The sequence below is a fragment of the Pararoseomonas baculiformis genome, assembly GCF_017813395.1.
Lineage (GTDB): Bacteria > Pseudomonadota > Alphaproteobacteria > Acetobacterales > Acetobacteraceae > Roseomonas > Roseomonas baculiformis.
Map to the genome: position 1 here is coordinate 1 of NZ_JAGIZB010000002.1, position 114,119 is coordinate 114,119.

The 114,119-nt window shown below is 69.3% G+C and carries 98 protein-coding genes, 1 tRNA gene and 2 pseudogenes (1 of these 101 running past the window's edge); 63 read left to right on the forward strand and 38 right to left on the reverse strand.

Annotation, left to right across the window (positions count from 1 at the left end; all coding sequences use genetic code 11):
• From J8J14_RS02070 to thiD, 9 genes and pseudogenes are all read left to right on the forward strand, one after another.
• Positions 1-625 (forward strand): annotated as a pseudogene (locus tag J8J14_RS02070) (hypothetical protein); the annotation flags it as partial.
• Between the two features lie 118 nt (positions 626-743).
• Positions 744-2,075 carry a Tol-Pal system beta propeller repeat protein TolB gene (tolB, locus tag J8J14_RS02075; protein WP_209377787.1) on the forward strand — a complete coding sequence of 444 codons (1,332 nt, stop codon included), beginning with the start codon at positions 744-746 and terminating at the stop codon, positions 2,073-2,075.
• Between the two features lie 40 nt (positions 2,076-2,115).
• Entirely contained in the window at positions 2,116-2,613 is a 498-nt protein-coding gene (pal, locus tag J8J14_RS02080) for a peptidoglycan-associated lipoprotein Pal (RefSeq protein WP_209377788.1), read from the forward strand.
• 157 nt (positions 2,614-2,770) lie between these two features.
• Complete coding sequence (locus J8J14_RS02085; protein ID WP_245215297.1) at positions 2,771-3,694, forward strand: tetratricopeptide repeat protein; 924 nt, start codon at positions 2,771-2,773, stop codon at positions 3,692-3,694.
• A gap of 50 nt (positions 3,695-3,744) precedes the next feature.
• Positions 3,745-4,887: a tRNA lysidine(34) synthetase TilS gene (gene tilS, locus J8J14_RS02090; protein WP_209377789.1), complete on the forward strand. Its 1,143-nt coding sequence runs from the start codon at positions 3,745-3,747 to the stop codon at positions 4,885-4,887.
• Positions 4,888-4,979: 92 nt separating this feature from the next.
• Positions 4,980-6,905 carry an ATP-dependent zinc metalloprotease FtsH gene (gene ftsH, locus J8J14_RS02095; protein ID WP_209377790.1) on the forward strand — a complete coding sequence of 642 codons (1,926 nt, stop codon included), beginning with the start codon at positions 4,980-4,982 and terminating at the stop codon, positions 6,903-6,905.
• 114 nt (positions 6,906-7,019) lie between these two features.
• Positions 7,020-8,081, forward strand: a complete 1,062-nt coding sequence (folP, locus tag J8J14_RS02100) for a dihydropteroate synthase (protein WP_209377791.1) — start codon at positions 7,020-7,022, stop codon at positions 8,079-8,081.
• A 65-nt stretch (positions 8,082-8,146) separates the two neighbouring features.
• Positions 8,147-9,526 (forward strand): phosphoglucosamine mutase, encoded by a 1,380-nt coding sequence (glmM, locus tag J8J14_RS02105; RefSeq protein ID WP_209377792.1) that lies wholly within the window; start codon positions 8,147-8,149, stop codon positions 9,524-9,526.
• Positions 9,523-10,332 (forward strand): bifunctional hydroxymethylpyrimidine kinase/phosphomethylpyrimidine kinase, encoded by an 810-nt coding sequence (thiD, locus tag J8J14_RS02110; protein WP_209377793.1) that lies wholly within the window; start codon positions 9,523-9,525, stop codon positions 10,330-10,332. The genes glmM and thiD overlap by 4 nt, the downstream gene beginning before the upstream one ends.
• 9 nt (positions 10,333-10,341) lie before the next feature.
• Here the strand turns inward: thiD and J8J14_RS02115 are convergent, their stop codons facing one another.
• Positions 10,342-11,376 carry an AI-2E family transporter gene (locus tag J8J14_RS02115; RefSeq protein ID WP_209377794.1) on the reverse strand — a complete coding sequence of 345 codons (1,035 nt, stop codon included), beginning with the start codon at positions 11,374-11,376 and terminating at the stop codon, positions 10,342-10,344.
• Positions 11,377-11,514: 138 nt separating this feature from the next.
• Between J8J14_RS02115 and J8J14_RS02120 the strand changes: the two genes are divergently transcribed.
• Entirely contained in the window at positions 11,515-12,711 is a 1,197-nt protein-coding gene (locus J8J14_RS02120; RefSeq protein ID WP_209377795.1) for a phosphoserine transaminase, read from the forward strand.
• Between the two features lie 77 nt (positions 12,712-12,788).
• Positions 12,789-14,222: an MFS transporter gene (locus tag J8J14_RS02125; RefSeq protein ID WP_209377796.1), complete on the forward strand. Its 1,434-nt coding sequence runs from the start codon at positions 12,789-12,791 to the stop codon at positions 14,220-14,222.
• 52 nt (positions 14,223-14,274) lie between these two features.
• Here J8J14_RS02125 and J8J14_RS02130 read toward each other — a convergent pair whose 3' ends face one another.
• A complete protein-coding gene (locus tag J8J14_RS02130) occupies positions 14,275-14,610 on the reverse strand; it encodes an NIPSNAP family protein (protein WP_209377797.1) in 336 nt (111 codons plus the stop codon).
• A 97-nt stretch (positions 14,611-14,707) separates the two neighbouring features.
• On the opposite strand from J8J14_RS02130, the gene J8J14_RS02135 reads away from it, so the two are divergent.
• Genes J8J14_RS02135 through J8J14_RS02165 form a run of 7 tightly spaced genes read left to right on the forward strand, consistent with a single transcriptional unit; the run spans position 14,708 to position 22,044 of the window.
• Positions 14,708-15,427, forward strand: a complete 720-nt coding sequence (locus tag J8J14_RS02135) for a FadR/GntR family transcriptional regulator (RefSeq protein WP_209377798.1) — start codon at positions 14,708-14,710, stop codon at positions 15,425-15,427.
• Between the two features lie 34 nt (positions 15,428-15,461).
• Positions 15,462-16,601 (forward strand): mandelate racemase/muconate lactonizing enzyme family protein, encoded by a 1,140-nt coding sequence (locus J8J14_RS02140; protein ID WP_209377799.1) that lies wholly within the window; start codon positions 15,462-15,464, stop codon positions 16,599-16,601.
• 3 nt (positions 16,602-16,604) lie between these two features.
• Positions 16,605-17,603: a hydroxyacid dehydrogenase gene (locus J8J14_RS02145; RefSeq protein ID WP_209377800.1), complete on the forward strand. Its 999-nt coding sequence runs from the start codon at positions 16,605-16,607 to the stop codon at positions 17,601-17,603.
• The gene (locus J8J14_RS02150) at positions 17,600-18,775 is read left to right on the forward strand and encodes a mandelate racemase/muconate lactonizing enzyme family protein (RefSeq protein WP_209377801.1); all 1,176 of its coding nucleotides are present in this window, start codon (positions 17,600-17,602) and stop codon (positions 18,773-18,775) included. Before J8J14_RS02145 ends, J8J14_RS02150 begins: the two co-directional genes overlap by 4 nt.
• Positions 18,772-19,911: a mandelate racemase/muconate lactonizing enzyme family protein gene (locus tag J8J14_RS02155; RefSeq protein WP_209377802.1), complete on the forward strand. Its 1,140-nt coding sequence runs from the start codon at positions 18,772-18,774 to the stop codon at positions 19,909-19,911. The genes J8J14_RS02150 and J8J14_RS02155 overlap by 4 nt, the downstream gene beginning before the upstream one ends.
• 56 nt (positions 19,912-19,967) lie before the next feature.
• The gene (locus J8J14_RS02160) at positions 19,968-20,963 is read left to right on the forward strand and encodes a Bug family tripartite tricarboxylate transporter substrate binding protein (RefSeq protein WP_209377803.1); all 996 of its coding nucleotides are present in this window, start codon (positions 19,968-19,970) and stop codon (positions 20,961-20,963) included.
• A gap of 1 nt (position 20,964) precedes the next feature.
• On the forward strand, positions 20,965-22,044 hold the full coding sequence (locus tag J8J14_RS02165; RefSeq protein WP_209377804.1) for a dihydrodipicolinate synthase family protein: 1,080 nt from the start codon (positions 20,965-20,967) through the stop codon (positions 22,042-22,044).
• Positions 22,045-22,086: 42 nt separating this feature from the next.
• Here the strand turns inward: J8J14_RS02165 and J8J14_RS02170 are convergent, their stop codons facing one another.
• A complete protein-coding gene (locus J8J14_RS02170; RefSeq protein WP_209377805.1) occupies positions 22,087-22,608 on the reverse strand; it encodes a VOC family protein in 522 nt (173 codons plus the stop codon).
• A gap of 148 nt (positions 22,609-22,756) precedes the next feature.
• Between J8J14_RS02170 and J8J14_RS02175 the strand changes: the two genes are divergently transcribed.
• Together J8J14_RS02175 and J8J14_RS02180 are read left to right on the forward strand one after the other, a co-directional pair.
• Complete coding sequence (locus tag J8J14_RS02175) at positions 22,757-24,043, forward strand: Gfo/Idh/MocA family protein (RefSeq protein WP_245215298.1); 1,287 nt, start codon at positions 22,757-22,759, stop codon at positions 24,041-24,043.
• A 127-nt stretch (positions 24,044-24,170) separates the two neighbouring features.
• Positions 24,171-25,352, forward strand: coding sequence for an MFS transporter (locus tag J8J14_RS02180; RefSeq protein WP_209377806.1), 1,182 nt, complete (start codon positions 24,171-24,173; stop codon positions 25,350-25,352).
• Between the two features lie 69 nt (positions 25,353-25,421).
• On the opposite strand, the gene rpoH is transcribed toward J8J14_RS02180, so the two are convergent.
• Positions 25,422-26,309: an RNA polymerase sigma factor RpoH gene (gene rpoH / locus J8J14_RS02185; RefSeq protein WP_209377807.1), complete on the reverse strand. Its 888-nt coding sequence runs from the start codon at positions 26,307-26,309 to the stop codon at positions 25,422-25,424.
• 373 nt (positions 26,310-26,682) lie between these two features.
• Complete coding sequence (locus J8J14_RS02190) at positions 26,683-27,642, reverse strand: RluA family pseudouridine synthase (protein WP_342452368.1); 960 nt, start codon at positions 27,640-27,642, stop codon at positions 26,683-26,685.
• 22 nt (positions 27,643-27,664) lie between these two features.
• Here J8J14_RS02190 and J8J14_RS02195 point away from each other — a divergent pair, with 22 nt between their 5' ends.
• The 4 genes from J8J14_RS02195 (at position 27,665) to J8J14_RS02210 (ending at position 29,508) form a co-directional block, all read left to right on the forward strand.
• A complete protein-coding gene (locus J8J14_RS02195; protein ID WP_209377809.1) occupies positions 27,665-27,955 on the forward strand; it encodes a hypothetical protein in 291 nt (96 codons plus the stop codon).
• 4 nt (positions 27,956-27,959) lie between these two features.
• A complete protein-coding gene (locus J8J14_RS02200; RefSeq protein WP_209377810.1) occupies positions 27,960-28,139 on the forward strand; it encodes a DUF2256 domain-containing protein in 180 nt (59 codons plus the stop codon).
• Positions 28,140-28,187: 48 nt separating this feature from the next.
• Positions 28,188-28,263, forward strand: a tRNA-Glu gene (locus J8J14_RS02205).
• A 570-nt stretch (positions 28,264-28,833) separates the two neighbouring features.
• Positions 28,834-29,508 (forward strand): FkbM family methyltransferase, encoded by a 675-nt coding sequence (locus J8J14_RS02210; RefSeq protein ID WP_209377811.1) that lies wholly within the window; start codon positions 28,834-28,836, stop codon positions 29,506-29,508.
• Between the two features lie 494 nt (positions 29,509-30,002).
• Here J8J14_RS02210 and J8J14_RS02215 read toward each other — a convergent pair whose 3' ends face one another.
• Both J8J14_RS02215 and J8J14_RS25345 read right to left on the reverse strand, forming a co-directional pair.
• The gene (locus J8J14_RS02215) at positions 30,003-30,320 is read right to left on the reverse strand and encodes a hypothetical protein (protein ID WP_209377812.1); all 318 of its coding nucleotides are present in this window, start codon (positions 30,318-30,320) and stop codon (positions 30,003-30,005) included.
• The gene (locus J8J14_RS25345) at positions 30,317-30,451 is read right to left on the reverse strand and encodes a hypothetical protein (RefSeq protein ID WP_280842826.1); all 135 of its coding nucleotides are present in this window, start codon (positions 30,449-30,451) and stop codon (positions 30,317-30,319) included. The genes J8J14_RS02215 and J8J14_RS25345 overlap by 4 nt, the downstream gene beginning before the upstream one ends.
• Positions 30,452-30,891: 440 nt before the next feature.
• On the opposite strand from J8J14_RS25345, the gene J8J14_RS02220 reads away from it, so the two are divergent.
• On the forward strand, positions 30,892-32,112 hold the full coding sequence (locus tag J8J14_RS02220; RefSeq protein ID WP_209377813.1) for an MFS transporter: 1,221 nt from the start codon (positions 30,892-30,894) through the stop codon (positions 32,110-32,112).
• A gap of 272 nt (positions 32,113-32,384) precedes the next feature.
• On the opposite strand, the gene J8J14_RS02225 is transcribed toward J8J14_RS02220, so the two are convergent.
• From J8J14_RS02225 to J8J14_RS02245, 5 genes are all read right to left on the reverse strand, one after another.
• The gene (locus J8J14_RS02225) at positions 32,385-33,377 is read right to left on the reverse strand and encodes a Bug family tripartite tricarboxylate transporter substrate binding protein (RefSeq protein ID WP_209377814.1); all 993 of its coding nucleotides are present in this window, start codon (positions 33,375-33,377) and stop codon (positions 32,385-32,387) included.
• A 23-nt stretch (positions 33,378-33,400) separates the two neighbouring features.
• Entirely contained in the window at positions 33,401-35,230 is a 1,830-nt protein-coding gene (locus J8J14_RS02230) for a CocE/NonD family hydrolase (protein ID WP_209377815.1), read from the reverse strand.
• A gap of 705 nt (positions 35,231-35,935) precedes the next feature.
• The gene (locus J8J14_RS02235; protein WP_209377816.1) at positions 35,936-36,121 is read right to left on the reverse strand and encodes a hypothetical protein; all 186 of its coding nucleotides are present in this window, start codon (positions 36,119-36,121) and stop codon (positions 35,936-35,938) included.
• A gap of 277 nt (positions 36,122-36,398) precedes the next feature.
• Complete coding sequence (glk, locus tag J8J14_RS02240; RefSeq protein ID WP_209377817.1) at positions 36,399-37,334, reverse strand: glucokinase; 936 nt, start codon at positions 37,332-37,334, stop codon at positions 36,399-36,401.
• A complete protein-coding gene (locus tag J8J14_RS02245; RefSeq protein ID WP_209377818.1) occupies positions 37,331-38,293 on the reverse strand; it encodes a 1-phosphofructokinase family hexose kinase in 963 nt (320 codons plus the stop codon). Before J8J14_RS02245 ends, glk begins: the two co-directional genes overlap by 4 nt.
• A gap of 339 nt (positions 38,294-38,632) precedes the next feature.
• Here J8J14_RS02245 and J8J14_RS02250 point away from each other — a divergent pair, with 339 nt between their 5' ends.
• Positions 38,633-39,595: an alpha/beta hydrolase gene (locus J8J14_RS02250; protein WP_209377819.1), complete on the forward strand. Its 963-nt coding sequence runs from the start codon at positions 38,633-38,635 to the stop codon at positions 39,593-39,595.
• A 43-nt stretch (positions 39,596-39,638) separates the two neighbouring features.
• Here the strand turns inward: J8J14_RS02250 and J8J14_RS02255 are convergent, their stop codons facing one another.
• The 7 genes from J8J14_RS02255 to J8J14_RS02285 form a co-directional block, all read right to left on the reverse strand.
• Positions 39,639-40,865 carry an MFS transporter gene (locus tag J8J14_RS02255; protein WP_245215299.1) on the reverse strand — a complete coding sequence of 409 codons (1,227 nt, stop codon included), beginning with the start codon at positions 40,863-40,865 and terminating at the stop codon, positions 39,639-39,641.
• Entirely contained in the window at positions 40,862-41,017 is a 156-nt protein-coding gene (locus J8J14_RS02260) for a hypothetical protein (RefSeq protein ID WP_209377820.1), read from the reverse strand. Before J8J14_RS02260 ends, J8J14_RS02255 begins: the two co-directional genes overlap by 4 nt.
• Before the next feature lie 58 nt (positions 41,018-41,075).
• Entirely contained in the window at positions 41,076-41,495 is a 420-nt protein-coding gene (locus tag J8J14_RS02265) for a PadR family transcriptional regulator (RefSeq protein ID WP_209377821.1), read from the reverse strand.
• A 110-nt stretch (positions 41,496-41,605) separates the two neighbouring features.
• Positions 41,606-43,342 carry an FAD-dependent oxidoreductase gene (locus J8J14_RS02270; RefSeq protein WP_209377822.1) on the reverse strand — a complete coding sequence of 579 codons (1,737 nt, stop codon included), beginning with the start codon at positions 43,340-43,342 and terminating at the stop codon, positions 41,606-41,608.
• Positions 43,339-44,526 (reverse strand): NADH:flavin oxidoreductase/NADH oxidase, encoded by a 1,188-nt coding sequence (locus J8J14_RS02275; protein ID WP_209377823.1) that lies wholly within the window; start codon positions 44,524-44,526, stop codon positions 43,339-43,341. The genes J8J14_RS02270 and J8J14_RS02275 overlap by 4 nt, the downstream gene beginning before the upstream one ends.
• Entirely contained in the window at positions 44,526-45,203 is a 678-nt protein-coding gene (locus tag J8J14_RS02280; RefSeq protein WP_209377824.1) for an EthD family reductase, read from the reverse strand. Before J8J14_RS02280 ends, J8J14_RS02275 begins: the two co-directional genes overlap by 1 nt.
• Before the next feature lie 5 nt (positions 45,204-45,208).
• Positions 45,209-45,949 carry an SDR family NAD(P)-dependent oxidoreductase gene (locus J8J14_RS02285; protein ID WP_209377825.1) on the reverse strand — a complete coding sequence of 247 codons (741 nt, stop codon included), beginning with the start codon at positions 45,947-45,949 and terminating at the stop codon, positions 45,209-45,211.
• A 306-nt stretch (positions 45,950-46,255) separates the two neighbouring features.
• Between J8J14_RS02285 and J8J14_RS02290 the strand changes: the two genes are divergently transcribed.
• The 4 genes from J8J14_RS02290 to J8J14_RS02305 all read left to right on the forward strand — a co-directional run bounded on the left by J8J14_RS02290 (position 46,256) and on the right by J8J14_RS02305 (position 51,006).
• Positions 46,256-47,476, forward strand: coding sequence for an ABC transporter substrate-binding protein (locus J8J14_RS02290; protein ID WP_209377826.1), 1,221 nt, complete (start codon positions 46,256-46,258; stop codon positions 47,474-47,476).
• A 64-nt stretch (positions 47,477-47,540) separates the two neighbouring features.
• The gene (locus tag J8J14_RS02295) at positions 47,541-48,470 is read left to right on the forward strand and encodes a branched-chain amino acid ABC transporter permease (protein WP_209377827.1); all 930 of its coding nucleotides are present in this window, start codon (positions 47,541-47,543) and stop codon (positions 48,468-48,470) included.
• A 5-nt stretch (positions 48,471-48,475) separates the two neighbouring features.
• On the forward strand, positions 48,476-50,287 hold the full coding sequence (locus J8J14_RS02300; RefSeq protein WP_209377828.1) for a branched-chain amino acid ABC transporter ATP-binding protein/permease: 1,812 nt from the start codon (positions 48,476-48,478) through the stop codon (positions 50,285-50,287).
• On the forward strand, positions 50,284-51,006 hold the full coding sequence (locus J8J14_RS02305; RefSeq protein ID WP_209377829.1) for an ABC transporter ATP-binding protein: 723 nt from the start codon (positions 50,284-50,286) through the stop codon (positions 51,004-51,006). The genes J8J14_RS02300 and J8J14_RS02305 overlap by 4 nt, the downstream gene beginning before the upstream one ends.
• On the opposite strand, the gene J8J14_RS02310 is transcribed toward J8J14_RS02305, so the two are convergent.
• Entirely contained in the window at positions 50,930-51,805 is an 876-nt protein-coding gene (locus J8J14_RS02310; RefSeq protein WP_209377830.1) for an IclR family transcriptional regulator, read from the reverse strand. The genes J8J14_RS02305 and J8J14_RS02310 overlap by 77 nt on opposite strands.
• Positions 51,806-51,906: 101 nt before the next feature.
• A complete protein-coding gene (locus tag J8J14_RS02315; protein ID WP_209377831.1) occupies positions 51,907-52,779 on the reverse strand; it encodes an isocitrate lyase/PEP mutase family protein in 873 nt (290 codons plus the stop codon).
• Positions 52,780-53,075: 296 nt separating this feature from the next.
• Between J8J14_RS02315 and J8J14_RS25590 the strand changes: the two genes are divergently transcribed.
• A complete protein-coding gene (locus J8J14_RS25590) occupies positions 53,076-54,689 on the forward strand; it encodes a sensor histidine kinase (protein ID WP_209377832.1) in 1,614 nt (537 codons plus the stop codon).
• Between the two features lie 14 nt (positions 54,690-54,703).
• On the opposite strand, the gene J8J14_RS02325 is transcribed toward J8J14_RS25590, so the two are convergent.
• Both J8J14_RS02325 and J8J14_RS02330 read right to left on the reverse strand, forming a co-directional pair.
• Complete coding sequence (locus J8J14_RS02325; RefSeq protein WP_209377833.1) at positions 54,704-57,889, reverse strand: efflux RND transporter permease subunit; 3,186 nt, start codon at positions 57,887-57,889, stop codon at positions 54,704-54,706.
• Positions 57,890-57,892: 3 nt separating this feature from the next.
• Positions 57,893-59,002 carry an efflux RND transporter periplasmic adaptor subunit gene (locus tag J8J14_RS02330; RefSeq protein WP_209377834.1) on the reverse strand — a complete coding sequence of 370 codons (1,110 nt, stop codon included), beginning with the start codon at positions 59,000-59,002 and terminating at the stop codon, positions 57,893-57,895.
• A gap of 147 nt (positions 59,003-59,149) precedes the next feature.
• Here J8J14_RS02330 and J8J14_RS02335 point away from each other — a divergent pair, with 147 nt between their 5' ends.
• The 3 genes from J8J14_RS02335 to J8J14_RS02345 all read left to right on the forward strand — a co-directional run bounded on the left by J8J14_RS02335 (position 59,150) and on the right by J8J14_RS02345 (position 63,853).
• Entirely contained in the window at positions 59,150-61,240 is a 2,091-nt protein-coding gene (locus J8J14_RS02335) for a prolyl oligopeptidase family serine peptidase (RefSeq protein ID WP_209377835.1), read from the forward strand.
• A gap of 125 nt (positions 61,241-61,365) precedes the next feature.
• Positions 61,366-62,508: a hypothetical protein gene (locus J8J14_RS02340; protein ID WP_209377836.1), complete on the forward strand. Its 1,143-nt coding sequence runs from the start codon at positions 61,366-61,368 to the stop codon at positions 62,506-62,508.
• 187 nt (positions 62,509-62,695) lie between these two features.
• Positions 62,696-63,853: a glycosyltransferase family 61 protein gene (locus tag J8J14_RS02345; RefSeq protein WP_209377837.1), complete on the forward strand. Its 1,158-nt coding sequence runs from the start codon at positions 62,696-62,698 to the stop codon at positions 63,851-63,853.
• A 100-nt stretch (positions 63,854-63,953) separates the two neighbouring features.
• Here the strand turns inward: J8J14_RS02345 and J8J14_RS02350 are convergent.
• The 3 genes and pseudogenes from J8J14_RS02350 to J8J14_RS02360 form a co-directional block, all read right to left on the reverse strand.
• A pseudogene (locus J8J14_RS02350) lies at positions 63,954-64,849 on the reverse strand (integrase core domain-containing protein).
• Between the two features lie 166 nt (positions 64,850-65,015).
• A complete protein-coding gene (locus J8J14_RS02355) occupies positions 65,016-65,987 on the reverse strand; it encodes a UDP-glucuronic acid decarboxylase family protein (RefSeq protein ID WP_209377838.1) in 972 nt (323 codons plus the stop codon).
• A gap of 98 nt (positions 65,988-66,085) precedes the next feature.
• Positions 66,086-67,027: a glycosyltransferase family protein gene (locus J8J14_RS02360; RefSeq protein ID WP_209377839.1), complete on the reverse strand. Its 942-nt coding sequence runs from the start codon at positions 67,025-67,027 to the stop codon at positions 66,086-66,088.
• A gap of 450 nt (positions 67,028-67,477) precedes the next feature.
• Here J8J14_RS02360 and J8J14_RS02365 point away from each other — a divergent pair, with 450 nt between their 5' ends.
• Positions 67,478-68,710, forward strand: coding sequence for a glycosyltransferase family 61 protein (locus tag J8J14_RS02365; RefSeq protein ID WP_209377840.1), 1,233 nt, complete (start codon positions 67,478-67,480; stop codon positions 68,708-68,710).
• Between the two features lie 13 nt (positions 68,711-68,723).
• On the opposite strand, the gene greB is transcribed toward J8J14_RS02365, so the two are convergent.
• Positions 68,724-69,248, reverse strand: coding sequence for a transcription elongation factor GreB (greB, locus tag J8J14_RS02370; protein WP_209377841.1), 525 nt, complete (start codon positions 69,246-69,248; stop codon positions 68,724-68,726).
• Between the two features lie 208 nt (positions 69,249-69,456).
• Between greB and J8J14_RS02375 the strand changes: the two genes are divergently transcribed.
• From J8J14_RS02375 to J8J14_RS02415, 9 genes are all read left to right on the forward strand, one after another.
• The gene (locus tag J8J14_RS02375) at positions 69,457-70,146 is read left to right on the forward strand and encodes an HAD family hydrolase (protein ID WP_280842828.1); all 690 of its coding nucleotides are present in this window, start codon (positions 69,457-69,459) and stop codon (positions 70,144-70,146) included.
• Between the two features lie 120 nt (positions 70,147-70,266).
• Positions 70,267-71,367: a CgeB family protein gene (locus J8J14_RS02380; protein ID WP_209377843.1), complete on the forward strand. Its 1,101-nt coding sequence runs from the start codon at positions 70,267-70,269 to the stop codon at positions 71,365-71,367.
• A complete protein-coding gene (locus tag J8J14_RS02385) occupies positions 71,364-72,152 on the forward strand; it encodes a sugar phosphate nucleotidyltransferase (RefSeq protein WP_209377844.1) in 789 nt (262 codons plus the stop codon). Before J8J14_RS02380 ends, J8J14_RS02385 begins: the two co-directional genes overlap by 4 nt.
• Positions 72,149-72,973, forward strand: a complete 825-nt coding sequence (locus tag J8J14_RS02390) for a TIGR04290 family methyltransferase (RefSeq protein WP_209378091.1) — start codon at positions 72,149-72,151, stop codon at positions 72,971-72,973. Before J8J14_RS02385 ends, J8J14_RS02390 begins: the two co-directional genes overlap by 4 nt.
• Positions 72,943-73,776, forward strand: a complete 834-nt coding sequence (locus J8J14_RS02395) for a PIG-L deacetylase family protein (protein ID WP_209377845.1) — start codon at positions 72,943-72,945, stop codon at positions 73,774-73,776. The genes J8J14_RS02390 and J8J14_RS02395 overlap by 31 nt, the downstream gene beginning before the upstream one ends.
• Positions 73,773-74,819 (forward strand): glycosyltransferase, encoded by a 1,047-nt coding sequence (locus J8J14_RS02400; protein ID WP_209377846.1) that lies wholly within the window; start codon positions 73,773-73,775, stop codon positions 74,817-74,819. Before J8J14_RS02395 ends, J8J14_RS02400 begins: the two co-directional genes overlap by 4 nt.
• Positions 74,816-75,829: a GNAT family N-acetyltransferase gene (locus J8J14_RS02405; RefSeq protein ID WP_209377847.1), complete on the forward strand. Its 1,014-nt coding sequence runs from the start codon at positions 74,816-74,818 to the stop codon at positions 75,827-75,829. The genes J8J14_RS02400 and J8J14_RS02405 overlap by 4 nt, the downstream gene beginning before the upstream one ends.
• Positions 75,826-76,761, forward strand: a complete 936-nt coding sequence (locus tag J8J14_RS02410) for a class I SAM-dependent DNA methyltransferase (protein ID WP_209377848.1) — start codon at positions 75,826-75,828, stop codon at positions 76,759-76,761. The genes J8J14_RS02405 and J8J14_RS02410 overlap by 4 nt, the downstream gene beginning before the upstream one ends.
• A 37-nt stretch (positions 76,762-76,798) precedes the next feature.
• A complete protein-coding gene (locus J8J14_RS02415) occupies positions 76,799-80,128 on the forward strand; it encodes a DEAD/DEAH box helicase (protein ID WP_209377849.1) in 3,330 nt (1,109 codons plus the stop codon).
• Positions 80,129-80,175: 47 nt separating this feature from the next.
• Here J8J14_RS02415 and J8J14_RS02420 read toward each other — a convergent pair whose 3' ends face one another.
• A complete protein-coding gene (locus tag J8J14_RS02420) occupies positions 80,176-81,489 on the reverse strand; it encodes an erythromycin esterase family protein (RefSeq protein ID WP_245215300.1) in 1,314 nt (437 codons plus the stop codon).
• 178 nt (positions 81,490-81,667) lie between these two features.
• Between J8J14_RS02420 and J8J14_RS02425 the strand changes: the two genes are divergently transcribed.
• A complete protein-coding gene (locus J8J14_RS02425; protein WP_209378092.1) occupies positions 81,668-81,916 on the forward strand; it encodes a hypothetical protein in 249 nt (82 codons plus the stop codon).
• Positions 81,917-81,952: 36 nt separating this feature from the next.
• Here the strand turns inward: J8J14_RS02425 and J8J14_RS02430 are convergent, their stop codons facing one another.
• The 7 genes from J8J14_RS02430 to J8J14_RS02460 all read right to left on the reverse strand — a co-directional run bounded on the left by J8J14_RS02430 (position 81,953) and on the right by J8J14_RS02460 (position 89,770).
• Positions 81,953-82,165, reverse strand: coding sequence for a hypothetical protein (locus tag J8J14_RS02430; protein ID WP_209377851.1), 213 nt, complete (start codon positions 82,163-82,165; stop codon positions 81,953-81,955).
• An 80-nt stretch (positions 82,166-82,245) separates the two neighbouring features.
• Complete coding sequence (locus J8J14_RS02435; protein ID WP_209377852.1) at positions 82,246-83,226, reverse strand: Bug family tripartite tricarboxylate transporter substrate binding protein; 981 nt, start codon at positions 83,224-83,226, stop codon at positions 82,246-82,248.
• Positions 83,223-84,809, reverse strand: coding sequence for a hydantoinase B/oxoprolinase family protein (locus J8J14_RS02440; protein ID WP_209377853.1), 1,587 nt, complete (start codon positions 84,807-84,809; stop codon positions 83,223-83,225). The genes J8J14_RS02435 and J8J14_RS02440 overlap by 4 nt, the downstream gene beginning before the upstream one ends.
• On the reverse strand, positions 84,806-86,824 hold the full coding sequence (locus tag J8J14_RS02445; RefSeq protein ID WP_209377854.1) for a hydantoinase/oxoprolinase family protein: 2,019 nt from the start codon (positions 86,822-86,824) through the stop codon (positions 84,806-84,808). The genes J8J14_RS02440 and J8J14_RS02445 overlap by 4 nt, the downstream gene beginning before the upstream one ends.
• A gap of 33 nt (positions 86,825-86,857) precedes the next feature.
• Positions 86,858-87,850, reverse strand: a complete 993-nt coding sequence (locus J8J14_RS02450; RefSeq protein WP_209377855.1) for a Bug family tripartite tricarboxylate transporter substrate binding protein — start codon at positions 87,848-87,850, stop codon at positions 86,858-86,860.
• 54 nt (positions 87,851-87,904) lie between these two features.
• On the reverse strand, positions 87,905-89,152 hold the full coding sequence (locus tag J8J14_RS02455) for an NAD(P)/FAD-dependent oxidoreductase (RefSeq protein ID WP_209377856.1): 1,248 nt from the start codon (positions 89,150-89,152) through the stop codon (positions 87,905-87,907).
• Between the two features lie 126 nt (positions 89,153-89,278).
• Entirely contained in the window at positions 89,279-89,770 is a 492-nt protein-coding gene (locus tag J8J14_RS02460) for a MarR family winged helix-turn-helix transcriptional regulator (protein ID WP_342452369.1), read from the reverse strand.
• Between the two features lie 123 nt (positions 89,771-89,893).
• Here J8J14_RS02460 and J8J14_RS02465 point away from each other — a divergent pair, with 123 nt between their 5' ends.
• From J8J14_RS02465 to J8J14_RS02540, 16 genes are all read left to right on the forward strand, one after another.
• Positions 89,894-91,489 carry an FAD-dependent oxidoreductase gene (locus tag J8J14_RS02465; protein WP_209377857.1) on the forward strand — a complete coding sequence of 532 codons (1,596 nt, stop codon included), beginning with the start codon at positions 89,894-89,896 and terminating at the stop codon, positions 91,487-91,489.
• Positions 91,489-91,716: a DUF2783 domain-containing protein gene (locus J8J14_RS02470; RefSeq protein ID WP_209377858.1), complete on the forward strand. Its 228-nt coding sequence runs from the start codon at positions 91,489-91,491 to the stop codon at positions 91,714-91,716. Before J8J14_RS02465 ends, J8J14_RS02470 begins: the two co-directional genes overlap by 1 nt.
• 10 nt (positions 91,717-91,726) lie before the next feature.
• Positions 91,727-92,707 carry an MBL fold metallo-hydrolase gene (locus tag J8J14_RS02475; RefSeq protein ID WP_209377859.1) on the forward strand — a complete coding sequence of 327 codons (981 nt, stop codon included), beginning with the start codon at positions 91,727-91,729 and terminating at the stop codon, positions 92,705-92,707.
• A 14-nt stretch (positions 92,708-92,721) separates the two neighbouring features.
• Complete coding sequence (gene hmgA, locus J8J14_RS02480; RefSeq protein WP_209377860.1) at positions 92,722-94,059, forward strand: homogentisate 1,2-dioxygenase; 1,338 nt, start codon at positions 92,722-92,724, stop codon at positions 94,057-94,059.
• 3 nt (positions 94,060-94,062) lie between these two features.
• Positions 94,063-95,343: a fumarylacetoacetase gene (gene fahA, locus J8J14_RS02485; RefSeq protein ID WP_209377861.1), complete on the forward strand. Its 1,281-nt coding sequence runs from the start codon at positions 94,063-94,065 to the stop codon at positions 95,341-95,343.
• A gap of 50 nt (positions 95,344-95,393) precedes the next feature.
• Positions 95,394-96,368: a Bug family tripartite tricarboxylate transporter substrate binding protein gene (locus tag J8J14_RS02490; RefSeq protein ID WP_209377862.1), complete on the forward strand. Its 975-nt coding sequence runs from the start codon at positions 95,394-95,396 to the stop codon at positions 96,366-96,368.
• Positions 96,369-96,373: 5 nt separating this feature from the next.
• Positions 96,374-97,006, forward strand: coding sequence for a maleylacetoacetate isomerase (gene maiA / locus J8J14_RS02495; protein WP_209377863.1), 633 nt, complete (start codon positions 96,374-96,376; stop codon positions 97,004-97,006).
• A 285-nt stretch (positions 97,007-97,291) separates the two neighbouring features.
• Complete coding sequence (locus J8J14_RS02500) at positions 97,292-98,122, forward strand: ABC transporter permease subunit (RefSeq protein WP_209377864.1); 831 nt, start codon at positions 97,292-97,294, stop codon at positions 98,120-98,122.
• Positions 98,123-98,127: 5 nt separating this feature from the next.
• Complete coding sequence (locus J8J14_RS02505; RefSeq protein WP_209377865.1) at positions 98,128-98,853, forward strand: ABC transporter ATP-binding protein; 726 nt, start codon at positions 98,128-98,130, stop codon at positions 98,851-98,853.
• A gap of 73 nt (positions 98,854-98,926) precedes the next feature.
• Positions 98,927-100,060 carry an acyl-CoA dehydrogenase family protein gene (locus J8J14_RS02510; protein ID WP_245215301.1) on the forward strand — a complete coding sequence of 378 codons (1,134 nt, stop codon included), beginning with the start codon at positions 98,927-98,929 and terminating at the stop codon, positions 100,058-100,060.
• A 16-nt stretch (positions 100,061-100,076) separates the two neighbouring features.
• Positions 100,077-101,210: an LLM class flavin-dependent oxidoreductase gene (locus J8J14_RS02515; RefSeq protein WP_209377867.1), complete on the forward strand. Its 1,134-nt coding sequence runs from the start codon at positions 100,077-100,079 to the stop codon at positions 101,208-101,210.
• The gene (locus J8J14_RS02520) at positions 101,207-102,160 is read left to right on the forward strand and encodes an ABC transporter substrate-binding protein (protein ID WP_209377868.1); all 954 of its coding nucleotides are present in this window, start codon (positions 101,207-101,209) and stop codon (positions 102,158-102,160) included. The genes J8J14_RS02515 and J8J14_RS02520 overlap by 4 nt, the downstream gene beginning before the upstream one ends.
• Positions 102,161-102,243: 83 nt before the next feature.
• Positions 102,244-102,780 (forward strand): cupin domain-containing protein, encoded by a 537-nt coding sequence (locus J8J14_RS02525; protein WP_209377869.1) that lies wholly within the window; start codon positions 102,244-102,246, stop codon positions 102,778-102,780.
• A gap of 40 nt (positions 102,781-102,820) precedes the next feature.
• Positions 102,821-103,315 carry an Lrp/AsnC family transcriptional regulator gene (locus J8J14_RS02530; RefSeq protein ID WP_209377870.1) on the forward strand — a complete coding sequence of 165 codons (495 nt, stop codon included), beginning with the start codon at positions 102,821-102,823 and terminating at the stop codon, positions 103,313-103,315.
• 69 nt (positions 103,316-103,384) lie between these two features.
• Positions 103,385-103,903 carry a DUF3597 domain-containing protein gene (locus tag J8J14_RS02535; RefSeq protein ID WP_209377871.1) on the forward strand — a complete coding sequence of 173 codons (519 nt, stop codon included), beginning with the start codon at positions 103,385-103,387 and terminating at the stop codon, positions 103,901-103,903.
• An 88-nt stretch (positions 103,904-103,991) separates the two neighbouring features.
• Positions 103,992-105,389, forward strand: coding sequence for an amidase (locus J8J14_RS02540; protein WP_209378073.1), 1,398 nt, complete (start codon positions 103,992-103,994; stop codon positions 105,387-105,389).
• Positions 105,390-105,869: 480 nt separating this feature from the next.
• Here J8J14_RS02540 and J8J14_RS02545 read toward each other — a convergent pair whose 3' ends face one another.
• On the reverse strand, positions 105,870-107,480 hold the full coding sequence (locus J8J14_RS02545; protein WP_280842830.1) for a winged helix-turn-helix domain-containing protein: 1,611 nt from the start codon (positions 107,478-107,480) through the stop codon (positions 105,870-105,872).
• A gap of 481 nt (positions 107,481-107,961) precedes the next feature.
• On the opposite strand from J8J14_RS02545, the gene J8J14_RS02550 reads away from it, so the two are divergent.
• Positions 107,962-108,264: a hypothetical protein gene (locus J8J14_RS02550; protein ID WP_209377873.1), complete on the forward strand. Its 303-nt coding sequence runs from the start codon at positions 107,962-107,964 to the stop codon at positions 108,262-108,264.
• A 266-nt stretch (positions 108,265-108,530) separates the two neighbouring features.
• On the opposite strand, the gene J8J14_RS02555 is transcribed toward J8J14_RS02550, so the two are convergent.
• Positions 108,531-110,117 carry an ABC transporter substrate-binding protein gene (locus J8J14_RS02555; RefSeq protein WP_245215303.1) on the reverse strand — a complete coding sequence of 529 codons (1,587 nt, stop codon included), beginning with the start codon at positions 110,115-110,117 and terminating at the stop codon, positions 108,531-108,533.
• Positions 110,118-110,150: 33 nt separating this feature from the next.
• Positions 110,151-111,983, reverse strand: coding sequence for an AI-2E family transporter (locus tag J8J14_RS02560; RefSeq protein WP_209377874.1), 1,833 nt, complete (start codon positions 111,981-111,983; stop codon positions 110,151-110,153).
• 154 nt (positions 111,984-112,137) lie between these two features.
• Here J8J14_RS02560 and J8J14_RS02565 point away from each other — a divergent pair, with 154 nt between their 5' ends.
• Positions 112,138-114,119, forward strand: partial view of a response regulator gene (locus J8J14_RS02565; protein ID WP_209377875.1) — the 5' portion only. Its footprint extends 1,078 nt past the window's final position; only the first 1,982 of its 3,060 coding nucleotides appear in the window; the start codon lies at positions 112,138-112,140; its stop codon lies beyond the right edge, outside the window.

A 114,119-nucleotide genomic window follows, 5' to 3' on the forward strand; every position in this document is an offset into this window, starting at 1 on the left:
GCCGCCGACGCCGCCGCGCCCGGCGCCGACCCCGCCGCAGCAGCAGGCCGCCGCCTCTCCGCCGGCGCCGCCCGCGCCCGCGCGCCCGAACCCCGTGCCGAACCAGCCGCCCGTGCCGCCCGCGCGGGAGAGCAACAACCGCCCGGGCACGGGCCAGACGCCGCCCGTGCAGAACCCGGCCGAGCGCAGCAATTCCGTGCAGAACACGCTGGAACGGCTGCGCGCCGCCCAGGCGCAGAACCAGGCCCCGACCGCCCGCGCGAATCCCGCGCCGGCCGCCCCCAGCCGTGGCGGTGGCGCGCCCACCGGCACGGCCGCGCTCACCTCCGGCGAGATCCGGGGCGTGGCCGACAAGATCAGCGAGTGCTGGTCCGTCGATGCCGGCGCGCCGGACCTGGCGAGCATCATTGTGGAGCTGCGGGTGGAGGCGGATGCGAATGGCGTGGTGCGCGTGGTGCGCCCGGCCGGCAGCATCCCGACCGAGCCGCGGGCCCGCGCGGTGTTCGAGGCCGCGCGCCGCGCGCTGATGGACCCGAAATGCTCGCCCCTGCCTTTCCCGCGGGACAAGCTGGCGGCGATCAACAACGCCACGTTCCGTTTCAATCCGCGTGGTCTGACGCGTTGAACCGGGGCGGCGCACCGATCAACTCTCGCCGGAACGGTGCCATTCGGCATCCGGGCGGGTTGCGTCCGCGCGCCGCTTCGGCTCTTTCCCCGTCCCGCAACTCCGAGGTTTTGCATCCATGATGACGACCCACCGGCGTGGCCTGATCCTGGGTGGCGCCGCGCTGCTCACCGTGCCGGCGACCGCGCGCGCCCAGGGCAGCGCCCCGGGCGCCGTGATCGACATCACCCGCGCGCGGACGGACCCGATCCCGATCGCCGTGCCGGCCCTGGCCGGCGGAGGGCGCGGGGCCGACATCTCCCGCGTGATCCAGGCCAATCTCCGCAATTCCGGCCTGTTCCGCCCGGTGGACAACGCCGCCTTCATCCAGAGCGCCGAGGCCGCCGCGGCCACGCCGCGCTTCCAGGACTGGCGCGTGATCGGCGCGAACGCGCTGGTGACCGGCCGCGTGGAGGACCAGGGCGGGCGGCTGCGGGTGGAGTTCCGCCTGTGGGACGTGCTGCCCGAGCAGCAGATCCAGGGCACCGCCTTCACGGCACCGGCCGCGCAGTGGCGCCGCATCGCGCACCTGATCTCGGACGTGATCTATGAGCGGCTGCTGGGCGAGAAGGGCTATTTCGACACGCGCATCGTCTATGTGGCGGAAAGCGGCCCGCGCGACCGGCGCACCCGCCGCCTTGCCGTCATGGACCAGGATGGCGAGAACAACCGCTTCCTGACGGATGGCTCCTTCCAGGTGCTGTCGCCGCGCTTCCATCCGAACGCGCAGCAGATCGTGTTCATGTCCTACTTCCAGAACCAGCCGCGCGTGTACCTGTTCGACATGAACAGCGGCCGCCAGGAGGTGCTGGGCCAGTTCCCGGGCATGACCCTCTCGCCGCGCTTCTCGCCGGATGGGCGGACGGTCGTGCTGTCCTATGCCCAGGGCGGTGATGCGAACATCTACGCGGTGGATGTCGGCTCGCGCGGGTCGCGCCAGCTGACCTCGGGCGGGGGGCTGGACGTGTCGCCCTGCTATTCCCCGGATGGCTCGCAGATCGTGTTCAACTCCGACCGCGGCGGTGACCAGCAGCTCTATGTCATGAGCGCGGGCGGCGGGGCGGCGCGGCGCATCTCCTTCGGGCGCGGCCGCTATGCCACGCCGGTCTGGTCCCCGCGCGGCGACCTCATCGCCTTCACGCGCATCTCCGGCGGGCAATTCGGCATCGGCGTGATGCGGCCGGACGGCTCGGGCGAGCGTATCCTGACCGAGGGCTGGGGGATGGAAGCGCCGACCTTCGCCCCGAATGGCCGCGTGCTGGCCTTCTACCGCGAGACCCGGGCGAGCGGCTCCCGCGGCCAGGGCTATTCCGCCCGCCTTGCCCAGATCGACATCGCAGGATTCAACGAGAGGCAGATCGTGACCCCGACGGATGCGACGGATCCGTCCTGGTCGCCGCTTCTCGACTGAAACGCCAATCCCGGAAACCTGATCGAAGGAGAACCGATAAGTGAACATGAAGATCCTTGGCGCGCTCGGCGCCCTCGCCCTGCTGGCGGCCTGCTCGTCCGACGAGGCCACGAATGCCGCGGCCACGGGCGCGGGCGGCTCCGGCGGCCTGGCCGGCTCCGCTGGCCTGGGCGCGGTGCGTCCCGGCAGCCAGGAAGACCTGGTGGCCAATGTCGGCGACCGCGTCTTCTTCGACACGGACAGCAGCCAGGTTCGCGGCGATGGCCGTGGGACGCTGGAGCGGCAGGCCGCCTGGCTCGCCCGCTACCCGCAGGTTGCGGTGCTGGTGGAAGGCCATGCCGACGAGCGCGGCACCCGCGAGTACAACCTCGCCCTCGGCCAGCGCCGCGCCAATTCCGCGCGCGACCTGCTGGTGGCGAACGGCGTGTCCGGCCAGCGCGTGCAGACGATCTCCTATGGCAAGGACCGCCCGGCGGCCCTCGGCTCGGACGAGGCGTCCTGGGCGCAGAACCGCCGCGCCGTGACGGTGGTGCGCTGATCAGCCAGGGCTGATGGCATGGCCCGGCGCGCTTCGGCAGCGCCGGGTTCCGCCGCCCTCCGGGCGGTAACGCAGGGCCGGCGCGGTACGGTCCGGCAGGGGCGCCCGATGCGCGCCGCGAGGGGGTGGGATGCTGAGAACCGGGTCTCGAACCAAGATGCAGCGCACCGTGTCCTGGGGCGCCATGCTCCTGGCGGGTGCCGCCCTGGCCGGGCTTGTGCCGGGCGGCAGCGCCTTCGCCCAGCCTGAAAGCCGCGAAGGCCTCTATCTGCAGAACCAGATCCTGCAGCTCCGCCAGGAGTTGGAGCTGCTGCGGCGGAGCGGTCCCGTGCCGATGGCCCCGCAGCTGCCGCCACCCGGCCGCGGCGGCGTGCCGGTGGGCGGCGGGGAAATCATCTCCCAGCTGCTGGAGCGCGTGGGCACGCTGGAGGAGGAGGTTCGCCGCCAGCGCGGCCGGGCCGAGCAGGCCGAATACGCCAACCGCACCCTGCAGCAGCAGCTGGAGAAGCTGCAGGGCGACATCGAATACCGTTTCAACGCGCTGGAGAGCCGGGGCGCTGCCCCGGCCGGCGCGGCGCCAGGGGGTACCCCCTCGGCGGGGCGACCCACGGGCGGGCAGCAGCAGGGCGCGCTGAACCCGCCGGCGAACTCGCCCGCCCCGCCGCCGCCCGCCGGGCAGCCCAGCACCCCGCCGCCGCGCACGCCCGAGGTGGCGCTGCGGGAGGGGCAGGCCGCGCTTCGCCGGCGTGACTTCACCGCCGCCGAGGCCGCGGCCCGTGAGGTGCTGGCGGCGCGCAACACGCCCCGGGCACAGGATGCCGGCATCCTCCTGGGCGACTCCCTGATGGGCAAGCGCGACTTCCAGAATGCCGCCCTGGCCTATGACGACGCTTTCCGGAAGGCGCAGACCTCCAGCCGCGCGCCGGAAGCCCTGATCGGGCTGGCAACCGCCTTCAACGGCTTCAACGCCAAGCGCGAGGCCTGCGCCACGCTGGACGAGATGCGGGGCAAGTTCCCCCGCCTCTCATCCGAGCTGACCCAGGAAGCGAACCAGGCGCGCCAGCGCGCGGGCTGCCGCTGACGGAGACGCTGGCCCCTTCGCCGGGGCTGGGCGAGGATTTCGCGGCCGCCATGGCCGGGCTGGGGCCCTTCGGCCGGGCGCCGGCCCTGGCGATTGGTGTTTCTGGCGGGCCGCACAGCCTGGCCCTGGCGGTTCTCGCGGCGGAATGGGCAGCGGGGCCGGGTGGGCGGGTGCTCGCCCTTGTCGCCGATCATGGCCTTCGCGCCGGAAGCCGCGCGGAGGCGGAGGGCGTCGTCGCGCGGCTCGCCAGCCTCGGCATCCCGGCGCGGCTCCTGGCGCTGAGGCTGCCGGCGGGCGGGGGCCTGCATGAGCGGGCAAGGGCGGCACGGCTTGCTGCCCTCGCCGCGGCGGCGGAGGAGGCCGGGGCGCCCTGGCTCCTGCTCGGCCATCACCGGGCCGACCAGGCGGAGACCCTGGTCTTCCGCGCATTGCGCGGCTCGGGCGAGGCGGGGCTGGCCGGCATGGCCATGGCCCGGCCCGAAGGCGGTGTGCTGGTCCTGCGCCCGCTGCTCGGCGTCTGCCCCGACCGGATCGAGGCCTTTCTCGCCGCCCGAGGGCTGGTGCCCGTCCGGGATCCTTCGAACGAGGATCCGCGCTTCGTCCGGGCCAGGCTGCGGCGGGTGCTCGGTGCGCCCGGTGGCCCGGAGGTGGCCGCCCTGGCCGAGGCGGCGGGCGCTTTCGCCCTGCGGCGGGACCGGATGCGCCATGCCGTGGCCGAACGCCTTGCCGCCGCGGCCTGCTTCGAGGATGCGGGATGGATCCGGCCGGACCGCGCGGCGCTGGGGACGGACCAGGTGGCGCATGCCGCCCTATCGGCACTGCTTCGCAGCCTCGGCGGCCGCCGCCACCCACCCCCGCGCGCCGCGGTCGGCGCCATGCTGGGGCGAGGCGGGGGGAGCCTGGCGGGCGTGGTGTGGCGCGGGGCGGTCCTGTGCCGTGAGGCCGCCCGGTGCGCGCCGCCCGTTCCGGCCTGCCCCGGTGCGCTGTGGGACGGGCGCTGGCGGGTGGTGGCGGCACCGCAGGGAGGCTGGATCGGGGCGCTGGGCCCGGGCGGGCCACGCGGCACGCTTCCGGCGATTGTCGCCGCGGGACTGCCCGCGATCCGGGATGCGGAGGGGCGGATCCTTTCCGTTCCGGCCCTGGATGGCGGGGCCCGGCTGGAATTCTGCCCCGTTTCGGGGCCAATCGCGTGAAAGCCATGTCAGCCGGTGGTTCCCTGACTGGCTGGGGCTCCCTATCTTGTTCTCTGAGCCGGCAGGGCCGGCCAAAGGATCGGGACCGTCAAGTGAACAATTTTGGCCGCAATCTCGCGCTCTGGGTGATTGTCGCCCTGCTGCTCGTGGCGCTGTTCAACCTGTTCCAGCCCTCGGGTGGCCAGTCCAGCCGGGGCATGCAGGTCGCCTATTCGGACTTCCTGAACGAGGTCCAGCAGGGGCATGTGCGGGATGCCACCATCCAGGGGCGGATCGTCTCCGGCTCTCTGCAGGATGGGCGCACCTTCAGCACCTACACCCCCGAGGACCCGCAGCTGGTTCAGAGGCTGACGGAGAAGGGCGTGCGCGTCGTCGCGCGGCCCGAGGAGAGCGACGTGAACCCGCTCTTCCAGATCCTCATCTCCTGGTTCCCGATGCTGCTGCTGATCGGCGTCTGGGTCTTCTTCATGCGCCAGATGCAGGGCGGCGGCGGAAGGGCCATGGGCTTCGGCAAGTCCAAGGCGAAGCTGCTGACCGAGAAGCAGGGCCGCGTCACCTTCGAGGACGTGGCCGGCATCGAGGAGGCCAAGGGCGAGCTGGAGGAGATCGTCGAGTTCCTGCGCGATCCCCAGAAGTTCCAGCGCCTCGGCGGCAAGATCCCCAAGGGCGTGCTGCTGGTCGGTCCTCCCGGCACCGGCAAGACGCTGCTCGCCCGTTCGGTGGCGGGTGAGGCGAATGTTCCCTTCTTCACCATCTCGGGTTCCGACTTCGTCGAGATGTTCGTGGGCGTCGGCGCCAGCCGCGTGCGCGACATGTTCGAGCAGGGCAAGAAGAACGCCCCCTGCATCATCTTCATCGACGAGATCGACGCCGTGGGCCGCCATCGCGGCGCCGGCCTGGGCGGCGGCAATGACGAGCGCGAGCAGACGCTGAACCAGATGCTCGTGGAGATGGACGGCTTCGAGTCCAACGAGGGTGTGATCATCATCGCGGCCACCAACCGGCCGGACGTGCTGGACCCCGCGCTGCTGCGCCCCGGCCGCTTCGATCGCCAGGTGGTGGTGCCCAACCCCGACGTGAACGGGCGGGAGAAGATCCTGCGCGTGCACATGCGGAAGGTGCCGCTGGCCTCCGACGTGGACCCGAAGGTGATCGCGCGCGGCACGCCCGGCTTCTCGGGCGCCGATCTGGCCAACCTCGTGAACGAGGCCGCGCTGCTGGCCGCCCGCAGCGGGCGCCGCACCGTGGGCATGCATGAGTTCGAGGCCGCCAAGGACAAGGTGCTGATGGGCAGCGAGCGCCGCTCGCTGGTCATGAGCGAGGCCGAGAAGCGGATGACCGCCTATCACGAGGCTGGCCATGCCCTGGTCGCGATCAGCGAGGAGGAGTGCGACCCCGTCCACAAGGCCACCATCATCCCGCGCGGCCGCGCGCTGGGCCTGGTGATGTCCCTGCCGGAGGGCGACCGCTACTCCAAGCACAAGTCCAAGATGAAGGCCGAGCTGGCCATGGCCATGGGCGGCCGCGTCGCCGAGGAGATCATCTTCGGGGAAGACAAGGTCTCCAATGGCGCCTCCGGCGACATCAAGATGGCGACCGACCTGGCCCGGCGGATGGTGACCGAGTGGGGCATGAGCGAGAAGCTCGGCATGATCGCCTATGGCTCCAACGACCAGGAGGTGTTCCTGGGCCACTCCGTGACCCAGTCCAAGAACATCTCCGAGGAGACGGCGCGGGCGATCGACAGCGAGATCCGTTCGATCATCGACTCCGCCTACCAGCGGGCCAAGAAGACGCTGACCGAGCGGATCGAGGACCTGCATGCCCTGGCCAAGGGGCTGCTGGAATACGAGACGCTTTCGGGCGACGAGATCCGGCAGGTGCTTCGGGGCGACCCGATCGTGCGGGACCGGCCGGATGAGCCGGTGAATTCCGGGCGCGGCAGCGTTCCCACCTCCGGGCGGCCCAATCCGAGGCCCGACACCGGCGGGATGCAGCCTGCCCCCTCCGGCGCCTGATAATCCGGGCGGCCCCCTGGCGCGGGGTGCGACAAGACGCTTGAATGAGACGGGGGCCCTCAGCGGCCCCCGTTTCCGTCCGGGGATGCCAGGAGCCGGGCGAGGGGAGGGTCCATGGCGCGCTGGGTCGAACCGATGGGGCTGCTGCACGGGCGCGGCGCCTTTGCCGCCGTCGCCGCCGGCGCCGCCCTGCCGCTGGAGGGCGGGGCCGCGGCCTTTACCCTGGTCCGCCTGATCGAGAATGGGCGCGTGCTCGGCCTCATGCCCGCGGTGGAGACGCCGGAGGACTGGCAGGAGGCCGTGCTGGCACTGACCCGCCCGCCCCAGCCCTTCGCGGGGCTCCCCGATGCCGGCAGCCTCGGGCGCCCCTTGGTCATGGGTGTGCTGAACGTCACCCCTGACAGCTTTTCGGACGGCGGCCGCCACTTCGACCCTCGCGCGGCGCTGATGGCCGCCCATGCCATGCTGGAGGCCGGGGCGGACATGATCGATGTGGGCGGGGAAAGCACCCGCCCCGGCGCCCCGCCCGTGGACCCGGAGACGGAGATCGCCCGGATCCTGCCCGTGATCCGGGAGATCGCGAAGGACGCGCCCGTCAGCGTCGATACCCGCCACGCCGCCACCATGCGCGCCGCGCTCGACGCCGGGGCGGAGGTGGTGAACGACGTGACCGCCCTGCGCCACGACCCTGAGTCCCTGGCCGTGGTGGCGGAGGCGGGCTGCCCGGTGGTTCTGATGCACATGCCCGGCACCGATCCAGCCACCATGCAGCAGCACGCCGAATACGCCGACGTCGCCGTGGAGGTGGCCGCCTTCCTGGCGGAGCGCATCGCGGCCTGCGAGGCGGCGGGCGTCCCGCGCCACCGCATCGCCGTGGATCCTGGAATCGGCTTCGGCAAGACGATGGAGCACAATCTGGAGCTGCTGGACCGCCTGCCGGTCCTGCTCGGCCTCGGCTGCCCCGTGCTCGTCGGGGCCTCGCGCAAGCGTTTCATCGGCACGCTCTCCGGTGCCTCCTCCCCGCGGGACCGGATGGCCGGGAGCATTGGCGTCGCCGTGGCCGCGGCCGCCCGGGGCGTGGCGATGCTGCGGGTGCATGACGTGGCTGAGACGGTCGCGGCGCTCCGGCTCTGGCGCGCCTCCGTGGCCGGGCTGCCGCAGGGGCTGGAGGCGTGAGTGGCCACCCTGCCACGCGGCGCCGGACTCGGGTAGAAAAGCGGCAATCTGCGGAAGGGTCCAGAATGAGCGATGGCGTAAGGCGCCTCTTCGGCACGGATGGGATCCGCGGCGTGGCCAACCGCACGCCGATGGATGCCGCAACGGCGTTGCGCCTGGGCCAGGCGGCGGGCCGCTACTTCAACCGCGGCCAGCACCGCCATCGCGTGGTGATCGGCAAGGACACGCGGCTTTCCGGCTATATGCTGGAGCCGGCGCTGACCGCCGGCTTCGTGGGCGCGGGGATGGACGTGGTGCTCGTCGGCCCGCTGCCGACGCCGGCCATCGCGCTGCTCACCCGTAGCCTCCGCGCCGATCTCGGCGTGATGATCAGCGCGTCCCACAATCCCTATGAGGATAACGGGATCAAGCTTTTCGGGCCGGATGGGCTGAAGCTTTCCGATGCGCAGGAGGCGGCGATCGAGGCGCTGATGGGCGGGGATCTCGCCTCCGCCCTCGCCGCGCCGGGCCGGCTGGGCCGTGCCTCCCGCCTGGAGGACGCCCCGGGCCGCTACATCGAAGCAGTGAAGTCCAGCTTCCCCCGCGGGCGGAGCCTGGAAGGGCTGCGGATCGTCGTCGATTGCGCCCATGGTGCGGCGTACAAGGTGGCGCCGACCGTGCTGTGGGAACTCGGGGCCGAGGTGGTGCCCGTGGGCGTGGCGCCGGATGGCTTCAACATCAATGATGGCTGCGGCAGCACCGCGCCCACCATGCTGGCCGGGCTGGTGCGGGAGCGCCGGGCCGATCTCGGCATCGCGCTGGATGGCGATGCGGACCGGCTGGTGCTGGTGGATGAGAGCGGCGTGGTGGTGGATGGGGACCAGATCCTTGCCCTCATCGCCTCGTCCTGGGCGGCGGAGGGCAAGCTGCGCGGGAATGCGGTGGTGGCCACCGTGATGTCCAATCTCGGCCTGGAACGCTTCCTTCAGAAGAAGGGCCTCACGCTTCACCGGACGAAGGTGGGGGACCGCTATGTGGGCGAGACGATGCGGGAGCTGGGCTGCAATCTGGGCGGCGAGCAGTCCGGGCACGTGATCCTCTCGGATCATGGCACGACCGGTGATGGGCTGGTGGCGGCGCTGCAGGTGCTGTCCGTGCTGGTGGAGGAGCGGCGGCCGGCAAGCGAGGTGCTGCGCCGCTTCGTGCCCCTGCCGCAAAAGCTGGTGAATGTCCGCCATTCCGGCGGGGCGCCGCTGAAGGATCCGCGCGTGGCGGAGGCGATCGCCGCGGCGGAGGCGGAGCTGGGTTCGCGCGGGCGCGTGCTGATCCGACCGAGCGGGACCGAGCCGCTGATCCGCGTGATGGTGGAGGCGGAGGAGGACGCCCTGGTGGAGTCCCTGACGGCGAGCCTCGCGGAGGTGATCCGCGCGGCCTCGGCCGCCCCGGCGCGGGCTGCGGCCGAATGAAGGGACGCGTGCTGATCATCGCCGGATCCGATTCCGGCGGCGGCGCGGGCATTCAGGCCGACATCAAGGCGGTGACGGCACTCGGCGGCTATGCCGCCACCGCCATCACCGCGCTCACGGCGCAGGACACGCAGGGCGTGCGCGCCGTGCACCCCGTGCCGCTGGACTTCCTGCGCCTGCAGATCCGCATGTCGCTGGACGATATCGGGGCGGACTGCATCAAGACCGGCATGCTGGCCGATGCGGCGACCATCGACACGGTTTGCGATGCCCTGGCGGGTTCCGGCGTGCGCTTGGTGGCGGATCCGGTGATGGTGGCCAAGGGCGGCGCGCCGCTCCTGGCGCCTGAGGCGGTGGAGACGCTGAAGCGTCGCCTGATGCCCCTGGCCACGATCCTGACGCCGAACCTGCCCGAGGCCGAGGTGCTGTCCGGCATGGCCATCCCGGATACCGATGCCATGGTCCATGCCGCGGAGCTGCTGATGACGCTCGGCGTGCCCGCCGTGCTGCTGAAGGGCGGCCATGGCGAAGGGCCGGTGCTGCGCGACGTGCTGGCCACCGAGGATGGGGTGGAGGTGTTCGAGAGCCCGCGGATCGAGACGCGGCACACCCATGGCACCGGCTGCACCCTGGCTTCCGCCATCGCCACGGGGCTGGCGCAGGGCATGGGGCTGCGGGATGCGGTGCTGCGCGCGCGGGCCTATGTGGCGGCCGCGATCCGCGCCGCGCCGGGATATGGGCGGGGCCATGGCCCGCTGGATCATGGGGTGACGCTGGATCCGGCGCGGATCGCCGCGCTGGCCTGAGGCAGGACGTCAGAAGGGCCGGATAAGCCGCTTCTGGTCCGCATCGGCCGGGTCCTCGACCCAGCCCTCCACATAGGCCACGCGGATGGCGGCGAGGCCGGCCGCCGCGACGGGGGCGGCAAGCAGCACGCCTAGGAAGCCGAGGCCGGTGCCGAACAGGGCCTGGGCCCCGAGCAGCAGGGCCGGCGGCACGTCGGAGGACTGCTTCTGCACCATCGGGGTGAGGACATTCCCCTCGATGTTCTGGATCACGAGGAACAGCCCGGCGACCCAGGGCACCAGGGAGGGATCCTCCGAGGCCGCGATCAGCATGGCCGGAAGGGCGCCGATGACCGGCCCGATATAGGGGATGAAGCCGAATATCGCGGTGAGGATCGAAAGGAAGCCGGCCAGTGGCACGCCGAGCACCCAGAGGCCGAGGAAGGTCAGGGTGCCGGTGACCACCATGGCGAACATCTGCCCCAGCAGCCAGCCGCGCAGCGCATGGGCCATGGCGTTCAGCGTGGCCTCCCCTCGCGGCCGCATGCCCGGCGCGACCAGGGCCAGGGCCCCCCGGCGATAGAGGGTCGGGTCCGCGCCGATATAGATGCCGAGCAGCAGCACCAGTACGAGGTTGCCCAGGGCGCCCAGCGTTCCCCAGAAGCTGCGGAGCGCGACATTCGCCGCCTGCTCCGCGCTGGGCTGCAGCGCCTCCGGCGAGGTCTGGTGCTGCAACCAGTCTCCTCCGGGCAGCCCTTCCAGCATGTTCGCGATGCCTTGGAGCACCTGCGGCGCGGCGCGCACGAATTGCCGCGCCTGGTCGGCGATGGTGGCGAAGCCGACCCAGACCAGCAGCCCGATGATGATGCCCGAAATGAGCGCGACGATCATGACGCCCCAGTGGGGCGCCATTCCGAAATAGCGGGCCAGCGGCACGCCGGCCGCGCGGAGCGCGACGGCGAGGAGGCAACCGGCGAAGACGATGAGGACAAAGCCCGGCGCCAGCCAGCCAAGCAGCGCGATGACCGCCAGCAGGATCAGCAATGTCGCGGTGTCATGTCGCATCCCCGGCGCAACGGAGGGGCGCGGCGCGAGTTGCGGCTGCCCGGCGGAGGGGTTCGCTTGACCGGGGCGGTGGGCGGGGTCTAGGGCCGCCTTGGTATCCGCCGGATCAGCGGCGCGAGCCTTGCCGAGAGATGGGCCATGGCCGTTGCAACCACCGACCTGAACCGGGCCCGGCCGCAGCGGCGCCCGGCCAACCCGCATTTCTCGTCCGGCCCCTGCGCGAAGCGCCCGGGCTGGTCCCTGGCCGCGCTCGAAGGTGCGATGCTCGGGCGGAGCCACCGGGCCAGGGAGCCGAAGGCGCGGATCGCGGAGGTGATCGCCCTGTCGAAATCGGTGCTGAGGATGCCGCGGGATTGGCGCCTCGGCGTCGTGCCGGCATCCGATACCGGCGCGGTCGAGATGGTGCTGTGGTCCGTCCTCGGGCAGCGCGGCGTGGATGTGCTGGTCTGGGAGAGCTTCTCCAAGGAGTGGGCGACGGACATCGTGACCCAGCTTCGCCTGGAGGATGCACGCATCCGCGAGGCGCCCTATGGCCGCCTGCCCGCGCTGGATCCCGTGGCGCCGGACCGGGACGCGGTCTTTGTCTGGAACGGCACGACATCGGGGGTGCGGCTGCCCCATGCGGATTTCATCGCCGCGGAACGCCAGGGGCTGGCCATCTGTGATGCGACCTCGGCTGCCTTCGCGATGCGGCTGCCCTGGGACAGGCTCGATGTCGTCACCTGGTCCTGGCAGAAGGTGCTGGGCGGGGAGGCGGCGCATGGGATGCTCGCGCTGTCGCCGCGCGCCGTGGCGCGGCTGGAGGCCTTCGACGCCGGCCGCCCCCTGCCCAAGATCTTCCGCCTGACCAAGGGGGGGAAGCTGACCGAGGGCATCTTCGAGGGCGATACGATCAACACGCCCTCCATGCTTTGCGTGGAGGATGCGCTGGATGGGCTGCGCTGGGCGGAGTCGATCGGCGGGCTGGATGCGCTGGTCGCGCGGTCTGAGGCGAATCTGGCGGCGGTGGCCGATTGGGTGGCCTCCAGCGGCTGGGCCGATTTCCTGGCCGAGGATCCGGCGACGCGCTCCTGCACCTCCATCTGCCTGAAGATCACCGTGCCCTGGTTCGTCGCCATGGATCCGGCGAGCCAGGCGAGCGCGGCGAAGCGGCTGGCCTCGATCTTGGAGGAGGAAGGCGTGGCCCTCGACATCGCCGCCTATCGCGATGCGCCTCCGGGGCTGCGGATCTGGGGCGGTGCCACGGTGGAAACCGCCGACATCAAGGCCCTGCTGCCCTGGCTGGACTGGGCCTTCGCCGAGCTGGCGCTGGAGCTGGCGCACCCCCCGGCCTGAGCGGGCCAGGGCTGCCGGCCTGGAACCTTCCGGCCCGCCGAGGGTTCCGCTCCCGAAGCTGATCGGGAGGGAAGGTCTTGGCTGCGCGCTTCAGCACCGATGTGCCGAACCGGTTGGACCGGCTGCCCTGGGGGCGATTCCACTGGCTGGTTGTGCTGGCCCTGGGCGTGACCTGGGTGCTGGATGGGCTGGAGGTGACGCTGGTCGGTTCCCTGGCCGGGGCGATCAAGGAAAGCCCCCGGCTGCAGCTGACCGAGACGCAGGTGGGGATGACGGCTTCGGCCTATCTCCTCGGTGCCGTCTCTGGCGCGCTCTTCTTCGGCTGGCTGACGGACCGGCTGGGCCGGAAGAAGCTCTTCACCATCACGGTGCTTGTCTATCTCGTCGCGACCATCGCCACGGGCTTCTCCTGGGATTTCTGGTCCTTCGCCTTCTTCCGCTTCCTCACCGGCGCCGGGATCGGGGGCGAGTATTCGGCCGTGAACTCCGCCATCCAGGAGCTGATCCCGGCACGGCGGCGCGGCACGACCGACCTGGCGGTGAACGGTACTTTCTGGGGCGGCGCTGCGCTGGGCGCGGCTTCCTCCCTGGTGCTGCTCGACCCGGTGGTGATCGACCCGGAACTGGGCTGGCGCTTGGCCTTCGCCGTTGGCGGCGCGCTTTCCATCTCAGTCCTTTTCCTCCGTCGCTTCATCCCGGAGAGCCCGCGCTGGTTGATGACGCATGGGAGGCGGGAGGAGGCGGAGCGGATCGTCCGCGACATCGAGGCCTGGGTGGAGCGGGAAAAGGGACCCCTGCCACCGGTGCAGGGCCGGCCCATCACCATCGACCCGCGCACCCACACAACGCTGGGGGAGGTGGCGCGGACGATGTTCCGTGTCTATCCGCAGCGCTCCACGCTTGGCATCGTGCTCATGGCCTGTCAGGCCTTCTGCTACAATGCGGTGTTCTTCACCTATGCGCTGGTGCTGACGCGCTTCTACGACATCCCCTCCGCCCATATCGGCTGGTTCATGCTGCCCTTCGCGATCGGCAACCTCATGGGGCCGCTCATCCTCGGGCATTTCTTCGACACGATCGGCCGGCGGATCATGATCACCCTCACCTATGGGGTGGCGGGCATCCTGATGGCCGTGACCGGCTTCGCCTTCGCCCAGGGCTGGCTTTCGGCCTGGGAGCAGACGGCGGCCTGGACGGTGATCTTCTTCTTCGCCTCGGCGGCTGCCTCGGCCGCCTACCTGACCGTGGGGGAGAGCTTCCCGCTGGAGATGCGGGCCATGGGAATCGCGCTGTTCTATGCCTTTGGCACGCTGGTCGGCGGCGTGATCGGGCCCACCCTGTTCGGCGCGCTGATCGAGGGCGGCGAGCGGACCGACATCATGTGGGGGTATCTGCTTGGCGCCACGCTGATGCTGATCGCGGCCGGAACGGAATGGAAGCTGGGCTTCGCGGCCGAAGGTCGCTCCCTGGAGGATGTGGCAAGGCCGCTTTCCCAGCGCGAGGACGCGTGACACGGACGCGTGACAACGGGCCCGGCGGCATGGCGCCGCCGGGCCGCTGCGTTCAGGGCATGCCCTGTTCCTGCCAGAGCACCCGCATGAAGGGCGCGGGCATCAGCAGCTTGTTCTCCTGGGTGATGACCATGGGCCGCACCTTGGCCGCATAGGCCTTCCAGCCCGGATCGGCGAGGAGACGCGCGCGGCGTTCCGTGCGTTCGGCCAGGCTCTCATAGGCCCACATATGGACCACCTGGTTCAGTGGCCCGAACTCGGTGGCGTAGTAGCCCACCATCCGCCCCAGGATGGGCTTCTGGATGGCCAGCCCCTCTGCCTCATAGGCCGCGATATAGGCTCCGGCCTGGCCGGCCTGCAGCGTGTAGATCCGTTCCTCGACGATCATGGGCGTCTCCTCCGGCGAAAGATGCTTGCGTCTCCGCCTGTTCTGGTCCTACCAATTTGGTATGACCAATTCACCTGGCCGTCAAAGCGCGCCTTCGGTGGCTGCCGGCACCATCCCGGATGAGCGCGCCAGCCTGATCGGGCGCCTGCTCTCCTTCGTCGCGCACCGGCGCATGGAGCCCGGCGACCGGCTTCCCTCCGAACGGGAACTGGCTGAGCGGTTCGCTGTCGGGCGCGGCGCGGTGCGAGAGGCGCTGGCGGTGCTGGAGACGCTGCGCGTGGTGGAGCGGCGCCCGAACTCCGGCATTTATCTCCGCCCCGTGGAGAAGCAGGGCTCCATCGAGGCCATCGTGCTCCAGGCGGAGCTGGGCATCCCGCTGACGGAGGCGGAGGTGCGCGAAGTGGTGGAACTGCGCCGCATCCTGGAGATGCAGGCCATGCGCCTGGCCGCGGAGCGCCGCCACGCCGAGGACATCCTGCGTCTGGATGAGATCCTGGACGCGACCGACCGCGCCATCGCGGCCGGCGAGAACCCGGCGGATCAGGACGCCGCCTTCCATCTCGCGATGGTCGAGGCCACGGGCAACCACGTCTATCTGCGCGTGGTGAACGCCTTCTACCTCATGTCGCGCAACCGCCGCCGCGCCTATTTCGCGGATGGCACGCGCGCGCCGCTTTCCCAGACGCAGCACCGCGCCATGCGGGACGCGGTGGCGGCGGGCGATCCCGACCGAGCCGAGGCCGCCATGGGCGGCCATCTGCGCGGGGTGGAAAGCTACTGGATCGAATTGCTGGAACGCAGGGCACGCGGCGACTGAGACCGCGGCTCATTCGGGGGAAACGACAAGAAACATGAAAGTCACCGACGTCATCTGCCATGTGCTGCAGTCAAAGGTGGAGCAGCCCTTCACCTCCGCGCGCGGCTGGCTCTACACGACCCGCGCCTCCTGCATCGTCGAGATTCGTACCGATGAGGGCATCACGGGCTGGGGCGAATGCTACGGCCCGGCCGCCGTCAACAGGACGATCATCGAGACCCAGTACCGCAGCCGCGTGATCGGCCGCGATCCCTTCGACGTGGAGGTGGTGTGGGAGGATCTGTACAACCGCATCAAGGATTACGGCCTGACCGGCATGACGATCGCGGCGCTGTCGGGCATCGACATCGCGCTGTGGGACATCATCGGCCGTGCGCTGAACAAGCCCATCCACAAGCTGATCGGCGGGGCGCATCGCACGGAGGTGCAGGCCTACGCCACCGGCCTCTACTTCATCGACATGGACCGCCTCGTCGAGGAAGCGGTGGAGGAGGCGCAGGAATATGCCGAGCAGGGCTTCCGCGCGATCAAGATGAAGATCGGCCTGGGTGACCCGAAGCTGGACCTGCGCCGCGTGAAGGCCGTGCGGGAGGCGATCGGGCCCGACATCAAGCTGGCCGTCGATTCCAACCACTGCTTCACCGTGCCGCAGGCCATCCGGCTCGGGCGTGCGATGGAGGAGCATGACATCCTCTGGTTCGAGGAGCCGATCAGCCCCGAGGACCATGACGGCTATGTCGAGGTCACGCGCGCGCTGGATATGGCCGTGGCGGGCGGGGAGAACGACTTCACCCGCTGGGGTTTCCGTGACGTGATCGCCCGGAAGGCAATGGACATCGTGCAGCCCGATGTCTGCGCCGCCGGCGGTATCAGCGAATGCCGCAAGATCGCAGCCATGGCCTCCGCCCATGGTGTGGAGTGCGTGCCCCATGCCTGGGGCTCCGCCATTGGCCTGGCCGCCACGGTGCAGTTCCTGGCCGCGCTGCCGGACACGCCGCCGGCCTTCCGCCCCATGCCGCCCATGCTGGAGTTCGAGCAGACGCCGAACCCGCTGCGCGACCATCTGGCAAAGGACCCCATTGTGCAGCGCCAGGGCATCGTGCGCGTGCCGGATGGGCCGGGGCTGGGGATCGAGATCGATCAGTCCATCCTCAACCAGTACAAGGTGGCCTGAGCGATGCTCGTCGCGCTGACCGATCCCATCGATCCTGCGGGGGAGGCCATCCTCCGTGCCGCCGGGCACGAGGTGGAGCTTCCCGGGGCGGGTGGGCTGGATGCCCTTCTGGCCCGCGCCGACGCGGTGGTGGTTCGCCGCAAGCTGCCGGACGATCTCTCCGCCCGCGCTCCGCGCCTTCTCGCCGCCGTGCGGCAGGGCGTGGGCGTGGACATGATCCCGGTGGAGGACTGCACCGCCCATGGCGTGCTGGTGGCCAATGTGCCGGGCGCGAACGCGGATTCCGTCGCTGAATTCGCGATCGCCCAGATGCTCGCCATCGCACGTCATGCCGAGGCCATGCATGCCGAGCTCCTGGCGCTTGGCTGGGACAAGGCGCGTTCCCGCAGCGCCCGGGCCTTCGAGCTGCGCGGCCGTACCCTCGGCATCATCGGGATGGGCGCGATCGGTACGCGGCTTGCGGAGATCGCGGGCGCCGGCTTCCGGATGCGGGTGCTCGGCCACAGGCGGAGCGCCGCTTCCATGCCCTCTGGCGTAGGCCATGCCGATCTCGACACGCTTTTTGCCGAATGCGACTTCATCGCCCTGGCCTGCCCGCTGACACCGGAAACCAAGGGCCTGGTTTCCGCCGCGCGGATCGCCCGCATGAAGCCGGATGCATGGCTGCTGAACCTGGCCCGCGGCCCGGTGATCGAGGAAGCGGCGCTGCTGGCCGCGTTGCGCGAGGGGCGCATCGGCGGCGCGGCGCTGGATGTGTATGACGTGCAGCCTCTCGCGCCGGACCATCCGCTAAGGAGCCTGCCGAACGTCATCCTCACGCCGCATGCGGCCGGGCTGAGCACCGAGGCGGTGGAGCGCATGAGCACGGGCGCCGCCGAGGAGGTGGTGCGAATTCTCGCGGGGCAGCGGCCCCGCTCCTTCATCAATCCCGAGGCCTGGGCCGCGTCGCGCGCGCGCCGCGGGGCCCTGGGTCATTCGGCCGGGGAGGCCGACGCCGCATGAAGATCTCCCGTGTCCAGGCGACCTGGTGCCGCGTGCCCATTCCTTACGAGCGGCAGCACACCAGCGATTTCGGCCGGGTTCCTACCTTCGATTCCGTCATCGTGCGGATCGAGACCGAATGCGGCATCACCGGATGGGGCGAGGCGAAGGCGGGCGTGGGCAGTGCCGCCGCCTGCGCCGGCCTCGCGGCCATCATCAATGACGATTACGCGCCGCTGCTGATGGGGCAGGACCCCCGCGACATCTCCCGGCTCTGGGACGTGATGTACAACACCCCGCGCGAGGGTTACGCGGTGGCCGGCGGCTATGCGCTGCCACAGGTCGGGCGGAGAGGCCTTTCCGTCTCTGCCATCGCCGGCGTGGATGTCGCGCTCTGGGACGTTCTCGGCAAGTCGCTGAACGTACCGCTCTGGCGGCTGCTCGGCGGCAAGCGCGTGGACCGGATGCCCGCCTATGCCTCGGGTGGCTGGGCGGATGCCTCGAAGATCGGGGAGCAGCTGCAAGGTTATTGCGACAGGGCGGGGTTCCGCGCGGTGAAGATGCGCGTGGGCGTGATGGACGGTTCCCCCGCCCGCTCCGCCGCCCGTGTGCGTGCGGCGCGGGAGCGGCTCGGCCCGGATATCCGCCTGATGGCCGATGCCCACGGCACCTGGACCGTGGCGGAGGCCCGCGCCTTCTGCCGCATGGTGGAGGATTGCGACCTCTTCTGGTTCGAGGAGCCTGTCAGCGCCGACGACAAGGCCGGCATGGCCGAGGTACGCCGCTGCTCCACCGTGCCGATCAGCGCCGGGGAGAGCGAGTTCACCCGCCACGACTTCCGCGAGATCTGCGAGCTGCGCGCCGCCGATGTGCTGCAGCCCGACCTGGCCATCGCGGGCGGCCTGACGGAAGGGCTGCGGATCTCCGCCCTTGCTTCCGCCTATAACCTGCGTCTCGCGCCGCATCTCTGGTCCGGCGCGCCGGCTTTCGCAGCGGGGATGCATCTGGCCGTGACGCAGAGCGCGGGCTTCATCCTGGAATACTCGCTGGGCCACAACCCGATGCTGCATGACCTGATCGAGGAGGAGTTTCCCGTGGTGGAGGGCTATGTGGAGATCCCGGACCGGCCGGGCCTCGGCATCACCGTGCGGGAATCCTTCCTGCAGCAATACGGGCAGGGGAGGGGCGCATGAAAATCGTATCCATCGAGGCCTTCCCGACCTCCTTCCCCGTGCCGGAGGGCGCTGGCGTCTCCCTTGGCGTCGGCCGTGCGGTGAAGCGCGACGCTGTCGTGGTGAAGGTCACGACGGAGGACGGCATCACGGGCTGGGGCGAAAGCCATCACGGCCGTGCCCACACCGCCGTGGCCGCGCTGCTGCAGACCACGCTGCGCCGGCTGGTCATCGGCATGGATGCGGATGACGTGGTGGGCGTGTGGAACCGCATCTATCGCGGCCAGCTTGCCAGCCACGGCATGGGGGCGGGATGCGCGCTGGCCATGTCCGGGCTGGACATGGCGCTCTGGGATATCCGTGCGAAAGCGGCGAACATGCCGCTCTACCGCCTTCTCGGCGGCGCCGCGCGCGCCGTGCCGGCCTATGCCGGCGGGGTCGCGCTCGGCTACCAGCCGCCGGAGGAGCTGGTGGAGGAGGCGCGGCCGCATATGGAAGCCGGCTACCGCGCCGTGAAGCTCCGCATCGGCGATACCGTGCCGAAGGATATTGCGCGCATGGAGGCTGTGCGCCATGCCTTCGGCGAAGGCATCGACATCCTGGCGGATGCCAACACGGCCTACAGCCTTTCCGACGTGCGGCGCGTGATGCCGGCCATGGATGCGCTCTCCATGGGTTGGCTGGAGGAGCCCTTCCCGCCGCATGACCACCGATCCTATCGCGAGGCGCGCAGCTATGGCCGCACGCCGCTCGCGGTGGGGGAAAACCACTTCACCCGCTACGAATTCGCGCCGCTGCTGGAGGATGACAGCATCGGCATCTGGCAGCCCGACCTCTCGAAATGCGGCGGGATCACGGAGGCGCTTCGCATCGCCGCCATCGCCTCGGCCTACAAGATCCCCGTGCACCCGCACAGCTCGATGACCGGACTGAACCAGGCGGCGACCATCCACTTCCTCTGCGCGATCGACAATGCCGGCTATTTCGAAGCGGACGTGTCGCGCGCCAACCTCTTCCGCGATGCGCTGGTGAGCGAGCCCTGGCGCATCGGCGCCGATGGTTGCGTGCGGCCCAACGAGGCGCCCGGCATTGGCGTGGAGGTGGATGAGGACTGGCTGCGTGCCCATCCCGCCATCGAGGGGCCCGGCTACGTGTAACCCGCTTTCCTGACGACCGCCCGCAAAAGGGCGGCGCAAACCACAAGGAGGACTCCATGAAGCACACCAACAGGCGCGGCCTGCTCGGCCGCATCGCCGGGGCCATGCTGGCAGCAGGGACCGTGCTGGCCCCTGCCGCAGGGCAGGCCGCGGACCCCGCCTTCACGCGGGAAGTCCGCTTCCTCAACCCCTTCGCGCCGGGCGGCACCTCGGACCTGATCGGCCGCATCCTGGCGGAACAGCTGAGCAAGCAGATCGGCCAGCAGGTGGTCGTGGAGAACCGCACCGGCGGCGGCGGCGTGGTCGCGACGCAGGAGCTGGCGCGCAGCGCGCCGGATGGCCACACGATCCTGCTCGCCTCGATGGGCATTCTCACCGTCACGCCGCAGATGCAGTCGCTGCCCTATGACGTGGAGAAGGACCTCATCCCGGTCGCCAATATCGCGTCGGTCTACAACATCCTCGTCACCGGACCCCGCTCACCGGTGCGGAGCTGGCAGGACCTTGCGCAGCTGGCGAAGGACAGGTCCCGCACCACAACCTGCGCGACCGTGGGCGCGGGCTCCAGCCAGCAGCTCTCCTGCATTCTTTTCGCGGCGCTGACGGGCGGGCAGATCACGCAGATCCCCTATCGCGGCGGTGCCCCGGCCATTCTCGACATCTCCACCGGGCGCGTGGACGTGATGTTCGGCAACATGCCGGAATTCCTGGGGCAGATCCGTGATGGCGGCCTGCGCGCCGTGGCCTATGGCGCGGCGGAAGCGTCTCCGCTCATCCCCAACCTGCCCGTCATCTCGAAGGATGGGCTGTCCGGCTTCGTCATCCCCAGCTGGTTCGGCGTGGTGGTGCCGGGCCGCACGCCGGATGCCATGGTGGCGCGCTGGAACACCGAGCTGAACCGCGCCATGCAGGCGCCTGAGGTGCAGCGGCGCTTCACCGAGAATGGGCTGCAGCAGCTCGGCGGCACGCGGGAGGATTTCCTGCGCCAGATCGCGGCGGACAAGCAGCGCTGGGGCGCCATCATCCGCGAACACAACATCCGGCCGGAATAGGATGATGGACGCCTTCCCCCAGGACCGTTCCGCCCTCCTGCGATCCCTCTTTCCGGAGGGCGTGCCGCTCCTCTGGTCGCCCAGCCTTTTCTTCTACGACCGGCAGGGCAACACCGACCGGGCGCGGCAGGCGGCGCATCTGGACTTCATGGCGCCGCATGTGAAGGGCCTGCTCATCCCCGGTTCCACCGGGGATGCGTGGGAGATGAGCGACGATGAGGCGCTTGCCGCCCTTGATCTCGCCATCGACTTCGCCGTGCCGCGCGGGATCGATCTCCTGGGCGGCGTGCTGCGGCCGGATATGCGGTCCATGGGGGATCTGCTGGACCGGATGGTGCGGCTGGTCTGCGACCGCGCGGGGACGGAGTCCGTCCCGCGCGCCTTCGCGGCCTGCCGCCTGCGCGGCATCACCATCGCGCCACCGACCACGCCGGAGCCGCTCTCGCAGGCAGCGCTGGCGGATGCGCTCTCGCCCCTGCTCGGGCGTGGCCTGCCGATGGCGCTCTATCAGCTCCCCCAGGTGACGGGGAACCGGATGAGCCCCGAGCTGCTCGCCAGCCTCGCGGCGCGCTTCCCGAACTTCATCCTGTTCAAGGATAGCGGCGGTACGGACGAGGTCGCGCTGTCAGGCCTGCTGCCGCCCGGCCTCGTGATGCTGCGCGGCGCTGAGGGCAGCTACGCGCGATGGCACGCGGCCTCCGGCGGACCTTATCAAGGCTTCCTGCTGAGCACGGCGAACGCTTTCCCTGGGCAGCTCTCCGCCATTCTTGGTGCGCTGGGGGCCGGGCAGGGGAGGGAGGCGGAGGCGGAGTCCGAGCGCCTTTCCGCCGTGGTGGCCGAAGCCTTCGCCGCTGTTGGCGGCCTGGGGCATGGCAATGCCTTCACCAACGCCAACAAGGCGCTGGCCCATGGCATGGCCTTTGGCGCCCAGGCCGGTACGGCGCCTCCGCCCCGGCTGCATGCCGGCACGGCACTGCCGCGGGCGGTGGTGGACCAGGTGCTGGACAGCCTGCGGCGGAACGGGCTCCTGCCCGAACATGGCTATTGCGCCCGGGAGGAGGCGCTTTCGCCGGGGCCGTGAGGTGGGATGGTGGAGCGGCTCGCGAAGGGCCGCTCCGGCCCGTCATGCCTCGGCCAGCAGGGCGTCCAGGTCCAGCCGGCGGGTGAACATCGCCAGGGAGCCGTCCGGGTTCCGCGGCCAGGTCTCCTGCGGGCGGTCCACATAGAGCTCGACCCCGTTCTCGTCCGGGTCCCGCAGATAAATCGCTTCCGAGACGCCATGGTCGGAGGCGCCGTCCAGCCGGATGCCCGCCGCGCGCACGGCCTTCACGGCGCGGGCCAGCGAGGCGCGGTCCGGATACAGCAGTGCCACATGGAACAGGCCCGTGGTGCCGCGCGGCGGCGGGGGGCCGCCGGCGCTGTCCCAGACGTTCAGGGCAATGTGGTGATGGTAGCCGCCTGCGGAGAGGAAGGCAGCGCCGGGATAGCGGCAGGTCTCCTCCAGCCCGATCACGTCGCGCCAGAAGCGGAGCGAGCGCTCGAGATCCGAAACCTTCAGATGGGTGTGCCCGATCCGTAGCCCCGCAGGGGCCTTTACCGGAACCTTCACGGGGGCGGGCGGGGCGGAGTGGGTGGCATCGGGCATGGTGCGGTTTCCTTCTGCCGCGAATCTGGGCCGTGCCCTGCGCCGGCGCCAATCCTGGCCGCGAATGGGCGGCATGGATGCGGGTGATCGGGCAACGGCCATGCATCCGCTGGCGTTCCCTGCGGGATCCCATCAGCCGGAGAAGAACATGGCCCAGGATATGGAGGGCGGCGCGAGCCGCCGCGGGCTGCTGCGTGCCAGCGGGCTGACCGCCGCCGGGCTCGCCCTGGGCGCCGCCGGAACCCCCGGCTATCCCCCACCCACCGAAACAGATCTCGGCGGCGTGGCGGAGGGGCGCGTGCGCTTCCCGAACTGGCGCGGCGAGGCGGAGCCGCCCCCGGCACCCGCGCCCAACCCGCTGCCCCCTTCGGAGCGGGTGGGATACGCCATCATCGGCCTGGGGCGAATCAGCGTGGAGGAAATGCTGCCGGCCATGGGCGAGGCCAAGGCCTCCCGCCCCGTGGCGCTGGTCAGCGGCAGCCCGGAGAAGGCCCGCGTCGTCGCCCGCCGCTACGGCATCAGCGAGAGCGCGGTGCATTCCTATGAGGACATGGAGAAGCTGCGGGACAATCGCGAGGTGCAGGCGGTCTATATCGCCCTGCCGAACGCCCAGCATCGCGAATACACCGAGCGCGCGGCGGCGATCGGCAAGCATGTGCTCTGCGAGAAGCCGATGGCCACCTCGCCCGAGGATGCGGCCGCCATGATCGCTGCCTGCGAGCGCGCGCGGGTGAAGCTGATGATCGCCTATCGCTGCCAGTACGAGCCGAACAACCGCGAAGCTATCCGCATGGTGCGCAGCGGCGAGCTGGGCAAGCTCCGCTTCATCGAGGCGACGAACGTGCAGTCCTCCGGCACGGCGCCGCAATGGCGCTTCAGCCGGGCCCTGGCAGGCGGCGGCGCGCTGCCGGATATCGGGATCTACTGCCTGAACGCCACGCGCTACATCACGGGTGAGGAGCCGCTGGACGCCTTCGCGCGGCAATACTCCCCGCCAGGGGATGAGCGCTGGCGGGAGATCGAGGAAAGCATGGCATTCACCCTGCGCTTCCCCTCGGGCGTGATGGCCAACTGCCTATGCGGCTATGATGCCTTCAACGACAAGACGATGCGGCTGCATTTCGAGCGGGGGACCATCGAGATGCCGAATGCCTTCGCCTATACCGGGCAGCAATTCTACATCGCGCGCCGGGATGGCGACGTGACGGCCCGCATCCAGAAGAAGATCGAGGAGAAGAACCAGTTCGCGCTGGAGATCGACCACTTCTCCGAATGCATCCGCGCCGATCGCCGCCCCCATACGCCGGGTGAGGAAGGGGCGCAGGACCAGGCGCTGATGGCCGCCCTTTATCGTGCCGCGGCCGAGGGGCGCCCGGTGGACATGCCGAAGCCGCCCGGCCCGACACGGGGCCCGGAGCCGGCCCAGCAGGGCTGAGGGCCGCTTGACGCGCCACGCACCGGGCGGGCAGAACCCCGCCGCCCGGTGCGTGGCCAGGCCGTAGCCTTCGCGACATCCAACGCGCCCATCGGTCGCACCCGGCCCCGAGAGAGGCGCATGGCCCATGATCGCTGAACCTGTCCCGACGCGGCGGCTCGCGCCCTTCGTGCTCATCGTGCTCGCCGGCTTCCTCGCCATCGCGATGCCGCTCCCGGTGCTCTCCCTGCGGGTGCATGACGAACTCGGGTTCAGCCTTGTCACTGCCGGATGGGTGGTCGGGATCCAGTCGCTGGCGACCATCCTTACCCGCCAGTGGGCAGGTTCCTTCATCGATGCGCGGGGGCCGAGGACGGCGGCGCTGATCGGGCTGCCGCTCGCCGCCCTGTCCGGCGCGCTCTACCTGGTCTCCACCTTCATCGGCGATCCCGGGCTCTCACTGTCCGTGCTGGTTGCGGGGCGGCTGGTGATGGGCCCTGCGGAAAGCCTGTTCCTCACCGCCACGATGAGCTGGGGCATCCTTACCCTGGGGGCACACCGGACCGGCGTGGTGATGACATGGCAGGGCATCGCCATGTTCGTCGCGCTCGGGGCCGGCGCGCCGCTGGGCTTGCTGCTCATGAGCAGCGCCGGCTTCGCGGCGGTGGCGGCCGCAGCGATCCTGCTGCCCCTGGTCGGCCTGCTCATCGCCATCGGCCGCCCGGCCCTGGCTCCCATGCAGGCGCGCGGGCGCCGCGCCTCGTTCCTCGGCGTCATCGGGCTGGTCTGGCGCCAGGGGGCGGTGCTCTGCCTGGGAACCGCGCCCCAGGCCGTCCTTGGAAGCTTCGTCGCCCTCTATTTCGCCAGCCGCGGCTGGGAAGGGGCCGGGCTTTCCCTGACCGGCTTCGGTGTTGGCTTCATCCTCGTGCGCGCCTTCTTCTCCCACCTGCCGGACCGGCTGGGCGGGCGGCGCGTGGCGGGCGGCTCCCTCATCCTGGAGGCGATCGGACAGCTCCTGCTCTGGCAGGCGCCGAATGCGCCGTTGGCCCTGCTCGGCGCCACGCTGACCGGCGCGGGCTTCTCCCTCATCTTTCCTTCGATGGGCGTGGAGGCCGTGCGCCGCGTGCCGGAGGGGAGCCGCGCCCTGGCCATTGCCAGCTTCAGCGCCTTCCTCGACATGGCGATTGGCCTTTCCGGCCCGCTGGCGGGTCTGATCGTGGGGATCGGCGGCTACCCTGCCGTCTTCCTGGCCGGCGCCATCGGCTGCCTCGGCGGGGTGTTGCTGCTGCTCGGGCGGGACCGCCCCGCCTCATCGGCGGCGAATCGCTGAAGGGCTGCAGGCAAAGAAAAAGGGCGGTGGAAGCTTCCACCGCCCTTGGCCGGGAATGAACCCGAAGCCTTAGGAGCTGACCGCCAGCCGGCGCTCCACGATCTGCTGCTTCATGTTCTTCTGCAGCTTCTCGAAGGCGCGAACCTCGATCTGGCGCACCCGCTCGCGCGAGATGTTGTACTGCTGCGAGAGTTCCTCGAGCGTGGTCGGCTCGTCCTTGAGGCGGCGCTCAATCAGGATGTGGCGCTCGCGGTCGTTGAGCGACCGGAGGGCACCGTTGAGCAGGTCGCGGCGGTTGGACATGTCCTCCCGTTCCGCGAGCTCCTCCTCCTGGCTCTCGCCCTCATCCACCAGCCAGTCCTGCCACTCGCCCTCGCTGTCGGCGCGGATCGGGGAGTTCAGGCTGTTGTCAGGGCTGGAGAGGCGCCGGTTCATGGACACCACGTCCTGCTCCGGCACCTGAAGCACGCGCGCGATCTTCTCCACCTGCTCGGGCTTGAGGTCGCCCTCCTCAAGGGCGGCCATCTGGCCCTTCAGGCGGCGCAGGTTGAAGAACAGCTTCTTCTGCGCGGCGGTGGTGCCCATCTTCACCAGCGACCAGGAGTGCAGGATGTATTCCTGGATCGCGGCGCGGATCCACCACATGGCATAGGTGGCCAGACGGAAGCCGCGGTCCGGATCGAACCGCTTCACCGCCTGCATCATGCCCACATTGCCTTCGCTGATCAGCTCGCCCACGGGCAGGCCGTAGCCGCGATAGCCCATGGCGATCTTCGCGACGAGGCGAAGATGCGAGGTGACAAGCTTGTGCGCCGCTTTCTCGTCCTGTTCGTCACGCCAACGCTTCGCGAGGTTCAGCTCCTCCTCGGGCGACAGCATGGGAAACTTGCGGATCTCCTGCAGATAGCGGGAGAGGTTGCCCTCAGGGGCAATGGGAATCATTGAAGTGGAAGCCATGAACGCATCTGCCTCCTGAACCGGCTGGGCTGCCCCCGGGAACTGGCGGGCGCTCGGACGGTCTGCAAATCGGCACGGAGGATCCGTGCCTTGTCTCCGCGCGCTGGGCCCTAAGCCCCTCAAGAACGCCTGCCACCTCCGATGTTTTCCCGCGATTTCAGCGCAGGTGCGGAACAGGTGTGACAGGCCTTGCTTGCAGTGCCCTTACAAGGCACCCGGCCGTAGAAACTGACGTGCTTGTAATCTCTTCTCGCCCTGTTCGCAAGGAAAACCCGACTGAAACAGTCTGGTTACTTTCGGCGCCGCATGCAGCCCTGGCCCGTGCCGGACCCATGCCCGCAGCTTCGTGGTTTCGGGGCCTGCCTCTTACGCTTCAGCGCCCGGCGTCGAGGACGCTGATGAGCGCGGCCATATCCGGCGGCAGCGGGGAGGTGAAGGAGAGGGGTTCTCCACTGATCGGATGGCGGAAGCCAAGGGACTGGGCGTGCAGTGCCTGCCGGGGAAAGGCCAGCAGCGCATCCCGGGCGGTGTCCGGCAGGCCGCGGGCCGCGGCGGGGCTGCGACGCAGATAGACGGGGTCCCCCACCAGCGGATGGCCGATATGGGCCATGTGGACGCGGATCTGGTGGGTACGACCGGTCGCCAGGCGACAGCGGACCAGGGCGCAGGCCGCGCCCCAGGCGCGTTCCGTCGCGTAGTGGGTGAGGGCGTGCTTCCCGCCCCGGCTCACCACCGCCATCCGCTTCCGGTCCGCCGGGTGGCGGCCGATCGCGGCTTCCACGCTGCCCGAAACCGGGGAGGGGGTTCCCCATGCAAGGGCGAGGTAGCTACGGTCGAGATCGCGTTCCGCGAAGGCGGTGGACAGCGCGTGGTGCGCGGCCTCGGACTTCGCCACGACCATGACGCCGCTGGTGTCCTTGTCGAGCCGATGGACGATGCCCGGCCGCCTCTCACCGCCGATGCCCGAGAGTTCCTCCCCCGCATGGGCGAGGATGGCGTTCACCAGCGTTCCCTCGGCATGCCCCGGGGCCGGGTGGACGACCAGCCCCGCCGGCTTGTCCAGCACGATCAGGTGCCGGTCCTCGAACAGGATGGCCAGGTCCATTGCCTGGGGGAGGGGAGTCGCGGATTCGGGCGGTGGCACGGTGAGGCTGTACTGCGCCCCGGGGCGGAGGGATTCGGAGGGATCGGTGGTGGTCACGCCGTCCCTCGCAGCCTGGCCGGCCTCCACCAACGCCTTGACGCGGGAGCGGGAGAGACCGCCCATGCCGGCGAAAGCCCGGTCCAGCCGCTCCCCCGCCTGCTCGGCGGTGGCGGTGAAGGCCAGGGTCACGGGTCGATGTTCGGAGGGTTCGGTGCGCGCGCTCAAGATTCTGGTCTGGGGAATGGGGTTGCTGATCATCGCGGCCAGCGTGACACTGGTTGTGATGATCGTGCAGCGCGCCGGCAAGGCCATTCCCGCCGCGCCATACGGCCCACCGGTGGAAATGTCGCTCGGCCAGCCCGCTGGAAGCCGGATCGCCGGCATCGCCCCGGGATTCGAGGGACGGGTGGCGGTGTGGGTGCAGCGCCCTGATGGCGAGCGGCTGGTGATCATGGACACCCGCAATGGCCGCGCGCTCGGCGAAATTCGCCTGACGGACTGAACCCGTGGCGCACCGCAAGGCGCACCTGCCGGAAAAGCTCTGCGCGGTGTGCGGGCGGCCCTTCGCCTGGCGCCGGAAATGGGCGCGGGACTGGGATGCGGTGCGCTACTGTTCCGAGGCTTGCCGGGCAGGGCGCCACCCCGCGAAGAAAAAGATCCAAAAAAAACTGCGGTACCCCGCTTGATCACTTACCGCAGGGGCTATAGAAGCCGCCTCCACCGACGGCCACAACGTCCCCATCGTCTAGAGGCCTAGGACACCGCCCTCTCACGGCGGTAACAGGGGTTCGAATCCCCTTGGGGACGCCAAACCGCGTTGATTTTGTTGGGGTTCGTGATCAGTTCGGGCCGCAACCCCTCAATCACCCCCACATCGAAACAGCAGCCTATTCTGGGGCAATCTCGATCGGATCGGGCTCGTCCGGATCTAGCAGGATGCCGCAGAGCTCGGCTGCCTGTTCCCGCAGAGCGGGGGCCCTGGTCACCATAGCCTGGTGAAGACGGGCAGCGGCCTCGGCATCCAGCCCAATCTCCCAGGACCACATCTCGCACCGGTGCGGGCGCCATGAAGCTCATGGCGTTCGTCGGCAATGCCGGCCTTCGCACCGTTGCGCGGACCACGCCTGCGGGCTTGGTGACGGCTAGCCTGTTCGTCTCGGCTGGCCTGCGTCTTTGCCCGGCTGCTGCTGTTCACTGATTGCCGGGCGCTGCCGGGCGTGGATGAGCCGGACGCGGGGTGGGCCTACTACCTGCGCAAATGGCGCCCAGGGAAACCCCACCCCCACACCTGGGCGGGGACTGGCGGAACACGCTGAAGGCTGTGGCGGAGGCCGCCGTCGTGGCATAGGACGCTGGGTGCCTAGGGGGGAACTCCGCAAAATGCCGACCTACTACGGGCAGTTCGACCCGCCGCTCGATCAGGTGCTGCACGAGCGCTACTTTCGTGAGCGCACCAAGCCGGGCGTTTTCGTTGAATGCGGCGCCTTCGACGGCGAGACAGAATGCACCTGCAAGTTCTTCGAGGAAAGCCTGGGCTGGAGCGGGGTGAACGTCGAGCCCTCTCCCCCGATCTTCACGCAGCTGGTGGCGAACCGCCCGGCTAGCCGGAACGTGAATGCGGCCCTCGCCTCCAAAACCGGGACCGCCACGTTCCGGGGCATCATCCACCCGGATTTCGGGGAACTCTGCACCAACGGCAGCCTGTCGCACCACCCGAACCACGCCGCCTATATCGCCGAGGCCGGGTGGGAAATGCGCGATTACGAGGTGAAGACCATCACCTGGCCGGATCTCGTCGAGCAGGCCGGGCTCACGCGGGTCGATCTGCTGGTGCTGGACGTGGAAGGCGCCGAACTGGATGTCGTGGCCGGGATGCGCGGCGCCCCTGTGCTGCCCGAAATCTTCTGTGCGGAGCACGGCCACCTGGGCGTTCAGGCTCTCCGCGATGCGGTGGAGCCCCTCGGCTACCGCTATGACGGCAGCGCAGAGGTGAACTCGTTCTTTGTGAAGCTACCCCCGGCGCGCCGCTGGCTGCGGAAGATCATGGGCCGGTAATCGCCCCGAAGGCCGGCGCCCGCTCGGGCCCGGCTGTATCCCCTGGCCCCTACCAGAAGCGCTGGTTCGTCTCCTGCCAGGCCCGATCCTCCATCCGCCGGAAGGCGCGGGAGGCGTCCGGGGCGGCAATCTCCTGCAGCCGGTCCCACATCATCCGCTCCAGGGCGAGGCGGGTGTACCAGATGGAAGCCCATCGGGGCCTTCCCTTCCGGGCGCAGCACCTCAAGGGCTAAAGCGCGCTCTGCGGCCCTGTCCCGCCGCCTGCCCCTTCGGGGCTCCGGTTATGGTCGTCGCAGAAATGCGGCCTTCAGATGAAGGGGATACCCCTTCGGAAGCCGGCCGTGGCCTCCCTCGTAGGGATGTGTTCGAGAGGCGTCCTACTCCTGCACGCAGGCCTGTCCCCTGGCCCGCTCCTCTACCATCTCCACCCAGCCTGCCGACTTCGACCACTCCGGTCCTTGCGGCGCCCTCTCGGGATTGCGGCGGAGGGAAGCCTACTCCACTACCCGCAGCGCCGGCTTCCGCGGAGGAGGAGGGGCGTCAGCCTCTCCCCTCAGCACCTCAGCGGGCTTCGCCGCCAACGTGGCCCGATTGCTGTCCACTTCAACCGCGTTTTCACCCGTAGCCACCAGCAACACCTGCGGATGCAGGGCGGCACTCTCCACCATCCGGGCCATCTCCTGCGCGGCCTCGTCGGCGCCGTGAGCAAGCCCCACCAGGGCGGCCTGGAGGAGTTGGTTCTGGGCGCTCAGCGTCTGAATGGCGCTGGTCAGGCGCATGATCTGCACCTGCAGCGCAAGGGGCGTGGTCATGGTGCGAAGGCCTGCGGCGGCGTGTAGGTCCGCATGCGGGCCTCCTGGCGGAGCTGCGCCACCTCTGAGGTCAGTCGGACCAGATGATCCGCCAGCGTCTGCGTCTGGGTCCGCGTCTCCTGCTGGAGCACGCTCGCGGTGAGGCGATCGGGCCCCGTGATACCAGGGATAGCACCTCACCCGGAGGAAATGCGGGCCGAGGTCGAGCTGCGCGTCGGTAATGTCAGTCTCCGCACTACAATCCGGAGCGACGTTTTATCGTCCCTTCCGCTTCCACACCCTCGTGGTCCGGCCACACCTTGCCGCCGAGGATGTGAGGAAGCCGCGCCAAATCGGCTGATCCAGGAGGAGGGCGCGGTCATGCCACCCTGCCGGCCATGTCACGGCACAGCAGCCTGTCTGTTGGCCGACAGCGCGCGAAACAAACCTAATCGGATCCCCAAGGTCAGGCGAGTGGCCCGCCTGACCGGCCGGAGGACCGCTGCCATCTAGCCCTCGCACCCCGCTCACGGCACAATCCCGCCAGGCTGGCACGGCACGAGACCAGGCGGCCGGAAGGGTGGGACCAGGATTGAAACTGTCGTTATGGGCGAGCGCCCTGGTCGCAACCCTGACTGTCCAGACCGTCAGTTCCTTCGCCTCCTTCGCCATACCCCTGCTGGGCCCGCCACTGATGGCGCGCGCTGGGCTGGCGCCGGAGAGCATTGGCCTCGTCTCCGCCACGACCTCACTGGGGATCTGCTGGTGCCTAGCGTCGGGTGGGCCGATGCTCTCCCGCTACGGGCCCGTCCGCACGCTACAGATCGGCCTGGCCTGCATGGCGCTCGGTCTCTTCGCCCTGTCACAGCCGCTCGGTCTGCTCGGGCTGCTTGGCGCGCTTGCGATCGGGTTCGGCACTGGCCACAACACGCCGGCGGGCAGCCAGATCCTGGCGCGCACGGCACCGCCGCGGCACCGGACGCTGATCTTCTCGATCAAGCAGGCGGGCGTTCCTCTCGGCGGGGCGCTTGCGGGGCTGGTGGTGGCTCCGCTGGCGCTGGCGCACGGCTTGTCAGCCACACTCTGGACCGTGCTCGGCATCGTGCTGCTCACCGTGCTGCTCGTGCAGCCGTTCCGCCGCAGCCTGGACGGAGACCGCGATCCCGCCAGGCAGGGCTGGGGGCGCGCGCTGCTTTCCCCGGCGGCCTTGCTCCGCTCCGTCCGTGTTCTCCGCACGCATCCGTCCCTACCGCTGCTGACCGCGCTCGGCGCCTCCTTTTCGGTGCTGCAGGCCTGCCTGATGGCCTTCACCGCCACCTATGTCGTCACCAGCCACGGGGTCTCCCTTGCGGAGGCGGGGCGCATCGTGGCCGTCATGCAGGTCGCCAGCATGCTGGCGCGCATCGCGCTAGGCTGGCTGGCGGACCGGATGGGCCATGCGCTGCGGCACCTTGTCATCCAGGCGGTGATCTCCGCCGCCGCGGTCTGCCTCCTGGTTGCAATGGCCGACCAGGGCGGCTGGGTGCTCTATGCCTGTGCGGCGCTGGCAGGCGCCTCCGCGATCGGCTGGAACGGGGTGCATATGGCGGAGCTTGCCCGGCTCGCGCCGCTCTCGCTCGTCGGCGAGGTGACGTCGGCCGCAGGGCTCTTCGGATTTGTCGGTTCGGTGTGTGGGCCGCTGGCCTTCGCGCTGGTGGTGACCCTCAGCGGCAGCTACGAACTTGCCTTTCTTATCATGGCCGCGCAGCTGGCGGTGTTCGGACTGGTCAGCGCCGCGATCTTCAGGCCCGAGCAGGACGGAAGCGAACGCTGAACGGCAGAACCCGGGCATTCACGGCCGGGTGCAATCCGGGCGGAGCCAGCCGTTTGGCCGGGCCGGCTGGCGAAGGGGCAGATATCAGATCCACGCTTCCATCGCGACCATGAGCCCTGGCCGAGAAGGCACCGTGGGGCTCCCTTGATGCCCCACGGGCCAAGGCATGCACCACGCTCACCACGGCCGCCATCACCACGCTGCCTCAGCCCGGCGGCCGCGGCAGCGGGTGGATGGTGGCCTGGATTGCCCATGCGAGCGTTGAAGCGCTGTTATTCCACGCGAAGATTCTTGGCCTTGATGAACCCGCCCCAGATCTCGCCATCGCGCGCGACGCGCCGGCGGATGTCATCGGCGGATCCCGGAATAGGCACGATGTTCGAGGCCGTCATGTTCTGCATCAGGGCGGGATCGGACATCGCCTCATGGACGGCGGTGTTGAGAAGCGTGACCACGGACTCCGGCATCCCCGCCGGCCCGATGAGGGCGAGCCAGCCCGGCATGACCGGTGCGTTCACCCCGGCCTCCACCAGGGTGGGGAGGTCCGGCAGGTCGCGTGAACGCGCCGCCGCCACGGTCGCCAGCGGAACCAGCGCCCCGTTGCGAATCTGCGGCAGGGCATTGCCCAGCACGCTGATCATCGCATCAACCTCGCCGGTCATCACCGCCGTGAGGGCCTGGCTGGTGCCGGCATAGGGCACATGGGTGAGCTGAATGCCCGTGCGGTCCGCCAGCATCTCGGTCGCGAGATGGGTGGAGTTGCCGATGCCCGCGCTGGAGAAGGTGAGGCGTCCCGGCTGCGCCTTCGCCCTCTCAATGAAGGCCTGAAGGGAGGTAATTCCGCTCTTGGGGCTGACGACGAGGATGAACGGCGTGTCCGAGACCGGCGCGATGAAGGTGAAGTCCTTCGCGGGGTCGTAAGGAAGGTTGCTGTAGAGATAGGGGTTGAAGGTCAGCAACGAGACGCCGACGAGGGCGATCGTGTGCCCGTCCGGACGCTGCTGCTTGATGTAGGTGGTGGCGATCACGCCATTGGCGCCGGCGCGGTTCTCCACCACCACGGGCTGGCCGAGCTTGCGGGCCATGGGCTCCGCCATGAGGCGCGCCACAACATCCGTGTTGGACCCGGCTGCCTGCGAAACGATCAGCCGGATCGGCTGGCTGGGGAAGGGCGCCTGCGCGAGGGCCCGCCCGGCCGGAACAGCCAGCCCTGCCCCGAGCGCCGTGGCGGCCAAGGCTCTGCGTCCGATGGGGCGTGTCGTCATGGCGGTGGCTCCTTTTGAGGGGGTCAGGAATGGTGGGGGAAGGGGCGCAGCGGCAGGTCGAGCGCCGAGCCGTGCTCGCCGCCATGCAGGATGGCCAGGCGCGGCGGGCGGCCATGCGGCACCTGAGCGCAATGATCGGCATCCGCCCCGGCGATGGAGAGGCGGATGCGGCTGCCCGCCTTGAACACCCAGGAGGTCGGAAACAGCGGAATACGCATGCGAGCCGGCGCGCTAGGCGTGAGCGGCGCTGCGTCCTCCCGCCGGAAGCTGCGTGTCGGCCAACTCGTCCTGTACCGATCCGGCGCAGGGCTTTCCTTGCGATGCAAGGCGCGCAGCATGCCTTCGGTCACGTAGCGCAGGCTGCCATCCGCCTCCTCTTCCGAGAGATAGGCGAAAACGGAGGCATCGGGTTCACTGGATGTGATCCAGAGATCCGCGACCGCATGCCCCGTCAGCTCCGCATCCGCCTCCAGCGGGGCGGAGCGCCAGGCGGGAAGTGCGGCGGCGCGCTCACCCCAGTCTGCGTAGTAGGTGGTGGTGTCCACGGCGGCCAGGCGCTCGTAGCGGGTGTGGTTGCCGCTGCCGAAGGTGAAATCGGCCTGCATATCAACCTGCCCGGCAGGGCCTGGCTCCGCCGAGAGGGCGCTGCCGGCAAGATGCAGCCGCTGCGTCGCCGCCACAGGCGGCCAGGAGCTTGCCTCCTGCCACCGCTCCGCATGGATGGAGAAATAGTGGATGCGGGATTCCGCCTCGTAGCCGGTGGGCAGGCCCATGAGGTAGTGGTCGAAGAAGCGCAGGAGCTCACCGAGAAGGGGAAACTGCGAGGCGGCCTCGGCACGCCAGGGCGAGACATTGCTGCGCGCCCCATGATCCCAGGGGCCGAGCAGCAGATGCACGGGATTATCCTTCAGCGTCAGGAAGCGGGCGATCGCCGCATTGCTGAAGCCGGCACCGTCCATCCAGCCGGAGGTCGCCAGCACCGCCACCTCCTTCCGCAGATTTTCGCTGTAGGCATAGGGGCTGAAGGAGGCGGAGCTGAAGCTGGGATCGTAGGGCAGGGGCTCCTCGCGGAAGCGGAACTCGGTGATGAAATCCGGCATGTGGAAGCTGCCGAGATGCTCATGCACCGCCTGCGCCAGCAGGGATCCATCCGCGTCCTCGTCCACCGGCGCCGGGCCACGCAGATCGGGGTTGGCGTAGTAGGCGATGTTCTTCAGCAGGTCGCGCCGGTCATGGTCCATCGCGATCATCAGGTCGTCATAGGCGCGCGACAGACGGTTCAGGAAGACACCGCCGGGATAGTAGTGGTCCTGCCATGTGTCCCACATGGCGAAGAGGGGCGCGATGGCCTTCACCGCAGGATGGCCCGTGCTGGCCAGGAAGTCCGACGCCGCACCGGGATAGGAAATGCCGGTGGCGCCGATGCGCCCGTCGGACCAGGGCTGCGCCACCACCCAATCGGCGATCTCGCGGCTGTCCTCCCGCTCCCGCGGGGAGCGGAAGCTGTCCCGCGTGCCGAAGCTCGCCCCGGTGCCGCGCACATCGACGACAACCGCGGCGTAACCGCGTGGAACGAGGAAGCGAACGAACTTGCTCGCATTCGGGATCGGATCGGCCGTGCTTCCGGGCGCGATCGAGAAGCGGCGGTAGTAGGGGGTGAGGATCAGCACGGCGGGAACCGGTCCCGTGGCGCCTTCGGGCAGCCAGGCGTCCAATGCGATCCGGCAGCCATCGCGCATGGTGACGTAGAGCGACAAGGGCCTGTCCGGCAGGGCGAACCCGGCGGGACGGCTGGCCATGTATGCGCCGGGTGTGACGCGCCAGGCGGTGCTGTCCAGGTCGGTGTCGCCCATCGGTATTATGTCTCCCCAGCTTTGGGCGTGATGTTCCCCGTTTTGGCACGGGTTGCCCAGGGGTGGTGCGGAGCGGCAGGCGCATGACGCTCCTGAAGCCGTCCGGGCCGGGAATGGCGGTTTGCGGAGTGACCCGCAGTCTTGCCGGCCGGGTAGGGCGGGTTCAGCTGCCGGCAGCTGCCCCGCGAAGGGGTTGCCCTCGACCATCGGATCGCTCTCTTGCCCCCACCGCCGAACCGGCATGGCAGCAGCGCTGTTCTGGCTTCGACTCCTGGCCCGCGAAATGCCTCGGGTTGCGCGAGCTCCCTGGAAACATCGGGCGCGAGTTCGTAAGGAGTTGTTTGGGGGCAGCCGTGATCGCCGCTCCCGATAGCGGCGGGGAAGCCGGCACACGCTCGCGCGGGGTGCCGCATGAGCCACTGCTCAGCAGGAGACAAAGTTTGCGGAAGCCGAACTATAGCCAGGAGCGGGCCCAGCGGGAGCGCGAGAAGGCCGAGAAGACCAGAGCCAAGGAGCAGAAGAGACAGGAGCAGCGGGACGCGAAGGCGGGCATCCTGCCGGATAACGCCGAAGGCGAGAGCCGGGGCTCACCGGACGAGCAGAGGTAAGCCCGGTCCCGAACGCCGCGCCCATGGGCCTGCGTTCCGCTGCGCGGCGGAGGTATGGATCTGATGGTGCGCTGCCGCAACGGGCGGCCCGCTCCGCTTACCCTCGCTTGGGTTCCTGGTGCTCGCACCGGATGAAGCCGGGCCCGAGCGGTGCGCCGCAATGCGGGCACCAGCCCTGCAGGGCGCAGACCGGCGAGGCGCTCTCATGCGCCTCGGCGGGCGGGGTGCCACGCTCTGCTTCGTCACGCCGGGCGCAATCGGCTCGCGGGGTGGGATCCGGCATCGGGCACCTCCTTCGGACTTCAGCGTGGCGCCGCAGCGCCGGGCTGTGCGGCGGCTATCGTCGCCGCACCACGAGCGTGATCATCATCACGATCACCATGATGATAACGCCGGTGCGGTTCTCGGCGATCCAGGCCAGCGCGGGTTCGATCAGCACGCGTCTTCTCCTCGGGCCATCGCCGCCCCCTGTCTGTAGGCAGGGCGGAGCCGTCGGGCAAATCCCGACAGGGGAGGCATCGGGCCAAGCCACCCCCGTGTGCCGGCGTCCACCGCCCCGCCTAATCCCCCTGGTGGATCGCAGCCCCGAGCAGGCCTGTATGCGGGCGGATCACCTGGGTGATCGGCACGGCTTCCAGATAGGCCGAGAAGCGCCCCTTCGCCGTGAAGCCCTGGTGCAGCGACACGGGATCCAGCAGGGGCCCCATGTTCCGGCAGAGCCCGCCCGTGACATAGACCCCGCCCTCCGCCATCAGCGTGAGAACCAGGTCTCCGGCGGTGGCACCGAGGATGGCGGCGAAGATCCGCAAGGCTTCCTGGCAGACCGGGCAGTCACCCGCCTTCGCGCGCTCCGTCACCTCGGGCGGGGTGCTGAAACGCAGGTCGTGCCCGTCCATCGCCGCCACGCCATTGGCGATCCGGAGCAGCCCCGGGCCGGAAAGCAGGCGTTCGGTGGAGACATGCCCGAATTCGGGCCGCAAGGCCTCCAGCAACCTCGCCTGACGCTCGTCCTGGGGGGAGAAGGAGGCGTGGCCTGCCTCGCTGGAGAGAACGCGGGCCGATTCTCCATCCCCGACGAGAAAGGCCACTCCCAACCCCGTACCCGGCCCGATCACCACCCGGGGCCGCCCGGCCCGCGCCCGGCCTGGCTTGAGCGGCCGCAGGTCCTCCGCGCCCAGCCCCCGGATGGCGGAGGCCTGGGCCACGAAATCATTGATGACCACCAGCCGGCGGAGGCCCAGCCGAGCCTGTGCCTCCGGGATGTTGAAGCGCCACGGGCTGTTGGTGAAGGCCACCTCATCCCCCAAAACGGGGGTGGCGACGGCAAAGACCGCCTCCTCCACCGAGCGACCGCCGAGATAGGCGAGCGCCGCATCCACCAGGCCGGGATACTCGGCCACCGAGAGCTTGCGCTCCTCCACGGGCGCGCCGCCGGGCTCGCAAACCGCAAAGCGGGCATTGGTGCCGCCGACATCGGCGATCAGGCGGAGGCTCACGCCGTCACCTCCGGAAGGTTGGCGATGGGCACCTGCCGTATGCGCGCCCGAAGGGCCTGCACATCCTCCCGGCCGGGATGAGCGGTGCCGGCATTCGAAACCGCCGCCGCGCCCGCGGCCACGCCCCAGGCAAAGGCATCCCTCGGGTCCCGCCCCCGCGCCAATTCAAGGGTCATGGCGGCCAGAAAGCTGTCCCCCGCGCCCACCGCGCCGCGCACCACGACGTCGAGCGCCGGCAGGCGGAGCACCCCATCCGCCGTGGCGAGGAGGGCGCCGTCCCGCCCCAGCGTGACCGCGACCAGGCGCACGCGGCCGGAGCGCGCCAGGTCCATCGCGGCCCCTTCCAGCGCCGCCGGATCCCGCAGCTCCCGCCCGATAAGGGCTTCGAATTCGCCGAGGCTCGGCTTCACCAGCTCGATGCCGCCCTTTTCGACCGCGGCCCGCAGCGCCTCGCCCGAAGTGTCCAGCACGAGCTTCGTGCCGCGCCCTGCGGCCAGGGCGGCGGCCTGCGCGTAGAAATCCGCGGGCACGCCGGCCGGCAGGCTGCCGCTGGCCACGAGCCAGCCGCCTTCTATCTCCTCGATCACCGCCAGGGCGGCGCCCCATTCAGACCCGAAAACCTCCGGCCCCTCGGGAACGAAGCGGTATTCGAGCTGGCTCGACTGGTCGAGCACGGTCTGGCTGATGCGCGTGCGCCCGGCGATGGGAATGCTGCGCCGGGGAACGCCGGCTTCGTCGAGCAGCTCCTCCAGGAAGTGGCCCGTGACGCCGCCGGCCAGGATGACGGCCAGGGTTTCCCCCCCGAGCTCGCGCACGACGCGGGAGACGTTCACGCCGCCGCCGCCGGGATCCTGGCGCTCCGCGAAGGTCCGCACCTTCCGCACCGGCTGCACGGTCTTGGCCTCGCAGGCCAGATCGATCGTCGGGTTGAGCGTCAGTGTGGTGATCAGGGGGGGCATCGGGAATCTGGCTCTCCTGGCTCGGGGGCCGGCGCGGGGCACCGGCCGGGCTGCGCGCGGTCCTGCGCCCGCCGCCCCATCCCGGCCATCGCGCCCGGCCTGGTCAAGCCGGTATGGCCGGCGGCGCGGCCCTTGCCATGGAATGGCGATCTGCCGATGAGAGCCGCTGGGGCGGATGGCGAGCCACCCGTGCCCGCGGGCAACGCGCCGGGCCGGTCATGGTTCCCGGCGGCCTCCTCTGTCCGGCGATGCGCGCCATGGGCAGCGGACGGCCGCCGCTTCGGCGCCGGTCCTCCGGAAGAGCCGCATCCGGGGATCTATGAAAGCAGGAATGGCCGGGTGAAGCTGCGCATCATGGATGGCGGCCGGGCCAGGCCGGGACAGCACAGGACACACGACATGAACCCTGCCATGCCGCATGACGCGCCGCTTCCGCCCGATGAGCATGAGCTGCACTACAACCCGCAGCGGGCCTTCCCGGATTTCGCCAGCTATCGCGAGCGGCGCGCGCCGGTGAACGACGCGGCGCATGCCACGCTGCGCAAGGAAGCGGACATCGCCTATGGCGAGCATCCCCGCCGGCGGCTCGATATCTATCCGGCCGGCCGCGCTGGCGCGCCGGTGCATGTGTTCTTCCATGGCGGGTACTGGCGCGCGAACGACAAGGAGAGCTTCGCCTTCGTCGCGCGGGAACTGGTGCGCAACGGCATCACCGCCGTGGTGCCGAACTACGAGCTCTGCCCCGGCTCCACGCTGGACGGAACGGTGGAATCCGCCATCGCCGCCGTGGAATGGACCCGGCGGCACATCGCGGAGCATGGCGGCGATCCCATGGCCATCAGCCTGTCTGGCCATTCGGCGGGCGCGCATCTCTGCGCCGCGGCGCTGGCGGCGGATTGGCGGGGCAGGGGGGTGGATCCCGGCTTCCTGCGCGGGGCGGTGATGATCAGCGGGATCTTTGATCCCTCCCGGGCGATCGGCACCAGCGTCAATGCCGATCTGTGTCTCACGCCCGAGCTCGCCGCGCGGCACGACCTGGAACGCCGCGCGCCGGTCGCCGACTGCCCCGTGCATCTCTTCGTCGGCGGGCGGGAGCCCTGGCGCTGGATCGACCTCACCTTCCGCTACGCGCACAATCTGCGCCGGCATGGCGGTGACCCGGAGGTGCATGTGCTGCCGGGCTACAACCATTTCGACATTATCGACCAGTACATGGAGCCGGGGAGCCCGGTCCTGCGGGCGGTGCTGCGCTCTGCGCTCGGCCCGGGGCAGGAGCCCGCGCCCGGCGCGGCGGGGCCCTGAACATCCGCAGCGCGTCCCGGGAGGGATTCCGCGCCGCCGTTTATCACCCCGTCGGGCGGCGCCGCAGCGCGATCGGCAGCAGCGCCACCACGAGCAGGATGTTCAGCACCGCCCCGGCGCAGAGCACGGCCAGGGTCGTCGTCACGCCGAAGCCGTCGAGCAACCAACCGCCGATAGCCGGGGCGGCGGCTTGCGCCACCAGCACCGGCATGGCCATCCGGCCCATGAGGATGGCGTAGCCTTCCCGCCCGAAGAGCGCGAGCGGCACGGTGCCGCGCGCGATGGAGCGGATGCCGCTGCCCGCGCCGTAGAGGATGATCCCGGCCGCCGCCACCGCCATGTCTCCCACCAGCATGCCAAGCCCGATGGCGACCAGGAGGGTGGAGGCGAGAAGGCTCCAGATCGGGTGCAGGCGCCGCCCCACCAGCATCTCCAGCACCCGCGCGCCGACCTGGCTCGGGCCGATCAGCGTGCCCAGCGTCACCGCCGCGGCCAGCCCCAGGCCGCGCGCCTGCAGCAGCGTGAGGAGATGGACCGAGACCACCGTCATCACCACGGCCGCAAGGGTGAAGCCGGCCGCCAGCAGCAGGAAGGCGAGGCGCTGCCCGGGTTGGACGGAGCCCACCGGCGCGCCGGGCCCTTTGCTGGCCGGGGCGGCGCGTGCCTCCTCGCGCGGGATGCCCAGAAGGTAGAGCGGCAACACCACCGCGAGCAGGATGGCGGCATAGGTCAGGCAGGTTCCGCGCCAGCCCAGCCACTCCACGAGGAAGGCACTGAGCGGCCAGCAAACCGTGCTCGCGAAGCCGCCGAACAGGGTGACCTGGGTGATGGCACCGCGGGCATCCTCGCCATAGAGGCGGCCGAGGGTGGAGAAAGCGGGATCATAGAGCCCGGCCCCCATGCCCAGCCCGATGATTCCCCAGGCCGCGACAAAGACGGGCAGGCCCGGTGCCAGGCCGAGCATGAGAAGCCCGAGCGCCAGCAGCACCGCGCTGGTGGCGAGGACGGGACGCCCGCCATGCCGCTCGATCAGATGGCCGATGCGCGGGGAAGCGAGGCCCGAGACCAGCATGCCGAAGGATAGTGCGCCCATGACCCAGGACAGCGGCCATCCGGTATCGGCGGCAACCGGCCCGGCCAGCACCGCCAGCAGGTAGTAGGAAGAGCCCCAGGCGAGGATCTGGCTGATCCCGATCGCGGAGACCACCCCGAGCCTGGAGGGGGCGGGGGGAAGGCCCGCCGGGCCCGCATCCGCCATGGCGCCGCTCATGGAGCGTGCTCAAGCGGAGCGGCGGAAAGAGGGCCGGGTGCCAGCAGATGCGCCGCGGCGGCGAGCCTCACCGGGGCGGCGCCGATGACCGCAATCGGCAGGGGGCTGTCGGCCGGCCGTGATGCGTGCGGGGTGGCGCGGCGGCTGGTCATGCCCGCTCCTTGGGGGAATACCCATCGCTGGACGATGTATCGGGATGAGAACGGGGCGTTAGCCGCATGGGCAGCCCTTTTCGCCTCGCCGGGTCTCGTCCGCACGCCCGGTCTCCAGAAGGGCGGCCGTCGCGTCCATCCAGGCGCCCAGGCCGGTGCGGAAGGCCTCCCGGCCCTTCTCCGTCAGCGTATAGACCTTCCGTTCCCGCCCCGAGACGATCTCTGGCTGCGCGGTCAGGTACCCGCCCTGCTCGAACTCCCGGAGAGTCGGGTAGAGCGCACCTTCGGAGGGGGAGCAGCATCCGCGCGTCGTGCGCTCCACGGCCCGCGCGATGTCGTAGCCATGGGCCGGGCCGTCATGCAGCACCTGCAGGACGAAGAAGCGGCTCAGCGCCATTTTGATCGTCCCTGCCCAATAGGCAGGGTCGGTAAAGTCCGGGCTTGGCCGTGTGGAGGCGATGGCGGGCCGGCTGGGCATGGACGGAGCCTATGCCTCGGCATCCGAGGTATCAAGCGCGGAGCGCTGGCTTCGAGAGGCGGGAAGGGGGGACCCGCGTCCTCCCCGCTCCCCTATCACCGGATGCCGCGCTACCCGCCCAGTGCCATCGCTTCCCTGGAGGGTTCCGCCGCCGCGTCGCCCCGCGCCATGTGGCGGGCGGCGATATAGCCGAAGGTGAGGGCCGGCCCGAGGGTGATGCCGCCGCCGGGGTAGTTCCCGCCCATGATGCTCGCCATGTCGTTGCCGGCGGCATAGAGGCCGTGAATGGGCTGCCCCGCCTCGTCCAGCACCTGCGCATCGCCATTCGCGCGCAGCCCGGCGAAGGTGCCGAGATCGCCCACCACTACCTCCACCGCATAGAAGGGGCCCTGCGCGATCGGTGCGAGGCAAGGATTGGGCTGGAATTCCGGATCGCCGTTGAAGCGGTTATAGGCGGTGGAACCCTTGCCGAAGGCGCGGTCCTCGCCCCGCGCCATGTCGCTGTTCCACTCGGCTATAGTGGCTTCCAGCCCTGCGGGATCGATCCCTGCCGCGCGCGCCAGTTCCGCGACCGTCTTCCCCGCCTTGAGATAGCCCGACCGGATATGCGCGCCATGGGGCACGGGAAAGGGCTTCACGAAGCCCAGCCCGAAGCGCTTCAGGAAGGGCTGGTCCACCACCAGGAAGGCGCGCGCCGCCTCGCCCGGCTTCTGCGCGGCGAAGAGCGCCTGGATAAAGTCGTGGTAGGAATTCGCCTCGTTCACGAAGCGCCTGCCATTCGGCAGCACGGCGATCAGCCCGGGCTTGGCGCGATCGATGAAATGCGGGAACACGCCCCAGCTTCCATCCTTGCGCGGCACGCGGGAGACCGGGACCCAGGCCGCGGCATTGGGATAGCCCTGCTCCACCACCGCGCCCACGCCTTCGCCCAGGCGCAGGCCATCGCCGGTATTGCCGGCCGGGGCAGGGGAGAAGTGGCCTGTGTTCGCCTGGTCATGCGGGAACATCGCCCGGCGGCGATCCTTGTCCTGCGGGAAGCCGCCAGCGGCGAGAACGACGCCGCGGCGGCTGCGCACCCGGATCTCCTTGCCCTCATGCCGCACCACCGCGCCGCGCACGGCCGCGCCCTCTCGTTGAAGCCGCAGGGCGGGGCTGTCGGTCCAGACCTGCACGCCGCGGTCCAGCGCGCTGCGGAACAGCCGCGCGGCCAGAGCATTCCCATTGGTGAGCAGCATCCCCCGCCCGTTCAGCAGCAGGTCGCGCGCATGGGAGGTGAGGCGACCCGCGACATAGGCCGCCGAGGCGAGGGAGCGGGTGACATTGAAGAAGTGCTTCAGCTCCGGCCCTGAGCCGATCATCAGCCCGACGAAGGTCAGCTCCGGCAGGGGCGGGCGCAGGCGCTTCAGTTCCCCGCCCAGCCCCTGCGCGCGATAGGGCTGTGCCTTGATGGAACGCCCGCCGGACCGGCCGCCCGGTGCGGTGGGGTGGTAATCGGAAAAGGCCGAGGCCGGCTCGAACCGCACCGCCGTCTCGCGGTGGAAGAAGTCCACCGCTTCCGGCCCGGCCTCCAGGAAGGCATCCACGGCGTCCGCGTTGAAGTGGTTGCCCGCCTCATGCCGCAGATAGGTGCGGGCCTCCTCCACGCTGTCCTCGATGCCGTCCTCGCGGGAGACGGGGTTGTTCGGCACCCAGAGGAAGCCGCCGGAAAGGGCGGTGGTGCCACCGACATAGGGCTCCTTCTCCGCCACGATCACCGAGAGGCCGCGCGCCGCCGCCGCTACCGCCGCCGAAAGCCCGCCCGCGCCGGAGCCGACCACCAGCACGTCGCATTCCACCGTGTCGGTCATGCCGTTTCCTCCTTTTCCGAAAGGGCGCCGCGCGCCACCGCATCGCGGCGCGCCCGCAGGACCTCGCCCATCTGCTGTTCGCGCCTGGCCAGCCAGACGCCGTGGCGTTCCGGCCAATCCGCGTAATCCTCTTCCAGGCCAAGCTGTTCCGCTGCCCGCCTGGCCCAGTAGGGATCGCGCAGCGCCTCCCGCGCGATCGCGACCAGATCCGCCTGGCCCGCGCGCAGGATCGCCTCTGCCTGCGGTCCATCCAGGATCATGCCGACGGCCTGCGTGATCACTCCCGCGCCGTGCCGGATGGATTCCGCGAAGCCGGTCTGGAAGCCCAGCCCACGCGGAACGGTGATGCGCCGCGTCTCCTCGGTCAGCCCGCCGGAGGACACGTCCACCACATCCACGCCGCGCTCCTTCAGCGCCCGCGCGAGCTGGATGGAATCCCCGATCCCCCAGCCGCCCTCCGCGCCATCCACGGCCGAAATCCGGCAGAAGACCGGCTTGTCCGCCGGCCAGGAGGTGCGCACCCGGGCGGCGATCTCCAGCGCCAGCCGCATCCGCCCGCCGAGGTCGCCGCCATAGGCATCCGTGCGGCGGTTGGAGAGGGGGGAGAGGAAGCTGGCGACGAGATAGCCATGCCCGAAATGCAGCTCGATCACATCGAAGCCTGCCGCCTCGGCGCGCCGCGCCGCCGTGGCGAAATCCTCCGTCACCCGCGCGATGGCGGTCTCGTCCATCGCCTCCGGCACGCTCCATTCCGGACCGGCGGCAAGCGCGCTCGGGCCGAGGCGTGCCCAGCCCCGCGCGGCCAGCTCGTCCGCCGTGAAGGCCCGCCCGCCATGCCAGAGCGCCTGGCTGCCTGCCTTGCGCCCGGCATGGGCCAGCTGCACGCCGATGGCCGCGCCCTGGCCATGCACGAAGTCCACCACGCGGCGCAGGGGCGCCACTTGCGCGCCGTTCCAGAGCCCGAGATCGGCCACCCCGATCCGTCCTTCCGGGGAGACGGCCGTGCTCTCCGTCAGGATCAGCCCCGCCCCGCCGAGCGCGAATTTGCCAAGATGCACGAGATGCCAGTCCGTCGCGCATCCGTCCTCCGCCGCATGCTGGCACATGGGGGAGATGACCACGCGGTTCCGCAGCCGCAGCCCGCGCAGGTCTATCGGGGAGAAGAGGAGGGGAGGTTCCGCCATCAGAGCACCGGATGGACCTCGACGAGGAAGGTCGTGATCTCCGCGATGAAATCGAGCGCGTGGCGCTGCGATACCTCGGCCGCCTGCGAGGCGAAGGCCGCCTTCAGGTCATCCAGGCTGCGGAACCACATCTCCACCACCCCATCGACGGGCAGTGCCTCGTAGTCCGTCGCGCGCCCCGCCTGCCGTGCGACGACGAGGTTCTGCGTGTAGCCCGCGAGGCCCGGAAACCTGCCCACGGCCTCTGCGTGGAAACCGAACCATTCTTCCCGGAAGCGTGCGGCATCGATATCCGGCCGCCGCCGCAGCAGCGACATCCGCTTGACCAGCGGCCCCTCCGCCACGGGCACCACCGCGTTCGGCTCGGTCACGAGGATGCCCCGCAGGATGGCGAAGCGGTCGTTGTCCGGCCCTATCGGGTTCATCTCCGGCAATGCGGCCGCGGCATCCATCGCGGCGCGGTCGTCGAAGGAAAGCTGCGAAATCCCGTCCAGCTCCCACCCGCCCCGCGCATGGTCGATGGCCAGTTGGGACCGGTCCGTCACCAGGTTCTGCTGGTACCGACGCAGCCCGGGCAGGCGCGCCGCCAGGGGCCCGTGCACCTCGCGCCAGTACTGGCGGAAGTGATCCGGCCCGATATCCGGCCGGCGCTCCAGCAGGCCCATGCGGATGATCATCGCCGTCAGACCGCCAGGTAGCCGCCATCGACCACCAGCGTGCTGCCGGTGACGTAGCTCGACATGTCGGATGCCAGGAACACCACGGGGCCCACCAGCTCCTCCGGCTCGCCGTAGCGGCGCATGGGGATGCGGGCGAGGAAGCGTTCTGAACGCTCGGGGTTGAGGCGCGTGGCCTCGGTCATCCGCGTGGCGAAGGTGCCGGGCGCGATGGCGTTCACCCGTACGCCGTCCGGCGCCAGTTCCTGGGCCAGCGCCTGGGTCAGCGCACGCACCCCGGCCTTGGAGACGGGATAGCTGACCGATGTGTTGGTGGAAACGAAGGAGGCGATGGAGGCGATGTTCACAACCCTGCCCTTGCGGCGCCGCAGCGCGGGAAGGAAGGCGCGGGTGACGTTCATAGTGCCGCGCAGGTTGATGTCCATGGCCGCGTCCCAGGCGCGGTCCAGCGCATCGTCGTCGACGCTGTGGCGAGGACAGACCCCGGCATTGTTCACGAGCACGCTTGGATCGCCCAGCTCGGCTTCCAGGCGGGCGGCCAGGTTGCGGCAGGCCTCCAGATCCGTAACGTCCAGCTGATAGGCCCGGGCTTCCCCGCCGATTCGCGCGGCCGTTTCCCGGGCCAGCGCGGCATCGATATCGGTGACCACCACCCCCGCGCCATGCTGCGCCAAGCCAGCGGCCATGGCGGCCCCGTTGCCCTGGCCGGCCCCGGTGACGAGGGCGAGATGTCCCGCAAGCAGCATGCGCGCCGTTCCTTCCCCTGCCGCGGCACCTGCTCCGGGCACCCGCTGGCCGGCATTCTCTTCTGGAAGATGCCGGGGCCAGGGGATCACGGTGCGAATGCATTCGCAAGGGACAAATCGTCTCCACTGAGACGTTTTGTTCATTGCATATCGCTTCGGTGGCACTTAGCCTTCCCGCAGATCGGGCATCCAAGACCCGGCAGGACCCCGGGAGAGGGCAGACCATAGGCCATGCCGCCGTCCAGCCCTCCGCCCGCCTGAACCATCCGTGCAGACGGCCGCCGCGAGGCGAAGGAGGAGGAAACCATGAAGGCTTACCAACCGACACGGCGTGACATCGGCCGCGGCGCCCTTGCCGCTCTGCTGGCCGCACCGACAATTTCCGGACGGGCCCTGGCGCAGGGCCAGCCCATCAAGCTTGGCTTCAATGGCGACCTTGCCGCCTCGCCCTCCGCCCAGTCCGGCCGCGCCGCCGTTGTGGGCATCGAGGCCGCGATCGAGGACCTGAACAAGGAAGGCGGCGTCCTCGGCCGCCCCTTCTCGCTGGTCATCCGCGACGACCTGTCCCAGCCGCCCAAGTCGATCCAGAACATGAGCGACCTGATCGACAATGAACGCGTGGTCGCCGTGCTGGGCCCGACCAATTCGGGCAACGCGCTCGCCTGGCGCCACATCCCGAACCAGAAGCGCATTCCTGTCATGGGCTGCATCGGCTCGGCGACCGATATCACCAAGCCCATGCGCGAAGGCGCGGACAACTACATGTTCCGCGTGGGCTCCGTGGACCGCACCCAGGTCGTCACCATCATGGGCTATGCGAAGAAGAACCCCCGCACCGGCAAGATCGGCTTCCTGACCGAAACCACCGGCTACGGCCAGGGCGGGCTGAAGGACCTGCAGGAGGTCGCGCAGGCGCAGGGCATGACGCCGGTGGCGAACGAGAAGTTCAACGTCAACGACACCGACATGACCTCCCAGCTCTCCAAGCTCCGCTCCGCCGGGGTGGAGACGGCGCTGGTCTGGGCGCAGGGCACGCCGATCGGCCAGCTCATGCGCAGCATGGAGAAGATCAACTACTTCCCCATCGTGCTGACGAGCTGGGCCGCGGATAATCTCAGCTTCATCAACGCCGCCGGCCCGCAGCTGGCGGAGAAGCCCATCTTCCTCCGCACCGTCTCCGAGGAGCGCACGCCGCACCAGCAGGCCTTCTTCGACCGCATCCGGCCGAGGATCGACGCGGATTCCGCCTTCTCCTTCGCCGTGCATGGCTATGACGGCACCATGCTGCTCGCCCGTGCCATCCAGCAGGCCGGCCGCACCGATGGCCCGGCCGTGAAGGATGCGCTGGAGGACCTGCGCGGCACGCTGCAGGGCTATGCCAAGACCTACGAGAAGCCGTTCAGCAAGACGGAGCACGACGCCCTTGGCGCCGCCGACCAGCGCTGGACCTGCTGGCGCGACGGCAAGCTGGCCGCGTATTCGGACGAGATCGTGCGCGGCCTCCGCCCCGAGGACTTCAAGGGCTGATCCCCTGCCGGGCCCCGGTTGATCCGGGGCCCGGTTCCGCATACCGGCCAGGAGGACCGCGCCCGTGCTGGCAACCATGCTGCAGGCCCTGGTGAGTGGGCTGGCGATCGGCGGCGTCTATGCGCTGATCGCGCTCAGCTTCAGCATCACCTTTACCACCACCCGCACGCTGAACTTCGCCCAGGGCGAGTTCATCGGCGTCGGTGCGTTCCTCGGTGTCACCGTGCTCTACGCGCTCTCCGCGGGCGGGGAGGGGGGCAGCTTCGCCGCCCTGGCGCCCGCCGCGTCCTCGGGCTGGCGGTTTCCGGCCGCCACCCTGGCCGTGGGCGCGGTGCTGGGAACGCTGGGCCTGCTGCTGTTCCTCGCGGCCATCCGCCCCTTCGCCGGGAAGCCCGGCATGTCCTGGGTGATGAGCACCATCGGCTTCGGCATCATCCTGCAATCCCTTGGCCTGGCTGTCTGGGGACCTGCGCCGGTCAACATGCCGTCCCCCTTCGGCGATGACGTGCTGCGCATCGGCGGCGCGGGCGTGCGGCCGCAGGAGATCGCGGTGCTGGTCGTGGCCGTGCTCCTGATGCTCGGCCTGGACATCACGATGCGCCGCACGCGGCTGGGCAAGGCGATGCGAGCCGTCGCCTATGACCCGAACGTGGCCGCGCTGATGGGCATCAACGTCACCGGCATCATGCTCGGCGCCTTCGCCCTCTCCTCCGCGCTGGCCGGGGTGGGCGGGGTGCTCGTCGCCCCTATCGCTTCCGCATCGTTGTTCATGGGCATGGGAATCGCGCTGAAGGCCTTCTCCGGCGCCATTCTCGGCGGGCTGGACAACCCGCGTGGCTGCATCTTCGGCGGCTTCGCCCTCGGCCTGCTGGAATCCGGCGTCGCCCTCTGGCAGGCGCAGTGGCGCGAAATCGCGATCTTCCTTCTCATCATCCTCGTCCTGGCCATCAAGCCCAACGGGCTCTTCGGCCGGCGCGCGCTGGACAAGGTATGACGCCCATGCGCCATGCACTCGCCGCCATCCTTGTCGCCGCCGCCGCCGCCGCCGCGGTCTCCTTCATCAGCAACGACTTCTATCTCCGCATCCTCTTCAACATCGGCGTCTACTTCCTCTGCGCCGCGGGGATGAACGTGCTGCTCGGCTATGCGGGGCAGAAGTCGCTCGGGCAGGCCGGGCTCTTCGCGGCGGGGGCGTACAGCGCCGCGCTGCTGACCACCTCCTCGCTCGATCTCGGCCCCTGGGTGGCCCTGCTCCTCGCCACCGTCATCGCCACGCTCTGCGGCGTGCTCATCGCCGCGCCATCTCTGCGTGTGCGCGGGCCGAGCCTGGCCATGGTCACGCTCGCCTTCGGCATCGTGGTGGAAAAGCTGGTGACGGAGGCCGAGGTCTTCGGCGGTGCCATGGGGATCTACGCCATCAAGCCGCTGACCTTCGGCGGCGCGCCGCTGGACATGGCCGGCTGGGTCTGGCTTGTCATCGCGCTCGGCCTCGGGCTCCACCTGCTGCTGCGGAACCTCCTCACCGGCCGCTTCGGCCGTGCCTTCCTGTCGCTGCAGGCGGACGAGGTTGCGGCGAGCGCGGTCGGGGTCGCCGTCCTCCGCTACAAGGTGCTCGCCTTCGTCATCGCCGCCGCCACTTGCGGGCTCGCCGGGGCGCTGGTGGCGCAGCAGAACCAGTACATCAACTCGGACTTCATCAATTTCCATCTCTCGATCTTCATCCTGCTCCTCGTGCTCTTCGGGGGGGCGGGGACGCTGGTCGGGCCGCTGCTCGGCGCCGTGACCCTCACGGTGATCACCGCCCTCGTCGCCCGGTGGTCCTGGATCGAGCATTTCGTGCAGGGCGCGCTGCTGCTCTTTGCGCTCTATGTCATGCCCAGGGGGCTTGCCGGGGTGTTCCAGGGCCTGTTCCGCCCGCGCGGCACCGAGGCGGCGCGCCGCGCCGAGGCCCCCGCGCCGGATGCCAGGCTGCCCCTGCGCGGCGGGGCCGCGCAGGCCGGTGTGCCGCTGCTGGCGGCCGAGGGGCTCAACAAGGCCTATGGCGGCGTGCGCCCGGCGCGCGATGTCTCCGCCCGGCTCGTGCCAGGACAGATCCACGCGCTGATCGGCCCCAACGGCGCGGGAAAGAGCACGCTCATCAACATGCTTTCCGGCGTGGTCCGCCCGGATTCGGGACGCATCCTCTTCCAGGGCAAGCTGCTGAACTGGTCGGCGCCGCACGCCATCGCGGCGCGCGGCATCGCGCGCACCTTCCAGAACTTGCGCCTGTTCCGCGACCTGTCCGTGCGGGACAATGTCCTGCTCGGCCAGCACGCGCGGATGCGGAACGGCTTCCTCTCCTCTCTGCTCGGCCTGCCCCGGGCCGGGCGGGAGGAGCGGGCGGCGGAGGCGCGCGTGGCCGAAATCCTGCGCTTTCTCGGCCTTTCCGCCCTGGCGGATCAGCCGGCCGGCGCGCTGCCCTATGGCCTGCAGCGCCGGGTGGAGCTGGCGCGCGCCCTGGCCACCGAACCGCATCTTCTGCTGCTGGACGAGCCCGCGGCCGGGCTGAATCCGCAGGAGACCGCGGAACTGGGCCAACTCCTGCTCCGCATCCGCGACCAGGGCATCACCATCCTGCTGGTGGAGCACCACATGGACCTCGTCATGGCCATTTCCGACCATGTGACCGTGCTGGACTACGGCGAGACCATCGCAGAGGGCACGCCCGCCCTTGTGCAGGCCAACCCGCGCGTCATGGCGGCCTATCTCGGCACGGATGAGGCCGAAGCAGAGGCGCCGCATGCCGAACCCGAGCTGGCGGTGCGGGCATGAGCACGATGCTGGAGGTGCAGGGGGCCTGCATCGGCTATGGCCCGATCCAGGCCGTCACCGATGCGTCCATCCGCGTGGAGACCGGACAGGTCGTCGCGATCGTCGGCGCCAACGGCGCGGGCAAGACGACGCTGATGAAGGCCATCGCCGGGCTGCTGCCGCTCTCCGCCGGGCGCGTGGTGTTCGAGGGGCGGGACATCACCGCCATGCCCGCGCATCGCCGCGTCTCGGCCGGCATGGCCCTTTCGCCGGAAGGGCGGCAGGTCTTCCCCGACCAGACCGTGCGGGACAATCTGGAACTGGGCGCCTGGAGCCGCGACCTCGCCCCCGCCGCCATGGAGGCGGCGATCGAGGCGCAATACGCGCTCTTTCCCCGCCTGCGCGAGCGCCGGAACCAGATGGCGGTCACGCTCTCGGGCGGTGAGCAGCAGATGCTCGCCATCGCCCGCGCCCTGATGGGCGAGCCGCGCCTGCTGCTGCTGGACGAGCCGTCGCTTGGCCTCGCGCCGCTGGTGATCAGGGAGATCTTCGGCATCATCCGCGCGCTTCGGGCCCGCGGCATCACCGTGCTGCTGGTGGAGCAGATGGCCAACCTGGCCCTGGGCGTGGCCGACCAGGCCTATGTGCTGGAGACCGGCCGCGTCACCCTGTCCGGGACCGGCGCGGCGCTGCTGCAGCATCCGCAGGTGCGCGCGGCCTACCTCGGCGCGGGGCACTGACCGGCGGGGCGGGAGCGGGGCTGAGATAGCCCAGCTCCACCGAGAGGCGACGCGTGAGAGACAGCACGGCGGCGGGCTGCGGGCTGGCCGGGCCGCATTCCAGCGTGCCTGCATTGCCGATGGCGGTGATCGCCAGCTGCATCTGCCCGGAATGATCGAAGACCGGCGCGCTGATCGCGTTGATCCCCGGCACCGGCACGCCTTCGGTGGTGGAATAGCCCAGGCTGCGGATGGCGGCGATGTCGTGGTCCAGCCGCGCCTCTGTCGTGGCGCGCCCCACCTTGCGGTTCGCGCCGCCCGTGCCCTTCAGCTCCTCCTCCAGAAGTGGGCGCACCTGCTGCTGCGGCAGGAAGGCCGCGAAGAGCCGCCCCGTAGCCGTGCCGGTGATGGTGTAGACCGACCCGGCCCGCAGGTTCACATGGATGGGCTGGTTGGATTCATGCACCTGGATGATGGTCGGCCCATGGGTGCCCCAGACGGCCACTGTGACCATGAGCCCCATCTCGGCCGCGAACTCCGCCGCCGCCTGGCCGGCCATGCGCAGCGGGTGCGCGCTGCGCATCCGCGCCAGCCCCATCTGCAGGGCGAAGGGGCCAAGGGCGTAGCGCCCGCTTGCCTCATCCTGCTCCACCAGCCCCATCTTGCGGTAGGACAGGAGATAGGCGTGGGCCTGGGCCGGGGTGAGCTTCGCGGAGAGCGCCAGGTCCCGCAGCATGGCGGGCTGCCCCATGTCCACCAGAACCTGGAGCAGCCGCCCGCCCACCTCGATCGACTGGACGCCTCGCCCCGGAATCGTCATCGCCACTCGCTCCGCCTCAGCCCTGCACGGATCGCAACCGAGCCGGGGATGTTAGCGAAACATGGTGGACGAGGCACGCCCGGCCCGGCCGGCGGTCCGCCTTACCCCGCCTCGCGTGCCCAGCGGCGCTCGAACTCCCACACCTCCGGAAAGCCCATCAGCTCGTTCATCCGGCCGAAGCCATAGCTCTCCTGCGGCGGGAGAGCGTTGCTGTCGCCATGTTCCAGCAGATGGGTATAGACCCGCTCCAGCGCCGCGCTGACGGCCAGGAAGCCGACGGCCGGGTAGATCGCGATGTTGTAGCCGATGGCCTTCAGCGTCTCGGCCGGAAGGATGGGGGTGCGGCCACCCTCGACATTGTTGGCGAGCAGCGGCGCGTCGATCTCGCCACCGATCCGGCGCATCTCCTCCTCGCTCTCCGGGCTTTCGATGAAGATGATGTCCGCCCCGGCCTTGCGGTAGAGCTGACCACGCCGGATCGCCTCGTCGATGCCCAGGCCCGTGCGCGCGTCGGTGCGGGCGATGACGAGAAAATTCGGATCGCGCCGTGCTTCGACCGCCACCTCGATCTTCAGCGCCATCTCCTCGGCTGCGATCACGCGCCGGCCTGGCGTGTGGCCGCATTTCTTCGGCATCTCCTGATCCTCGATCTGGATCGCGGTGACGCCCGCGGCCTCGTAGCCCGTCACTGTGTGGCGCAGGTTCAGCAGCCCGCCATAGCCGGTATCGGCATCCGCGATCACCGGCGTGCGGCAGGACTGGGCGAAGCGCCCCATGCGCGCGACCATTTCGGTGTAGGTGGCGATCCCCGCATCGGCCACGCCGAGATGGGAGGCGACCGTGCCATAGCCCGTGGCATAGAGCGCCGTGAAGCCCATCCCATCCGCGACCCGAGCCGAGATCATGTCGAAGATCCCGGGCGCGACGACGAAGCTGCCTGCGTCCAGCGCAGCCTTCAGCCTTGCATCCGCCATCTCGTTTCCTTCCCTCTCGTTGGTCCTGCCCGCGCATCATGGCGCCATCGCGGCTGGCACGCCTATCCTCTTTCCCAGGAAGCGCTCCGGCTTGGTCGGGACCGATGCCGCCCGACGGGCTGCCGGCCGCCATATCCGGCGCCGGGGCTTCCGGGTGTCCCGGCGCGGGGCGAGGATAGGCTTCGCGAGCAGCCATTCTATAATCCGGCCATGAAACATTCCCGCCCGGAGGCCGCCATTGTCGGGGCCATGCCGGTATCCGCATGATCGGTCCGCCCGGCGCATCCCAAATCCGGGTGGCTGACACACTGGTCGCGCGGCCCGAGCCGCGCGCGCGCCGCGCCGCGGGCTGGTCCCCCGCCTTGCGCATGCTGATGGTGGGCAGCATCGCCATTCCCCTCCTGCTGCTCCTGCTCTGGGGGGAGCGCTCCTGGCGCATCGGAGAGGCGCGCGCGGCGGAGGAGGCGCGGCGCAACGCCGAACTTGTCCGCGAATTCGCGCTGGGCGTCGTCCGGACCCAGGAAGCGGTGCTCGGCCATGCCGCGGATATTGCCGCCACCGTGGAAGGCGAGGGCGCCGACGGCGCGGTTTTGCATGAGCGCCTCGCGGCGCTGGATGCCCAGACGGCCTCTGTCCTGAGTATCGTCATCGTCTCGCCGGATGGCGAGATCGTCGCTTCCAGCCGCACCCATCCCGTGCGGATCGACGTGTCCGACCGAAGCTATTTCCGCGAGCTGCGGGATGCGCAGCCCGCCGACACGGGAATCCGGCTCGATCGCCTGCGCCTGCGCCCCGCCGGGCAGGATGTGATCGTCGCCTCACGCCGCCGACCCGGACCCGGCTTCCAGGGGATCGTGCTCTCCACGATTCCGGTGGAGGCTTTCACGGACTTCTTCGGGCGCATCGCGGCCGATTCCCATGCCTCGGCCTCCCTTTTGCGGGAAGATGGCCTGCTGCTTCTGCGGCATGATCCGGACGCGCCGCCTGTGATGCTGCCGCCCGAGGTGCCTTCGAGGCAAGCCATCGCGAGGGCCGATTCGGGTCTCTACGAGGCCTATGCGCTCTCGGATGGCGTCACCCGGCTATATGGCTATGCGAAGGTCGCCGACCTGCCCCTCTACGCGAATTTCGGGGTGCCCCTGAGCACGGTGCGCCAGACCTGGCTGCGTGGCCTGCTGCCCGTGGGCGGGCTGCTCGCCCTTGCGGCCCTGCTGGGCTGCGCGGCCGTGCTGCAGGCCGTACAGGGCGTTCGGGCCGAGGTGGATCGCGGCCTTCTGGAGGAGGCGCGCCGGCGTGCGGAGTACCAGGAAACCCTGCTGCGGGAGCTGCACCACAGGGTCAAGAACAGCCTGATGACGGTGCAGGCCCTGGTCCGCATCCGCGGGGGCAATACCGGGGCGGACAAGGTGCTGCAGCAGCGGATCATGGCGCTGGGGCAGGTGCATGACCTTCTGCATGTCTCCGAGTTCGTCTCGCGCCTCGACCTCTCGGCCTTTCTCCGGGCCCTCTGCGCCAACCCCGCCGTTGCCCCGCCCGAGGGCGGGGTAACCGTCCACTGCGACACGGACCCGGTGGAGGTGGGCGTGGAGCAGGCCGTCCCGCTCTCGCTCATCGTCGTGGAACTGCTGACGAATGCCTTGAAGCATGCCTTTCCCAGCGGGCGCGCGGGGCGGATCACGATCGGGTTGCGGCATATCGGGGACCATGCCTGCCTTTCCCTGCGGGACGATGGCGTGGGGCTGCCGCCCGCCACCCAGCATGGGCGCCGCTCCGGCCTCTGGCTGGTGGAGCGGCTGGTCGGCCAGATCCAGGGCCATCTCGAAATCCGGCGACAGGGCGGGACCGAGTTCCGCCTGACCTTCCCCCTGCGCCTGGATCAACCTCCTGACGCCGTGGGCACCGGGGCCTGACGACCGGCCCGCCGCTACTCCGCGGGGGCGACGCGCTCGCCGCGCGGGGTATCCGCGGGCTTCTCCTCCTCCAGTCGCCGCAATTCCTCCGCCACCGCGCCGGGGGAGGGAGCGCTGCGCGCGACCAGGAGATAGAGCGCGGGCACGACGAACAGCGTCAGCAGCGTGCCCAGCGTGAGGCCGCCTGTCGTGACCAGCCCCAGGATCGTCTGGGATTCGGCCCCGGCACCCGAGGCAAAGGCGAGGGGCAGGGCACCCATCACCGTGGCCACCGATGTCATCAGGATCGGCCGGAGCCGCGCCGCGGAGGCTTCCAGCACCGCCTCCCGCGCATCCTTTCCCTCGTCGCGCAGCTGGTTGGCGAGTTCCACGATCAGGATGCCGTTCTTCGCGGCCAATCCCACCAGCAGCACCATGCCGATCTGGCTGTAGATGTTGAGGGTGAGGCCGAAGACCCAGAGCGTGACCAGCCCGCCCGCGACGGCAAGCGGCGCGGTGGCCAGCACCACCAGCGGGTGCAGGAAGCTCTCGAACTGGCCGGCCAGCACGAGATAGGCGAGCAGAAGCACCATCCCCAGGATGAGGAAGACGGTGTAGCCGGTCTCGCGATAGTCCAGGCTTTCTCCCAGGTAGCGAATCTGTGCCGCGGATGGCAATTCGCGTGCCGCGATCTCATCGAGCCGTTCGAGCGCGGTTCCCAGCGGGAGCTCGGGGGTGAGATTCGCCTCCACCGTCACGGCCGGCAACCGGTCCACCCGCTGCAGCTCGCGCGGTGCGCCGATCTCCTGCGTTGTCACCACTGCCGAGAGCGGGACCAGCCTGTCGCCCGCTCCCCGCGCGCGCACGAAGACATTGGCCAGGTCCTCCGGGCCGCGCCGATCCTCCGGGCGGGCCTGCAGCACCACCTCATATTCCTCGCCGCGGTCCGAATAGCGCGTGACCTCCAGCGAGCCGAACAGGATCTGCAGCGCATCGCCCACATCCTGCGCGGTGACGCCGATGGCGGAGGCGCGGTCGCGGTCCAGCCTCAGCTCGATTTGCGGCTTCGTATCCTTGTAGTTGGTGTCCAGGGCGACGAAGCCATTCACGCTCCGGGCTTCCCCCAGCACGGTGCGGGACCATTCGATCACCTGGCGGCGCTCGGTGCCGGTGATCACGAATTGCACCTGGCGTCCGCGCGTGCGCTGGCCGAGCTTGGGCGGGTTCACCGCGAAGGCGCGCACACCGGGGATGGCGGCCAGCTTTCCCTGCAGCTCCCGCTGCAGCTCCACCTGGCCCGTTTCCCGTTCATCCCAGGGCTTCAGCCGCAGGATCAGCCGCGCGGTGTTGGCCGGGCCCTGGGTGCCGCCGCGCCCGGGGACCACGATGCCCAGCACCTGCTCCACCGGCTTGTCCTCGCCGATATAGGCCTGGAGCATCGCCTCGATCTCCTCCACCTTCCGCGTCGTCTGCTCGTAGGAAGCGCCTTCCGGTGCCTCGACCACGATGCTCACCGCGCCACGGTCCTCGTTCGGCGCCAGCTCGGAGGGAAGGGACAGGAAGGCACCTACGCCCAGCCCGGCCAGCACCACCCCCGCCAACACCGCCGCCCAGGGGTGGGAGACTGAGGCCTCCAGCCCGGAGCGGTAGCGCTTCGCCGTCCAGTCCAGGCCGCGCGCGCCCCAGCGGGCGACCAGCCCCGGCTTCTCCTCGCGCCCGTCAAAGGCGCGGAACAGGCGGGAGGAAAGCATGGGACCCAGGGTCATGGCAGACAGGGTGGAGACCGCGACGATGGCGGCGAGAACCACGGCGAATTCGCGAAACAGCCGCCCGATATTTCCCTGGAGGAAACCCAGGGGCACGATGACCGCCAGCAGAACGGCGGAGGTGGCGAAGACGGCGGCGCCCAGCTGCCGCGTTGCGCGTGCCGCCGCCAGCACGGCCTTTTCCTTCTCCTGCTGCTGGCGCCGGCGGACATTCTCCAGGATCACCACCGCATCATCGACGCAGAGCCCGATGGCCAGCACAACGGCCAGGATGGTGAGCACATTGATCGAGTAGCCGAACGCGGCGGCAACGGCGGCGGCGGGGATGATGGAGGCCGGGATGGTCGCCGCCGGAATGATGGTGGCGCGGAAGGAGCCCAGGAAGAGGTAGATGACGAAGACGATGACGCCCACGGTCTGCACCAGTGTCGTCGCCACGTTCCAGAGGGTCTCGGAGATGAAGACGGATTCGTCATAGCCGATCTCCACCTGGATCCCCTCCGGCAGAAGGGGCCGCAGCCGTTCCAGCGCCGCCCGGACGCCCTGCGCCACCTCCAGCGTGTTCGCATTGGACTGCCGGACCACGCCCAACGAGATGGCGTCCTGCCCATCGAGCCGGAAGCCCGTGCGGTACTCCTCCACTCCGATCTCGACCCGGGCCACGTCGCCCAGCCGCACCCGGCCGGAAGGCGCCCCGGGGGCGGCGGGCGTGCCCTCCCGCAGCACCAGCTCGGCGAACTGGCGCGGCTCCGTGAAGCGAGTCACGGCGCGCAGGGTGATCTCCTGCCGCCCCGTTTCCAGCCTTCCCGCGGGAACCTCCAGGTTCTCCGCCCGCAGCCGGTCCGCCACATCGGCGGCGGTGATCCCACGCGCCGCCATGGCCTGGCGGTCCAGCCAGATCCGCATGGCGTAGCGCCGCTCGCCGCCGATCTGCACGCGGGCCACGCCGGGCACCGTGCCCAGCGCATCGACCATCACGCGGTCTGCGATGTCGGTCAGTTCCGCCGGGTCCAGCTTCTCGGCGCGGACCGAGAGATACATCATCGGGAAGTCATCGGCCGATGCCTTCTCGATCACGGGGTCCTCGATCCCCGCCGGCAGGTCCCGCCGCACGGCCGAGACGCGGTCCCGCACATCCGCCGCCGCCCCGTCCAGATCGGCGCCGGCCTGGAACTCCACCGTGATCTGCGCGGTCTCGTCCCGGCTCTGGGATCGGATGAGCCGCACATCGTCGATCCCGGAGAGGTTGTCCTCCACGATCTTCGTCACCTCGCGCTCCACCACCTCGGCCGGTGCGCCGCGGTAGATGACGGAGATGGAGACGACGGGCGGGTCGATATCCGGGTATTCGCGCACGGGCAGGGTGAAGGCCGCGCCGACGCCGATGGCGATCAGCAGCAGGTTGAGACAGGCCGCGAGAACGGGCCGGGTGACAGGCAGGTCCAGCAGGCGCATGGGTCAGCCCCGCCCCGCGGGGCCGGCCTGGGCCGTTGCGCCATCACGGCCGGCCGGCGCTTCTTCCTCCCGCGGGTTGATGGGCTGGCCATCCCCGACCTGGTCGCCCCCTTCGACCACCACACGGTCGCCTGGCGAGAGACCCTCGAGGATCTCCATCCGCTCGGGCTCGCGGATGCCGATCCTCACCTCGGCCCGTTCGGCCTTTCCGTCGCGCTCGCGATAGACGAAATGCGTCGTGCCCCGGAGCTGCACGGCGCGGGGCGGGACCGTGACCGCATCGGCCACGCGCTCCGTCGCCACGCGCAGGTTCACCAGCATCCCGGGCCTCAGCTCGCCATCGGGGTTGGGAAGCCGCGCCTCCACCTCCAGGGTGCGGGTGGCAGGGTCCACGCGCCCGTCCAGCGCGTGGATGCGTCCCTCGAAGCGCCGCTCGGGAAAGGCGGGGCTGGTGACCTCCACCGGTGCGCCGGGCCGCAGCCGGCCCATTTCCTGTTCCGGCACGGTGAAGCGCAGGGCGATCGGGTCCACCGCATCCAGCGTGGTCAGCGCCGTGCCGGCCTGCACGACCGAGCCGACGCTCACCCGGCGCAGCCCGACCCTGCCGGCGAAGGGCGCGCGCACCTCCGTGTCCCGCAGGCGGGACTCCGCGGCGCGCATCCGCGCCAGGGCCGCCTGCAGGCGGCGGCGGGCATCCTCCACCGTGGCCCGCGGCGTGTTGCCGGTGTGGAGCAACTGCTCACCCCGCTCCACCGCCTGTTCGATTTCCGCGGCCTCGGCGCGGGCGGCGAGCAGCTCCGCCTGCTGTTCGGCCGGGTCCAGCCTCGCGAGAACCGCGCCCTCCTCGACCCGCTGTCCTTGCTCGAACTCGATCTCGGTGATGCGGCCGGCCGTCGCGGTCGCCACGGTCACGCTGTCCACTGCCGCCACCGTGCCCACGGCTTCCACGCGGCGGAGGATCTCCTCCTGCCGGGCTTCCGCCAGAACCACGGGCGTGGGCGGGCGCTCCGGACGGGAGGCTTCCTCGGTACCGGGACGGAAATAGAACCAGGCACCGCCCCCCAGGCCAAGCGCCAGCGCCACCCCCAGGGCGATCTTCCCGACCCTACCCATCTGAACCGCCCTGTCCCGATAATCCGACCATGGCGGTCGGGCATTCCGTGCAACGCGGCACCACCCGGCCGGGTTGAGGAAAGGACACCAGACGACGGCCGAACCTGATGCTTCGCCCGGATCGGCGCCGGCTGTAGAACCGGTCCCATGCCCGTTCCCCCAGATGCCCGCCCGACCCTGGCCGCCCCGGACGACGATCCCTGGCTGTGGCTCGAGGAGGTGGAAGGCGAGCGCGCCCTGGCCTGGGTGCAAGGGCAGAACGCCGCCACCCTCTCCCGCCTGGCCGATGCGGCCTTCGAAGCGGACCGCGACGCCGTGCGCGCCGTGCTGGACCGGCCGGACAAGCTGCCCTTCGTCACCCGCCGGGGCGGCTGGCTCTATAATTTCTGGCAGGATGCCGCCAATCCCCGCGGCCTGTGGCGCCGCACGACGCTTGAGAGCTATCGCCGCCCCGAGCCGGAATGGGAGCTCCTGCTCGACCTGGACGCGCTTGTGGCGGCGGAGGGGGCGGATTGGGTCTGGCAGGGCGCCACCACCCTGCCCGGGACGCATGATCGCGCCATGCTTCGCCTTTCTCGTGGCGGCGGCGATGCCGTCGTGCTGCGCGAATTCGACCTGGCCGGCCGCCGCTTCGTTGAGGGTGGCTTCGCAATGCCCGAAGCCAAGGGCGGGGTGGATTGGCTGGATCGGGACACGCTGCTTCTCTCCGCCGCGCTGGGGGAGGGGATGGCCACCCGATCCGGCTATTCCCGCACCATCCGCCTGTGGCGGCGGGGCACGGACCCCGCTGCAGCCAAGGTCATCTTCGCATGCGACGAGACGCATATGGGCGCCTGGGGCGGGGTGGAGCGCGAGGGCGGCGAGCGCCTCGTCTTCATCGACCAGATCGGCTTCTACGATACCACCGTCCATATTGGCGACCGCAGTGGCCCCAAACAGAGGCTGGACCTGCCCGCAGATGCCGAGTTCCGGTGGCAGCGCGGCTGGATGGCGGTTCGTCCACGCAGCCCCTGGACGATCGGCGGCACCACCCATGCGCCGGACACGCTCCTCGGCATTGGCTTGGCTGAATTCCTGGCGGGGGATCGTGGTTTCCAGGTGCTTTTCACCCCGGGGGAGCGGCGCGCCCTGGAGGGCTTCTTCTGGTGCGACGGCCGGCTCGTCCTGTCCGTGCTGGACGAATTGAGGCCGGAATTCACGATCCTTACCCCAGGCGCGGGGGAATGGCGCGCCGCCCCCGTGCCGGGAATCCCGGCGGCGGGCGTGGCACAGCTATGGCCGCTCGATGCCGAGGCGGAGGAATCCGATGGCAGCCTTCTCCTGCGGCTGGAGGACCCGATCACCCCGCCCGGGCTCATGCTGACGGACCTCTCCCTTAAGCACCCCAGCTTGCTGCGCCGCTCCTCCCCCAGCTTCGACGCGGGCGGCCTGGTGGTCACGCGCCATGAGGCGGTTTCGGTTGATGGGGAGCGCATCCCCTATGTGCAGACCGGGCCCGCGGGCGCAGAGACGGGTGAGGCGCCTGTGCATCTTTCGGGCTATGGCGGCTTCCGTGTCTCAAGGCTGCCCCACTACCAGGGGATGATCGGGAAGCTCTGGCTGGAGAAGGGCGGCACGACCGTTGTTGCGAATATTCGTGGCGGCGGAGAATTCGGCACGCGCTGGCACGAGGCCGGCCGGCGGGAGGGCAAGCGGCTTTCCCATGACGACTTCGCCGCCGTGGCAGCCGATCTCGTGCGCCGCGGCGTCACGCGGCCCGGGCGCATCGCGGCAGAGGGGGGCTCGAATGGCGGTCTGCTGATCGCCAACATGCTCACCCGGTATCCCGAGCGATTCGGGGCGCTGTTCTGCACCATCCCGCTGATCGACATGCGGCGCTATTCAAAGCTGCTGGCCGGCGCGAGCTGGATCGCGGAATATGGAGATCCCGACAAGCCTGGGGACTGGGCGTTCCTGCAGCACATATCGGCCTATCACACGGCCGAGCCGGGCCGGCCCTACCCGCCCATCCTCATCGCCACCACCCGCCGCGACGACCGCGTGCACCCGGGACATGCGCGGAAGATGACGGCCAAGCTGCAGGCCATGGGCTACGAAGCCCTGTTCCACGAGCCGGCGGCGGGAGGGCACGGCTACGGGAAGGACAACGCCGAGGTGGCGAACTTCGCCGCCCTTGGGGCGGCGTTTCTGCGGCGTGCTATCGGGTGGATGGGGGAGGGCGCCGCGGAGTGGACATAGCAGCGCGGCCGGAGGGCAGTTTCATTCCTGCCATTCTGCCTTTATGGCCTGACTCGGAGCTTGCTGGTGGGGTTGTCAATGGCCCTGGAGAATACCCGATGCTCTCGCCCCGGAACGCCTCTCCCTTGACCGAACACGGCAGCGCCGCTGGTGTGGCCGTGTCGGTCGTGCACGTCTCTTCTGGAGTCGTGCGACACGGGGCGGCGGAAGTGGAGGTCGGCTGCGACCCCTCCCTGATCCGCTTCCTGACCCTACAGGCCATTGATGTCGAGGGGAGAGTGATCGCGCAAACGGGATTCAACGAAGCTAGGGTGTCCATACTCGGCGCTACGGCTGCTGCGCGTCTGCCCCTACCAGAGGATCGACCGGTGGGAGCGTTGAGGGTTGTCCCTGCGGGTGCTGAGGCGGAGGTGGAGTACACCCCTGATTTCCAGCTACATCGCCTCTTTTTCGCGTCACCGCAGGCTTTTGCGGCCTCAAAAGTAGCTCGGCGCCGTGGCGAACGCCCGCGGGACAAAGAGACGCACCTCTATATGGTTCGGCAGATGGCCCGCGCATATGCAGTCACGTCGAAAGGGAAGGAAAGCGAGCTCACGGTCACAATGACTTGCAGCTATGGCTACCGGGCCGCCGAATTGCTCGACGAGAAGCACGCGCACGAGAGCCTCACATTGATAAACTGTCTTCATGTTCATATGCAGATGCAGAAGTTTAGTGAGCAGTTGGAGAGCCGCAGCCTCTCTCTACTCACTGCTCAGTGGCACGCGGCGGCGGCAGCCCGGGACCGGGCAGCCTTCGAGGCTGCACTCAGGCAGATACTGAGCAATGCTGAATCCTACTCAAGAAACAGCTTGGCCTTTACGATGTGCTACAATTCCGTTCGTGGGATGGCAGTGCTGGCGGGCTACTGCATCCTTTGCCTTAAAGTCGAAGCAGCCCTTGCGGCCTTGGCTGGTATTCGAACCATTTTGACGGCCGCGGGCCGCGTGTTCGCCTTCCATCCGGCGCATCTGGACGAGTTCACGAGAACCTGCCGGATCGCCGTACCGCTGGAAGACTTCGAAAACGTGCTCCGCGGATCCAGCAACCAGCAGGTAGGTGATATGCTGCAGCTGCGCATGCCGCATGTGAAGCTCACATTGGGCCAGGCGGCTAGCGAACAACTGATACGCCCAAGCATTAGGTCCGATAATCCGGACGCGCTCCTAGTCATCATTCAGGGATTTACGGCCAGCGGCGACATATCGGCCGCCCAGGTCGCTGGGTAGGCTCTCTGGCAGCCAAAGGTATGGTGCGGGCTGACTTTCCAACGTTGTGGCCGCCCCGCTAACGTCGCGTTCCACCAAGAACCTTTGCTAGACTTACTTCGCAACAAAATTCGGAGAAATCGCCCTGCTACTTGATGTCAATGAGATTGCTGGCCGGGGAGCTTGGAGTCTGGCCAGCTTGCCGCGGATGACGTTGCAGGAATGGCTTCCGGCCAGGAGCCATCCGAAGGATGTGCTCGTCGTGATGCGGTCCCCGCAGGTGCTCAGCATTCCAAAGCTCGGCGAGGCCGATGTGGCGCGCCTTCGCGGCCAAGCGGGACTGCCGAAGCAGTTCGCCACCGGGAGCGCTCCCGTGGGCGACCTGTCCGTTGCCGTATTGCACAACTGCCTAGTACTGGGGGATCGGGGCATCATCCTGACTGCAAGTGGCGTCGTGGGCGAGTGCATTGGCACGCGTCGCGTGCGCTTTGGTGAGATGCCCAACTCTGACGACTTAGCCTTACACCTGGAACGCGCCAGGGCAGAACTTGATTCCGCTCCGGTGGTAGATTTGGCCGAGGCTGCCATCGGGTGCATGATTGATGGTGACCTCAATAGGGCTAATTACTATCACTTTCACGCCGAGTTCCTCGCAGCGCTGGTCCTGCTTGGGCGTCTGCAGGCCGAGGCAGACCTTTCCGTCTGCCCGATCGTGATGCAAGGCCTGACGGGATGGCGATCTGAGGCAGCTCGTCTTGCTGGCATCCCGGCGGACCAGCATTTCGCACTGGGCAAGCGCATGGCCCTCGTCCGGCGCCTGTATGTTCCCACCATGCTTCTGACGCGAACTCGTGTAATAGATCCCTTCTTCGGAGAGACCTTCGGGGCGATCCGGTCAGCGGTGATGGCCGGGCGGGACACGGATCAACAGACCCGTCCGAAGATCCTCTACGTTTCGCGTCAGGACACCACCGCGCGACCCATGTCTAATGAGCAGGACTTGATCGAGAGGCTGCGTGAACGAGGAGTGGAAATCTTTCTCGCCCGCGGCAGAGATTACGCCGATCAGGTCGCGGCTTTCGCCGGGCGACGCTTGATTGTAGGCGCCCACGGCGCGGGGCTCACTAACATGGGTTTTGCTTCCGCCGGATCGCGTATCCTGGAGATTTTCCCACCTGCTCGCTATCAAGTTCTCTATTACCGTATGGCTGGAGTGCTAGGGCACGGGTATCGCTGCTTCCCGGCCCGAGGTACCGAGCCTGCCGCTTCGGATAATGAGAGCTGGGAGTTGGAACTCGATGAGTTCCTGGCCGTCTTTGATGAGGTCGCACAGGAATGGAGGGCATCCACTGGCGTCGCCGCGTAGGAGGTGGATCGAACTCAACCCGGCGACGCCCGCGATAAGTGACCAGCCCCCCCGAGGGGGGGGCTATGAGGCGCTTTGGTTTGGTGGTGCAGGTCCAGCGTTAGCCTTCGACGGCTACGGAGCCCTCCGACACCCCTGAAGGGCTTGCCAGAGAACGGTATTCCTGCGGCGTTCTCTGGCCAAGGGCCCTGTAAGGACGGTTCTGATTGTCGTTGCGGTGCCAAGCCTCGATCTCCCGCCGGGCTTCGGTCAGCGTCTCGAACCAGTGCAGGTTCTGGCACTCGGCCCGGAGCCGGGCGTTGAAGGTCTCGGTGAAGGCGTTGTCCGTCGGTTTGCCAGGCCGTGAGCAGTCGATCCGCGTGCCATGGTGGTAGACCCAGAGATCGACGAGGTGCCCGGTGAACTCCGCGCCGTTGGCTGCGAACAGGTTTGCGGCGCCGGGGCTGCCTGCTGCGCAGCGCCAGGCCTTCCTCCCGGTACAGCCGCCACCCCAAGCTCTTGCCCACCGCCCAGCCGTCACACCGCAGCATCACGTGGAGCCGCCGGTAGCCGTCTCGGATCCTCACCCGGGCGATCTCGTGCATGCGCTGGAGGATCTCGAGGCGGGGATCCCGCGTGCTCGGCTTGCGCTGCGTCGGGCGGTGCTGGCCTGTCAGGGCACAGGCCCGCCGTTCGCTGAGGCCGTGACTCGCCGCCACATAGGCGACCCCCTTCTTCATGACCGCAGGCTGGGGTATTTCTTGACAACACATCCTGCAGCACGGCCTCTTCCAGACCGAGCTCCGCCACCAGCCTCTTCAGCCGGGCAGTCTCATCTGCAACCTGTCTGAACTCCCGAATCTGCTCCGACTGCAGACCCGCATACTGCTTCTTCCATCGGTAGAAGGTCTGCTCGGAGATGCCGAACTGCCGAACCAAATCCGCCACCGGCAGACCGAGTCCCGCCTGCTTCAGCACCGACACGAGCTGCTCGACTGAAAAGCGCTTCTTCTTCATGGCCAATCTCCCCGTCCATCCTGGGAAATCCGCCGAAAAATTAACACCTCAGATGGACCACTTTCGCCAGGTCACCTCACCGCTAGGCAACCCTGCCCGATTGAACCACCGCATCCCGGCGGCAAGCGTCCGATCGTCGCCAGCCGGGATGCGCTGCTGGCAGCCCTCACTCCGCTGCTTGCAGCGAACCCGTGCGGCGCAGTTCCTTGTCGAAATGCGCAATCGTGGCACGAAGTCCGTCCAGCAGCTGGACTTTGGGCTGCCAGCCGAGCAACTCCCTCGCTTTGCTAATTTCCGGCCGACGCTGGCGGGGATCATCGCTTGGGAGCGGATGGAATACCAACCGGCTGCGCCCTCCCACCTCAGCCAGCACGATCTCCGCCAGTTCGCGGATGCTGAACTCCTCCGGATTGCCGAGATTGATGGGGCCCGTCACCGAGGTGGGGGACCCCATCAGGCGGACGAAGCCGTCGATCAGGTCGGAAACAAAGCAGAAGGATCGCGTCTGCGTGCCTTCGCCATAGATGGTGATCGGCTCGCCCCGCAATGCCTGGACAATGAAGTTTGACACCACGCGCCCATCGTTCGGGTGCATGCGCGGCCCATAGGTGTTGAAAATTCGTGCGACCTTGATCTCCAGCCCATGCTGCCGATGATAGTCGAAGAACAGGGTCTCGGCGCAGCGCTTCCCCTCATCGTAGCAGGAGCGGATGCCGATAGGGTTCACATTGCCCCAGTATTCCTCTGGCTGGGGATGCACTGCCGGATCCCCGTAGACCTCGCTTGTCGAGGCCTGGAACACTGGCACACGCAGCCGCTTGGCTAGGCCCAGCACGTTGATGGCGCCGTGGACGCTCACCTTCGTCGTCTGCACCGGATCCTTCTGGTAGTGGATCGGCGATGCTGGGCAGGCCAGGTTGTAGATCTGGTCTACCTCCAAATAGATTGGGAAGGTGATGTCGTGGCGGATCACCTCGAAATACGGATTGGAAAGGAGGTGCGCTATATTGTCTCGCGTTCCCGTGAAGTAGTTGTCCAGGCAAATCACGTGATCTCCCCTGGCCAACAGAAATTCACATAGATGCGAGCCAAGGAAGCCTGCGCCCCCAGTCACTAAAACCCGCTTCCGGATATGCATCAAATTGCCTCCTGGTGATAGCCGTGGCGGCGCCAGCCGCAGATACTCAATTCCGCCTGAACAATTTCGGCAGGCGACGAACAGTGCAAATACGAAACTCAGTAGGCATTTGCGAAGAACGAACCCGCAGGCGGCGGCGGCATGTTTCGATGCCCATAGGCCTCATCGCAATTCGCTTTATAGGTTTGTCGCTCTTCGTCATTCATCACGATCAGACGCGCTTCATCCGGCCAGTGGAAACTGCACACACGGTCTGGAAAAATTTGCTCCTGCCCGTAGCCCTTTTTTGAGTAAGCCTCCGGTGTAAAATTTAACCCGGAGGCTCCAACGTAGCTCGCTTGGCAAATGAAAGGCATCAGCCGCACCCGTCCCAGCCAAGCTGTTGCAATCGTCTTCATTGCGTCCTGCGAGAGCGCGCGTGTGGCGAGTCCAAGCGATTTGTGAACGCCGCCAATGCGGGCTTTGGGGCGCTTGCGATAATCGCATTCGGAAACGATCTGAATGTAAGGATCAATGACCTCGCGCACCTTAAGCCAATGTTCGCGGGTCACGCCATAACCCCAGGCATGGCCCATCTCTACAATCGTATTCTGTTTGGCGCGCTGCGTCACCAGCGAAGCTCGGTGATTCCCGTACGCTGCAACGTATCCGACCCGTCCGAAAGACTCCGGTGAGGCTGCATAGTCTAGCATTCGTTGCAAGGTGTCGATATAATGGGGGCCGAGGACCATATCGTCTTCGAAAAACATGGCGCTGGGAAATCGGCGTTCAATGAAAACATAGCGCTCCGCCCGATCGAAGTTGAGGGCGACGCCGATGTTCTTCTCGGAAAGATGTACTGTGCCGTTCGGGAAAATCTCTTGGAACACGGCAACCGAAGTGGCGATCTCTTCATCGGTTGCATACCGCTCGGAGCTAACGAAGTTTACTCCGTTGTCCTGAAACAGATGAACTTCACGCAGGCCATTCGCTACCTGCTCTTGGCCGCGGATCGATAGCAAAGTCTGACGCAAGTAGTCTGGGCGATTGAAGGCCATCACAACGATAGGGCCTAGTGCCGCTGGTGCGTTATCCAGAGCGCCTGTCCGGGCGGGAGAGGTAGTCAAGACCTGATCTCCAGTTCTGTGCTCAAGGTCCGGCAAATCTCAGTGCGGTCAAGAGGCGGCCATGAACCTGATGGCCGGGGCCTCTCCGGCTCGAGGATAGATTGGGGGTGAGAGCCTACTGGTGCTCGCTTCGCTCGAGCACGCCGACCGGTCCAACCTGCGGCCAAACTAGGCCTCCGTGAACTGGCCAACGTGACCGCCGGCCAAAGGGGAAGGCGTGATTTCACGCCTTCGTGTGGGCAGAATAGTGCACATGCGAAGCGCAAACAAGGGAGCAAACAGCGCTCCTCCGTTCTGTTCCCTTCACGAAGTCTGCCGCATTGTTCTTGTCCTTTCCTGCTTTCTCCTGCATTAGCGGTTCTTCTCTCCTTTTACGGATCAACGATGGCCAGCACGGATCGAGAAGACCTTCCTGCGGCTCCGAATGTCATAGAGGATGGTGGCCATCGCTATTCCTTTGCGCCCCGGGTCTATGCCTCAAGGTTGCCTGATATCGCTGAAGCGCAGGAGGTCTGGGCGCCAGTTCCACTCAAAGACCCAGGTGCGAGAATTATCTTTCCTGACGAGATTGCGCGGGCTGGCTTCTTTGATGCTCGCCCTGAGTTCATGGCAAATGAGCTTCCTCTCGGAACGGCTTCGCTCTGCACCTTCCCAAATGCCTCCTTGCTGCACTATCCGCGGATTGAGGGGATGATGGTTAACGAAGTCCCGTATTTCGTGCGTGAAACGCGCGGCAGCCCGCGCGTGCAGCCCGGCAATGACATGCTGCGAAACATGGGTAAGGAATGGTTCGTCAATCTTGAGAAGCCCTTTGCTGGTCACTTGGAACGGGCAGTGGTCTGCTACGACTCTGCTTCCAGAAACTATGCGCACTTTATGATGATCTGGCTGCCGCGCATTATTTTGGCGAATACATATATGGCTGGCGTTGCTTTCGTTGTGCCAGATCTTCCAAGCTACGCAGCATTGGGTGGGGCGTCGATCCGCAGCGAATTGCTTTACCGGCTGCCGGATATTATGCCCCTGACGCAGGACAACTTCTATTGGCACCTTGGCGAAGGGCGATGGGAGTTGGAGGAAGCTAACATTGTCTCGGTTACGCCTGATCGCTGGCTCCTGATTTTCCATGAGGAGGTTCAGGCGGCTTTTACGCGGATTGGCGGTGAGGCACTACGTCGGCACGCCGCTATAAAGGGCAGCAAGCAAGGAAATGATCTTCCTCGTCGAATTTACGTTTCGCGCCAAGGTGCACAACGTCGCCGAGTCCTGAATCAGGAGGAACTCGACCCGGTGCTGGAGCGGCATGGATTCATCCATGTTAAACTGGAAACGATGGATTTTTTCGAGCAAGCTGCCCTCTTCGCACGAGCAGACGCCGTTATTGGGCTGCACGGTGCCGGCCTTGCCAATACGCTGTTCAATGACGGCCGCGCGACGCTGGTCGAAATTTACCCTGCCGGCGAGGCACATCCACATTTCGCCCTGTGTGCGCTCAGCCGAGGCTGCCGCTACATTCCGGTCAGTTCCCGAAAAGTGAGCAAGCATCGCGACGTGTTAATAGATCCGGTGCAGGTGGATCGTGCCCTGTCTCTCATCGCCACTTCGGCAACCACCTGATGATGCGGTCTCCTCATTCGGCGCGCGGCCCCGGATATCGGATCTCCAAGATCTCGATGCTGCTCGGCCCCGTCGGGGTGCGTACCACCACCTCGTCGCCAACCCGCGCGCGCAGCATGGCCAACGCCATTGGCGAGCCGATGCTGATCTTGCCTGCCGCCATATTCGCCTCGTCCACGCCGACGATGGTGACGGTCCTCTCCTCGTCGCGCTCATTCACGTAGGTGACCGTCGCACCGAAGAAGACCCGGTCCCGCTGCGCTTGTGCCGCGGGATCAACCACCTCGCCCGACTCGAGGCGCTGGCTGAGGAAGCGGAGCCGGCGGTCGATCTCACGGAGCCGGCGCTTGCCTTCCTTGTAGTCGGCATTCTCGCTGCGATCGCCATTCCCGGCGGCCCAGGAGACGATCTCCACGACCCTGTGCCGCTCGGTGCGCATTGCCTCCAACTCCGCGCGCAGCGCGGCCTCGCCCTCCGGCGTCATGTAGAACCTGCCGCGCGGAAGCCGCGGCGGCGCGCCCTCGTCATCCTCGTCCATAAGCCCATCTCCCCCGTGGCGGCGCGCCCATAACATGGCAAGGCTTGCAGGAGAGGGCCCGGCGGAAGCTGCCCGGATCGTTCAACATTCCTTGGGCGGGCCAGTCCGGCCCTGGCCCGCACTGGATGCCTTCCCCATCATCCCGGCCTGGTCTGGCAAGGGGAAGCGTGTGCGGCGTGCTGGCACGATCGTGAGGGAACGTCCGGCGATGTCCCCCACGCCACTGGCGCCCGAGGCGGTCGTGCTCGACATGGACGGCACCCTGCTCGACACGGAGGAGGCCTATCGCATCGCCCTCCAAGAAGCGGTGGAGGCTTGCGGGCATCGGGCCGGCGAGGATTTCTACGCCGCGCTGGTGGGCATCTCCAGCCGTGAGCGGGGGGCCCTGGTCCGAGCCGCGCTCGGTCCCGATTTCCCCTGGGAGGAATGCCTGCGCGACTACCGCGCACGAAAGGCACGTCTGCTGTCCGGCGCCCTGCGCAGCAAGCCCGGAGCGAACGAGCTGCTGGCCGAAATTGCCGAGCAGCGCTTATCATGTGCGGTCGCTACCTCGGCCAGCCGGCGCACGGCTCTTGTGGCCCTTAAGGCTGCCGGGCTCCTTCATTCCATTCCGGTCCTGATCACGCGCGACGACGTTTCCGCCGGGAAACCCGATCCCGCCGTTTTCCTGCGTGCGGCAACCAGCCTGGGCGCGGAGCCCGCGCGCTGCCTTGCGGTGGAGGATTCGCCGCCCGGCATCACCGCCGCGCTCGAGGCGGGGATGCGGGTGGTCATGGTGCCGGATGTCGTCCCGCCCAGCGCGGCGTTGCGCCAGGCCGGGCTGGTGATCGCCGCCGATCTTCTGGAAGTGCGTGCCATGCTGCGGAACTTACGCAATGGTGAAGCCCTGATGCCTTGATGGCACGCGGCATCTGCCCAGGATTGTCTCTGAATTTCCGGACGGAGCTGATGCCCGCCAGGCCTGCCACACCCGCTGCGGAACTCGAAGCATGTCCTTTCCACCTGTGAGGAGGGCTGCATGAGGCTCGTCGTCTTCGGGCTCGCGGTCTCCTCATCCTGGGGAAACGGCCATGCCGCGCTGTGGCGGGCCCTGATCAGCGCGTTGACCGCGGATGGCCACCGCGTCACCTTCTTCGAACGCGACGTTCCGTACTATGCCGAACACCGCGATCTGCACGGCCTGCCCGATGGCGGCGAACTCGTGCTCTACCGCGACTGGGCGGAGGTCCTGCCTCGCGCGCGCCGCGCCCTGGCGGAAGCGGATGCCGGCATGGTCACCTCCTATTGCCCGGATGCGGCAGAGGCCACGGCGCTGGTGCTGGGCAGCCGCGCATTGCGCTGCTTCTACGACCTCGATACGCCTGTCACCCTCGCGCGCCTCTCCGCCGGGGAACCTGTCGGTTATATCGGCCCGGAGGGGTTGGGAGAGTTCGACCTCGTCCTCTCCTACACCGGCGGCGGCGCGCTGGACGCCCTCCGCGACAGGCTGGGCGCTCGCCGCGTCCTGCCACTCTACGGTTCCGCCGATCCAACCATTCACTGCCCCGCGCCGACGGAGCCGCGCTTCGAGTCGGTGCTCTCCTATCTTGGTACCTATGCGGCCGACAGGCAGGCGGTTCTGGAGCAGCTCTTCCTCGAACCCGCGCGGCGGCGGCCCGCGCACCGCTTCGTGATCGGCGGCGCGCAGTACCCACAGGATTTTCCCTGGACCCCGAACACCTGGTTCCTGCGCCATCTGCCCCCGGCGGAACACCCCGCCTTCTATGGCTCCTCGCGTCTGACGCTGAACGTCACGCGGGAGGCAATGGCGCGCTCGGGCTGGTGCCCCTCCGGGCGGTTGTTCGAGGCCGCGGCGTGCGGCGCCGCCATCCTCTCCGACTGGTGGGAAGGCCTTGACGCTTTCTTCGAACCTGGGCGCGAGATCCTGATCGCGCGTTCGACGGAGGACGCCCTTGCCGCGATCGACCGCTCGCCGGAGGAGCTGGCCGCGATCGCCCGGCGTGGTCGCGAGCGCTGCCTCGCCGAGCACACCGCGCAGCGCCGCGCGCGGGAGCTCGTGGCCGCTCTCGAACCGGCGGTTTCCTCCGCACTCTCTCCTGCCGCAGAGGCAGGAGAATGAGCCGTGTCTGGGGGGTCGTGCCCGCGGCGGGGCAGGGCACGCGGATCCAGCCGCTCGCCTTCTCGAAGGAGTTGCTGCCCGTCGGCAGCCGCGTCGATGAGAGTGGCGTCGAGCGCCCGCGCGCCGTCAGCGAGCATCTGGTGGAGCGCATGGTGCTCGGCGGCGCGGACCGGATCCTCTTCGTCATCTCGCCGCTGAAATCGGATATCCTTCGCTATTACGGCGCCAGCTACGGCAGCGCCGAGATCGCCTATGCCGTGCAGGAGCGCGCCGCGGGCCTCTGCGATGCCATCTTCCGCGCCGTCCCCTTCATCGCGCCGGAGGATCAGGTGCTGGTGGGCCTGCCCGACACGGTCTGGTTCCCCGCCGATGCGTTGCGCCATCTCCCCGACGACCGCCTGAGCTTCCTGCTCTTCCCCGTGGAACGGCCCGAGCTGTTCGATGCGGTGGACACGGATGCGGAGGGCCGCGTGCGCGAGATCCTGGTGAAGCGTCCGGGCGCTGCGACCAACTGGATCTGGGGCGCCTTCAAAATGCCCGGCGCCACGCTCCATGCCCTGCATGCGTTGTGGGAAGCGCGCGAGCGGGAGGACGAGTATATCGGCACCCTCGTCAATGCATGGATCGCGCGCGGGAACGATGCCTGGGGCCTGCGCGCGGGAAGCAGCTATGTGGATACGGGAACGTTGAACGGATACCGCGATGCCTCCCGGCTTCTCGATGGACCGGGCGACCTGCTCGGCCTGCCGGATGGCAGGCGCGGCACGGCGGGAGAACAGGCTTGAGCGAGACGGATATCTGGACGCCGGAGCGAATTGCCGCGCGCGCCGCGGAACTCGGCCCCTGGTTCCACAACCTGGATCTGCGCGGCGTGCGCACGGCACCGGGCCATTTTCTCGGCGATTACCCCGCCAGCAAGTTCCGCAACTTCTCCCATGTCATCCCCAAGGACCTGACGGGAAAGAGCGTGCTCGATATCGGCTGCAATGGCGGCTTCTACTCGATGGAGATGAAGCGGCGCGGCGCGGCCCGCGTGCTCGGCGTGGATTTCGATGAGGACTACCTCGCCCAGGCCCGCTTCGCCGCCGAGGTGGAGGGGCTGGATATCGAGTTCCGCCGTCTTTCCGTCTATGATGTCGCGCGGCTCGGCGAGCGCTTTGATCTCGTGGTCTTCATGGGCGTGCTCTATCACCTCCGGCACCCGCTGCTCGCGCTCGACCTCATCTTCGAGCATGTCGCGGATGACATGCTGCTCTTCCAGTCGCTCCAGCGCGGGAGCGAGCGGATTGCGCCGGTGGAGCCCAATTACCCCTTCAGCGAGACGGCCATCTTCGACGATCCCGGCTTTCCGAAGATGCACTTCATCGAGCATGCCTATTCGGACGATTTCACCAACTGGTGGGCCCCGAACCGTGCCTGCTCCGCCGCCATGCTTCGCTCCGCGGGCTTCGCGATCGAGGCCGAGCCCGAGCCCGAGGTGTTCCTATGCCGGCGCGCGAAACGCTCCCAGGCCTTCTACGGCGCGGTCTATCCCGCGCGCGGTCCGGATGATGCGGAAGGCGGCGGCGTCGCGCCATGGGACGAGAGCAAGGGCGCGCCCGCCTGAGTGCCGGGGCGCTGCTGACGCGTCTCGCGCGGCGCGAGCCGCTGGAAGATCCTGTAGCCATCGTCGTCGCGCACCCGGATGACGAGACGCTCGGCGCGGGCGGCGTGATGCCGCTTTTCCGTGACCTTCTTCTCCTGCAGGTCACCGATGGCGCTCCGCGCAATCTGGAGGACGCCCGGGCGGCCGGCTTCTCCACCGCCGAGGACTATGCCGAAGCGCGTGAGCGGGAGCTGCAGGCCGCCCTGCGCGTCGCCGGTGTCGCGCCGGGCCGAGTCAGGCTGGGCGCGGCGGACCAGGGCGCCTCATTGAACATGCCTGCCATAGCCCGGGCCATGGCGGCCCATCTGGCACGGCATGGCACGCGCTGGGTGCTCACCCATGCCTATGAGGGCGGGCATCCGGATCACGATGCCACCGCCTTCTGCGTGCAAGCGGCGGCGGCGCTGCTGGCGCGCGGGGGTGGGGAGGCGCCCGCGATCCTGGAAATGCCGTTCTATCATGCTGCGCCGGATGGCTGGGCCATCGGCCGCTTCCTGCCCGGCCCACCGCACACTGTTCTGCAACTGACAGAGGGCGAGCGCGCTCGGAAGCGAGCGATGATCGATGCGTTCACCACGCAGGCCGGCGTCCTGGGCCAGTTCCCTTTGGACAATGAACTCTTCCGCCAGGCCCCGGCCCATGACTTCACCGCCCCGCCACATGAGGGCCAGCTTCTCTATGAGCGGCATGGCTGGGGCATGGGGGGCCAGCGGTGGCGGGCGCTCGTGGCAGAGGCATCCCTGGCGCTAGGCCTGGCCGTATGAGCGGCCGCGCGCTCACCATCCTTTCCGTCGCCTATCCGCTCGCGCCGGTCGGGCCGGATTCCGTGGGTGGCGCGGAACAGGTCCTGTCCACGATGGACCGCGCCCTGGAAGCCGCCGGTCACCGCTCCATCGTGGTGGCCCAGGAAGGCTCCAGCGTGGCGGGCAGGCTGCGTCCCGTGCCCCGCCCGGCCGGCGCGCTCGGCGACGACGCGCTGAAGCGGGGCGAGGCCGAAACCGTGGACGCCATCGCCAATGTGCTGCGAACCGAACATGTGGACCTCGTCCACCTCCATGGCCTGGACTTCCACGCCTATCTCCCGCCGCCGGGCCCGCCGGTGCTTGCCACGCTGCATCTCCCGCCGGCTTGGTATCCGAAGGAAGCGCTGCAGCCGCGGCGCCCGCGAACCTGGCTGCACACGGTGTCGGCTTCCCAGGATGCGGCAATGCCCTGCCATGGCGGCAGCATCCTGCCGCCGGTGCCCAACGGCGTGCCGGTCGCCGAACTGGCGCGGGCACGCCACGCGCGCCGGCGCTTTGCGCTCATGCTCGGCCGCATCTGCCCGGAGAAGGGGCAGCATCATGCGCTCGACGCCGCGCGGCGTGCCGGCATGGCCCTCCTGCTCGGGGGGGAGGTGTTCCCCTATGAGGCGCATGAGCGCTACTTCACCGAGGAGGTAGCGCCGCGCCTGGATGCCTGCCGGCGCTTCCTCGGGCCACTCGGCTTCACGCGCAAGCGGCGGCTCCTCTCCGGGGCGCGCTGCCTTCTCATCCCCAGCACGGCGCCGGAAACCAGCTCCCTCGTCGCCATGGAGGCCGCCGCCTGCGGCACCCCCGTCATCGCCTTCCGCTCCGGCGCCCTGCCGGAGGTGGTGGAGCATGGCCGCACCGGCTTCCTCGTTTTGGACGCGGCGCAGATGGCGGAGGCGATGGCGGCCGTCGCCGGGCTGGAGCCCGAGCTGATCCGCGCCGTCGCGCGGGAGCGCTTCTCCCAGGAACGCATGGTGGCCGACTACATCGCCCTCTACAGGCGTCTCGCGCCATGAAGGCGGAGCTGATCACGACGGACTCGGCGCTGGCGGCGCTCCGGCCCGAATGGGAGGTTCTCTGGAGCAAGGCCGCCCGGCATCCAGGGGTTACCACGCCCTTCCAGTCCCCGGCCTGGCTTCTGCCCTGGTGGGACGCCTTCGGCACGGGCCAGCCGCGTGTCGCCGCGCTGCACGGCGCGTCGGGCCTGGTCGGCCTCCTGCCCCTTTACATGCTGGAGGAAGGCGGGGGGCGGAAGCTCCTCCCCATGGGCGTCGGCATCACCGACTACTTGGACGCGCTCATCGATCCTGCCGCCCCGGCCGGGGCCGCCTCGATCCTCCTGGAGACGGCGCTCGGATCGGCCGCCCGGGATGGGGTGGCGAGCTGCGACCTCCCCGACCTTCCGCAGGGCGCCGCGCTCCACAACGCCGCCGCGCCACCGGGCTGGCGCGCGGAGGCCTGGACGGGCGAGCCCTGTCCCGTCCTCACGCTGCCCGCCAGCCCGGAGGCGCTACGCGGGCCGGTTCCCCCCAACACGCTGCGCAAGCTCCGCATGTCCCGCCACCGCGCGGAGCGGGCCGGTGGCTGGTCCGCGGCCACCGCAGGGTCGGATGAGGTGATGCCGGCCTGGGACGCACTCGTGGCCATGCACCAGGCCCGCTGGACGCGGCGGGGGGAGGGCGGTGTCCTGGCGGATCCCCGCGTGCTCGCCTTCCATCGCGCCGCGCTGCCGCAACTGCAGCAGGCCGGTGCGCTGCGCCTTCTCACGCTTCGCATCGCCGGCGAGGTCGCGGCTGTGTATTACGCCCTGGCGGCCGGCCCGGACCGGCTGCTGTTCTACATCAGCGGCTTCGACGAGGCCCGCGCCTTCGAAAGCCCAGGGACCATCCTGCTCGGCCACGGCATCGAGGCCGCCATTGCCGAGGGCCGGCGCGAGATCCACTTCCTCCGCGGTGGCGAGGCCTACAAATACGCCTGGGGCGGGGTGGACCGCATGAATACCGGGCGCCGCCTCCTGCCGCCGTGACGGAGCAGGACCCCATCGCCCTCTGCCTCGCGGGGCGCATCTCTCCCGAGGTGGCGCTGGCCCGCCTTCTCCTGTCCGGCGCCAGCCCGGCGGCGGTGGCGCAGGCCGTAGCGGCGCGGCGCAGCCCCGGCCCCGCCTGGAGCCGGCTGCAGGCCCTGGCCTCGGGAGGGGAGGGCGGGATGGAAGCCCTTTCCGCCATGATCCAGGAGGCCGGGGTGGACCATGCCACCTCCGGCGCCCCGCCGGACGAGGCCGTCGCAGCCATCGCCGCCCTGTTCGACCGCGCCGTGGCCCGCGCGCCCGAGGCCAGCGTCGCGGCTTATTCCCTTGGGGATCCCGCCATCCTCGCGACCGCCACGGCGGAACTCATCGCCTGGCTGGAGGGAGAGGGGCTCATCGGCCCGGAGCGGGACGTGCTGGACCTGGGCTGCGGCATCGGCCGCGTCTCCGCCGCCCTGGCTGCGCGCTGCCGTTCCGTGCTCGGCCTGGATGTCTCCCCGGGCATGATCGCCGAGGCCCGGAGGCGCCACGGGTCCATCCCCCGGCTCCGCTTCGAGACGACGCCCGGCACGGGCCTTTCCTCCCTGCCTGAACGTTGTTTCGACCTGATCCTGGCCGTGGATAGCTTTCCGTATCTGGTCCAGGCTGGGGCTGAGGTGGCGGAGCGGCACCTGGCCGATGCGGCGCAACGGCTGCGCCCGGACGGGGCCTTCGCCATCCTCAACCTCTCCTATCGCGGCGACCTCGCCCAGGACCGCGCCGATGCCGCCCGCTGGGCGGAGCATGGCGGGTGGCAACTGGCGCTGAACGGGACAAGTCCCTTCACCCTGTGGGACGGGGCCGCCTTCCTCTTCCTGCTTCCTCCCCCCGGCACAAAGGGCGCGCCGGAACCGGAAGCGAGCACGGCCCACATTCCAGCCCCCAGGCCCTGACATGCCGCCGCACCAGCCCTGAGAGCGTTTGCAGCCCATGACGGATCGGGGGGAGCGCATGGTGGGCCTGGCGGCGGAACCGGAGGGCCTGCTGGCCGCCGGGTTGGTGGAACTGGCCGCGGCGGGGAAGGGGGCCATCCATCTTGCCCGCAGCGAGGCGCGTGCAGCCCGCCTGGCAGAGGCCGCGCGCAGCCTTGCCCCTGGTCTTCGCGTGCTGCTCCTGCCCGCCTGGGACTGCCTTCCCTATGACCGCACCTCCCCCTCGCGCGCCGTCATGGGCACGCGCATGGCCGTCCTGCGTGCGCTGTCCCCGGGCGAGCGCGGTCCTGTCCTGCTGATCGCTGGCATCGACGCCGCCACCCAGCGCCTGCCCCCGCCCGAAGCCTATGCCGAGCTGCGCCTGCAAGCCGGCCAGCACGCCGATCCAGCCATGGTCGAAAGGCGCCTCCGGCAGCTCGGCTACGTGCTGGACGACCGGGTGGACGAGCCCGGCGAAGCGGCGCTGCATGGCGGCGTGCTGGATGTGCATCCGGCCGGCGACGGCTTGCTGCCCTGCCGCATCGCGACGGAGGAGGGACGCATCACCTCCATCCGGCATTACGACCCGCTCACCCAACGCAGCCTGGATGAGGCGGAAGCCGTCACCCTCGGTCCCGTTTCGGAGCTGGTCCTGTCCGAGGACTCCACCGAAGCGCACGGCCAGGGGATCGAGCACGGGCTCGCCGAACTCTACCCCGCCCTCACGGATATCTTCGCCCTTCTCCCTGGCCTGCCCGTGGTCATGGATCCGGAGGCCGAGGGCTTGCGCGCCCAGCGCCAGGAGGATGTCGCGGATGCCTTCCGCGCGCGCTTCGCGCTCACCACGCCGGACGAGGCGGTCCAGCGCGCCTCCGAGCCCGCCCGCCTCTACCTGGACGACGCGGCCTGGGCGGCGGCCCTCACGGGCCGGGAGGTGACGAGGCTGGCGGAGTCGCCGGAGGAGCCGCCGGGCCTCCTCCCGCATTTCCGCGACGAGCGGGAGCCGGACGAGGCCTTCCTGAACTTCCTGGAGGACAGGCTGGCCGAAGGGACGCGCGTCGCCCTGGCCGGCCGCACGCGCCAGCGCACCAGGGCGCTGCTCCGCCTGATCCGCCAGCGCCTGGATGTCGAGCCCGGGCGCGTGGATGGGTGGGTGGCGCTCCGTGCCGCGCCGCCCGGCACGCTGGGCCTGCTGGACGGCATGCTGGAGGCGGGCTTCGAGGCCGAGGGGGCTGTGGTCATCTCCCCCAATGACCTCCGCCCGGCCGCCATCCGCCACGCCACCCCCGAACGGGAGCGGATCCTGCGGCTCGCCGGCACTGGCCTGCAGCCCGGCGATGCCGTGATCCACCTGGACCACGGGCTCGGCGCGCTTCGTGGCGTGGAGCCGGTGACCATCCGCGATGTCACCCTGGATTGTCTCAAGCTGGAATATGCCGGCGGCGCCACCCAGCTCGTGCCCCTGGACGAGATGGACCGCATCTGGCGCTACGGCGCCGAGGCCGAAGGCGTCTCCCTGGACCGCCTGGATGGCGAGGCCTGGGCCAGGCGCCGAGCCGAGGTGGAAGCGCAGATCGCCGGAACCGCCGAGGCCCTCGTCGCCCGCACGCGCGAGGAGGAGCAGCGCCGCGCCCCCGTGCTGAAGGCCCGTGGCGCCGCCTATGACCGCTTCTGCGCCCGCTTCCCCTTCACCCTGACCGAGGACCAGGCCGAGGCCATCGATGCCGTGCTGGCCGATCTCGCATCGGGCCATCCGATGAACCGCCTGGTCTGCGGCGATGTGGGCTTCGGCAAAACCGAGGTGGCCCTGCGCGCCGCCGCCGTCGCGGCGCTGGCCGGAAAGCAGGTCGCCATCCTCGCCCCCACCACGGTGCTGGTGCGCCAGCATCTCACCACTTTCCGCCGCCGCTTCGCGGGCATGAAGTGGAATGGCAGGCCCATCCGCATCGAGCAACTCTCGCGGCTCTCCTCCGCGGCCGATGCCAGGGCGGTGAAGGCGGGCCTTGCGGATGGCTCCGTCCGCATCGTGATCGGCACCCAGGCCCTGGCCGGCAAGGGTGTCTCCTTCCAGGAGCTCGGCTTGGTCGTCATCGACGAGGAGCAGCGCTTCGGCACGCGGCAGAAGACCATGGTCCGCCGCCTGGGCGAGAACACGCATGTCATGGCGATGACGGCCACGCCCATCCCGCGCACGCTGCAATCGGCACTGGTCGGGCTGGAGGAACTCAGCGTGATCGCCACGCCACCCGGCCGCCGCCAGCCCATCCGCACGGTCCACATCCCGCTGGACGACGCCGTGCTCCGGCAGGCCCTGGCGCGCGAGAAGCGGCGCGGCGGACAGAGCTTCGTCGTCTGCTCCCGGATCGAGGACCTTCCCGCCATGCGCGGGCGCATCGCCGGCCTTCTCCCGGAGCTGGAGATCATCGAGGCCCATGGGGAGATGCCGGCGGACCAGGTGGACACCGCCCTGGTGCGCTTCGCGGAAGGGGAGGGGGACGTGCTCCTCTCCACCAACATCGTGGAGACCGGGCTGGACGTGCCCCGCGCCAACACGATGATCGTCTGGCGGGCCGACCGCTTCGGCCTGGGCCAGCTCCACCAGCTCCGTGGCCGCGTCGGCCGGGGCCGCCTGCGCGGCACCATCATCCTGATGACGGACCCTGAGGAAGCGCCGAGCCCGCTGACCCTCAAGCGCCTGAAGGCGCTGGAGGCGTTCGACCGGATCGGCGCCGGCTTCGCCATCAGCGCCCGGGACATGGACCTGCGCGGCGCCGGCGACCTGCTGGGCGAGGAGCAGGCCGGCCATATGAAGCTGATCGGCATCGAGCTCTACCAGCACATCCTGGACCGCGCCCTGCACGCCGCGCGCGGCGAGCCGCTGGAGGAGGACTGGATGCCAAGCCTCGCCATTGCCGTCCCCGCCGGTATCCCGCGCGAGTATGTGGAGGACGAAGCGGCGCGGGTGGAACTGCATGCCCGCCTCGCCGCGCTCCAGCGGCGCGGCGACGCCACCGCCCTTTCCGAATTCGCCGAGGAGATCGCCGACCGCTTCGGCCCCCCGCCGGAGATCACGGAGAACCTCCTTCACCTGGCGCGGCTGCGCGTGCGCTGCCGCCGCCTGGGCATCGCCAAGCTCGAGGTCGGCCCCAGCGCCGCCGCCGCGACCTTCCGTGCCGCTCCCCCGGCGGTCGAACCGCCGCTGGAGGAGCGAAACGAGCGCATCCTCCTGCGCAAGGAAAGCGGGGGTGAGGCGGGCCTGCTCGCCACGGCGATCGAGCTTCTGAAACGGCTCTCACCCCGCCGGGCACGCCGGGCGCAGGCGAAGCGGCCGGAGGCGGTGCCCGCCTGAGCCAACCCGCGCCGGGCTGGTCTTGCCCAGCCCGGCCATCCCGCGGGTCAGACCCCGAAGGGGTAGGTGTCCTCCTGCCCCGCCTTCTGCTCGGTCGGCAGGGGCGTGACGGCCCTTGTTTCGTCGAACCAGACATAGGCGTCGAACTGCTCCGGCAGGACACAGGTGGAGTAGTGGCTCCAACGCTCCGTCTCCGGCCGGTAGATCACGCCGATGAAGCGCTCCAGCCGCTCCTCCATCAGCCGTGCCCGCAAGCTGTCGTGCCGGCCCTCCCGCAGGTCGAGCAGGAATCGCTCCACGCCGCTGTCATGGGCGAGGCGTTCGTAACTGTCCGGGCGGGAAGGATTGACGCGCTTCACTTCCATCGGCTCGTCCCAGTCGCTCGCACAGGCCACCGTTCCCGTATGCGTGCCGAAGCCGATCAGCGCGGCATCGCGCCCGAAGCGCTCTCGGCAGAGCTGGCCGATATTCAGCTCCCCGCGCTCCCTGCCCATGTCGGTGCGCGAGGCATCGCCGATATGCGAGTTATGGGCCCAGACCACGGCCCTGGATTGCGGCCCCTTCGCCTCCAGCAGCGAGCAGAGCGTCTCGAACATATGCGTGTCGCGCAGGTTCCAGCTCCGCGAGCCGCCGTAATACATCACGCGGTAGTATTCCTCCGCGTTCTTCACCAGACGGGCGCTGGCGGCGGCATCCAGAAAGCTTTCCCCATCCTCGCCCGCATAGTCGCGCCGCTTTTCCAGCAGGTCGCGCAGCGTCTTCACCGCGCCTTCCTCACAGGGTGCGTAGCCACGGGAGAGCGCCATGCGCCCGTAATCCTGCGGCTCTTCCATCCAGGGCATGAGGCAGCCATAGCGTTCCCGGGCCACCGCGGCCGCCTCCGGGTCCACCCTGTCCAGGTAGCGCAGCACCGCCTCGATGGAGCCTGAGAGATTGTACAGGTCCAGACCGTAGAACCCGGCCTGCCGCTTCGCATCCCGGCCTGCATTCCACTGGCGCAACCAGCCCAGGAAATCCGCCACGTCGGTGTTGCGCCACATCCAGGTCGGGAAGCGCCGAAAGGGGGCTTCGGCATCGGGGGCAGGGGGGCGGCCCCGCACCTGGCGGTCGATCACGGCGGCATCGGGCCAGTCGGCCTCCGCGGCCAGGATGGTGAAGCCATGTTCCTCGATCAGCCGCCGGGTTATGGCGGCGCGGGCCCGGTAGAATTCCGAGGTGCCGTGGCTGCACTCGCCCAGCAGAACCACCCGCGCCTGGGCGAAGCGGTCGAACAGCGATCCGAAGGCCGGATCATCGAAATCGGGCAGCGGCTCGGCCGCGTCGCGGATGAGGGCGGGGATGGTCTGCGCTGCATCGGACATGTCCCCAGAACGCCTGACCTGGCCGGCCGGTGCATGGCCCCATGCAGTGGGCGCGGGGAGAGGAGGACGGACGGCCTTGCGCCCGCCGGAAGCACCACCATAAGCTGCATTTCGTATCGCGTGAGGGTTGTGCGTGGCCAGTGACCAGGATGCTTCCGGCTCTCTGAAGGAGGGCGGCATGACCGAAATGCGCCTGCTGGTGCTTGAGATGACGGTTGCCGCGATCGCCGCACGTCTCCCGCAGAAGGATCTGCAGGAGGTCGTCTCCATGCTCGTCTTCGTGGCCAAGAGCTCCGAGGCCGCGCGGGATCTGGAGGACACGCCGGCCGATGCGCCGCGCCTCGTGGATGCCAGCCATTACGCGACGGAAATGCTGGACCGCATCGCCCAGTCCCGCCGCGGCGAGCGGAGTGAAGGCCGGCATTGAGTAAGGTTGGAGGGCGCCCCTTTGGGGGCGTTCCCCTTAGCCGCTGTCCCGGATCTGCTCCAGCTTCAGCCACCGCGCCTTCATCGCTTTCCACTCTCCCCTGTCATCGGTGAAGAGGCGCAGAAGGTCGTCCGGCAGCTTTTCATCCAGCGTGGCGTCCCAGCTTTCATGCAGGCTGCGGCGGATCCAGAGATCGAAGGGGTCAAGCCCCGTCGAGGCATTCTGCGGCTGGGCGGGGCGGTGCGGCATCCGGGCGCCTCCACGAAGCGGCTGTTGCGCTAGGAACGCGCCATGGCCGCTTCGGTTCAGCCTTTCCGCCCGCCCGAGCTTCAGTCCTCCACCTCGATCTTCGCATCCCGCACCACATCGGCCCAGCGGCGCATGTCGGCGCGCCAGATCGCATCGAACTCGGCGGCACCCGCCGGGGCAGGTTCCGCGCTGATGGTCCGCAGCCGTGCCTGGCCCGCCGGGGAGCGCACCGTTTCCAGAATGGCGCGGGAGAGCTGCTCCACCGTCGCCGGGGAAAGGCCGGCGGGGCCATAGACCCCCACCCAGCTCGTCACCACGAAGTCCGGCACGCCGGCCTCGGCCATGGTCGGCACCTCGGGCAGGGAAGGAAGGCGCTGGGCGGAGGTGACGGCCAGGCCCCGCAGCGTGCCGGCCTGGATCAGCCCGACCACATTGGGAAGGTTGTCGAACATCACCTGGATTCGCCCGGCCTGAAGGTCCACCACCGCCGGGGCGCTGCCGCGATAGGGCACATGGGTCATGGCCAGCCCGGTCCGCAGGCGGAACATCTCGCCGGTCAGGTGGATGGAGGTCCCCGCCCCCTGGGAACCGAAATTCAGCCCGCCCGGCATGGCCCGGCCCATTTCGATGAAGCCCTTCACGTCCCGCGCGGGAGACTGGCTGCCCACGACCATGACATTGGCGAATTCCGACACCCGGGCGATGGCAACAAAATCCCGGGCCGTGTCGAAGGGCAGGTTCCGGCGCACGGCCGGGGTGACGCCATGCGTCCCCGCGCCGCCGATCAGCAGCACCGTGCCATCCGCGGGCGCCTTTGCCACGAAATCGGAGCCGATGGTGCCGCCCGCCCCGGGCCGGTTCTCCACGATGGCGTTCACCCCCAGCCGCTCCCGCAGCCCGTCCGCCACCAGCCGCCCGGTCACGTCGAAGGAGCCACCGGGCGCATAGCCCACCACAAGCCGGACCGTCCGCCCGGGCTCGATCTGCGCCTCGGCCGCCGGGGCCAGGGCCCCGAGCGCGAGGGAGGACAGGATCAGTGTCGCGAAAGCGCGCTTCATCATGCGGATGGCCCCCAGCCTCCGGCGCCGGCCGTGCCCATCAGCAGCCGGTCGCCCGTGTTCAGAATCGTGGTGAGCTTCGAGCGCACCTCTTCCCGGCCGCCATCGGCACGGATCACCCAGGCCTCCGCCACGCGGCCATCCCCGCCGCCGGCGCCGCCCCTGGCGGCGTGGAAGTGCCGCTCCCCCCGGAAGGTGAGGGTGAGCGGGCCATGCAGGACCTCGTATTCCCGATCGATGCCGCAGCCGCCCGGGTGCCGCCCGGCACCGCCGGAGCCCCGGCGCACGCGCCAGTGATGCACCCGCACGGGCGCATCGCTCTCCATCGCCTCCGTGGGCAGGTTCATGGTGTTGCCCACATCGGTGGAAACCCCGTGCACCCCGGGCCCCATGGCGGATCCGCCGCTGCCGCCCGCCAGGACCTCGGTCACCACCCAGGCCGATCCATCCTCCCGCCGTCCGGACAGTGCCATCACGGTGGAACAGCCGGAATTGGCGGCCGGGATCCGGTCCGGCAGGGCCTGGGCCAGGGCGCCGAGGATGGCGTTGGTCAGCAGCTTCACCGTGCCCGTGCGCGCGTTCAGCGGTGCGGGCATGCGCGGATTCAGCAGCGATCCCTCGGGCAGGATCACCCGCAGGGGGCGCGCGCAACCGCCATTGTTCGGGATGTCGGGCCCGGTCACGGCGCGCAGCGCGAAGAAGCAGCCCGCCATCACCCCGGCCGGCGCCGCGTTCACCGGCCCGCGCACCTGGGGGGAGGTGCCGGTGAAGTCGAAGGTGATCCCATCCCCTTCCACTGTCACGCGCACCCGGATCGGGACCTCGCGGTCCAGCTCGATGCCGTCATTGTCCAGCGCGTCCTCATAGGTCCAGCTGCCATCGGGGATGGCGCGGATCGCGGCTCGGGTCGCGGCCTCGGCGCGGCGCACAAGTTCCTGCATCATCGCGGCAAGCCCGTCGGCACCGTGGCGTGCGGCCAGTTCCTCCATGCGTGCCGCGGCCACGCGGCAGGCGGCGATCTGCGCTTCCAGGTCCCAGGCGAAGGCATCGGGCGTGCGCGTGTTGAGCGCGATGATCCGCAGGATCTGCTGATCCGTCACCCCCTCCCGCGCCAGGCGCAGCGGCGGCAGGCGCAGCCCCTCCTGGAAGATCTCCGTGGAGGTGGTGGGCAGCGATCCCGGCGTCAGCCCGCCCAGGTCCTGGTGGTGCAGGATGGTTCCGGCCAGGGCGATCACCCGCCCCTCGGCGAAGACCGGCACCATCAGCGACACGTCTGGTATGTGCGTGCCACCGTCATAGGGGTCGTTCATCAGATACACGTCGCCCGGCCGCATCCCCTCCACGGGGAAGTCACGCAGCATGCGGGCCACGGCGGGCATCAGGCATCCGAGCAGCAGGGGCAGGGAGATGGACTGCGCCATCACCGTGCCATCCGGCAGGAAAAGGCTGGCCGAGGCGTCATTCGCTTCCCGCACGATGGGCGAGACGGCGGAGCGCAGCATCACCGCCTGCATCTCCTCCGCGATGGCTTCCAGCCTGCGGCGGACGATCTCGATGGTCGCGGGATCCAGGCGTTCGGCGCTCATGCGATGCGCTCCATCAGCAGATGCGCGGGATGGGTCGTCACGCGCCAATCCCCCGGCACGACAAGCGTGGTGTCGTCCTGCTCGAGGATGGCGGGGCCATGCAGCACCTCGCCCGGCGCCAGGTTGGCGCGGGGCACCACCGCAACCTCCTGCGCCACGCCGCCGATCACGGCCATGCGGCTGCCGCGCGGCGAGTCACTCCGCGCCACCACGGGCATCGCCGCCTCCGGCGCGCGCAGCCGGCACACCACACGGAGCGAAACCAGCCGCACCGGCGCCTGGCGGGCATGGCCATAGGCGGCCTTATGCGCGGCGATGAAGCCCTCGCGGATCGCCCGGGCCGGCTCGGCCGCATCGGCCGGGAGGGGCACGTCCAGGCTGTGCCCCTGGCCGACGAAGCTGGCACTGGCCGTCACCAGCAGCTCCGCCGCATCCGCCGCCACGCCTTCCGCCGCCATGGCGCCGCGCGCCTCGGCCACAAGCGCATCGATCGCCTGGCGCAGATCCGCCTCGGGCAGGACGTCCAGCACGCGGCCGAAGCCACGCGCGGCGTCGTGCTCCAGCGGCGCATCGAGCAGCCCGGTCGCGGCCAGCACGCCCGGCGCGGCGGGAACGACGATGCGTGCCTGTCCCAGCTCTTCCGCGATGGCATAGGCATGCAGCCCGCCGCCGCCGCCCGCGGGCACCAGCGGCAATTCGCGCGGGTCGGTTCCGCGCGCCACGGTTACGCTCCGCACCGCCTCCGCCATGGTGGCGTTGATCACGCGGTGGATGGCGATCGCGGCTTCCCGCAGGCCCAGCCCCAGGGGCCCGGCGATATCGCGTTCGATCGCCTCAGCCGCCGCCTCCGCATCCAGCGCCAGCTGCCCCGTCGCGAAGCGCGCCGGATCGACCAGCCCCAGCACGACGGAGGCATCCAGCACCGTCGGCCGCGTGCCGCCGCGCCGGTAGCAGGCCGGGCCCGGCGCTGCCCCGGCGGAACGCGGCCCCACCCGAAGCCCGCCCGCCTCGTCGATCCAGGCAATGGAGCCGCCGCCCGCGGCCACGGCCAGCACATCCGCCGTCGGCACGCGCACCGGGAAGGTGCCGATCATCCCATCCATCCGCAGCGCCGGCGCGCCGTCGCGGATCACCGCCACATCCGCGCTGGTGCCGCCCACATCGATGGAGACGCCATCCGGGAGGCCCGCGCCGCGCAGCACCGCCGCCGCGCCGATCGCAGCCGCGGAGGGACCCGACAGAGTCAGCCGGATCGGCTTTCCGCGCGCGGCCCCTGCGCCGAGCAGCCCGCCCCGCGAATGCATCACCTGCATCGGTGCTCCCACGCCGCTGCCGCGCAGGATGGTTTCGATCCGCCCGAGATAGTCGCTCATCACAGGCTTCAGCGCGGCGTCGAAGGCCGTCGCGCAGGTCCGCTCGTATTCGCGCGGCGCCGGGTCCACCTCGGATGAAAGAGACACGGCCATCCCCGGGCAGGTCTCCTGCACGATCGCCCGCGCCCGCTGCTCATGGCGGGGATCGAGGAAGGCGAAGAGGAAGCAGATCGCTACCGCCTTCACGCCCGCGGCCTCCAGCGCCCGTGCCGCCATGGCCACGCCTGCCTCGTCCAGCGGCTCCACCACGCCCCCATCGGCCCCGATCCGCTCATCCACCTCCATCCGCCGCTCGGGCGGGATCAGGTTCACCGGGGTTTGCGGCCCGAAGAGCAGGTCGTAGTTGGAGGCGCGCGTCATCCGCCCGAGCTCGATCACATCCGCGAAGCCGCGCGTGGTGATGAGGCCGGTGGGCGCGGCCGTGTTCTCCAGGATCGCATTCGTGGCCACGGTGGTACCATGCAGGAAGCGCCGCACCGCACCCGGCGGCGCGTCCCTGCCCAGCAGTCGCTCCAGCGCATGCCCCACCGCCCGCGCCGGGTCGTCTGGCGTGCTCGGCACCTTGAGCGAGCGAAGCGCGCCATCCGAACGCCGCAGCACCGCATCCGTGAAGGTGCCGCCAATATCAATCCCGATTTCCAACCCAAGACGTCTCCTGATTGCGCGGCGTGCGGCTCAATCGAGCCGCACGCCGCCCTCTTTCACCACCCCACCCCATTTCGCGACCTCCGCCTTCACAAAGCCCGCGAACTCGGCGGGGGAGGTCGCCTCCACCCGGAAGCCCTGCTGCGCGAAGGAGTCCCGGATCTCCGGCGCTTGCATCGCCCGCGCCACCTCTTCGTGCAGCCGGGCGAGAAGGGCAGGGGGCGTGCCCGGCGGCGCGAACACGCCCTGCCAGGATTCCGCCTGGAAGCCCGGCAGCGCCGCTTCGGCCACGGTGGGCACCTCCGGCAGCAGCGGGTGGCGCTCGGCCCCCGTCACCGCCAGCGCCTTCACCGTGCCCGCCCGCAATTGCGGCAGGATGACCAGCAGATCGGCGAAGGAAGCCTTCACCAGCCCGGCCACCAGATCCGTCGTCGCCTGGGCGGAGCCGCGATAGGGCACATGCGTCAGCTGAACCCCGGCCGCGAGTCCGAACATCACCCCGGTCAGGTGCATGGAGGTGCCGTTGCCCGGCGTGGCATAGGTGATGGCGCCTGGCGCCGCCCTGGCGGCCGCGATGAAGGCGCCGAGGTCGTTCACCCCCAGCGCCGGATGCACCGTCACGACCAGCGGCGCGGAAACCAGGCGCGAGACGGGGGAGAAGCCCGCCACGGGATCATAGGGAAGGTTGGGGAAGAGGCTGGCCGCGATGGCGTTGCTGCCTGTTACTCCCATCAGCAGCGTGTGCCCGTCCGGAGCCGATTTGGAGACAAACTCGGCGCCCGTGGTGCCGCCCGCGCCGGGCCGGTTCTCCACCACCACCGGCTGCCCGAGGGCCGGGGAAAGCCGCTCCGCCAGCCGCCGCGCCAGCACATCCGTGCTGCCGCCGGGCGGAAAGGGCACGACGAGCCGCATGGGGCGGGAAGGCCAGGCCTGCGCCCTGGCTTCCGGCACCGCCGCCAAGCCCAGGGCGGAAAGACCCAGGGCGGAGAGGCCGAGCGCGCGGCGGGTGATGGGCGGGATCATGGCCGGTACTCCTCGGGATGGTGTCGAAGGGGATTGCATGATCCGGGCCGCGCCTCAGGCGGCGCGCCGGAAGCGTGTCGGCGCGAAAGGAGAAAGGTCGATCCCCGGCGCGCGGCCCGCCACGAGGTGGGCCACCTCCCGCCCCGTGCTCGCCGCGCCGCACATGCCGACATGCCCATGGCCGAAGGCGAACCAGGCATTGCTCACGCGCGGCGCGGCGCCGATCACGGGAAGGCTGTCCGGCAGGCAGGGCCGGTGGCCCATCCATTGTGTCACGCTGCTGGTGTCGAGATGCGGGAACATCTCCTTCCCCCGGGCCAGCAGCACGTCGGCCCTGGCGAAGTCCGGCGGCGCCTTCAGCCCCGCGAACTCCACCGATCCGGCCAGGCGCAGCCCCATTCGCATGGGGTTCACCATCATGTTGTGCTCCACCGCCATCACGGTGTGCCGCAGCGCCAGATTGTTGCTGCCGACGGTCACGTGATAGCCGCGCTGCGTCTCCAGCGGGATCGCGGGGCCGAGCTGCCTTGCCAAGCGCGCGGACCAGGCGCCGCCCGCCAGCACCACCCCATCGCATGCCACCTCGTCCCCGCCGTCGAGCTGAACCGCGGCCACATCGGTGCCGCGCAGGCGGAAGCCGCTGGCGCTGGCCCGCACCACATCCGCTCCATCCAGCACGCAGCGCTCGAAGATGGCGCGCGTCAGCGCCGCGGGATCAGTGGTCGAGCCATTCTCCGGCGCCAGGATGCCGAAGCGGAAGCGCCCCTTCAGGTCCGGCTCCAGCGCGACCAGCTCCTCCTCGCCGATATCGCGCATCTCCACGCCGAGGGACCGGCGCAGCTCCATTCCCCATTTCCACTGCCGGGCCGCCTCCGGCCCGGAATAGACATAGAGGCAGCCGCCGCGCGTGATGAGCGACATGCCGCCCGCGCGCTGCAGGATCGGCTCGTAGCACTCGAAGATCGGCGCCAGCAGGCCGCGAAGGGCGGTGGCGATCCGCACCACCTCCTCGCGCCCGCTCGCACGCAGGAAGCGCAGCAGCCAGGGCGCCACGATGGGCGCATAGGCCCAGCGCACCGAGAGCGGCCCCAGCGGATCCAGCAGCCAGCGCGGCACCTTCTTCCACATGCCGGGCATCCCGACCGGCAGGCAGGCGGAAGGCGAGAGGGAGCCGGCATTGCCGAAGGAAGTCGCCTCGGCCGGGCCCAGGGGATCGATGAAGGTGACGTGGTGGCCGTCCCGCTGCAGCCAGGCCGCGCAGCAGCTTCCCACGATTCCGTTGCCGATGACCGCGATCCGCATGCCCAGCCCCGGCGCGGCCGCTGAATCGCGCCTGCGCATTCCGGCGCGCAGACTAGGAACAGGGAAGGCGACGCGGCTAGGGGACGCCGCGCCGAAAACCGGTCCCGCGGCCCGAAATTCGACGTCTCAGCCCTCGTTGTCCTCGCCGAGAAGACGCTTTGCCCGGCCGCGGAGCCTTTCCAGCATGTCCCCGAGCTGCTCGATCTCCTCCGGTGTCAGGACCTCGGCCAGTTCGGATTGCAGCGCATGGGCACGCGGCACGATCCGCCGGTACAGCGCCATGCCACGCGGCGCCAGGCGCAGCATCTGTGCCCTCTGGTCCTCGGGATGCGGATGGCGGCTGACCAGTCCCTTGTCGGCCAGCCGGATCACGGCCCGGCTCACCTTCACCCGGTCCATCTCGGTTCGCGCGATCACCGCCTGGGTGGAGAGGGCCTCGCTCTCTCCCAGCACGGCCATCACGCGCCATTCCGGTATGGAAAGCCCGAACTCGGCCTCGTAGCGCTCGGCGAAGGCCCGGCTGACGCTCTCGACCGCGACGGAGAGGCGGTAGGGCAGGAATTCCGCCAGGCGGAGCGGGGCATCGGCTTTCGACGGAGGGATGGCGCGGCTCCTCACGGTTCCGTGGATGCATCAGGGTTGATTTCGTCTCAAACGAGATGATATGCCCCAAGCATAACATCCGCCCCACGCCGCCTGCCAGAAGCGGGAAGGAGGGTGGAAGGTCGGGAGGGGTCGGTCTTGCATATCGACTACCAGTCGCTGCGCTTCGAGTACCGGCGCTCGCCGGACCAATCGGCGGCGCAGCTGGCGCATCACCCCGTCGTGGTCGTGGGTGCCGGCCCCGTGGGCCTGGCCACGGCAATCGACCTTGCCCAGTCCGGTCTTCGCGTCCTGCTGCTGGATGATGACCGCTGCCTCTCCAACGGTTCCCGCGCGATCTGCTTCGCCAAGCGCACCCTGGAGATCTTCGATCGCCTGGGCTGCGGCGACCGGATGGTGGAGAAGGGCGTCACCTGGAACCTGGGCCGCGTCTTCCACCGCGACGATCCGGTCTACAGCTTCAACCTGCTGCCAGAGGGTGGCCATCGCCGCCCTGCCTTCATCAATCTTCAGCAATATTATGTTGAGGGCTTCCTGCTGGACCGCGCCGGCGCCTTGCCGGAGATCGAGATTCGCTGGAACAACAAGGTGGCCGCCCTGGGCCCGCGCGAGGACGGGGTGGAGCTGACGGTCGAGACGCCCGAGGGCGAGTACCGCATCCTCGCGGAATACGTGGTGGCCGCCGATGGCGCCCGCTCACCCATCCGCAAGGCCATGGGGCTCGAAAGCAAGGGCCGTTCCTTCCGGGACCGCTTCCTCATCGCCGATGTCCGCATGAAGGCCGATTTCCCGGCCGAGCGCTGGTTCTGGTTCGACCCGCCCTTCCACCCGAACCAGTCCGTCCTGCTGCATTCGCAGCCCGACAACATCTGGCGCATCGATTTCCAGCTGGGCTGGGACGCCGACCCGGAGGAGGAGCGCAAGCCCGAGCGCGTCATTCCCCGCGTCCGTGCCCTGCTCGGGAAGGATGCGGCGTTCGAGCTGGAATGGGTCAGCGTCTATACCTTCTCCTGCCTGCGGATGGCGCGCTTCCGCCATGGCCGCGTGATCTTCGCCGGGGACGCCGCCCATGGCGTCTCGCCCTTCGGCGCGCGCGGCGCGAACAGTGGCATCCAGGACGCCGAGAACATCGCCTGGAAACTGGCCCTGGTGCTGCGCGGGGAGGCTCCGGAAACCCTTCTCGACAGCTACGATTCCGAGCGCGTGGCGGCAGCGGACGAGAACATCCTCAATTCCACCCGCTCCACTGACTTCATCACGCCCAAGAACGAGAGCAGCCGTGCCTTCCGCGACGCCGTGCTGGATCTCGCGAAGGATTGCGCCTTTGCCCGCCGCCTGGTGAACAGCGGCCGTCTCTCCCTGCCCAGCACCTATTGTGGCTCTCCGCTGAACACGCTGGATGCGGATCGCTTCGAAGGGCTGATGGTGCCGGGCGCCCCGGCCCTGGACGCGCCGCTGAGGGACGGGGACTGGCTGCTCCGCCGCCTCGGTGGCGGCTTCACCCTTCTGCATTTCGGCGCCGCCTCGCCAGTCATGCCGGAGAGCGAAACCGCCCTCCGCGTCGTCAACATCACTCCGGAGGACGATGCGGAAGGCCTCGCGGCCACGCGCTACGATGCGCGCCCGGGTACAACCTATCTCATCCGTCCGGACCAGCATGTCTGCGCCCGCTGGCGCCGCTTCGATCCGGAAGCCGTGCGCGCCGCGCTCCGCCGCGCGACGGGGAGGGGGTGATGCTCAACACCGAACCCAATCTGGCTGCGCCCGATGATTTCTACGAGGCCCTGCTCGCCATCCACCAGGACCTCACCCCGGAACAGGCGCGCATCGTCGATGCACGCCTGATACTGCTTCTCTCCAACCATATCGGCGACATGGCGGTGCTCCGCCAGGCGATGGAGCGTGCCCGCCAGGGCATCACCCCCGCCGGTCAAGACGCCACCATCACCATCCGCGCCTGAAGGAAACCCCATGTCCGGCTTCGCCAGCACCAAAGACCTCGCCGAGAAGACCATCTCCTTCGACGAGCTTGCGCCCGGCCTTTATGGCTATACCGCCGAGGGCGATCCCAATTCGGGCGTGGTCATCGGCGATGAGGGCGTGCTGGTGGTGGATGCCCAGGCCACCCCGCGCATGGCGCAGGACGTCATCGCGCGCATCCGCAAGGTGACGGACAAGCCCGTGACCCATGTGGTGCTCTCCCATTACCACGCCGTCCGCGTCCTCGGCGCCAGCGGCTATGAGGGTGCCCAGATCATCGCATCCGACGTCACGCGCGACCTCATTGTCGAGCGGGGCCAGCAGGACATGGACAGCGAGATCGGCCGCTTCCCGCGCCTGTTCCGGGGCAAGGAGAGCATCCCCGGCCTTACCTGGCCCGACGTGACCTTCCAGAAGAAGATGACTCTCTGGATGGGCAAGAGGGAGGTGCAGATCATCCATGTCGGCCGCTCCCACACGGCCGGGGACACGATTGTCTGGTTGCCGAAGGAGCGCGTCCTCTTCTCCGGCGACTGCGTGGAGTACGGCGCCACCCCCTATTGCGGCGACGCCCATTTCGCGGATTGGTCGGGCACGCTGGAAGCCATTCGCGCCCTCAAGCCCGTCGCCCTCGTGCCGGGGCGCGGCGCCTCGCTCACCTCACCCGCCCAGATCGAGGAAGGCCTGCGCGGCACGGCCGACTTCACCTCCGACCTCTTCGCCATCGCGCGGAAGGGCGCCGCCGCCGGCGCGTCGCTCAAGCAGGTCTATGACGAGGCCGTCGCGGCGATGCGCCCGAAATACGGGCACTGGGTCATCTTCGAGCACTGCATGCCCTTCAACGTCTCCCGCGCCTATGACGAGGCGAAGGGCCTGGACCACCCCCGCATCTGGACCGCCGAGCGTGACGTTGAGATGTGGCGCGCGCTCGAGCACGGCACCGAGATGAAATCCGCCGAACTCGACCGGTAACAGGAGGCATCCCCATGAACGCCCCGTTCCGCCCACAGCCGCTGACCACCAACGAAACCGGCTACATGCCGGGCTTCGGCAACGGCTTCGAGACCGAGGCCCTGCCGGGCGCCCTGCCCATCGGCCGCAACTCGCCCCAGCGCTGCCCATACGGCCTCTATGCCGAGCAGCTCTCCGGCTCGCCCTTCACCGCGCCGCGCATGACGAATGAGCGGTCCTGGCTCTACCGTATCCGCCCGACCGTTGCGCATTGGGGGCAGTTCACCAAGGTGGATGCCGGCCTCTGGCGCACCGCCCCGGCGGTGGAGGTGGATCTTCCCCTCGCGCCCCTGCGCTGGGACCCGATCCCGCTGCCTGATGGCAAGGTTTCCTTCCTTGAGGGCATCCGCACCATCACCACCGCGGGCGATGCGGGCAGCCAGTCGGGCATGGGTGCCCATGTCTATCTCGTCACCCGCTCCATGCAGGACGAGTATTTCTACAACGCTGATGCCGAGATGCTCTTCGTGCCCCAGCAGGGCGCCCTGCGCATCGCGACGGAATTCGGCATCATCGACATCGCTCCCGGCGAGATCGCCGTGATCCCGCGCGGCGTGAAGATCCGGGTGGAGATCCCGGGTGGCCCGGCGCGCGGCTATCTGTGCGAGAATTATGGCGGCGCCTTCACCCTGCCCGAGCGCGGCCCGATCGGCGCCAACTGCATGGCGAACCAGCGCGACTTCCTCACGCCGGTCGCGGCCTATGAGGACCGGGACGTCCCCTCGACCATGACGGTGAAGTGGGGCGGCAGCCTCTGGCGCACGGAGCTGGAACACTCCCCGCTGGATGTCGTCGCCTGGCACGGCAACTACGCGCCCTACAAATACGACCTGCGCCGCTACTCCCCGGTCGGCCCGATCCTCTTCGACCATGCCGATCCCTCGATCTTCACCGTGATGACCTCGCCCAGCGAGACGCCCGGGACGGCGAATATCGATTTCGTCCTCTTCTCCGATCGCTGGCTGGTCGGCGAGAACACCTTCCGCCCGCCCTGGTACCACATGAACGTGATGAGCGAGTTCATGGGGCTGGTGGAGGGCGTCTATGACGCCAAGACTGGGGGCGGCTTCGTTCCCGGCGGCTTCTCGCTGCATAACTGCATGCTGCCCCATGGACCGGACATGGCGGCCTTCGAGGCCGCGAGCAATGCGGAGTTGAAGCCGCACAGGCTGGAAGGCACGATGGCCTTCATGCTCGAGACGCGGCTGCCGCAGCGTGTCACGCGCTACGCGGCCGAGGCTCCGCAGTTCCAGCGGGACTATGCCGGCTATGGCAAGGGCCTGCGCAAGCATTTCAACCCGAACCAGCGGTAGAGAATGACCGACGCCACGCACGACCCCGCCCTGCGCAGCTGGGTGGAATCCGCCAACGGGCATCCGGATTTCCCGATCCAGAACCTGCCCCTCGGTGTCTTCATCCCACTCGACATGGGCGGCGCGCGGGTTGGCGTGGCGATCGGGGACCAGATCCTCGATCTCACCGCGGCCCCGGTGGATGACAAGATCCGCCAGGCCGCGGGCAGCTCTGCGCTGAACGAACTCTTCGCACTGGGGGAGGGGGTGCGGAAGGTCCTTCGCGCGGAGCTCTCCGAGCTGCTGTCGAACCCGGCGCACCGCGCCGCGGTGGAGCCGCATCTCTACCCGATGGAGGGCTGCGAGATGACCCTGCCCACCAAGATCGGCGACTACACCGACTTCTACGTGGGCATCCACCACGCGACGAATGTCGGCAAGGTCTTCCGCCCCGACAATCCGCTGCTGCCGAACTACAAGCATGTGCCCATCGGCTATCACGGCCGCGCCTCCTCCGTGCGCGCCTCGGGCACCGATATCCGCCGCCCCAAGGGGCAGCTGAAGGCGCCGGATGCTGAAGCGCCTCGCTTCGCCCCTTGCGAACGCCTGGACTACGAACTGGAACTCGCCATCTGGATCGGCCCGGGCAACACGCTGGGCGATGCGATTCCCATCGGCCGCGCAGCTGCCCATGTCGCCGGCTACGGCCTGCTGAACGACTGGTCCGCGCGCGACATCCAGGCCTGGGAGTACCAGCCGCTCGGTCCCTTCCTGGCGAAGAACTTCGGCTCCACTGTCTCGCCCTGGGTCATCACCCCCGAAGCCCTGGAGCCCTTCCGCATCGCGCAGCCGCCCCGCCCCGAGGGCGACCCGCAGCCGCTGCCCTATCTGCTGGACGAGGCCGACCAGGCTGGCGGTGCCTTCGACCTCGCCCTCGAAGTCTTCATCACCACGCAGGCGATGCGCGGGAAGGGCATGGCGCCGCATCGCCTTTCACAATCGAATGCCCGCCACATGTACTGGACCGTGGCGCAAATGGTCACGCACCACACCTGCAACGGATGCGACCTGAATCCGGGAGACCTTCTCGGGTCCGGTACCATCTCGGCGCCCGATGCCGCCGGCTTCGGCAGCCTGCTCGAGACGACGAAGGGCGGCAAGGAGCCCGTCCAGTTGCCCTCCGGCGAAACGCGCCGCTTCCTGGAGGATGGGGACGAGATCATCCTCCGCGCTCGCGCCGCGCGGGATGGATTCGCCAGCATCGGCTTCGGGGATTGCCGCGCGACCATCCTGCCGGCCAACTGACGCAACACAGCAAGCCGGCCATCCGAGCCGGCGGTGGAGAGGAAAGAACCATGAAGAAGATCCTGCTGGGCCGCCGCGCCCTGATGGGCGCTGGCCTCGCGGCCGCGCTCCCCGCGGGCCGCGCGCTGGCCGCCTATCCGGAGCGGGCGATCCGCTGGGTCGTCGCCTATGCGCCCGGCGGCGGCACGGACACCTTGGCCAGACTGGTCGGGGCCACCCTGTCCCAGCGCCTCGGCCAGCCCGTGGTGATCGAGAACAAGCCCGGCGCGGCCACCAATATCGGCGCGGAATTCACCGCCAAGGCCCCGGCGGATGGCTATACGGTGATGACGGCCGATAACGGCACGCTTGTCTTCAACACCGCGCTTTTCAGCCGCCTTCCCTATGATCCCGTGCGGGACTTCCGTCCCGTGGGGCTCATGGCGCGTTTCCCGCTCTTCCTCGCGGCCGGGCAGAACGCGCCCGCCAATGTCCAGGCGCTGGTGGAGCAGTCCAAGGCGCGCCCGATCGATTGCGCCACCCCCGGCATCGGTTCCCCGCATCACCTCGCCATGGAGCGGCTGGGCCGCGAGGCCGGGATCCGGTTCAATCACGTCCCCTACCGCGGCGCCGCACCCGCGCTGAACGACCTTCTCGCCGGTACCGTGCCGATGATGGTGCTGGACTATCCCTCGGGCGCCGATCACCTTCGCAGCGGCCGCGTGAAGGCGCTTGCCGTCCTCTCCGCCCAGCCGCTCGAGGATCTTCCGAGCATCCCCACCGTGCAGTCCGCCCTCAACCTGCGCGGCTTCGAGGCCTATGCCTGGCAGGGCGTCGTCGTGCCCAAGGCGACGCCGGACGCGATCGTCGCGCAGCTCACCCGCGAACTGGACGCCTCCGTGCGCGATGCCTCCGTGCGCAACCGCATGAAGCAGATTGGCCTTGAGCCGCTCACCGGCGGCCCCGCGGAGTTCGAGGCGCTGCTGGAGCGCGAGCGGGGTATCTGGCTGCCGCTGATCCGCGACCTCAAGATCACGCTCGACTGACCCGCATGCGCCTCCATGGCTATTTCCGCTCCTCCGCCGCCTGGCGGGTGCGGATCGCGCTCAACCTGAAGGGGATCACGGTGGAACACAGCTTCCACCATCTCCGCCGGGGCGAGCAGCGCGCGCCGGAATTCCTCCGCTGCAACCCCCAGGGCCTCCTCCCGGCCCTGGAGACGGATGACGGCTCGGTCCTCACGCAGTCCATGGCCATCATCGAATGGCTGGACGAAACCCATCCCGAGCCGCGCCTGGTGCCCGGCACGGCGCTGGAGCGCGCGCGCATCCGCGCCTTCGCCCAGGCCATCGCCTGCGACATCCACCCCGTGCAGAACCTGAAGGTGCTGGCCCGCCTGCGCGAGGAGGGTTGGCCGGAAGAGAAGGTCACGGGCTGGGCGCGCTGGGTTATCCAGGATGGGCTGGAAGCCTGCGAGAAGCTGCTGCGTGAAGGGGAGGGGCCCTTCCTCTTCGGCCGCGCCCCGACTCTGGCCGATATCTGCCTCATTCCCCAGCTTGGTAATGCGAAGCGCTTCGGCGCGGATATCTCCGCCCTGACACGGATCAGGGAAGCCGCGGCGGCCTGCGCCGATCATCGGGCCTTCATCGCTGCGGCGCCGGAGAATCAGCCCGACGCGGAGTAACGAACGCGGGAGAGGGAATGCCATTCCCTTTCCCGCCTGCCGCGCAGGATGGCGCGGCTACGCATCAGGAAATCTTTGGGAAACCGCGCTCTTTCCGGCGGCGCGGCTCCTTCGTAGCCTTCCGGGCATGAACGACACGCCCTTCCGCGCCGCCTCGTTCGGCTCTCGCCCGCTGCTCTGCCGAATGCCCCGGCCCGGCTGAACGCCTCGCGGCTGAACGCCGCCCCAGCAGCCCCTCGCGAAGCCGCATCCTTCGCGGCGCCCCGCCCATCGCCGGAGTATCCCATGTCCGAGCACGCTCTTGGCGCGCGCGAAAGCCTCGCGCCGTCCTTGCCGCGCGCCGTGCTGCCGCGGCCCAATCTCGCGCGCTACCGCCGCTTCCTCTCGCCGCTCGCCATTGTCCTGCTCTGGCAGGCGGCCTCCATGGCCGGGCTGATCGCCCCGCGCACCCTGGCCGCGCCCACCACCATCCTCGCCGCCGCCTGGGAGTTGCTCGTCTCTGGTGAGCTTCCGCATCACCTTCTTGTCTCGCTCGCGCGCGTCGCCACTGGCCTCGCCATCGGCGTGACGGCCGGCATCGTGCTTGCCCTGATCTCCGGCCTGTCCCGCCTGGGCGAGGAGGTAGTGGACGCGCCGATGCAGATGCTGCGCACGCTGCCCTTCCTGGCGCTGGTGCCGCTCTTCATCCTGTGGTTCGGCATCGGCGAGACGCCGAAGATCGCCCTTGTCGCGCTTGGCAGCGCCTTCCCCGTCTATCTCACCCTCTTCGCCGGCATCCGGGGGGTGGACCCCAAGCTGGCGGAGGCCGGCCGCGTCTTTGGCCTGGATCGCCGCGGCCTCATCCGCCACGTCATCCTTCCCGGGGCGCTGCCCTCCGGCCTCGTCGGGCTGCGCTACGCCCTCGGCAGCGCCTGGCTCTCGCTGGTGATCGCGGAACAGATCAACGCCACCGCCGGCATCGGCTTTCTCATCAACGATGCCCGCGACTTCCTCCGCACCGATGTGATCGTCGTCGGCCTGCTCGTCTACGCCCTGCTCGGGCTCGGCGCCGATGCCCTCATCCGCGCCTTCGAGCGCCGCGCCCTCGCCTGGCGTCCCAACCTCATCAAGGCCTGACAGCCATGAGCGAGAACCGCACCGTCTCCGTCCGCGGCCTCACGCGCCGCTTCGGCGCCAACACCGTCCTCCACGGCCTCGACCTCGATCTTGAGCCGGGCTCCTTCACCGCCCTTCTTGGCCGTTCCGGCTCGGGCAAGACGACGCTGCTCCGCACCTTGGCGGGCCTGGATCCCGCGCCCGGGGATGCGGAGATCCGTCTTCCCGCCGCCGTCGCCGCGGTGTTCCAGGAACCTCGCCTGCTGCCCTGGAAGCGGGTCTGGAACAATGTCGCCCTCGGCCTGCCCGGGCGGGAGGTGAAGCCCCGCGCCGAGCGCGCCCTTGCCGAGGTGGGCCTCGCACGCCACCGCGATGCCTGGCCCGCCACCCTCTCCGGCGGCGAGGCCCAGCGCGTGGCCCTGGCCCGCGCCCTGGTGCGGGAGCCGCGCCTGCTGCTGCTGGACGAGCCCTTCGCCGCGCTGGACGCGCTCACCCGTATCCGCATGCATGCCCTGGTGCTGGACCTGTGGCGAGTGCACGGCCCCACCACGCTGATCGTGACGCATGACGTGGACGAGGCCGTGCTGCTGGCCGACCGCGTGCTCGTCCTCGATGCCGGCCGCATCGCGGCGGATATCCGGGTGGAGATTCCGCGCCCCCGCAGCCATGGCGATGCCCGCTTCGTCGCGCTCCGCCGCCGCCTCCTCGCCGAACTCGGCGTGGAGGCCGAGGTGATCCGGGAAGCCGCCTGATGCCCAGCCGCAGCAGCATCCTCCTCGCCGCTCACCGGGACCGGGAAGTCGCCCGGCTGGGGCATGCCGCGTGATGGACGGAACGCTCCTTCCCGTTCACTCGGATCCGGCGCGCGAACTCGCGCGCCGCTTCTCCGCAGGGGCGGCCGAACACGACCACGAGGGCAGCTTCCCGCACGAGAACATCGCCGCACTGCGTGAGGCGGGGCTTCTCTCCCTTACGGTTCCGGCCGAGTTCGGTGGCCCGGCCATCGGGCTGGAGGCTGCCACCCGGATCGTCGGCACCATCGCGGAGGGTTGCCCGGCCACGGCGCTGGTCCTGTCCATGCAGCTGATCCAGCAGCGGGGCATTGCGCGGAATGTGGCCATCCCGCATGCGCTGCGCCGCCGCCTCGCGCTCGGTGCCCTGCGCGGTGAGTTGATGAACGCGCTCCGGGTGGAGCCGGAGCTTGGCACCCCCGCCCGCGGCGGCCTTCCCGCCACCACCGCGCGCCGCACCGCGGATGGCTGGTCCCTCACCGGCCGGAAGATCACCGCCACCGGCAGTCCTGCGCTGGATTGGGGCCTGGTATGGGCCCGCACGGATGAGGAGAGCCCGCGCACCGGGCTTTTCCTCCTGCCCATGCGCGCCCCTGGCCTGCGCATCGTGGAGACCTGGGACCAGGCCGGCCTCCGCGCCTCCGGCAGCCACGACGTACTGATGAAGGACGCCACGGTCCCCGCGGATCACGCCCTTGAACTCCGCGCGCCGCAGGAATGGACGCTGCGTGACGGCGACGCCGTGGCCTGGAACACGCTGCTCATCGCGGCCCTCTACACCGGCGTTGCCCGCGCTGCCCGGGACTGGCTCGTCCGCTTCCTCCGTGGCCGCATCCCGGCAAATCTCGGCCAGCCTCTCGCCACCCTCCCGCGCATGCAGGAGGCGGTGGGGCGGATCGAGGCGCTGATCCTCACCAATGAGCGCCTCGTCGCAAGCGCCGCGCGGGAGGAGACCACCGCCGCCGAGCTCGGCCTGGTGAAGACCGTCGCCGCCGACAACGCCATCGCCGCCGTGCAGGAGGCTGTCTCCCTCTGCGGCAATCATGCCCTCGCGCGCTCCAACCCGCTGGAGCGCCATCTGCGGGACGTCCTCTGCGCCCGCATCCACACCCCCCAGCCTGACGCAGCCCTCCTCGACGCTGGCCGCGCCGCGCTGCTCCCGATCTGAACGGAGAGAAACGCCCATGACCATCAACACCCTCCCCATCGGTGGCGTCGAGTTCATCGGCATGATCCAGCCGCGCCAGCAATCGGAGATCCACCCGGCCAGCGGGGCGGCGATCGACCCGGCCTATCTCGTCGCCTCGGCCCAGGCGCATGACGAGGCGGGCTTCGACCGGATCCTGATCGGCTGGTATTCCAACGGCCCGGATGGGCTGCAGCTCGCCTCCCACCTGGCGGCGCATACCAGGAAGGTCGGCTTCCTCGTCGCCCATCGCCCGGGGTTCCAGGCTCCGACCACCGCCGCCCGCGCCTTCAACACGCTCGACCAGCTCTCCAATGGCCGGGCCGCGCTGCACACCATCTCCGGCGGCGACGACACGGACCAGGCACGGGACGGCGACTGGCTCGGCAAGGATGAGCGCTACGATCGCACGGATGAGTACCTGGCCATCCTGAAGTCGATCTGGGCCGCCAAGTCCCCCGTGGACCATGAGGGCACCTATTACCGCATCAAGGGCGCCTCGCCCGAGGTCCGCAGCGTGCAGCAGCCGCGCATCCCGCTCTATTTCGGCGGCGCCTCCGAAGCTGCGCTGCGTGTCGCGGGCAAGCATGCCGATGTCTATGCCCTCTGGGGCGAGACCCACGCCCAGGTGCGCGAGATCATCTCGCGCGTCCGGGCCGAGGCCGCGAAGCATGGCCGTGCCGACCAGATCCGCTTCTCGCTCTCCTTCCGCCCCATCCTGGCGGATACGGAGGACGCGGCCTGGGGCCGCGCCGAGACGATCCTGCACCGCATCCGCCAGATCCGCGGCCAGGCCGCCCTCGGCCCCAACACCCAGGCGCCGCAGAATGCCGGCTCCCAACGCCTGCTCGATGCCGCCTCCCTCGGCGACCGGCCGGAAGGCCGCCTCTACACCGCCATCGCGCGGGAAACGGGTGCGCGCGGCAACACCACCGCGCTCGTCGGCACGCCCGAGCAGGTGGCCGAGGCCTTCCTCGAATATTACGACCTCGGCGTGACCACCTTCCTCATCCGCGGCTTCGACCCGCTGGAGGATGCCGTGGAGTATGGCCGCTCGCTCCTCCCCATCACGAAGCGCCTCGTCGCGCAGCGTCTCGCTGCGCGTGGCGCCATCAAGGTTGCCGCCGAATGATCGCCACCCGCCGCATTCTTCTCGGTGCCGCCGCCGCCCTGGCCGCGCCGCGCATCCTCCGTGCCCAGGCCCCGCTGCGGGTGGGCGACCAGCGCGGCAATGCCCGCGCGGTGATGGAAGCCTCCGGCCAGCTCAAGGGCTTCGGCGAGCGCATCGCCTGGAGCGAGTTCCCGGCCGCCGCGCCGCTGGTGGAGGCGCTGAACGCCGACGCCATCGACACCGGCCTGGTAGGGGACGCGCCCTTCACCTTCGGCGCCGCCGCCGGCGTGCCCATCAAGGCCATCGCCGCCACGCGGGAGAACCGCGAAGGCCTCGCCATTCTCGTGCAGAAGGACAGCCCGATCCGGTCCATCCAGGACCTCAAGGGCAAGCGCATCGCCACCGGGCGCGGCTCCATCGGCCACCAGGTGATCCTGGCCGCGCTGGAGAATGCCGGCCTGCCGCTGGACGCCGTGCAATTCGTCTTCCTGCTTCCGGCGGATGCCAAGGCCGCCTGGGCGCGCGGCTCGGTCGAGGCCTGGTCCACCTGGGAGCCCTATGTCTCCCAGGAGGAGGTGCTGAACGGTGCCCGCCGCGTGGCCCATGGGCAGGGCATCACCCCCGGCCTGGGCTTCCAGGCCGCGCGCAACGACGCCATCGCGGCGCGGCGCGAGGACCTGGCCGAGTTCGTCCGCCGCCTCGCCGCTGCCCGTGCCTGGGCCAATGCGAATGTGGAGGGCTACGCGAAGACCTGGTCGGAGCTGATGAACGTCCCGGCCCCGGTCGCCGAGCACTGGTTCCGCCGCGCCGCCACCCGCGTCGTCCCCATCGACGACAGCGTGGCCACCGACGAGCAGAAGAACATCGATCTCTACGCCCGCGCGAACCTCGTCCGCCGGCGCATCGATGCGAAGGACCTGCTCGACTCCTCCTTCAACTCCGCCATCCAGGCCGGCAACCGCGCGGCTTGACCGCTGGCCTGCCTGCCACGACCTTGCCCGCGGCGGAACCGCCCCGTCCCGCCCGCGGGGGACTGACAAAGGACAGAACGACCATGCCTGACGGCATCTCCCAGACGATCTCCCAGGGTTCCGGCCAGGAAACCTCCACACAGCCCGGTCCGGGCCATGACTGGCGCAGCAAGGGCATCCGCCATGTCGCGGCCACCCAGAAGAGCTGCGACACCCCCGAGACCCTCGGCATGAACCGTGAGGTGGCGGTGTCCGGCAGCCGCACCGGTTCCACCCATCTCTGGGCCGGCACCAACCGGATCGAGCCCGGCTCCCAGACCGGGCCGCACCACCACGGCCCGCTGGAGAGCATCATCTACATCATCTCCGGCACCGCCCACATGCGCTGGGGCGACCGGCTGGAGTTCATCACCGAGGCCAAGGCCGGCGACTTCTTCCTGGTCCCGCCCTATGTCCCGCACCAGGAGATCAATGCTTCCTCCACCGAGGTGCTCCATTGCGCCCTCGTGCGCAGCGGCACCGAGGAGGTCGTGATCAACCTTCCGGACATGGCGGCGGTCGAGACCCCGGAATGGGTGAATGTCAGCTCCGCCACCCTTCCCACGAAGAAGCCTGCCTGAACCGGCCGGGCGGGGCGCAGCCCCGCCCGCCGAAACGCCCATGGACGAAATCGACCGCAAGATCATCGCTCTTCTCCAGGGCGACGCCACCCTTTCCGTCGCCCAGCTCGCCGACAAGGTGGGTCTCTCCGCGACGCCCTGCTGGAAGCGTGTTCAGAAGCTGGAGGCCAATGGCGTGATCACGCGCCGCGTGGCGCTGGTGGACCCGGAGAAGATCGGCGTCGGTCTGATCGTCTATGTCGCCATCGAGGCTGGCGACCATACGCCCGAATGGCTTTCCACCTTCTCCCGCTCGATCGCCTCCATGCCGGAGGTGATGGAGGCGCATCGCATGGCGGGCGAGGTGGACTACATGCTCCGCGTCGCCGTCCCTGGCATGGCGGAGTTCGACGCCTTCTACAAAAGGCTGATCGCCGCCGTTCCCATGCGCAACGTCACCTCGCGCTTCGCCATGGAGCAGCTGAAATACACCACCGCCTACCCCCTCCACAGCGGCCGCTTCCGTGACCGCTCGGGCAGGGAAGGGGAGGGTTAGGGCGCCGCACAACCCGCACCCTCGCCCGCCGTTCTCCGCAGGGCCATCACGGCTTCAGGAGACAAGCTAATGAGCGTCTTCCGCTCGATCATGTCCAAGATCTTCGGCCACCCGGCCGCCGCCAGCCCGGCGGATGCGGGCTCCCCAACCCCCGCCACCACCACGGGTACCAGCACGGGCAACCCCTCCGGCGGCATCGGCGACCTCGGCGGGCTCGGCACCGCCATGGCGGCCCCGGCCACGACCCCCAGCACCCCCGCCCTCGGCCAGGCGCCGGAAGGCGCGCCCGCGCCCGCACAGGGTAGCGCCGCGGGCGGAGCGCCCGCCCAGCCGGTGGATGTGGAGGCCGTGCTCAGCCAGATGGCGGCGCAGAACCCGCAAAAGCTGAACTGGCAGACCTCCATCGTGGACCTGATGAAGCTGCTCGACCTCGACAGCAGCCTTGCCGCACGCAAGGAACTGGCCGGCGAACTGGGCTATGCCGGCAGCACCGACGATTCCGCCACGATGAACATCTGGCTCCATAAGCAGGTCATGCGGAAGCTGGCCGAGAATGGCGGCCGCGTGCCGGAAAGCCTGCGGAGCTGACCCGGGCGGGTTGCTCCCTGCTGGACAATCCCGTCCTCCCGTCCCCCAATGCCGGCAGCGGCATTGGGGAGACGACACCGTGGATGGCATGACCCAGGCGGCCTATCGGCCCGACGTCTTCCGGCAGCTCACCTATCACGACCTCGCCCCCGCCTTCGCGGCGGGCACCGACACGCCGCGCGCCTTCCTGGAACGCTGCCTTGAAACCATCGCGGCGCGCGAGCCCACGGTCCAGGCCTGGGTCGCCACCAACCCCGAAGGAGCGCGCGAGGCCGCCGATGCCAGCACAGCCCGCTGGAAGGCGGGGCGCACCCTCTCGCCGGTCGATGGCATGCCCATCGGCATCAAGGACCTGATCGAGACGCGGGACATGCCCACCCAGATGGGCTGCGAGGCCTATCGTGGGAATTTCCCGAAACGCGACAGCGCCATGATCCGCGCCCTGCGCGATGCCGGCGCCGTCATCCTCGGTAAGACCGTCACCACCGAACTCGGCCAGGGCCATCCCGGCCCCACCACCAACCCCTTCCACCCCCGGCATACGCCGGGCGGCTCCTCATCCGGTTCGGCCGCCGCGGTGGGCGCCCGCATGGTTCCGGCGGCGATCGGCACCCAGGTCGGCGGTTCCATTATCCGCCCCGCCTCCTATTGCGGAAACGTGGCGCTGAAGCCCACCCAGGGCGCGATCAACCGGGGCGAGCGCCAGGGCCTCTCCCAGAGCACGGCCGGCGTCCATGCCGGCTCCATTCAGGACATGTGGCTGGTGGCGATGGCCATCGCCATGCGGGCCGGCGGCGATCCCGGATCCCCCGCGCTCTTTGGCCCTGAATCCCCGCCCCCCGCCAGCAAGCCCGCCCGGCTCATCGTCATGGAGGCCGAGGGCTGGGCCCTGCTCGACGACGCCTCCCGGCAGGCCTTCCGCGCCGTGCTCGACAGCCTCCGCGCCGCCGGCGTCCAGATCCTCACCCGCGCCGACGCCCCTGCCATCGACGCCTTCGAGCGCGTCATCGCGGACGCCAAGGCCGTGACCAACGACCTCGGCAGCTTCGAGACGCGCTGGAGCCAGCAGAACCTCATCGAATCCCACCCTGATGGCGTCAGCCAGCGCTTCCTCAACCGCCATGCCCGCGGCATGGCGATGACGCTGGACGACTATCGCGCCCGCCTTCTCCAGCGCGAAGCCATGCGCCGGGCCCTGGCCGAGCTCGCACCGCTCGCCGATGCCCTGATCGCGCCGTCCTCCCCAGGCCCAGCCCCGATCTGGGAAGGCGACAAGCCCGGCGAGCCCCTGGCGCCACGCCCGACCGGAGACATCGCCTACAACGCCGCCACCTCCGCCCTGGGTGTTCCCTGTGTCACCGTCCCCAAAATGGCCGTCGGCGGCCTGCCCATGGGCATCCAGGTCATCGGCCATCCCCATATGGACGCCCGCACCACCGGCTTCGCGCGCTGGATGCTGGAGGAGCTGCCGCCCGCCATCGCCTGAGCGGATGGCAGCACCCGGCGAAGTCTTTGTTCCGGCGGTGAAGGTCTGTCCCAGGGAGAGGAGGAAGAAGCGCCTTCTCTCCCGAGATCCCTCGCGGCCAGTTCTCTCATCATCGAAGCGGTTCGGCTGACAGTGCGCCTTGGGACGATGGCCCAGGGCGATCGCAAGGGCAGGAAGGACAGAAAGGCGGCACATCAATGCGTTGAAACCACTTGGGCTTCTGCAAGCGCTTCAGACCTCCGCGTGATCCGCCGTCCCGCAAGTCAGCATCCGGCCCTCCCGCCAAGCAGCTTCAGCCCACGCCGCACGAGGCCGCTCCGCGCATAATATGGTGGCCGGTTGGCGATCCAAATATATGGAGCAGCTGCAGGAAGGCAGCCGTCCACGCGCCACTACAGAAGCACCTATGGCGGCCTCTTGAACGCTGTAGCAGGCACAAGCAGTGAGTGCTCCGCACCGTGGCGAAGCACCTGGCCAGAATCATTCTGGCAAGCCACCGCCGCGCAGTCCTTCGATCATGACACGATGAAAGTTGGAGTCCGCGAACTCGCCCATGATACGGGACGCAAAGACACGCGCCCCAGTAGGGCACATGCGCCTGTAGTATTCCCCGGCACGGATCGCTCCCTCCACCTGGCCTAGAGCATGCAGGGCGACAACGACCACGCGATGCCCGGTGGCACGCATCGGCATCTCAGCCACTGCCCTGCGGCCGACATCCAGGGCCTCCTCGTAGCGCCCCACCATGATGTACGCGTAGCCCAGGCCGGAGAGAAAGTAGGAGAGCTCCGGGTCAAGGGGGCTGAGGCGCATGGCTCGCTGGAACAGGCTGATGGCCCTGTTTGGCTGTGCAACGTAGAGCAGGGTCCAGGCGGCACCGCCGTTGATCTGTGCTGAATTCGGGTTGAGCGAGAGGGCTCGCTCGATCGCTGCGACGCCGTGCTCCCGATCATGGGCCAGCCAGGATATTGCCTGACCTGCCAGGCGGAGTGTCGTGGCATCGTCCCTCGCATCGGACAGCGCCTCGCGGGCAAGCCTGGCGCCCTCCTCCCGCTCGTCGGGCATGATCCATCCCTGAACCTCGCGCATGATCATCGTGTAAGCGGCGAACGCCTTGGCCAGGACAAATGACGGATCAAGCCGGATTGCTTCCCGCAGCAGGCTCAGCGCGGCATCGCTGCCCTCGCGTGTTTGCGCGTAATGGTGCGGTAGTGCTCGAAGATAGAGGTCGTAGGCGCCCAGGCTGTCGGTCGGCTTCTGCCTCACCCTTCGGACCTCGGCTTGGCTCAGGCTCGGCTCGAGAGCACCTGCCACGGTCTCCGTCAGTCGATCCTGTAGGTCGAAGACATCATCCAGCACACCATCGAAGTGCTCTGCCCAGATGTACACGCCCGTTTCCGCTTCAACGAGCTGGCAGGTGATCCTGACGCGCTCACCAGCCCTGCGGATCGTGCCTTCCAGCACATAACGGACCCCGAGCTCCCGGCCGATCTGACGTACATCGACGAACTTTTCTTTGTAGGTGAAGGCTGAGTTGCGCGCGATCACGAAGAGCCAGTGCAGGCGTGTCAGAGCGGACGTCAGTTCCGCCGTCATGCCATCGACGAAATAGTCCTGCTCCGGGTCGCCACTCAGGTTGTCGAAGGGAAGAACAACGATGGAGGGGCGCTCCGGCAGGGGCAGGCTGGGTGGCCCCGACGGATGCTCTGAAGCCGTACCACTGACGCTGCCAGCGTTGTCTCCTGACGGCGGAGCGGATGCCGTATCGCCGCGTGTCACCTGCTCCGTGAAGAGGTAGCCGCGACCTGCCACCGTCTTCAGGATTCGCTGGCCATCAGCTCCGAGCGCCCGCCGAATGTCAGCAATGCAATGGGTGATACCATCGTCCGTGACGGTGGCTTCCGGCCACATTGCCTCCATCAGCTCGGTTCGGGATACCAGCCTACCGGCGTTCTCCGCCATGTACCGCAAGGTCTCAAAGGACTTCCGGCGGAGTGCGAGTTCAAGACCGTCTCGCCCGCGAAGGCACCCACGGGTCAGGTCCAGGCAAAAGCCATCAAACGAAAAGGCTGACGGCCCTTGGTCGGGCATAGCATAGCCCTCCCCAGCGGATACCCCGGCCTTGAGGGCAAAGGACACCGGTGAAACCACGGTCGATTTTGCACCAAAGTTTCGCGAAGTTTTCAGGCCGTTTTCGGGACCACGATGCTGTTCTCAGGCTATCAAGCACTCACCGGATGGCAAAACAGCTGCCGGGCCGAATCATTATAGAAAGCCGCTTGGTAAGGGAGGACCGGAATGCTTTTTGTGGCAGATGGTCTTCGTTCAAGCACAACCTTGGCTGACAAGGCTCTGAGGTAACTCAGGAACAGCGCTGCGCACAGAACGTCAGTGCGCAGGCCCAGTTTCGTTCGTCCTCGTCGCGTCCGGCGGGAATTCCATCGCATCGCCAGTGGAACCTCGTCGCGCATCCCCCCATCCGCTGTGGCCAGCATGGCCGAGCGGGTCATCCCCTCAACCCGGGCAACCGAGCCGTCCCGCTCACCCGATCATCTCCGAACCGAGAAACGCCATGCGCAAGATCTTCGCCGCTGCCTTGGTCAGCAGCCTGATCGCCGGCGGTGCCCCTGCCTTTGCCGAAGGTGATTACCTGATAGGCGCCCGCACCGTGTCGCCTGCGTGGACTCAGCCTGCCGGGTACACCCCGGCCGCCGAGGCCAGTCGGGATCGCCGCCACTTGTCTGGTGGTGATGATCAGTACGTCATCGGGCCTACCGCATCGGCTGCCTGGGCCCGGCAGGATGACCGCCTGATGCTCGCCGCGGCGCACGCGCCTTCCGCGGGGAACTTCCTCCTTGCAAGCCAGGGCGAGTAGATCTCTGACCTTCGGGAACCCGGCTGCAGTGGAGGGCAGCCGGGTTCACCGCTGCGCGCTGGCCGGGGCCTATCTGCTGGCTGCCGCTAAAGATCAGACAAGCCGATACCTGCCAAGAATGGTTGTGGTGGTCTCAGCCCCCGTGTTGCGCCGTTTCCGCGGCAGCCAGGCGGGGTTCCAAGGGCCTCACGCCCTTGGCGGGTGCGGGTCCGGAGAGGGCAGCGCCCTCTCCGCGAGCGGCAGGTCAGGACCAAGCCCACACGGAATCAGGGCTCAGCGCGCACGCCCATGGCGATGGTCCGTTCATCCATGCGCGGATCATGTTTCAGCCCCCGGCGTGCCGCCCAGCTGTTGGTCAGCTGCACGAGCTGGATATAGGGCACCCGCTCCGCATAGCGCGCCACTGCCTCGCGCAGCAGCGCCTCGCGTCCCTCATCGTCCATGGTGGCCGCGGCCCGCGCTGTCATCTCGTCCAGCTCGGGATCGGAATGGCGCCACATATTGGCCGAGCCGGTCAGGCGCTGCCGGTTCGACGTGCCGGTGATGTTTACCAGGTAGTTTGTCGCCTCGCCCGTGGAACTGCCCCAGGCCGCCATCTGCAGCGGCAGCTCGAAGCGCGTGCGCCGGGGCACGAAGGCCGCATAGGGCATGGCATCCACCGTGGCCCGCACGCCAATCCGCGTCCACATCTGCGCCACGGCCTGGCTCAGTCGCGCGTCATTGGGCCAGCGGTCGTTAGGCGTGGAGATCACCACCCGGAAGCCCTGCGGATACCCTGCTTCCGCCAGCAGCCGCCGCGCCGCTTCCGGGTCGAAAGGGTCGGGCCGCACATCCGGGTTGTAGCCGAAGGCGCCGCGCGGCAGCCATTGCCCCGTCGGCTCCGCCGCGCCCTCCATCACCCGCTCCACCAGCGCATCTCGGTTGATGGCCAGCGACAGCGCGCGCCGCACCCGGATGTCCAGGAAGGGGTTCTGCGGCAGGGGCGTGCCCTGGTGGTCCGTTATCTGCGGATGCCCGCCCTCAGGCGAATGAACGGGCGCGATGAACATCGTCCGCAGGCTCGGGATCTGGGAAACGACCACGCGCGGGTCGTTCTTCAGCCGCGCCAGGTCGCTCGTCGGCAGCTGGTCGATCAGGTCCACATCGCCCGAGAGCAGCGCAGCGGTGCGGGAGGCATCGTTGGACAGGAAGCGGTAGGACACTCGCGCCCAGGGTTCCGCCCCTCCCCACCATTCCTCGTTCCGCGCCAGCACAGCCCGGTCACCCGAGGCGTAGGAGACGAGCCGGTAGGCGCCCGTGCCCACCGCCGCGCGGCCGGTGTTGTAGTCCTCGGTGGCCGTTCCGTTCACATGCCGCGCGATGACGCTGATCTGGGTCAGGTCCACTGGCAGGAGTGGATGCGGCTGGCGCGTGTGGACGCGGATGGTGTGCGGGTCCATTATCTCCACCCGCGCCACCTGCCGCAGGAAGCCGCCGAAGCCACCCGGGCTGTTCGCCACTTGCGGCACGCGCCCGAAGGTGAACACCACGTCCTCGGCCGTGAAGTCTCGCCCGTCATGCCATTTCACGCCGCGGCGCAGCCGGAACTCCCACTCCGTGTCGGACACCGGGCGCCAGGATTCTGCCAGCGCCGGCATGGGGCGGGCGCGTGCATCCCGCTCCACCAGCCGGTCGAAGATATGCATGGTCAGGGAGTTGTTCGGCCCATTGTTGTGGAAGTGCGGATCCACCGAGGTCGGGGCCGTCCCCACGCCGATCGTCAGGTCCTGCGCCGCTGCCGGCCCCTGCGCCATGAGAATGAGGGGAAGCGCGGCGAGGCAAAGCCTGCGCGACAGGGTCATGCCATCGGCCATCTTCCGCCGTCTCCCTCCGGGTTGCCCCGGAGGCTAGATGACCCTTTGCGCGGAAGGAAAGGATTTCTCCCCCCGGGCCGCCAGCGCCTCGCCCAACGCCGCGGCCTCGCCCATGGATGTCACGATCGCCTCGGCGGGGCCTTCCTCGCGCAGCGCCGCCAGCATCGGGCTGTCCGACGGCGCATGCCAAAGGCCGACGATGACCTTCGCCTCGGGCAATTGCCGCGCAATGCGGCGAAGGAAGTAGCGCAGCCCCGCCACGCTGTTCCCCTCCTCCAGCACGGACAGGCAGACCATCCGCACCAGCGTCGGGTCCAGCCGCCCGAGATTGGCTGTTTCCAGCGCCGCGCTCGTCTCCGCCCGGGCGCCCAGCCCGGCCCGTTGCAGCACCAGCGCGGCCAGCCGCGCCGTGAGGTCGTCGAAGGGACCGCGCCCGGCGATGCACACCACCGCCCCCTCGGCCGCCCAGGGCGCGGGCTGTGCGGCCTCGCCCGCGGGCACCGGGGCGAAGTCGGACAGGTCGTCGAGCAGCACGCCCACCTGCGCCCGGATCACATCCAGCCGTTCGGGTTCCAGCGCCTCGCGTGACCAGTCCGTCTGCGCCAGTACCAGCCCCTGCAGCGCCACGCCGTCGCCATAGGCGCCCAGGCTGGCCCCCGGTTCGGCCAGGATCTCGCGCGCCTGGTCCACCAGCCCATCCGCATCCCCTTCCAGCGCGCGCTGGTAGAAGCTCTCCTGCGGCTGCAGCGGCGGGCGGTCGCCCAGCATGACGTCGAAGAATTCGAAGCGCGGCACATGCCGGCCTAGCACCACCAGCCCCACCGTCAGGGGCGTGGCGATCAGGAGCCCCACCGGGCCCCAGAGGAAGGCCCAGAAGCTGGCCGAGAGCACCACCGAAAGCGGCGAAAGCCCCGTCCGCCGCCCGAAAAGCAGGGGCTCCAGCACCTGGCCCATCACCGCCCCGCCGAGCAGGAACACGGCCAGGACCGTGATGGCCATGAACCAGCCCGGATCCACTGCCATCGCCAGCACCAGGGGCGGCGCCACGGCGATGGGCGTGCCGATGAAGGGGACGAAGCGCATCAGCCCGGCCAGGATCCCCCAGAGCAGCGGGCTTGGCAGCCCCACGGCCCAGAGCAGCGCGGAGATCATCACGCCATAGCCCGCGTTCAGCGCTACCTGGGCCAGGAAGAGCCGCGAAAGCCGGCCGGCCGCGTCATTCATCGCGGTCATCGTCCGGTGCAGGTCGCGGGCCCCGGCCAGCCGGATCGCGCGGTCCCGCAGGTCCTCGCGGTAGAGAAGGGTCAGCACGGTGAAGAGCAGCACCAGGCCCGTCTTGGCCAGTGGCCCCAGCACCGGGCCCAGGATGGAGCCCAGCACGCTCAGGATCGATGCATCGGACCGCGCCGGGGCCGCGACCACCACCGGCGCCCCAGGGGGGGCGGGGGTTTCCTGCACCCCCTCGATCCCCAGGCTCCCCAGCATTGCCTCAGCCCGTCGCAGCAGGTTCCCCAGTCCGCTCAGCGCCCCCAGCTTCTCGCGCAAGGTGGTGGCGTAGCCCGGCAGTTCCGCCGCCAGCTCGGCGGCCTGCATCCCGATGGCGGCGAAAATGGCCGCGATGACGGCGAAGGCCACCAGCACCGTCACCAGCACCGCCACGCCCTTGCCGAGGCGAACCCGCTGGAGCGCCCGCGCGACGGGCGCGAGCACGAAGGCGAGCAGCACGGCCAGCACCAGCGGCACCAGCACGTCCTGCCCGTAATAGAGCGCCGCCACCACCACGGCGGCCGAAACCAGCATGGCCGCCCCGGCCACCGGGTTTCCCGGCGCGGCGGATGGGGGGAGGCGTCGGTCGGGCAGGGCCATGAAGCGGTGTTTCGTGTCCGGAAGGGAATGGGCCGCGCTCCCGGCGCAGCATCTCTGGCACAACCCCCCACCCCCCCGGTGCGTTGCGCGCCCGGATGCCATCTTCCCCACCCCATGCGGGGGTGGCGGGAAGTTCCCGGCGGAAGGAGAACCCGTGCCCGAACCCATCCGCGCCCCGGCCCCGGAAATGACGCCGGGTGCGACCCCGGGCCGGGTGGCGCAGCCCCGCCGCTGGCCGCGCCTGCCGCTCCTCGCCGGCCTTCTCGCCGTGCTGGCCGTCATCGCCGGAACCGTGAGCTATGCGCTGAACGACCGGGACACGGATGCCATCGCCGCCGGAAACGAGACCGTGGTGGCGCTCGAAGGCGTGCTCTCCGCCATCAAAGATGTGGAAACCGGCCAGCGCGGCTACATGCTGGTGGGGCGCGAGGAATACCTGGAGCCCTACAAGGCCGGCCTCCAGGCCGTGGAGGAGCGCCTCGCCGCCGTCGAGGCCCTGCGCGCCCCCGCCGGCCTGGCCGCCGACACCCCGCTCCGCAACCTGATCTCCCGGCGGGAGAGTCTGGCCGAACGCGCCGTCACCGCCCGGCGGGAGGGCGGGACCGCCGCGGCCCAGGGGCTGGTGGAAAGCGGCGAGGGACGCGAGACCATGGATGCGATCCGCGCCGAGGTCGCGCGGCTGCAGGCCCAGGCGCGGGAGCGCGTGGACGAGCTGAACCACCGCAGCAACCTCCGCGCGCTCTGGCTTGGCGGCACGGCCCTCGGCGCCGCGCTGCTCGCCTGCGCCCTGCTCGGCTTCTATGCCGTCACGCGCCGCCGGGCGGAGCGCCGCGCCAATGCCCTGCTGGAAGCGGTGATGGGCAATGCCCCTGTCGGCCTCGGGCTGATCGGGCGCGACCTTTCGATCCGCAACGCCAATCGCTCCATGGCGGAGATCGCGGAGCGCATGACCGGCCAGGACTCCGGGTCGCCCAACGCCGCCCCGGCGCTGGCCGAGGCCATGCGCAGCCGCATCGAGCCGCGCCTGCGCGCCGTGCTGGATGGCGGGCGCCCGCAATCCGATGTCGCGATCGAACTCCCCAGCCCCATCAATCCCGAGGAGAAGCACCACCTTCTCGCAACCCTGTTCCCGGTTGCCGCCGGGGCCGAGGGGGCAGGCCTCATCCTGATGGACATCACCCGCCGGCGCCGGGCCGAGGAGCGCCTGCGCCGAAGCGAGGCGCGCTTCCGCACCCTCGCCAACTCCCTTCCGCAGCTCGCCTGGCAGACCGATGCTCAGGGCGAGATCGAGTGGTACAACCGCCGCTGGTACGACTTCACCGGCACCAGCTTCGAGCAGGTGAGGGGATCGGGCTGGAAGAGCGTCCACCACCCCGACCATGTGGAGCGGGCCGAGGCCAGCTTCCGCGCCGCCATCGCGCAGGGCGAGCCGTGGGAGGATTTCTTCCCCCTGCGTGGCGCCGATGGCGAGTACCGCTGGTTCCTCAGCCGCGCCGTGCCCCTGCGCGAGGAACCCGACGAGGAGAATCCGGAGGGCGCGATCACCGGCTGGTTCGGCACCAACACCGATGTGACGGAGCTGCGCGCCGCGCAGGAGGAGGCAACCCTGGCCCGGGAGGCGGCCGAGGACGCGAACCGCGCCAAGAGCCAGTTCATCGCCAATATGAGCCATGAGCTGCGCACCCCGCTCTCCGCCGTGATCGGCTATTCCGAAATGCTCGAGGAGGAGGCCGCCGACATCGAGGGCGGCGAGGTGCTGACGAAGGACCTGCAGAAGATCGGCGCCAATGCACGCCACCTCCTGTCGCTCATCAACGACGTGCTGGATCTCTCCAAGATCGAGGCCGGGCGGATGGAGACCCATGCGGAGGAATTCGAGGTCTCCACCCTCGTGTCCGAAACCGTGGCGACCGTGCAGGCCCTGATGGACCGCAAGGAGAACCGGCTGGATGTGCGGTTGCCGCCGGATCTCGGCACCATGCGCACCGACCAGGTGAAGCTGCGCCAGTGCCTGATCAACCTGCTTTCCAACGCCAGCAAGTTCACCGAGGGGGGCGTGATCACCCTTTCGGCCGAACCGGGGCGCGACGCCATGGGGCGCCGGGAGATCGCCTTCCGGGTGGCGGATACCGGCAT

What these genes read in the sequence shown, in the direction of transcription:
- J8J14_RS02155 (WP_209377802.1), top strand. Translation starts at nt 18,772, where the DNA reads ATGAAAATCGTATCCATCGAGGCCTTCCCGACCTCCTTCCCCGTGCCG.
- J8J14_RS02310 (WP_209377830.1), bottom strand. Translation starts at nt 51,805, where the DNA reads ATGACGATTCCGGGGCGAGGCGTCCAGTCGATCGAGGTGGGCGGGCGG.
- J8J14_RS02160 (WP_209377803.1), top strand. Translation starts at nt 19,968, where the DNA reads ATGAAGCACACCAACAGGCGCGGCCTGCTCGGCCGCATCGCCGGGGCC.
- J8J14_RS02255 (WP_245215299.1), bottom strand. Translation starts at nt 40,865, where the DNA reads ATGAGCGGCGCCATGGCGGATGCGGGCCCGGCGGGCCTTCCCCCCGCC.
- J8J14_RS02335 (WP_209377835.1), top strand. Translation starts at nt 59,150, where the DNA reads ATGCCCGTTCCCCCAGATGCCCGCCCGACCCTGGCCGCCCCGGACGAC.
- J8J14_RS02500 (WP_209377864.1), top strand. Translation starts at nt 97,292, where the DNA reads ATGTCCGAGCACGCTCTTGGCGCGCGCGAAAGCCTCGCGCCGTCCTTG.
- J8J14_RS02490 (WP_209377862.1), top strand. Translation starts at nt 95,394, where the DNA reads ATGAAGAAGATCCTGCTGGGCCGCCGCGCCCTGATGGGCGCTGGCCTC.
- J8J14_RS02415 (WP_209377849.1), top strand. Translation starts at nt 76,799, where the DNA reads ATGACGGATCGGGGGGAGCGCATGGTGGGCCTGGCGGCGGAACCGGAG.
- J8J14_RS02505 (WP_209377865.1), top strand. Translation starts at nt 98,128, where the DNA reads ATGAGCGAGAACCGCACCGTCTCCGTCCGCGGCCTCACGCGCCGCTTC.
- J8J14_RS02475 (WP_209377859.1), top strand. Translation starts at nt 91,727, where the DNA reads ATGTCCGGCTTCGCCAGCACCAAAGACCTCGCCGAGAAGACCATCTCC.
- J8J14_RS02385 (WP_209377844.1), top strand. Translation starts at nt 71,364, where the DNA reads ATGAGCCGTGTCTGGGGGGTCGTGCCCGCGGCGGGGCAGGGCACGCGG.
- J8J14_RS02395 (WP_209377845.1), top strand. Translation starts at nt 72,943, where the DNA reads ATGGGACGAGAGCAAGGGCGCGCCCGCCTGAGTGCCGGGGCGCTGCTG.
- J8J14_RS02355 (WP_209377838.1), bottom strand. Translation starts at nt 65,987, where the DNA reads ATGCATATCCGGAAGCGGGTTTTAGTGACTGGGGGCGCAGGCTTCCTT.
- J8J14_RS02375 (WP_280842828.1), top strand. Translation starts at nt 69,457, where the DNA reads ATGTCCCCCACGCCACTGGCGCCCGAGGCGGTCGTGCTCGACATGGAC.
- J8J14_RS02510 (WP_245215301.1), top strand. Translation starts at nt 98,927, where the DNA reads ATGGACGGAACGCTCCTTCCCGTTCACTCGGATCCGGCGCGCGAACTC.
- J8J14_RS02405 (WP_209377847.1), top strand. Translation starts at nt 74,816, where the DNA reads ATGAAGGCGGAGCTGATCACGACGGACTCGGCGCTGGCGGCGCTCCGG.
- J8J14_RS02245 (WP_209377818.1), bottom strand. Translation starts at nt 38,293, where the DNA reads ATGCCCCCCCTGATCACCACACTGACGCTCAACCCGACGATCGATCTG.
- J8J14_RS02540 (WP_209378073.1), top strand. Translation starts at nt 103,992, where the DNA reads ATGACCCAGGCGGCCTATCGGCCCGACGTCTTCCGGCAGCTCACCTAT.
- J8J14_RS02545 (WP_280842830.1), bottom strand. Translation starts at nt 107,480, where the DNA reads ATGCCCGACCAAGGGCCGTCAGCCTTTTCGTTTGATGGCTTTTGCCTG.
- greB (WP_209377841.1), bottom strand. Translation starts at nt 69,248, where the DNA reads ATGGACGAGGATGACGAGGGCGCGCCGCCGCGGCTTCCGCGCGGCAGG.
- J8J14_RS02530 (WP_209377870.1), top strand. Translation starts at nt 102,821, where the DNA reads ATGGACGAAATCGACCGCAAGATCATCGCTCTTCTCCAGGGCGACGCC.
- J8J14_RS02455 (WP_209377856.1), bottom strand. Translation starts at nt 89,152, where the DNA reads ATGCGGATCGCGGTCATCGGCAACGGAATCGTGGGAAGCTGCTGCGCG.
- J8J14_RS02435 (WP_209377852.1), bottom strand. Translation starts at nt 83,226, where the DNA reads ATGATGAAGCGCGCTTTCGCGACACTGATCCTGTCCTCCCTCGCGCTC.
- tolB (WP_209377787.1), top strand. Translation starts at nt 744, where the DNA reads ATGATGACGACCCACCGGCGTGGCCTGATCCTGGGTGGCGCCGCGCTG.
- J8J14_RS02325 (WP_209377833.1), bottom strand. Translation starts at nt 57,889, where the DNA reads ATGCGCCTGCTGGACCTGCCTGTCACCCGGCCCGTTCTCGCGGCCTGT.
- J8J14_RS02420 (WP_245215300.1), bottom strand. Translation starts at nt 81,489, where the DNA reads ATGTCCGATGCAGCGCAGACCATCCCCGCCCTCATCCGCGACGCGGCC.
- J8J14_RS02290 (WP_209377826.1), top strand. Translation starts at nt 46,256, where the DNA reads ATGAAGGCTTACCAACCGACACGGCGTGACATCGGCCGCGGCGCCCTT.
- J8J14_RS02120 (WP_209377795.1), top strand. Translation starts at nt 11,515, where the DNA reads ATGGCCGTTGCAACCACCGACCTGAACCGGGCCCGGCCGCAGCGGCGC.
- J8J14_RS02300 (WP_209377828.1), top strand. Translation starts at nt 48,476, where the DNA reads ATGCGCCATGCACTCGCCGCCATCCTTGTCGCCGCCGCCGCCGCCGCC.
- J8J14_RS02430 (WP_209377851.1), bottom strand. Translation starts at nt 82,165, where the DNA reads ATGCCGCACCGCCCCGCCCAGCCGCAGAATGCCTCGACGGGGCTTGAC.
- J8J14_RS02230 (WP_209377815.1), bottom strand. Translation starts at nt 35,230, where the DNA reads ATGGGCGACACCGACCTGGACAGCACCGCCTGGCGCGTCACACCCGGC.
- J8J14_RS02315 (WP_209377831.1), bottom strand. Translation starts at nt 52,779, where the DNA reads ATGGCGGATGCAAGGCTGAAGGCTGCGCTGGACGCAGGCAGCTTCGTC.
- J8J14_RS02130 (WP_209377797.1), bottom strand. Translation starts at nt 14,610, where the DNA reads ATGATCGTCGAGGAACGGATCTACACGCTGCAGGCCGGCCAGGCCGGA.
- J8J14_RS02210 (WP_209377811.1), top strand. Translation starts at nt 28,834, where the DNA reads ATGCCGACCTACTACGGGCAGTTCGACCCGCCGCTCGATCAGGTGCTG.
- J8J14_RS02450 (WP_209377855.1), bottom strand. Translation starts at nt 87,850, where the DNA reads ATGATCCCGCCCATCACCCGCCGCGCGCTCGGCCTCTCCGCCCTGGGT.
- J8J14_RS02270 (WP_209377822.1), bottom strand. Translation starts at nt 43,342, where the DNA reads ATGACCGACACGGTGGAATGCGACGTGCTGGTGGTCGGCTCCGGCGCG.
- J8J14_RS02470 (WP_209377858.1), top strand. Translation starts at nt 91,489, where the DNA reads ATGCTCAACACCGAACCCAATCTGGCTGCGCCCGATGATTTCTACGAG.
- J8J14_RS02265 (WP_209377821.1), bottom strand. Translation starts at nt 41,495, where the DNA reads ATGCCCAGCCGGCCCGCCATCGCCTCCACACGGCCAAGCCCGGACTTT.
- J8J14_RS02180 (WP_209377806.1), top strand. Translation starts at nt 24,171, where the DNA reads ATGATCGCTGAACCTGTCCCGACGCGGCGGCTCGCGCCCTTCGTGCTC.
- J8J14_RS02345 (WP_209377837.1), top strand. Translation starts at nt 62,696, where the DNA reads ATGACGTTGCAGGAATGGCTTCCGGCCAGGAGCCATCCGAAGGATGTG.
- J8J14_RS02520 (WP_209377868.1), top strand. Translation starts at nt 101,207, where the DNA reads ATGATCGCCACCCGCCGCATTCTTCTCGGTGCCGCCGCCGCCCTGGCC.
- tilS (WP_209377789.1), top strand. Translation starts at nt 3,745, where the DNA reads ATGGCCGGGCTGGGGCCCTTCGGCCGGGCGCCGGCCCTGGCGATTGGT.
- J8J14_RS02515 (WP_209377867.1), top strand. Translation starts at nt 100,077, where the DNA reads ATGACCATCAACACCCTCCCCATCGGTGGCGTCGAGTTCATCGGCATG.
- J8J14_RS02140 (WP_209377799.1), top strand. Translation starts at nt 15,462, where the DNA reads ATGAAAGTCACCGACGTCATCTGCCATGTGCTGCAGTCAAAGGTGGAG.
- maiA (WP_209377863.1), top strand. Translation starts at nt 96,374, where the DNA reads ATGCGCCTCCATGGCTATTTCCGCTCCTCCGCCGCCTGGCGGGTGCGG.
- J8J14_RS02330 (WP_209377834.1), bottom strand. Translation starts at nt 59,002, where the DNA reads ATGGGTAGGGTCGGGAAGATCGCCCTGGGGGTGGCGCTGGCGCTTGGC.
- J8J14_RS02365 (WP_209377840.1), top strand. Translation starts at nt 67,478, where the DNA reads ATGGCCAGCACGGATCGAGAAGACCTTCCTGCGGCTCCGAATGTCATA.
- J8J14_RS02115 (WP_209377794.1), bottom strand. Translation starts at nt 11,376, where the DNA reads ATGCGACATGACACCGCGACATTGCTGATCCTGCTGGCGGTCATCGCG.
- J8J14_RS02555 (WP_245215303.1), bottom strand. Translation starts at nt 110,117, where the DNA reads ATGGCCGATGGCATGACCCTGTCGCGCAGGCTTTGCCTCGCCGCGCTT.
- J8J14_RS02150 (WP_209377801.1), top strand. Translation starts at nt 17,600, where the DNA reads ATGAAGATCTCCCGTGTCCAGGCGACCTGGTGCCGCGTGCCCATTCCT.
- J8J14_RS02235 (WP_209377816.1), bottom strand. Translation starts at nt 36,121, where the DNA reads ATGCCGGATCCCACCCCGCGAGCCGATTGCGCCCGGCGTGACGAAGCA.
- J8J14_RS02280 (WP_209377824.1), bottom strand. Translation starts at nt 45,203, where the DNA reads ATGATCATCCGCATGGGCCTGCTGGAGCGCCGGCCGGATATCGGGCCG.
- J8J14_RS02260 (WP_209377820.1), bottom strand. Translation starts at nt 41,017, where the DNA reads ATGACCAGCCGCCGCGCCACCCCGCACGCATCACGGCCGGCCGACAGC.
- J8J14_RS02550 (WP_209377873.1), top strand. Translation starts at nt 107,962, where the DNA reads ATGCGCAAGATCTTCGCCGCTGCCTTGGTCAGCAGCCTGATCGCCGGC.
- J8J14_RS02145 (WP_209377800.1), top strand. Translation starts at nt 16,605, where the DNA reads ATGCTCGTCGCGCTGACCGATCCCATCGATCCTGCGGGGGAGGCCATC.
- J8J14_RS02085 (WP_245215297.1), top strand. Translation starts at nt 2,771, where the DNA reads ATGCAGCGCACCGTGTCCTGGGGCGCCATGCTCCTGGCGGGTGCCGCC.
- J8J14_RS02525 (WP_209377869.1), top strand. Translation starts at nt 102,244, where the DNA reads ATGCCTGACGGCATCTCCCAGACGATCTCCCAGGGTTCCGGCCAGGAA.
- J8J14_RS02225 (WP_209377814.1), bottom strand. Translation starts at nt 33,377, where the DNA reads ATGACGACACGCCCCATCGGACGCAGAGCCTTGGCCGCCACGGCGCTC.
- glmM (WP_209377792.1), top strand. Translation starts at nt 8,147, where the DNA reads ATGAGCGATGGCGTAAGGCGCCTCTTCGGCACGGATGGGATCCGCGGC.
- J8J14_RS02380 (WP_209377843.1), top strand. Translation starts at nt 70,267, where the DNA reads ATGAGGCTCGTCGTCTTCGGGCTCGCGGTCTCCTCATCCTGGGGAAAC.
- J8J14_RS02440 (WP_209377853.1), bottom strand. Translation starts at nt 84,809, where the DNA reads ATGAGCGCCGAACGCCTGGATCCCGCGACCATCGAGATCGTCCGCCGC.
- folP (WP_209377791.1), top strand. Translation starts at nt 7,020, where the DNA reads ATGGCGCGCTGGGTCGAACCGATGGGGCTGCTGCACGGGCGCGGCGCC.
- J8J14_RS02305 (WP_209377829.1), top strand. Translation starts at nt 50,284, where the DNA reads ATGAGCACGATGCTGGAGGTGCAGGGGGCCTGCATCGGCTATGGCCCG.
- J8J14_RS02560 (WP_209377874.1), bottom strand. Translation starts at nt 111,983, where the DNA reads ATGGCCCTGCCCGACCGACGCCTCCCCCCATCCGCCGCGCCGGGAAAC.
- J8J14_RS02170 (WP_209377805.1), bottom strand. Translation starts at nt 22,608, where the DNA reads ATGCCCGATGCCACCCACTCCGCCCCGCCCGCCCCCGTGAAGGTTCCG.
- J8J14_RS02425 (WP_209378092.1), top strand. Translation starts at nt 81,668, where the DNA reads ATGACCGAAATGCGCCTGCTGGTGCTTGAGATGACGGTTGCCGCGATC.
- J8J14_RS02165 (WP_209377804.1), top strand. Translation starts at nt 20,965, where the DNA reads ATGATGGACGCCTTCCCCCAGGACCGTTCCGCCCTCCTGCGATCCCTC.
- hmgA (WP_209377860.1), top strand. Translation starts at nt 92,722, where the DNA reads ATGAACGCCCCGTTCCGCCCACAGCCGCTGACCACCAACGAAACCGGC.
- J8J14_RS02175 (WP_245215298.1), top strand. Translation starts at nt 22,757, where the DNA reads ATGGCCCAGGATATGGAGGGCGGCGCGAGCCGCCGCGGGCTGCTGCGT.
- J8J14_RS02215 (WP_209377812.1), bottom strand. Translation starts at nt 30,320, where the DNA reads ATGACCACGCCCCTTGCGCTGCAGGTGCAGATCATGCGCCTGACCAGC.
- J8J14_RS02275 (WP_209377823.1), bottom strand. Translation starts at nt 44,526, where the DNA reads ATGGCGGAACCTCCCCTCCTCTTCTCCCCGATAGACCTGCGCGGGCTG.
- thiD (WP_209377793.1), top strand. Translation starts at nt 9,523, where the DNA reads ATGAAGGGACGCGTGCTGATCATCGCCGGATCCGATTCCGGCGGCGGC.
- J8J14_RS02285 (WP_209377825.1), bottom strand. Translation starts at nt 45,949, where the DNA reads ATGCTGCTTGCGGGACATCTCGCCCTCGTCACCGGGGCCGGCCAGGGC.
- rpoH (WP_209377807.1), bottom strand. Translation starts at nt 26,309, where the DNA reads ATGGCTTCCACTTCAATGATTCCCATTGCCCCTGAGGGCAACCTCTCC.
- J8J14_RS02400 (WP_209377846.1), top strand. Translation starts at nt 73,773, where the DNA reads ATGAGCGGCCGCGCGCTCACCATCCTTTCCGTCGCCTATCCGCTCGCG.
- fahA (WP_209377861.1), top strand. Translation starts at nt 94,063, where the DNA reads ATGACCGACGCCACGCACGACCCCGCCCTGCGCAGCTGGGTGGAATCC.
- J8J14_RS02535 (WP_209377871.1), top strand. Translation starts at nt 103,385, where the DNA reads ATGAGCGTCTTCCGCTCGATCATGTCCAAGATCTTCGGCCACCCGGCC.